The 115,343-nt window shown below is 53.6% G+C and carries 108 protein-coding genes, 1 tRNA gene and 1 pseudogene (2 of these 110 only partly in view); 76 read left to right on the forward strand and 34 right to left on the reverse strand.

What is annotated here, in order from left to right; genetic code table 11:
* Positions 1 to 820, reverse strand: partial view of a mechanosensitive ion channel family protein gene (locus OU789_RS04170; RefSeq protein WP_446719157.1) — the 5' portion only. 128 nt of this gene lie to the left of the window's left edge; the window shows 820 of its 948 coding nt (coding positions 1-820); it begins with the start codon at positions 818 to 820; its stop codon lies beyond the left edge, outside the window.
* A 167-nt stretch (positions 821 to 987) separates the two neighbouring features.
* Here OU789_RS04170 and OU789_RS04175 point away from each other — a divergent pair, with 167 nt between their 5' ends.
* The 3 genes from OU789_RS04175 to OU789_RS04185 all read left to right on the forward strand — a co-directional run bounded on the left by OU789_RS04175 (position 988) and on the right by OU789_RS04185 (position 3,441).
* A complete protein-coding gene (locus tag OU789_RS04175; RefSeq protein ID WP_274653579.1) occupies positions 988 to 2,388 on the forward strand; it encodes a mechanosensitive ion channel family protein in 1,401 nt (466 codons plus the stop codon).
* A gap of 4 nt (positions 2,389 to 2,392) precedes the next feature.
* On the forward strand, positions 2,393 to 3,196 hold the full coding sequence (locus OU789_RS04180) for a formate/nitrite transporter family protein (RefSeq protein ID WP_274653581.1): 804 nt from the start codon (positions 2,393 to 2,395) through the stop codon (positions 3,194 to 3,196).
* A 71-nt stretch (positions 3,197 to 3,267) separates the two neighbouring features.
* On the forward strand, positions 3,268 to 3,441 hold the full coding sequence (locus tag OU789_RS04185) for a PLDc N-terminal domain-containing protein (protein ID WP_446719163.1): 174 nt from the start codon (positions 3,268 to 3,270) through the stop codon (positions 3,439 to 3,441).
* A 72-nt stretch (positions 3,442 to 3,513) separates the two neighbouring features.
* Here OU789_RS04185 and OU789_RS04190 read toward each other — a convergent pair whose 3' ends face one another.
* Positions 3,514 to 4,296 carry a response regulator gene (locus OU789_RS04190; RefSeq protein WP_274653583.1) on the reverse strand — a complete coding sequence of 261 codons (783 nt, stop codon included), beginning with the start codon at positions 4,294 to 4,296 and terminating at the stop codon, positions 3,514 to 3,516.
* 129 nt (positions 4,297 to 4,425) lie between these two features.
* Between OU789_RS04190 and OU789_RS04195 the strand changes: the two genes are divergently transcribed.
* From OU789_RS04195 to OU789_RS04220, 6 genes are all read left to right on the forward strand, one after another.
* Positions 4,426 to 4,596 carry a NepR family anti-sigma factor gene (locus OU789_RS04195; RefSeq protein ID WP_274653585.1) on the forward strand — a complete coding sequence of 57 codons (171 nt, stop codon included), beginning with the start codon at positions 4,426 to 4,428 and terminating at the stop codon, positions 4,594 to 4,596.
* The gene (locus tag OU789_RS04200; protein ID WP_263953707.1) at positions 4,593 to 5,141 is read left to right on the forward strand and encodes an RNA polymerase sigma factor; all 549 of its coding nucleotides are present in this window, start codon (positions 4,593 to 4,595) and stop codon (positions 5,139 to 5,141) included. Before OU789_RS04195 ends, OU789_RS04200 begins: the two co-directional genes overlap by 4 nt.
* Positions 5,141 to 6,709 carry a histidine kinase dimerization/phosphoacceptor domain -containing protein gene (locus OU789_RS04205; RefSeq protein WP_274653588.1) on the forward strand — a complete coding sequence of 523 codons (1,569 nt, stop codon included), beginning with the start codon at positions 5,141 to 5,143 and terminating at the stop codon, positions 6,707 to 6,709. Before OU789_RS04200 ends, OU789_RS04205 begins: the two co-directional genes overlap by 1 nt.
* Before the next feature lie 96 nt (positions 6,710 to 6,805).
* Positions 6,806 to 7,000, forward strand: coding sequence for a CsbD family protein (locus OU789_RS04210; RefSeq protein ID WP_263953705.1), 195 nt, complete (start codon positions 6,806 to 6,808; stop codon positions 6,998 to 7,000).
* A 104-nt stretch (positions 7,001 to 7,104) separates the two neighbouring features.
* On the forward strand, positions 7,105 to 7,563 hold the full coding sequence (locus tag OU789_RS04215) for an MgtC/SapB family protein (protein WP_274653590.1): 459 nt from the start codon (positions 7,105 to 7,107) through the stop codon (positions 7,561 to 7,563).
* Positions 7,564 to 7,659: 96 nt separating this feature from the next.
* On the forward strand, positions 7,660 to 8,382 hold the full coding sequence (locus OU789_RS04220) for a hypothetical protein (RefSeq protein ID WP_274653592.1): 723 nt from the start codon (positions 7,660 to 7,662) through the stop codon (positions 8,380 to 8,382).
* Positions 8,383 to 8,427: 45 nt separating this feature from the next.
* Here OU789_RS04220 and OU789_RS04225 read toward each other — a convergent pair whose 3' ends face one another.
* The 6 genes from OU789_RS04225 to OU789_RS04250 all read right to left on the reverse strand — a co-directional run bounded on the left by OU789_RS04225 (position 8,428) and on the right by OU789_RS04250 (position 12,471).
* Entirely contained in the window at positions 8,428 to 9,516 is a 1,089-nt protein-coding gene (locus OU789_RS04225; RefSeq protein ID WP_274653594.1) for an AI-2E family transporter, read from the reverse strand.
* Positions 9,509 to 10,450, reverse strand: coding sequence for a YihY/virulence factor BrkB family protein (locus OU789_RS04230; protein WP_263953701.1), 942 nt, complete (start codon positions 10,448 to 10,450; stop codon positions 9,509 to 9,511). Before OU789_RS04230 ends, OU789_RS04225 begins: the two co-directional genes overlap by 8 nt.
* Before the next feature lie 36 nt (positions 10,451 to 10,486).
* Positions 10,487 to 11,323, reverse strand: a complete 837-nt coding sequence (locus OU789_RS04235) for a hypothetical protein (RefSeq protein WP_274653596.1) — start codon at positions 11,321 to 11,323, stop codon at positions 10,487 to 10,489.
* Positions 11,307 to 11,705 carry a phage holin family protein gene (locus OU789_RS04240; protein WP_263953699.1) on the reverse strand — a complete coding sequence of 133 codons (399 nt, stop codon included), beginning with the start codon at positions 11,703 to 11,705 and terminating at the stop codon, positions 11,307 to 11,309. The genes OU789_RS04235 and OU789_RS04240 overlap by 17 nt, the downstream gene beginning before the upstream one ends.
* Positions 11,695 to 12,159 (reverse strand): hypothetical protein, encoded by a 465-nt coding sequence (locus tag OU789_RS04245; protein WP_274653599.1) that lies wholly within the window; start codon positions 12,157 to 12,159, stop codon positions 11,695 to 11,697. Before OU789_RS04245 ends, OU789_RS04240 begins: the two co-directional genes overlap by 11 nt.
* 132 nt (positions 12,160 to 12,291) lie before the next feature.
* Entirely contained in the window at positions 12,292 to 12,471 is a 180-nt protein-coding gene (locus OU789_RS04250) for a PLDc N-terminal domain-containing protein (protein ID WP_263953697.1), read from the reverse strand.
* A 390-nt stretch (positions 12,472 to 12,861) separates the two neighbouring features.
* Here OU789_RS04250 and OU789_RS04255 point away from each other — a divergent pair, with 390 nt between their 5' ends.
* Both OU789_RS04255 and OU789_RS04260 read left to right on the forward strand, forming a co-directional pair.
* Positions 12,862 to 14,388 carry a phospholipase D-like domain-containing protein gene (locus OU789_RS04255; RefSeq protein ID WP_274653600.1) on the forward strand — a complete coding sequence of 509 codons (1,527 nt, stop codon included), beginning with the start codon at positions 12,862 to 12,864 and terminating at the stop codon, positions 14,386 to 14,388.
* Between the two features lie 405 nt (positions 14,389 to 14,793).
* Positions 14,794 to 15,531, forward strand: coding sequence for a hypothetical protein (locus tag OU789_RS04260; RefSeq protein ID WP_274653602.1), 738 nt, complete (start codon positions 14,794 to 14,796; stop codon positions 15,529 to 15,531).
* A gap of 38 nt (positions 15,532 to 15,569) precedes the next feature.
* On the opposite strand, the gene OU789_RS04265 is transcribed toward OU789_RS04260, so the two are convergent.
* Positions 15,570 to 16,094, reverse strand: a complete 525-nt coding sequence (locus tag OU789_RS04265; protein WP_274653604.1) for a CBS domain-containing protein — start codon at positions 16,092 to 16,094, stop codon at positions 15,570 to 15,572.
* 84 nt (positions 16,095 to 16,178) lie between these two features.
* Between OU789_RS04265 and OU789_RS04270 the strand changes: the two genes are divergently transcribed.
* Complete coding sequence (locus OU789_RS04270; RefSeq protein ID WP_274653606.1) at positions 16,179 to 16,367, forward strand: hypothetical protein; 189 nt, start codon at positions 16,179 to 16,181, stop codon at positions 16,365 to 16,367.
* Here the strand turns inward: OU789_RS04270 and nqrM are convergent.
* Positions 16,364 to 16,600, reverse strand: a complete 237-nt coding sequence (gene nqrM, locus OU789_RS04275; RefSeq protein ID WP_274653608.1) for a (Na+)-NQR maturation NqrM — start codon at positions 16,598 to 16,600, stop codon at positions 16,364 to 16,366. The genes OU789_RS04270 and nqrM overlap by 4 nt on opposite strands.
* A gap of 12 nt (positions 16,601 to 16,612) precedes the next feature.
* Positions 16,613 to 17,638, reverse strand: a complete 1,026-nt coding sequence (locus OU789_RS04280) for an FAD:protein FMN transferase (protein WP_274653610.1) — start codon at positions 17,636 to 17,638, stop codon at positions 16,613 to 16,615.
* A 168-nt stretch (positions 17,639 to 17,806) separates the two neighbouring features.
* Between OU789_RS04280 and OU789_RS04285 the strand changes: the two genes are divergently transcribed.
* Genes OU789_RS04285 through nqrF form a run of 6 tightly spaced genes read left to right on the forward strand, consistent with a single transcriptional unit; the run spans position 17,807 to position 23,651 of the window.
* Positions 17,807 to 19,150, forward strand: coding sequence for a Na(+)-translocating NADH-quinone reductase subunit A (locus OU789_RS04285; RefSeq protein WP_274654514.1), 1,344 nt, complete (start codon positions 17,807 to 17,809; stop codon positions 19,148 to 19,150).
* Positions 19,151 to 19,153: 3 nt separating this feature from the next.
* On the forward strand, positions 19,154 to 20,353 hold the full coding sequence (locus tag OU789_RS04290) for an NADH:ubiquinone reductase (Na(+)-transporting) subunit B (RefSeq protein WP_274653613.1): 1,200 nt from the start codon (positions 19,154 to 19,156) through the stop codon (positions 20,351 to 20,353).
* Positions 20,346 to 21,155, forward strand: a complete 810-nt coding sequence (locus tag OU789_RS04295; RefSeq protein WP_274653615.1) for a Na(+)-translocating NADH-quinone reductase subunit C — start codon at positions 20,346 to 20,348, stop codon at positions 21,153 to 21,155. Before OU789_RS04290 ends, OU789_RS04295 begins: the two co-directional genes overlap by 8 nt.
* Entirely contained in the window at positions 21,152 to 21,805 is a 654-nt protein-coding gene (locus tag OU789_RS04300; RefSeq protein ID WP_263953672.1) for an NADH:ubiquinone reductase (Na(+)-transporting) subunit D, read from the forward strand. Before OU789_RS04295 ends, OU789_RS04300 begins: the two co-directional genes overlap by 4 nt.
* Positions 21,805 to 22,413 (forward strand): NADH:ubiquinone reductase (Na(+)-transporting) subunit E, encoded by a 609-nt coding sequence (nqrE, locus tag OU789_RS04305; RefSeq protein ID WP_263953671.1) that lies wholly within the window; start codon positions 21,805 to 21,807, stop codon positions 22,411 to 22,413. The genes OU789_RS04300 and nqrE overlap by 1 nt, the downstream gene beginning before the upstream one ends.
* A 14-nt stretch (positions 22,414 to 22,427) precedes the next feature.
* Positions 22,428 to 23,651 (forward strand): NADH:ubiquinone reductase (Na(+)-transporting) subunit F, encoded by a 1,224-nt coding sequence (nqrF, locus tag OU789_RS04310; protein ID WP_263953670.1) that lies wholly within the window; start codon positions 22,428 to 22,430, stop codon positions 23,649 to 23,651.
* 448 nt (positions 23,652 to 24,099) lie between these two features.
* On the opposite strand, the gene OU789_RS04315 is transcribed toward nqrF, so the two are convergent.
* On the reverse strand, positions 24,100 to 24,846 hold the full coding sequence (locus OU789_RS04315; protein WP_274653618.1) for a heparan-alpha-glucosaminide N-acetyltransferase: 747 nt from the start codon (positions 24,844 to 24,846) through the stop codon (positions 24,100 to 24,102).
* 377 nt (positions 24,847 to 25,223) lie between these two features.
* Between OU789_RS04315 and OU789_RS04320 the strand changes: the two genes are divergently transcribed.
* The 21 genes from OU789_RS04320 (at position 25,224) to OU789_RS04420 (ending at position 44,538) form a co-directional block, all read left to right on the forward strand.
* A complete protein-coding gene (locus tag OU789_RS04320) occupies positions 25,224 to 25,940 on the forward strand; it encodes a FadR/GntR family transcriptional regulator (RefSeq protein ID WP_263953668.1) in 717 nt (238 codons plus the stop codon).
* Positions 25,941 to 25,954: 14 nt separating this feature from the next.
* The gene (locus OU789_RS04325) at positions 25,955 to 27,157 is read left to right on the forward strand and encodes a mandelate racemase/muconate lactonizing enzyme family protein (protein WP_274653621.1); all 1,203 of its coding nucleotides are present in this window, start codon (positions 25,955 to 25,957) and stop codon (positions 27,155 to 27,157) included.
* Between the two features lie 33 nt (positions 27,158 to 27,190).
* On the forward strand, positions 27,191 to 28,162 hold the full coding sequence (locus OU789_RS04330) for a sugar ABC transporter substrate-binding protein (RefSeq protein ID WP_274653623.1): 972 nt from the start codon (positions 27,191 to 27,193) through the stop codon (positions 28,160 to 28,162).
* Positions 28,163 to 28,228: 66 nt separating this feature from the next.
* A complete protein-coding gene (locus OU789_RS04335) occupies positions 28,229 to 29,215 on the forward strand; it encodes an ABC transporter permease (protein WP_263953665.1) in 987 nt (328 codons plus the stop codon).
* On the forward strand, positions 29,212 to 29,943 hold the full coding sequence (locus OU789_RS04340; RefSeq protein WP_263953664.1) for an ATP-binding cassette domain-containing protein: 732 nt from the start codon (positions 29,212 to 29,214) through the stop codon (positions 29,941 to 29,943). Before OU789_RS04335 ends, OU789_RS04340 begins: the two co-directional genes overlap by 4 nt.
* An 11-nt stretch (positions 29,944 to 29,954) precedes the next feature.
* Positions 29,955 to 30,698 (forward strand): SDR family oxidoreductase, encoded by a 744-nt coding sequence (locus OU789_RS04345; RefSeq protein WP_274653625.1) that lies wholly within the window; start codon positions 29,955 to 29,957, stop codon positions 30,696 to 30,698.
* Between the two features lie 3 nt (positions 30,699 to 30,701).
* Complete coding sequence (locus OU789_RS04350) at positions 30,702 to 31,616, forward strand: aldose 1-epimerase (protein WP_274653627.1); 915 nt, start codon at positions 30,702 to 30,704, stop codon at positions 31,614 to 31,616.
* Between the two features lie 213 nt (positions 31,617 to 31,829).
* Complete coding sequence (locus tag OU789_RS04355) at positions 31,830 to 32,837, forward strand: Bug family tripartite tricarboxylate transporter substrate binding protein (protein ID WP_263953661.1); 1,008 nt, start codon at positions 31,830 to 31,832, stop codon at positions 32,835 to 32,837.
* 75 nt (positions 32,838 to 32,912) lie between these two features.
* On the forward strand, positions 32,913 to 33,392 hold the full coding sequence (locus OU789_RS04360) for a tripartite tricarboxylate transporter TctB family protein (RefSeq protein ID WP_274653629.1): 480 nt from the start codon (positions 32,913 to 32,915) through the stop codon (positions 33,390 to 33,392).
* Positions 33,389 to 34,912 carry a tripartite tricarboxylate transporter permease gene (locus tag OU789_RS04365; protein WP_274653631.1) on the forward strand — a complete coding sequence of 508 codons (1,524 nt, stop codon included), beginning with the start codon at positions 33,389 to 33,391 and terminating at the stop codon, positions 34,910 to 34,912. Before OU789_RS04360 ends, OU789_RS04365 begins: the two co-directional genes overlap by 4 nt.
* On the forward strand, positions 34,902 to 35,555 hold the full coding sequence (locus OU789_RS04370; protein ID WP_274653633.1) for a TetR/AcrR family transcriptional regulator: 654 nt from the start codon (positions 34,902 to 34,904) through the stop codon (positions 35,553 to 35,555). The genes OU789_RS04365 and OU789_RS04370 overlap by 11 nt, the downstream gene beginning before the upstream one ends.
* A gap of 9 nt (positions 35,556 to 35,564) precedes the next feature.
* Positions 35,565 to 36,407, forward strand: a complete 843-nt coding sequence (locus OU789_RS04375) for a sugar phosphate isomerase/epimerase family protein (RefSeq protein WP_274653635.1) — start codon at positions 35,565 to 35,567, stop codon at positions 36,405 to 36,407.
* 165 nt (positions 36,408 to 36,572) lie between these two features.
* A complete protein-coding gene (locus OU789_RS04380) occupies positions 36,573 to 37,718 on the forward strand; it encodes a Gfo/Idh/MocA family protein (RefSeq protein WP_274653637.1) in 1,146 nt (381 codons plus the stop codon).
* 14 nt (positions 37,719 to 37,732) lie between these two features.
* Complete coding sequence (locus OU789_RS04385; RefSeq protein ID WP_274653639.1) at positions 37,733 to 38,899, forward strand: dihydrodipicolinate synthase family protein; 1,167 nt, start codon at positions 37,733 to 37,735, stop codon at positions 38,897 to 38,899.
* Positions 38,896 to 39,723, forward strand: coding sequence for a sugar phosphate isomerase/epimerase family protein (locus tag OU789_RS04390; RefSeq protein ID WP_274653641.1), 828 nt, complete (start codon positions 38,896 to 38,898; stop codon positions 39,721 to 39,723). The genes OU789_RS04385 and OU789_RS04390 overlap by 4 nt, the downstream gene beginning before the upstream one ends.
* Before the next feature lie 203 nt (positions 39,724 to 39,926).
* A complete protein-coding gene (napE, locus tag OU789_RS04395; protein ID WP_263953653.1) occupies positions 39,927 to 40,103 on the forward strand; it encodes a periplasmic nitrate reductase, NapE protein in 177 nt (58 codons plus the stop codon).
* 4 nt (positions 40,104 to 40,107) lie between these two features.
* Complete coding sequence (locus OU789_RS04400; protein ID WP_274653643.1) at positions 40,108 to 40,614, forward strand: ferredoxin-type protein NapF; 507 nt, start codon at positions 40,108 to 40,110, stop codon at positions 40,612 to 40,614.
* Positions 40,607 to 40,846, forward strand: a complete 240-nt coding sequence (locus OU789_RS04405) for a chaperone NapD (RefSeq protein ID WP_263953651.1) — start codon at positions 40,607 to 40,609, stop codon at positions 40,844 to 40,846. Before OU789_RS04400 ends, OU789_RS04405 begins: the two co-directional genes overlap by 8 nt.
* Positions 40,847 to 40,910: 64 nt before the next feature.
* Positions 40,911 to 43,412 (forward strand): nitrate reductase catalytic subunit NapA, encoded by a 2,502-nt coding sequence (napA, locus tag OU789_RS04410; protein ID WP_274653646.1) that lies wholly within the window; start codon positions 40,911 to 40,913, stop codon positions 43,410 to 43,412.
* A 2-nt stretch (positions 43,413 to 43,414) separates the two neighbouring features.
* On the forward strand, positions 43,415 to 43,891 hold the full coding sequence (locus tag OU789_RS04415; RefSeq protein ID WP_274653648.1) for a nitrate reductase cytochrome c-type subunit: 477 nt from the start codon (positions 43,415 to 43,417) through the stop codon (positions 43,889 to 43,891).
* The gene (locus OU789_RS04420) at positions 43,891 to 44,538 is read left to right on the forward strand and encodes a cytochrome c3 family protein (RefSeq protein WP_274653650.1); all 648 of its coding nucleotides are present in this window, start codon (positions 43,891 to 43,893) and stop codon (positions 44,536 to 44,538) included. The genes OU789_RS04415 and OU789_RS04420 overlap by 1 nt, the downstream gene beginning before the upstream one ends.
* Before the next feature lie 66 nt (positions 44,539 to 44,604).
* Here OU789_RS04420 and OU789_RS04425 read toward each other — a convergent pair whose 3' ends face one another.
* Together OU789_RS04425 and OU789_RS04430 are read right to left on the reverse strand one after the other, a co-directional pair.
* Positions 44,605 to 46,401, reverse strand: a complete 1,797-nt coding sequence (locus OU789_RS04425; protein ID WP_274653652.1) for a beta-N-acetylhexosaminidase — start codon at positions 46,399 to 46,401, stop codon at positions 44,605 to 44,607.
* Positions 46,402 to 47,157 (reverse strand): GntR family transcriptional regulator, encoded by a 756-nt coding sequence (locus OU789_RS04430; RefSeq protein ID WP_274653654.1) that lies wholly within the window; start codon positions 47,155 to 47,157, stop codon positions 46,402 to 46,404.
* Positions 47,158 to 47,366: 209 nt separating this feature from the next.
* On the opposite strand from OU789_RS04430, the gene OU789_RS04435 reads away from it, so the two are divergent.
* The 10 genes from OU789_RS04435 to OU789_RS04480 all read left to right on the forward strand — a co-directional run bounded on the left by OU789_RS04435 (position 47,367) and on the right by OU789_RS04480 (position 57,608).
* Positions 47,367 to 48,305 (forward strand): carbohydrate ABC transporter permease, encoded by a 939-nt coding sequence (locus OU789_RS04435; protein ID WP_274653656.1) that lies wholly within the window; start codon positions 47,367 to 47,369, stop codon positions 48,303 to 48,305.
* A gap of 1 nt (position 48,306) precedes the next feature.
* A complete protein-coding gene (locus OU789_RS04440; RefSeq protein WP_274653658.1) occupies positions 48,307 to 49,149 on the forward strand; it encodes a carbohydrate ABC transporter permease in 843 nt (280 codons plus the stop codon).
* 22 nt (positions 49,150 to 49,171) lie between these two features.
* Positions 49,172 to 50,377 carry an ABC transporter substrate-binding protein gene (locus OU789_RS04445; protein ID WP_274653660.1) on the forward strand — a complete coding sequence of 402 codons (1,206 nt, stop codon included), beginning with the start codon at positions 49,172 to 49,174 and terminating at the stop codon, positions 50,375 to 50,377.
* Positions 50,378 to 50,453: 76 nt separating this feature from the next.
* Positions 50,454 to 51,551 carry an ABC transporter ATP-binding protein gene (locus tag OU789_RS04450; RefSeq protein WP_274653662.1) on the forward strand — a complete coding sequence of 366 codons (1,098 nt, stop codon included), beginning with the start codon at positions 50,454 to 50,456 and terminating at the stop codon, positions 51,549 to 51,551.
* Positions 51,548 to 52,684, forward strand: coding sequence for a Gfo/Idh/MocA family protein (locus tag OU789_RS04455; RefSeq protein WP_274653664.1), 1,137 nt, complete (start codon positions 51,548 to 51,550; stop codon positions 52,682 to 52,684). The genes OU789_RS04450 and OU789_RS04455 overlap by 4 nt, the downstream gene beginning before the upstream one ends.
* Positions 52,681 to 53,685 (forward strand): SIS domain-containing protein, encoded by a 1,005-nt coding sequence (locus OU789_RS04460; RefSeq protein ID WP_274653666.1) that lies wholly within the window; start codon positions 52,681 to 52,683, stop codon positions 53,683 to 53,685. Before OU789_RS04455 ends, OU789_RS04460 begins: the two co-directional genes overlap by 4 nt.
* Complete coding sequence (locus tag OU789_RS04465) at positions 53,682 to 54,764, forward strand: SIS domain-containing protein (protein WP_274653668.1); 1,083 nt, start codon at positions 53,682 to 53,684, stop codon at positions 54,762 to 54,764. The genes OU789_RS04460 and OU789_RS04465 overlap by 4 nt, the downstream gene beginning before the upstream one ends.
* The gene (locus OU789_RS04470) at positions 54,761 to 55,672 is read left to right on the forward strand and encodes an ROK family protein (protein WP_274653670.1); all 912 of its coding nucleotides are present in this window, start codon (positions 54,761 to 54,763) and stop codon (positions 55,670 to 55,672) included. Before OU789_RS04465 ends, OU789_RS04470 begins: the two co-directional genes overlap by 4 nt.
* 54 nt (positions 55,673 to 55,726) lie before the next feature.
* Positions 55,727 to 56,872, forward strand: a complete 1,146-nt coding sequence (nagA, locus tag OU789_RS04475; protein ID WP_274653672.1) for an N-acetylglucosamine-6-phosphate deacetylase — start codon at positions 55,727 to 55,729, stop codon at positions 56,870 to 56,872.
* Positions 56,832 to 57,608, forward strand: coding sequence for a copper homeostasis protein CutC (locus OU789_RS04480; RefSeq protein WP_274653675.1), 777 nt, complete (start codon positions 56,832 to 56,834; stop codon positions 57,606 to 57,608). The genes nagA and OU789_RS04480 overlap by 41 nt, the downstream gene beginning before the upstream one ends.
* A gap of 12 nt (positions 57,609 to 57,620) precedes the next feature.
* Here OU789_RS04480 and OU789_RS04485 read toward each other — a convergent pair whose 3' ends face one another.
* The 9 genes from OU789_RS04485 to OU789_RS04525 all read right to left on the reverse strand — a co-directional run bounded on the left by OU789_RS04485 (position 57,621) and on the right by OU789_RS04525 (position 68,591).
* Entirely contained in the window at positions 57,621 to 58,892 is a 1,272-nt protein-coding gene (locus tag OU789_RS04485; RefSeq protein ID WP_274653677.1) for a class II D-tagatose-bisphosphate aldolase, non-catalytic subunit, read from the reverse strand.
* A gap of 26 nt (positions 58,893 to 58,918) precedes the next feature.
* Complete coding sequence (locus OU789_RS04490; protein WP_274653679.1) at positions 58,919 to 59,695, reverse strand: DeoR/GlpR family DNA-binding transcription regulator; 777 nt, start codon at positions 59,693 to 59,695, stop codon at positions 58,919 to 58,921.
* Positions 59,696 to 59,838: 143 nt separating this feature from the next.
* Positions 59,839 to 61,755: a tetratricopeptide repeat-containing sulfotransferase family protein gene (locus OU789_RS04495; protein WP_274653681.1), complete on the reverse strand. Its 1,917-nt coding sequence runs from the start codon at positions 61,753 to 61,755 to the stop codon at positions 59,839 to 59,841.
* A 221-nt stretch (positions 61,756 to 61,976) separates the two neighbouring features.
* Entirely contained in the window at positions 61,977 to 62,624 is a 648-nt protein-coding gene (locus OU789_RS04500; protein ID WP_274653683.1) for a ThuA domain-containing protein, read from the reverse strand.
* Between the two features lie 9 nt (positions 62,625 to 62,633).
* On the reverse strand, positions 62,634 to 63,734 hold the full coding sequence (locus OU789_RS04505; protein WP_274653685.1) for a Gfo/Idh/MocA family protein: 1,101 nt from the start codon (positions 63,732 to 63,734) through the stop codon (positions 62,634 to 62,636).
* Positions 63,735 to 63,959: 225 nt separating this feature from the next.
* A complete protein-coding gene (locus OU789_RS04510) occupies positions 63,960 to 64,709 on the reverse strand; it encodes a class I SAM-dependent methyltransferase (RefSeq protein ID WP_274653687.1) in 750 nt (249 codons plus the stop codon).
* A gap of 12 nt (positions 64,710 to 64,721) precedes the next feature.
* Entirely contained in the window at positions 64,722 to 65,579 is an 858-nt protein-coding gene (locus OU789_RS04515) for a hypothetical protein (RefSeq protein ID WP_274653689.1), read from the reverse strand.
* A gap of 116 nt (positions 65,580 to 65,695) precedes the next feature.
* Positions 65,696 to 66,634 (reverse strand): hypothetical protein, encoded by a 939-nt coding sequence (locus OU789_RS04520; protein WP_274653691.1) that lies wholly within the window; start codon positions 66,632 to 66,634, stop codon positions 65,696 to 65,698.
* A complete protein-coding gene (locus OU789_RS04525) occupies positions 66,627 to 68,591 on the reverse strand; it encodes a glycosyltransferase family 2 protein (RefSeq protein ID WP_274653693.1) in 1,965 nt (654 codons plus the stop codon). The genes OU789_RS04520 and OU789_RS04525 overlap by 8 nt, the downstream gene beginning before the upstream one ends.
* 250 nt (positions 68,592 to 68,841) lie before the next feature.
* Between OU789_RS04525 and OU789_RS04530 the strand changes: the two genes are divergently transcribed.
* From OU789_RS04530 to OU789_RS04540, 3 genes are all read left to right on the forward strand, one after another.
* Positions 68,842 to 70,764 carry a multiheme c-type cytochrome gene (locus OU789_RS04530; protein WP_274653695.1) on the forward strand — a complete coding sequence of 641 codons (1,923 nt, stop codon included), beginning with the start codon at positions 68,842 to 68,844 and terminating at the stop codon, positions 70,762 to 70,764.
* A 225-nt stretch (positions 70,765 to 70,989) separates the two neighbouring features.
* Positions 70,990 to 71,304 carry a hypothetical protein gene (locus OU789_RS04535; RefSeq protein WP_263953626.1) on the forward strand — a complete coding sequence of 105 codons (315 nt, stop codon included), beginning with the start codon at positions 70,990 to 70,992 and terminating at the stop codon, positions 71,302 to 71,304.
* 129 nt (positions 71,305 to 71,433) lie between these two features.
* Positions 71,434 to 72,042 (forward strand): hypothetical protein, encoded by a 609-nt coding sequence (locus tag OU789_RS04540; protein WP_274653697.1) that lies wholly within the window; start codon positions 71,434 to 71,436, stop codon positions 72,040 to 72,042.
* Here the strand turns inward: OU789_RS04540 and OU789_RS04545 are convergent.
* The 4 genes from OU789_RS04545 to OU789_RS04560 all read right to left on the reverse strand — a co-directional run bounded on the left by OU789_RS04545 (position 72,028) and on the right by OU789_RS04560 (position 75,527).
* Positions 72,028 to 72,720 (reverse strand): rhomboid family intramembrane serine protease, encoded by a 693-nt coding sequence (locus OU789_RS04545; RefSeq protein WP_263953624.1) that lies wholly within the window; start codon positions 72,718 to 72,720, stop codon positions 72,028 to 72,030. The two genes, OU789_RS04540 and OU789_RS04545, sit on opposite strands and share 15 nt — an antisense overlap.
* A gap of 145 nt (positions 72,721 to 72,865) precedes the next feature.
* Complete coding sequence (locus tag OU789_RS04550; RefSeq protein ID WP_274653699.1) at positions 72,866 to 74,371, reverse strand: aldehyde dehydrogenase (NADP(+)); 1,506 nt, start codon at positions 74,369 to 74,371, stop codon at positions 72,866 to 72,868.
* 105 nt (positions 74,372 to 74,476) lie between these two features.
* Positions 74,477 to 75,226, reverse strand: coding sequence for a FadR/GntR family transcriptional regulator (locus OU789_RS04555; RefSeq protein ID WP_274653701.1), 750 nt, complete (start codon positions 75,224 to 75,226; stop codon positions 74,477 to 74,479).
* A gap of 226 nt (positions 75,227 to 75,452) precedes the next feature.
* Positions 75,453 to 75,527: transfer RNA gene (locus OU789_RS04560), tRNA-Gly, on the reverse strand.
* Positions 75,528 to 75,658: 131 nt separating this feature from the next.
* Here OU789_RS04560 and OU789_RS04565 point away from each other — a divergent pair.
* A complete protein-coding gene (locus OU789_RS04565; RefSeq protein WP_274653702.1) occupies positions 75,659 to 75,814 on the forward strand; it encodes a hypothetical protein in 156 nt (51 codons plus the stop codon).
* Positions 75,815 to 75,907: 93 nt separating this feature from the next.
* On the opposite strand, the gene pyc is transcribed toward OU789_RS04565, so the two are convergent.
* Complete coding sequence (pyc, locus tag OU789_RS04570) at positions 75,908 to 79,348, reverse strand: pyruvate carboxylase (protein ID WP_274653704.1); 3,441 nt, start codon at positions 79,346 to 79,348, stop codon at positions 75,908 to 75,910.
* A gap of 285 nt (positions 79,349 to 79,633) precedes the next feature.
* Between pyc and OU789_RS04575 the strand changes: the two genes are divergently transcribed.
* Positions 79,634 to 82,072: an ATP-dependent helicase gene (locus tag OU789_RS04575; RefSeq protein ID WP_274653706.1), complete on the forward strand. Its 2,439-nt coding sequence runs from the start codon at positions 79,634 to 79,636 to the stop codon at positions 82,070 to 82,072.
* 356 nt (positions 82,073 to 82,428) lie between these two features.
* On the opposite strand, the gene OU789_RS04580 is transcribed toward OU789_RS04575, so the two are convergent.
* The gene (locus OU789_RS04580; protein WP_263953618.1) at positions 82,429 to 82,644 is read right to left on the reverse strand and encodes a DUF1127 domain-containing protein; all 216 of its coding nucleotides are present in this window, start codon (positions 82,642 to 82,644) and stop codon (positions 82,429 to 82,431) included.
* Between the two features lie 253 nt (positions 82,645 to 82,897).
* On the opposite strand from OU789_RS04580, the gene OU789_RS04585 reads away from it, so the two are divergent.
* The 21 genes from OU789_RS04585 to recN all read left to right on the forward strand — a co-directional run bounded on the left by OU789_RS04585 (position 82,898) and on the right by recN (position 107,837).
* The gene (locus tag OU789_RS04585; RefSeq protein ID WP_263953617.1) at positions 82,898 to 83,992 is read left to right on the forward strand and encodes an Mrp/NBP35 family ATP-binding protein; all 1,095 of its coding nucleotides are present in this window, start codon (positions 82,898 to 82,900) and stop codon (positions 83,990 to 83,992) included.
* A 626-nt stretch (positions 83,993 to 84,618) separates the two neighbouring features.
* Positions 84,619 to 85,119, forward strand: coding sequence for a division/cell wall cluster transcriptional repressor MraZ (gene mraZ, locus OU789_RS04590; protein WP_263953616.1), 501 nt, complete (start codon positions 84,619 to 84,621; stop codon positions 85,117 to 85,119).
* Positions 85,120 to 85,123: 4 nt separating this feature from the next.
* Complete coding sequence (rsmH, locus tag OU789_RS04595) at positions 85,124 to 86,116, forward strand: 16S rRNA (cytosine(1402)-N(4))-methyltransferase RsmH (RefSeq protein ID WP_274653710.1); 993 nt, start codon at positions 85,124 to 85,126, stop codon at positions 86,114 to 86,116.
* On the forward strand, positions 86,116 to 86,478 hold the full coding sequence (gene ftsL / locus OU789_RS04600; protein WP_263953614.1) for a cell division protein FtsL: 363 nt from the start codon (positions 86,116 to 86,118) through the stop codon (positions 86,476 to 86,478). The genes rsmH and ftsL overlap by 1 nt, the downstream gene beginning before the upstream one ends.
* The gene (locus OU789_RS04605) at positions 86,475 to 88,259 is read left to right on the forward strand and encodes a peptidoglycan D,D-transpeptidase FtsI family protein (protein ID WP_263953613.1); all 1,785 of its coding nucleotides are present in this window, start codon (positions 86,475 to 86,477) and stop codon (positions 88,257 to 88,259) included. The genes ftsL and OU789_RS04605 overlap by 4 nt, the downstream gene beginning before the upstream one ends.
* 20 nt (positions 88,260 to 88,279) lie before the next feature.
* A complete protein-coding gene (locus OU789_RS04610) occupies positions 88,280 to 89,770 on the forward strand; it encodes a UDP-N-acetylmuramoyl-L-alanyl-D-glutamate--2,6-diaminopimelate ligase (protein WP_274653712.1) in 1,491 nt (496 codons plus the stop codon).
* The gene (locus OU789_RS04615; RefSeq protein WP_274653714.1) at positions 89,767 to 91,194 is read left to right on the forward strand and encodes a UDP-N-acetylmuramoyl-tripeptide--D-alanyl-D-alanine ligase; all 1,428 of its coding nucleotides are present in this window, start codon (positions 89,767 to 89,769) and stop codon (positions 91,192 to 91,194) included. Before OU789_RS04610 ends, OU789_RS04615 begins: the two co-directional genes overlap by 4 nt.
* Before the next feature lie 12 nt (positions 91,195 to 91,206).
* Positions 91,207 to 92,289, forward strand: a complete 1,083-nt coding sequence (mraY, locus tag OU789_RS04620; protein WP_274653716.1) for a phospho-N-acetylmuramoyl-pentapeptide-transferase — start codon at positions 91,207 to 91,209, stop codon at positions 92,287 to 92,289.
* A 27-nt stretch (positions 92,290 to 92,316) separates the two neighbouring features.
* Positions 92,317 to 93,711, forward strand: coding sequence for a UDP-N-acetylmuramoyl-L-alanine--D-glutamate ligase (gene murD, locus OU789_RS04625; RefSeq protein ID WP_274653718.1), 1,395 nt, complete (start codon positions 92,317 to 92,319; stop codon positions 93,709 to 93,711).
* Positions 93,712 to 93,839: 128 nt separating this feature from the next.
* Positions 93,840 to 95,027: a putative lipid II flippase FtsW gene (ftsW, locus tag OU789_RS04630; RefSeq protein ID WP_274653720.1), complete on the forward strand. Its 1,188-nt coding sequence runs from the start codon at positions 93,840 to 93,842 to the stop codon at positions 95,025 to 95,027.
* Entirely contained in the window at positions 95,024 to 96,145 is a 1,122-nt protein-coding gene (locus tag OU789_RS04635) for a UDP-N-acetylglucosamine--N-acetylmuramyl-(pentapeptide) pyrophosphoryl-undecaprenol N-acetylglucosamine transferase (RefSeq protein ID WP_274653722.1), read from the forward strand. Before ftsW ends, OU789_RS04635 begins: the two co-directional genes overlap by 4 nt.
* Entirely contained in the window at positions 96,142 to 97,554 is a 1,413-nt protein-coding gene (gene murC / locus OU789_RS04640; protein WP_274653724.1) for a UDP-N-acetylmuramate--L-alanine ligase, read from the forward strand. The genes OU789_RS04635 and murC overlap by 4 nt, the downstream gene beginning before the upstream one ends.
* Before the next feature lie 22 nt (positions 97,555 to 97,576).
* Positions 97,577 to 97,837, forward strand: a complete 261-nt coding sequence (locus tag OU789_RS04645; RefSeq protein ID WP_342453570.1) for a DUF2484 family protein — start codon at positions 97,577 to 97,579, stop codon at positions 97,835 to 97,837.
* 89 nt (positions 97,838 to 97,926) lie between these two features.
* Complete coding sequence (gene murB, locus OU789_RS04650) at positions 97,927 to 98,877, forward strand: UDP-N-acetylmuramate dehydrogenase (protein ID WP_274653726.1); 951 nt, start codon at positions 97,927 to 97,929, stop codon at positions 98,875 to 98,877.
* Between the two features lie 252 nt (positions 98,878 to 99,129).
* On the forward strand, positions 99,130 to 100,041 hold the full coding sequence (locus OU789_RS04655) for a D-alanine--D-alanine ligase (protein WP_274653728.1): 912 nt from the start codon (positions 99,130 to 99,132) through the stop codon (positions 100,039 to 100,041).
* The gene (locus OU789_RS04660) at positions 100,029 to 100,979 is read left to right on the forward strand and encodes a cell division protein FtsQ/DivIB (RefSeq protein ID WP_274653730.1); all 951 of its coding nucleotides are present in this window, start codon (positions 100,029 to 100,031) and stop codon (positions 100,977 to 100,979) included. The genes OU789_RS04655 and OU789_RS04660 overlap by 13 nt, the downstream gene beginning before the upstream one ends.
* Positions 100,976 to 102,310, forward strand: a complete 1,335-nt coding sequence (ftsA, locus tag OU789_RS04665; protein WP_274653732.1) for a cell division protein FtsA — start codon at positions 100,976 to 100,978, stop codon at positions 102,308 to 102,310. Before OU789_RS04660 ends, ftsA begins: the two co-directional genes overlap by 4 nt.
* 178 nt (positions 102,311 to 102,488) lie before the next feature.
* Entirely contained in the window at positions 102,489 to 104,078 is a 1,590-nt protein-coding gene (gene ftsZ, locus OU789_RS04670; RefSeq protein WP_274653734.1) for a cell division protein FtsZ, read from the forward strand.
* Between the two features lie 210 nt (positions 104,079 to 104,288).
* Entirely contained in the window at positions 104,289 to 105,209 is a 921-nt protein-coding gene (gene lpxC / locus OU789_RS04675; RefSeq protein ID WP_274653736.1) for a UDP-3-O-acyl-N-acetylglucosamine deacetylase, read from the forward strand.
* Positions 105,210 to 105,326: 117 nt separating this feature from the next.
* Complete coding sequence (locus tag OU789_RS04680; protein WP_263953599.1) at positions 105,327 to 106,166, forward strand: outer membrane protein assembly factor BamD; 840 nt, start codon at positions 105,327 to 105,329, stop codon at positions 106,164 to 106,166.
* Between the two features lie 18 nt (positions 106,167 to 106,184).
* Positions 106,185 to 107,837: a DNA repair protein RecN gene (gene recN / locus OU789_RS04685; RefSeq protein ID WP_274653738.1), complete on the forward strand. Its 1,653-nt coding sequence runs from the start codon at positions 106,185 to 106,187 to the stop codon at positions 107,835 to 107,837.
* 60 nt (positions 107,838 to 107,897) lie between these two features.
* Here recN and OU789_RS04690 read toward each other — a convergent pair whose 3' ends face one another.
* Positions 107,898 to 109,274, reverse strand: coding sequence for an FAD-binding oxidoreductase (locus tag OU789_RS04690; RefSeq protein ID WP_274653740.1), 1,377 nt, complete (start codon positions 109,272 to 109,274; stop codon positions 107,898 to 107,900).
* Between the two features lie 98 nt (positions 109,275 to 109,372).
* On the opposite strand from OU789_RS04690, the gene OU789_RS04695 reads away from it, so the two are divergent.
* The gene (locus OU789_RS04695; RefSeq protein ID WP_274654518.1) at positions 109,373 to 111,034 is read left to right on the forward strand and encodes a chloride channel protein; all 1,662 of its coding nucleotides are present in this window, start codon (positions 109,373 to 109,375) and stop codon (positions 111,032 to 111,034) included.
* A 5-nt stretch (positions 111,035 to 111,039) separates the two neighbouring features.
* Here OU789_RS04695 and OU789_RS16965 read toward each other — a convergent pair whose 3' ends face one another.
* The 4 genes and pseudogenes from OU789_RS16965 to cobS form a co-directional block, all read right to left on the reverse strand.
* The gene (locus OU789_RS16965) at positions 111,040 to 111,378 is read right to left on the reverse strand and encodes a DUF427 domain-containing protein (protein ID WP_446719164.1); all 339 of its coding nucleotides are present in this window, start codon (positions 111,376 to 111,378) and stop codon (positions 111,040 to 111,042) included.
* A gap of 15 nt (positions 111,379 to 111,393) precedes the next feature.
* Positions 111,394 to 113,187: pseudogene (locus OU789_RS04700) on the reverse strand (aminopeptidase P family protein); the annotation flags it as partial.
* A gap of 96 nt (positions 113,188 to 113,283) precedes the next feature.
* Positions 113,284 to 115,161 (reverse strand): cobaltochelatase subunit CobT, encoded by a 1,878-nt coding sequence (cobT, locus tag OU789_RS04705; RefSeq protein WP_263953595.1) that lies wholly within the window; start codon positions 115,159 to 115,161, stop codon positions 113,284 to 113,286.
* A 45-nt stretch (positions 115,162 to 115,206) separates the two neighbouring features.
* Positions 115,207 to 115,343, reverse strand: the 3' end of a protein-coding gene (cobS, locus tag OU789_RS04710; protein WP_274653745.1) for a cobaltochelatase subunit CobS. 850 nt of this gene lie beyond the right edge of the window; 137 of the gene's 987 nt are visible here — the last part of the coding sequence; its start codon lies off the right edge, out of view; its stop codon occupies positions 115,207 to 115,209.

Here is a 115,343-nt window from a genome sequence, read left to right on the forward strand (position 1 = left end):
GGCGCACGTCCAGCGGCTTGGAGCCTGTCCACCATGTCACTTCGAAATCAATTGAAGAGGCACCAAAGGCTTTCGCAAAAATCTCGACCTCGCGCACGTCATTCCGCACCGTGTCGACCTTTCGCACCGCTTCTTTGATCACGTCGCGGGCTGCATCAACATCTTCGCCATATGCCACGCCACAGGCAATTGTTATCCGTCGTAAATCGCGGCTGGTTCTGACGGTAACTGGATTCTGAAACAAAAGGTGGTTTGGAACCACAACGAGCTGGCCGTCAGTTTGGCGAATACGAGTGTCACGTATTGTGATCTCTTCGACTTGGCCTTCGATGCTTTCGCATTCCACGAAATCACCAAGCTCAAATGGTTCGCGAACAAGAATGAGGATCCCTGCGAGGAAGTTTTCAAAAGTGTCTTTGAATGCAAAGCCGATTGCCACAGAACCAAGTCCCAATGTCGTAAGGGCATTTGCTGGCGTGATCGAAGGAAACAAGATCGTTACGGCCATGAGGGTACCAGAAAGCCATATGCCAACAGATGACAGCATCGAGAGCACTTCAATCAAATTAGACCTGAGATGCAGCTTCCTGCCGACACGGGATATTATGGACTTTGCCAGAAATGCGACCCCCCAGGTCACGACAATCACCACCAGCGTAGCAAGTAATTGCGGAAGCATTGCTCGGAGGCTTTCAACCCAACCCATCAACCGTTCGTCAAACTGTGCGGTAACTCCGTCCATGGCATCCCTTCTTACTGGCGGATCGTGGCGCGCATCGATGTTAATGATCGCTTCCTGCGCCAGGTTTGGTTTCATCATCAACGCTTTGCTTGCTGAATGGTTCCCAGAGGTGGTGAATTTCTTGCGATTTTGTCTAAATACGACCCCGCAAGAAGTAGAACGTGATTGCTCATCAGGAAAGTTCCTAACGAAGCCGGGAACCAAATGCTGTATTGCTGAGTTAGTACTCTAAGGAGAAGCTCGGGATGTTGATGAAACTTCGGTTGATGATGGTTTTGGGGATGTGCGCGGCCCTGATGTTTGGCGCTGCGCCAACCGCATTCGCGCAGAGTACAGAAAGTGCGCGCGCGGCTTCTGCAGATGTTGAAGAGGGTGAAGTCGTTGATGCGGAGCGATCGGTCTCTGTTACCGGTGGTGTTCGCGACGACCAGATAAGCAATAGGTTGGCGGGAATATTGGATGCGACTGGCTGGTACAGTGGTGTTCAAATCGATGTCGAAGATGGCATCGTATTCATGGACGGACTTGCGGTTTCTTCGGAACGGCAAAAATGGGCGGGTGAACTCGCGGCGAAAACCGATGGAGTTGTCGCGGTCGTTAATCGCTTAAAAGTAGCGGGGGCAGACGAATTTTCGGTGGACCCTGCGTTGCAGGAGCTTTCAAGTCTTTACAAAAAAGCCATCGCGGCAATCCCTTTGGTCTTACTCGCGCTGCTCATTCTACCATTGGGTTTCTTTCTGTCTGTAATGGTGGCGCGATTGTCTCGCTGGGCATTGCAGGATCGTCTGAGCTCGCCCTTTCTTGTTGATATCGTCGCGCGGTGCATTGCCCTTCCAGTGTTTTTGGTTGGGCTATACATCGTTTTGCAAATCGCGGGGCTGACGCAACTGGCGATTTCCGTGCTTGGGGGCGCTGGTGTGTTGGGGATCGTGATCGGTTTTGCCTTTCGGGACATCGCCGAGAATTTTCTTGCCAGCTTGTTATTGAGTTTAAGACAGCCCTTCCGTCGCGGAGATCTCGTGAATGTGGACGGCCGCCAAGGTGTGATCCACAGTATGAACACCCGTAGCACCGTGCTTGTCTCTCCTGAGGGCAACCACATTCAAATTCCTAATGCGACGGTCTTCAAATCAACGATCGAAAATTTCTCTGCGAGCCCACACCGGCGTGGCGAATTTGATGTCGGAATTGGTTACGACGCGGCGATCAGTGAGGCGCAAGAGATTGTTTTGAAAGAGCTTCTGGCGCATGAGGCAATCTCAACCGATCCTGAACCAATGGTGCTGGCCGAGGCGTTGGGCGCATCGACGGTCTCGCTTCGGGTGTACTACTGGTTTGACGGCGCCAACGTCTCTGCGCTTAAAATCAAGTCTGTTCTCATGCGGCGCGTGAAGAAAGCACTGCTTGATGCGGGGATCAGCATGCCGGACGAGGCACGTGAGATCATTTTCCCCGAAGGTGTTCCGTTTACGCCGGCAGCGGCTGTGCAAGATGCCACTGTTTCTGCGCCGTCACACGTAAATGAAAGCGAAGAGCCGGACCGCTCAATCGTTGATGAGGATTTGAGGAATGAGACCCAAGACCTCGACGAGCAGATGCAGGTGAGTATCGAAGGCGACGATGATGGCGATTTGTTGAGAGGGTAATCCAGTGAACAAAGATAACAACGAACAGGCCATTGAAGAGGCCAGCAAGCTTGATGCAAAAACGGTTTACGAGGTCATTTGCCGCGACGGCGAAGAGGAGCTTGAACGGCCGGTTGGGTCTCTATTCTGGTCTGGTGTCTCTGCGGGTATCGTTATTAGCTTTTCTGTACTTGGCGAGGCAATCCTCCGCAGCTTCCTTCCGGATGAGCCGTACAGCTATTTGATCGAGAACCTCGGCTATTCTCTTGGGTTTGTTGTGGTGATCATCGGGCGAATGCAGCTTTTTACAGAGAATACGATCACAACCGTTCTACCGTTCTTGCAGCAACCAAGTTGGTTTATTCTGAGACGGATTGGCGTGTTGTGGGGAGTTGTATTATTTGCAAATGTCGTTGGGGCATTTGTGATTGCGGCGTTCTATGCCCATAGCGGTGCCGTTAGCGGCGAAATCCTAAATTCAATTGAAGAATTGTCTCATCACGCAACTGGTATGCCTGCGGCCGAAAGCTTTGTCAGAGGGATACCAGCGGGTATTCTTGTTGCTTCAATCGTCTGGATGCTTCCGGAAGCAAAGTCGTCTTCTCTGTCGATTGTCGTCTTGTTTACATGGTTGATCGCGGCCGGAGACTTCACGCATATCGTGGCGGGTTCGGTTGAAATGGCATTCTTGATGGTAACTGGCGATTTGGAAGTGGGGCGCGCTATTTTCGGGTTCTTTCTCCCAGTACTTGCCGGAAACGTAATTGGAGGCACAGCAATCTTCGCGTTCTTGGCATGGGGTCAAGTGCGTCGGGAAATGAGCCATTAATCTGCAGACGCACGTAACGCGGCTGGAACTAAGATGAAATTTCGAAAGGGAAGAACATGAACACAATGCAGATGACACTCGGCGGCGCCTTGGTTTTGGCGTTGGACATTTACGCTTTGTATAACGTCATGTCGTCGGATGCCTCAGCTGTCGGGAAGGTTTTGTGGGTGATCCTTATCCTGCTGTTGCCAATTTTCGGTTTTATTCTTTGGCTCTTACTCGGTCCGCGGACAAAGGCTAGTTAATCTCGCGGTCGCGCTAGCATATAGGCAGCATAGGGGCGGTGAGTAGCGCCCCTTTACGCGCAACTACTGGTTTTAGGACTTGAGCGTTTGTGTCGAAGAAAAGAACAATGCCTGTGAGATTGCCGAGAGTACCTGTTCCGGGCGGAAAGGCTTGGTGATCAAGAACGCTGGTTCCGGCTTTTCACCCGTCAATAGACGTTCTGGGAATGCAGTGATGAAAATCACGGGCACATCCCCATGAGCCTTTAGCAAATCATTTACAGCATCAATTCCGGAGCTGTCATCGGCAAGTTGGATGTCGGCTAGTACAAGGTCTGGTTTTCCGTCCGTACCAATATCAACTGCCTCTGCTCTTGTTTGGGCCACACCGAATACGCGATGCCCTGCATCCGAGACGATGCCTTCAAGGTCCATCGCGATGATTGGTTCGTCCTCGATAATAAGCACCGAACCACGGGCCGCAGCGGCGAGTTCGTTTTGGCCAATGCGGATCAACTCTTCCGCTTCGGATTGGCTGACACCAATGATCTCGGCCACTTCTTCGGTTGTGAATTCTTCGAGTGCATGGAGCAGCAGCGCTTCCCGGGAATTTAGAGCGAGTTTCGAAAGATGCTTTTGGGCCCGCACTGCGATGCCCTTTTCCTCTTCGTCTACCGGCGCACCGGAACTGTGCCAGATTGTGTGGAACATGCGATATAAGGCGACTTTGGCTGCGCCTGCTTCGGGGATCGATTCCGGGTCGGCGATCATCGCCTCAAGAACCGCCGCTGCGTATGCATCTCCGGCAGATTGGTTGCCTGCGAGGGCACGGCCATAGCGGCGCAAATAAGGAATGTGAGTCGCAATATGATCCATTTTGATGGTCCTGCTAAAGGCTAGTTAAAATTAATTTCACATTAATTGGGTTCTGTTGGGAACCAAGTTCTACTCTGTACGTTGTCTTTATGATATCGCGGTTGGAGTGCGGATAATAGAGTGAAATCAATGCCCGAAGAGCCCAAACCATCAAATCAATCAACCGATTTGATTGATGACAATCTTAAAAAGGCGTTCCGTGAAACGCTAGATGAGGGCGTGCCGGATCGCTTCAAAGACTTATTGGATCAATTGAAAAAATCTAAGTCCGACAGCCGCTCGGAGGAGTCATCTAAATGAGCGACTCTGATCCTCGCGACGCGGTGTTGGAGCATATTCCTTCGCTGCGCGCCTTCGCACGTAGCCTTACCAAGGATCCAACACGTGCTGACGATCTTGTTCAAGAATGCTTGGTCAAAGCCATCGGAAACTTCGATAAGTTCCGTGAAGGTACAAATTTGCGTGCGTGGCTTTTTACGATTCTGCGCAACGCATTTTATTCTGAGCGCCGAAAGGCCGTGCGCGAAACCGACGATCCAGAGGGCGAATTGGTTGCCAGCCTGTCGGTTAAGCCCGACCATGACGGACGGCTTCAGCTCACTGAATTTCAAGCAGCATTCCAGCAATTGAAAGCCGAACATCGCGAAGCTCTAACCTTGGTTGGCGCCTTGGGGATGTCATACGAAGAAGCCGCAGAGGCGTGCGAAGTTGCATTAGGAACAATGAAGTCCCGTACAAACAGGGCCCGTAAAGAGTTGGCTCATCTCATGCAGCTTGATGAAGGTGCCGCGACCGAAATAACGGACAGCCAAACCATGTCTGTTGTTAACCAATCAGGCGCATAGTGGCGCCGCGTACGCGCTATATCATGGGATCCCTGCAAAGCAGGTTTCAGGCGATTTACCTGATCGTTATGGCGCCCATCGCAATTCTGGCGAGCTATTATCAATATAACTTGGCAGAAACACGCTACAGTTCCCGCGAGCAATCAACATTGGACAGCGTGGAGCGGTCCTTCGTTGACGTAACTTCCGCATTCGAGCAATCCAAGTTGTTGATGAATCTGATGTCCTCCGCTGCAAGCGAGGATTTGCCGCTGCCGGACCGGTGCCGCCTCCTGAACCAAGCGGTTGACGACGCTTCTTTCACCGTATTGGCCGCTGGAATAGCATCGGTCAGCCCTTCAGAGAGCTGTCTTTGGGGGGGCAATGTAGAAGGGCTCGCGGATGTCGATTTGTTATCTGGAAACCGCGAAGACATCGTAACAGTGGAGAATAATCATCACCTGACGGTCCGGCGCTCCGTTGGAGATGAAGTTGCTTCTCTGGCATTTGATCCCGGTGAAGTGGACCTCCCAGAATGGGTGACGTCATATGGCTTTCTCATGACGAGTGATCCGAATGCGGATGAGGCTTACCAAGGGCTTCTCGCAAATGCGCCTTGGTTGATGGATATAGATGCGCGCGGCATCGTAAAGAACAGCATTGACGAGAGCATCGTTCTTTTGCCGCAAACAACGCTTGGTGTGCGTACGTTTGCGAGCCTTTCTCCAGAAATCTTGCGGCCTGCCACATACCTGATTGTTCTTAGAGCAAGCTTTGGACCGTTTCTTTTGCTGGCGATTGCTTTGCTGATCGCCGATTTGTTGGTGCGCCGCTTGGTGTTGCGTGACATCAATTTGTTGTCGGATGAGATGCATGGCTTCATGAATAGTCGCACCTTGCCGCAAACAGAGAAAACCCCCTCCGTAACAAACGAAACAGCACAAATGCGCAAGGAGTTCTCCCGCCTTGCACGTCAATTGCTATGGGAAGAGGCCGAAGCCGAGAACCGGATTCGCAATGCGAATGCGTTGCAGAGAGAGATTTTCCACCGTGTTGGCAATAACTTACAGGTGGTGCAATCTATCATGCGTTTGCATTCCAGTAATGCCAAAACGCCAGAAGAGGTCGCGCTGATCAAACGCGTGTCTGTGCGCTTGCGAATTATCAGCATGGTTCATGAAGTTCTACATCGAACAGTTGATGCGCCTGTTTTGCCTGTTGGCCCGGGCATTGGGCACATGATTCAGAAATTGCGCCGAGAAGAGATAATCTCTGAAAAACTTCATATCGCCGAAGCGTATGATGACGTGTCGGTCGGCGTAAATCGGGCCTACACCCTTTGCTACCTTATCGCTGAGACACTTGTGCATTTTTCGAACGCCGGCGCGACTGCGCTCAACGTCCAAGTCAAAGACGCGGGTGAAAAGCTGTGCTTGAGTATTTCTGCGCAAGAAGCAGACGATATGATCACGGATCCGGTCGGTGCACGTCTTTGCGAAGTATATGCGCGTGGGCTCAAAGCCAAAACGAACCTTGCCTCAACCGGAACCGAAACTTCGTTTGAGGCGGTTTTCCCCAAGGACATTTAGCCCCTCACTTTTGCGCAAAATTATTTTTCATTTTCTTGGAACCAATTTGCCCAACTCACGTTGATCTCTTGAATGCAAAAACGAAAGGAGACCGTTATGAACTGGGACCAAATTGAAGGTAAATGGAAAGAACTCAAAGGCGATCTACAAGCGAAATGGGGCGAATTGACCGACGATGAAATCGACCAGATCGACGGTGATCGCGAACAGCTTGAAGGTAAGCTTCAGCAGAAGTACGGCAAGACCAAAGAAGAGGCTCGAGAAGCCGTAAATGAATGGCTGAATAGTTAAGAATAGCCGCAACGTGCTGTCGCATAGTTCAAATTGCCAACTTCGAAGGGCGCAGGTGACTGCGCCCTTTGTTATGTCCGGTCATCTTTTCTTAGGTTGTGTTTATGCTTGATTTGGAAACGTTTCTCTTTCGATGTTGTGTTGCCCTCGGGTTGGGATTGCTCGTGGGGCTTGACCGAGAGTTCAAGCACAAGCCTTTGGGCTTGCGATCTTATCTGCTGGTCAGTTTAGGGTCTGCTGCCTTATGTATGATCTCGCTCAACATTGCCGAGAATGCTGCAACCGACAACTATGCGTTTGATCTCTCGCGCGTCGTGGCGGGCGTTGTTGGCGGCATCGGGTTCTTGGGCGCCGGTGCGATTATGTCCAACCGAAGTGATGGAAAACTGCGCGGCGTTGGTAGTGGTTCGTTGATCTGGGTTGTTGGCATAATTGGCATAGCTGTTGGCTTCGGATACGTGAAAGAGGCCACGAGTGTGACGGTGCTGGCCTTTCTTGTTCTCACCATCGTTGGCTGGCTGCGAGACCGCTTTGAGCTTCAAAACACAGATGAGGAGAGTTGAGCATCTCTGATGCTTTGTCCTAACCTACTAAGATTTTTTGACCCGAGCACATCGTTTGGGGCCGCTTTAGATGCACTTAAAAGAAAGTGAAATCCAATGAAATACCACATTTCCGCGCTTTTGACTTTGGTTTTGGCAATTGCCTTTGCCATTGCACCGCTGCTGACGAGCCCGTTTTCCGGATTTGACTCTGAGCAGCTCCCGATCCCGCAAATTGATCCGCCGATACAACCAGCTGGCTATGCTTTTGCAATCTGGGGCCTTATTTACATATGGCTCATCGTGTCGGCTGCTTTCGGGTATCTTAAGCGACGGGAGGACCCGGAATGGCAACGCGCGCGCTTGCCCTTGAGTTTTAGCCTTGCCATCGGAGTGCCTTGGCTTGCGATTGCAAACACGAGTGCGATTTGGGCGACCATAACGATCTTTCTCATGGCGTTGGGGACCGTCGTAGCATTGCTCCATGCACCAAATCGAGATCGCTGGATGTTTCAAGCGCCTGTCGGAATTTATGCTGGCTGGCTTACAGCAGCGACATGCGTGTCGCTAGGAACAACCATGGCTGGGTATGGCGTGTTTCTAGGCGCTCTGGGCTGGACCTACTGTGGAATAAGTCTCGGCCTGATTGCATCTGTTGCTGTGTACAGGCAACGGCCAAATGCCCCAGAGTACCTGATTGCTGTGATCTGGGCGTTGGTCGGGATACTGGTTGCCAATATGCCTCAGGACGTGATGTTGAGTGGATTTGTTGTGCTCGGTATCTTGGTTTTGGGCGGGTTGGTATTGCGTGAGGAACTGTTCACCAAAGAGCATTCTTAAATAAACTTAGCCGCCGTCAAAAAGTAGATCGGTTTGGTCGCTGTATTAAGCGGCCCCACCGTCTTTCTTAAACTGTTCATTTGCTTCGCCAAGGAACAATGCGATCGGGCGGGTAGAAGGGCTCTGATCCAGTAGGACTTTTGCGGTGATCAACAGCGGTACAGCAATCACCATACCCACCACAGACCAAATCCATGCAAAGAATGCCACTGTAATAAACACAACAGCCGGATTCAGCTTTAGCCGGTTGGAGATGATGTAAGGCGTTACGAATTGCCCTTCGATTGAAGTCAGCGCCATGTAAGTTGCGAAAATCAAGATCGCCGACCAAGCAGTGTGAAATTCGTTAAAACCAACAATCGCTGCGAGGAGCGCACCAAAGATTGCGCCGATGTAGGGCACGAAGTTTAGCGTAAATGCGATTACTCCAAACATATACGGATTTGGTAAGCCCCATGCGGCCATTGCCAATCCGATGACAACGCCAAGTCCCAGATTTATTAAGGTTATTCCGCCGAGATATTGGCCAAGTTTCTGAGCAACCGTCTGAACAATTTGAACGGTTGCGCGCTTGTCCGCGAAGTTGGGCATGCATTCGACGAGCTTGCGTTCGAAGGTTGATCCAGATGAAACTAGGAAAAACAACAGGACAATCGTCAGGACAATCTGGCCAAGCAGCACCGGAGCAGAGGTTACAAGCGAACCGAGGAAGCTGGAGTTTTCGACAACTTTAACCTCCATCGCAGGCACATCTTCTTTGCCTGCCACGGCCTCTTGCGCGGCTTCGGCGGCGTCGCCAATTTTATCAAGCGTTTCGGCCGCAGCATTTGGTGTATTGCGCAGTTCGTTGATCATTGCAGGAAGGTCGTTCACCAATTGCGATATCGGATTACTGAACGTCCAAACAGCAATAACAATGGCCACACCCGCAGCGAGGCAAACCAAAAATGCCGTAATGCCGTTCGGAATCCCGACTGACATTGCCTTGCGTTGAACAGGACGCAAAATCAATGATCCAAGAAAGGCAGCTACAAGCGGGATTAGGAAATCACTGGCCCATTCCAGAAAGAAAACCGAAATACAGAGAAAAATGCCAATTTCGGCCCATTTGGGTTTGCGTGTTTGCTTAGGCATCACGTGCCGGCCCGAGTTCGTCAGCTACAACAGCGCCGCGTGATCCCATAGGTTTCTCTGGGCCTGTGGTCGTATCTTCGCGTGTTTGGTGTTCCATTTCCGCATTTACCTTGCCGCCGATTAGTATCGCCATTGCTGAGATCCAAAGCCACATCATGAGGACAATTACACCACCAATCGCACCGAAGCTTTCATTGTAGCTGGCGAAGTTCTGGACATAAATGGTGAACCCGATCGAGGCGATAAGCCAGAGAAGCCACGCCACAATCGCCCCAGGGGAAATCCAACTCCAGCGCGCGTTGCTCCGCGCAGGGCCAAGACGATAAATCAACGATATGCTCGCGATAATGAGAGCGGCCAAAAGCACCCAAGTCAGGAGTTGCGTCGCCACTTCTGCGATTGGTGTTAGTGCGGCAAAGGACAGCAAAACCGGCAAAGCAACAATCGCAAGGACAGCGGCCAGTACGCCAACCATAATTATCAACGTCAGCCCGACAGATACAGCACTCCGAAGGAAAAAACTCCGCTTCTCCTCTTCCTTGTAAACGACGTTCAATCCGTCGCAAAGCGTCGCTACTCCGCGGGACGCAGACCATATCGCAAGGAGAACGCTCAGGAGCAAAGTCAGCTCAAGCCCGCCAGCAAGAGTGACGGACTGAGCTTGATTGCGAAGGATCTCTACAACGTCTGGCGGGACCACGCCTTCTGATGCGTCGAGTTGCTCGACTATTACCGATGTATCTAACACAAGACCGCCAACCGCGAGAAGCGCTGTAAATGCAGGGAATAGCGCAAGCAATCCAAAGAACGCCACGCCAGCAGAAATCAGGCTGATACGATCAGAACCGAAGCTTTTGACAATCCGCGAGCCAATATCCATCCATCCCGCGCGCGGGAATTCGGTGGGGTTGGCTGCGTCGCGGCCTCGGGACATGTCGTCTTCTCCTGTGTTTCTGCTGTGGGTGTTCATCTAGCCGGCGTCGCCGGATGTCGCACCTTGGATGGCGGTGTTGCGCTCTAAGCGGGCGCGTTCGAGCTCTTCTTCAAAAATCCGATCGGCTTCTTCAAATACGTCGAATTCCAACTCTTCTTCCTCGTCCTGAGACTTGCGCATATAGAGCGCACCGGCGATGGCAGCACCAATTGCAAGGGCAACCCCTCCGACAATCATCGGATTTTCAGTTGCGAAATCTCGGCTTGCGCTGCCTGCGTCACGTAGCTTTCTTTGTCCGGTTTGGGCGGCGTTCAGTGCCTTTTCACGAGCCGCGATCACACGATCACGCGCTTCTTGAGACAACTCCTGCGTTCCTTCGCTCAAACGCTCTTTCAAACTCTCGGCTTGATCGCGTAACGCGCCGGCTTTGTCGGCAACGGTGTCCATCGCGTCGGCGGCTCTGTCTTGCGCGCGTTCAACAACATTTGGCGTGCGAGGCGAAGAATGGGCGGCAACCATCGCAGGTGTGTCGAGGTTTGGGTCGCCCTCGGCCACTTTCGGCCCGTTATATGCACCCATCGAGCGGCGAGTTGGCGAAGGTGGTTCCGTTTTCTTTGACCGATCAGGCTCGGACAACAACCAACTCAGACCAGCGCCGATAGCTGCCGTTGCTAGCGGGTGAGCTTCCGCGTTGCGACCAAAGCGCGCCAAAACCTTGTTAATTGCGTCTCCAGTCACCGCATTAAGATGATGGCCAGCTTCAGCTTTAAGGCCATCAACTGACATTCGGTCATTCAATGCGCTTAGCGAATGTTCAAGTTGGCGGCGCTCGCGTTCTACATCGGATTTAAGGGTTTCAAGATCTTGTGTCATTCGCGGCCTCCTTTAAAACGGCGGTGTCTCTGCGGATGCGTTCTGCGGTGCGGGCAGGTGTGTTCGCGGCATATTTCAGGTCGCGCTTTGCCTTCATGATCAAAATTAGACAAAAGACACCGAAAAGAGCGGCTACCAGAAGCGTAGCCCAAACAGTGCTTAGCCCGTTCACAACCAATGCTGTCACGAGGGTTCCGGCCAACAGATTCAAGGCGATGATGCCCATCACAGCGGCGGCGACGAGGAGCCCAATCGCTACAGCGGCACGGTTTATACTGTCGCTGATCTCGGCCTTGGTTAGACGCAGCTCTTTTTGAATGAGTTCATACCCTCGGCGAAGAACATCGGCGATTATGGCAAATGTGGAAGTCTCAGGAGTCATGATTTTTACCCGATTTTGTCATGAGGCGCGCAGCGGCAAATCCAAGCAATGCGGCCCCGCCTGCAAACAATAATGGATTGCGGCGCGCGAGGTTTGAGACATCGCGAGAGATTTGTCCCAAGTCTTTGTCTCGAATTGCATCTGAGGCGTCCGCGAGGCTTGCGGCAAGCTGTCCGAAAGTTCGCTCTTGAAACGAACCGTCACGTAGAGACTCCGCAGCGTCCCTTAATGTGCTTGAAGCGCGCGAAGTTGTATCTGAAATTGCATCAGCCGTGGCTTCGGCGGTATTCTTTGCGGAATCCGTGATTTCAGCGGCGCCTTCTTTCAGACTCTCAACAGACTCCTTTAACGCCGCGCCTGTGTCTTCGACCGCTTGGTCAATCTTATCTGCTTTCGCCTTTTTTGGCGGCGCTTTTTTAGTCTTTGCAGCAGTCTTTTTTGGAGACTTGGTCATCTTCTACTCCTGAAAATTGGCATCGGTTAATGTGCTTGGAATAGTCGCGCAGCATTCGCTGCGCGACTATCGGGGGCTTGAATGGGACCCATTCTAAAGATTGGGGAGATTAGGTCCGGATTGGGGATATATTCAAGCGCCCTTGGGGCCAGCGAGGAACCAGATAATGAAACCAATAATCGGCAGCACTAAGATCAATAGAATCCACAAAACCTTGTTAAGGCCAGGCGCTCCGGATTGAAGCACCTTCACAATTGCCCAGATATTCAAGATCAGGACGATTAAGCCACCTAAACCCGTAAAAATATCCATTTTCTGTTCCTCTCTCTTTTCTTTTTTGCTGTTCGTTAACGGGTAATTAACGCGAGAGAAGTGCATTGGTTCCCAAGTTAGTGCGTTTTTCGGGGTCTTGGGCGTCAAGGGCGCTGAATGAATGGGCGTAGATTGATGTTAATTGGGGCATATTCTCGGCCATTCGCGCAACGCACAGCGTTGGATCGCTCCCCGTTCAGGAACGCTTAATTCGCGGAGTTTACGCCAGTTGAAACGGTGGGGCCTCGAAGGGAACCGCGTTTCCGCCAATTCTTAGGGTTACAAAGTGATTGTGAATTCTGGAACAAACCGGCTCGGCCAGCGTTGAGTTAGCGAACAATATAGTTAAGGGTAGATATTCTGCCCTCAATTGGAGGACATCTCGCCGCCATGAACGCCACCGCCGATTTAGAGCAGAACAACTCATTGTTTGAGGAGGGGCGCAACTGCTGGCGCGTCGAAACCGCGAATAACTACGACATGGTCGTTGATGGGGCGGCGTACTTCAAGGCACTTAGAGAGGCCCTGACCAAAGCTCAACATCAGGTCATGTTGATCGGATGGGACTTTGATCTAGAGATAGAAATGCTTCCGGGCGAAAGTGACGATAGCGGTATCGCGCCCGACGGTTATCCCAACAAGGTTAGGGGGTTTCTGGAAGCTCTGGTAGAAGAGCGGCCCGAGTTGGACATGTATATTCTTCGCTGGAGCGGATCGACAATTGTCGCCCCCGGGCGGCTCGTACCTGCAATGCGGTTGCGTTTGAATGGTCCAAAAGACATACGGATAGCGTTGGATGGCCGCCATCCTGTCAGCGCGTGTCATCACCAAAAAATTGTCGTGATTGATGATGCTGTGGCGTTCTGCGGCGGAATTGACGTTACGGATGCCCGATGGGATACGCCTGATCATGCCCCAAAAGATCCGCGACGTGTTTTACGGAACGGTGAAAACGCAGAACCTTGGCACGATTTAACCAATGCGGTGACTGGCCCCGCTGCGCAAGCTCTCGGAGATCTTGCACGTGCGCGGTGGACCCGTTCCACGGGCGAAAAACTGGCTGCTCCGAACCCTGCAGATGATGATTATTGGCCTGCATCACTTCCTGTTGCTTGTCGGAATGTGCGTATCGCGATCTCGCGAACCGAGCCACCGGAAGATGATCAGGCACTAATAAACGAGATCGAAGAGATGGTACTCGATCAAATCGCATCTGCAAATTCTGTGATCTATTTGGAAAGCCAGTATTTTGCGTCTGATGAGATTGCAACAGCCTTGTCACGGCGCTTATCCGAGGATGATGGGCCGGACATTATCATAATCAATCCAAATGAAGCACAAAAAGAAGTTGAAGATAAAGCGATGCACGTCACGCGGACGCGGCTTATTCAGCAACTACGCAAAGTGGATCACGAGAACCGATTGCGTATTGCTTCTCCGGTTAATGCCGCGGAGGAGGCAATATATGTGCATGCTAAGGTCTGTATCGTGGATGATAAATCGATTCGGATCGGATCGAGCAACATCAATCGTCGATCGCTTGGGTTCGATACAGAATGTGATCTGACGGTAGAGGCTCAGTCTTCTGAAGTCGGGGAGGCAATTGAGTGTTTCCGCAATCGTTTGCTGGCTGAGCATTTGGGCTGTGAAGTTTCTGTACTAAAGCAAAAAATTGCTGACGACGGGCGCGTGGCGAAAGTATTTGATGCGCTCAACAAGGAAAAGGGGCGCGGATTAAGAGATATCAAACACAAAGAAGACACTGGTTTTGGTAGCTTCCTCGCGAACACCAGAATGCTCGATCCAAGATATGAGCGCGGCACAGAAAGCCGAACCCGCTTCAGCGGACGGCACATCGGATTTGGTATTGCCGTTCTTTGCGTGCTGGCATTCCTTTTTCATATTCTAACAAGTTGATGGGAAAGCATTGTGCATCTTAGTACTAGCAAGCTTTTTCAATGGATTACCGACAAAAATACGCGGTTCTTGTTCGTCAATAACTCTGTTCCCAGTAGTTCTGAATTCGATGCTTATGAGATTGCAATAGTTGGAAAGCAAAACCAAACGGAATGCTCTGTCCGATTAAGTATTCGCGAACATTGTTGCTTCCAGTAACGCAAATAATCAAGGAATGAGGCCATACCTTTCCAATCCATAACTACGACACAGTCGGAAACAGCAATCTAACTTGCAATTCATCAACTCCTCAGTTGCTCTTAACCGGTCGCTCCTTGCTCGGATCGAGACAACCTCGTTTTCTGCTGGAAAATCTTCGCGAACCTGCGATGTTCAACGAAGATTAGAATGACAGGAATAAAGCTAATGACGGAAGCGGGTCAAATTGATGAAGCAATGCCAATTGCGGCGTCTGAGCGTTATGGCCGTGGGCAGATCAATCTAACTGATTTAGCTGATCGCTTCGGTTCTGACAAAGGCTCTAAAAAGCATCGTTACTCCGAGCTTTACCAGATGTTGTTCCTACCGTACCGCGAGCGAGAATTGACGTTCCTTGAAATGGGCCTACAGATCGGAGGCCCGGAGCACGGAAAGCACGCGGATAGACCAACAACAGATGCGCCTTCCATTCGGATGTGGCTCGAGTTTTTTCCCGATGCGCATATTCACGGGCTCGACGTGTCGGATTTCAGTTGGTTTTCCGATTCTCGTTTTACGTTCCACCGATGTGACATGGATACGCGTGAAAATATTCGCGAAGCAATGCATGACGTAAGCGAATTTGATATTGTCATCGATGATGCGAGCCATGCTTCACACCACCAACAAAACGCGTTTCTTGAGCTGTTTCAGAAAGTTAAATCTGGCGGTCTCTACATCATCGAAGACCTACGTTGGCAGCCACCAGAAATGGAGCGACCTGATTACCCGAAAACGTCAGCGCTCTTTCAAGAATACATTAAGACAGGTGTGTTTGCTCATAACGATCCACATGTCGCAAAAGAACTTAACGCAGCGCGGATCGATATCTCCGGATGCTTCGTATTTCAGGCTAAATTCGACAAAAAACGCCGTGATCAGGTTTTGGTTGTTCACAAGCGCTAAGTGCGCGTTCGATTGCGAACCTCTGGCCCGATTTCAACTTATCCCACAATCATTTGCTTAAGCTGCAGCGCTTCGTGTTCAAGCTCCGTCAAGCGGTAGTTAACGACATCGCCAATCGTGATCATGCCGCAAAGCTTGCCGTCTTCCATGACTGGCATGTGTCTGAATGTACCTTTGGTCATGCGACGGGAAACCTCGATGAGGTTGTCGTCAGGGCCACAGGTTTCGACGTCGTGGGTCATGTTGTCTGAAACCTTCTGTGGAAGGGTCTGGCCGGGGGTTTCCGCAAGTTTCCTTACGATATCCCGCTCCGACAAAATTCCGACGAGCGCGCCGTCTTCTGTTGTGACAACAAGCGCACCAATCCTGCGATCTTTTAAAAGGGTCACCGCTGTCTTGATCGTATCATCTGGACCAATCGTGTAAACGCTGCCGCCCTTGGCCTCTAGCACCTTGGCCACCGTCGCAACCTCTTTTACCGTGTTGGTCTCTGTGGATTGGCTCGTGGTCTTAGCTTCGGATTTCTTGTCTCCGCGCATGGGCGATTGATAAGAAGTTGGCATGGCGTGGCACCTCCGTCCTTGATTGCAAGGGCTGCTATATACCTGTAATCGTAACCGGAAAATTACGAAGAAGGAAAGAGGGCCGTGCCAGAAACAACGATTTTCCTCAGCCCCGCTTTGGCGACGCTGCTCTTTATTATCGCTGTGATTGCGGGATACAGGTATCGAATGGTCTGGAAAACCGAAGGGCCGCGATGGCAGCTTTGGGTGTGGGGAATTCTGGCCGCAGGCTGTTTGCTTCTTGTCGGCTTCATTCCGCTCGACGGCGGTTAATCTGGGATTACCAAGCCTTTTGTATCTTTGGCATTGCTTGCACAAGAAAGACGATCGCGGAGCGGACTGTTCGGGTCGATTTCCTTGTTGCACACGACGCAGTGATCCGCGCCGCTGATGGCATTCAGGCCGCCGCAGCTACCTTTGATCCTCTTTCCCATGAAAATCACGCCAAGCGACATGCCCAGCATGATTGTCAAAAGTAATCCGAAAGCAAATACAAACGTAGCCATAGCGGAACCTCTCTAGGCGCTCATTGCCTCAAAGCGTGGGCTGGCGATTGGTATGAACCCGCTGCCGTCCTCAGAGCGATCAAGGAAATAAACAGCCAAATCAAACTCTTCTGCAACTTCGAGCCCACGCTCGCGGCCAAGTACCAGCATCGCGGTTGACCATGCATCGGCGAGCATTGCGTTCTCCGCGAATACGGTTGCAGAGGCGGTTGCGTGGGTGACGGGCATACCTGTTTGGGCGTCAAGAATATGCGAGTAACGCACACCGTCGCGCTCAAAATAGTTTCGGTAATCACCAGATGTGGCCACGCCATAGTTAGACGCACCAATAACTTTTTGAGCCGCGCGCTCAATCAGCGTCGGTTTCTCAATGCCGATCTGCCACGGCTTACTTTCCGCATTCAGGCCGGAAGTCACGAGATCGCCGCCGATTTCCACCATGAAATCATTGAGACCAAGTTTGCGCAGTGAAGCGGCAACGCGGTCTACACCGTGACCCTTGCCCAGAGCAGACACATAGATTTCTGTTTCAGCAGCGGATTTGGAAAGCGCGTTGCCATTCACAAGCAAGTCGCCGCCAACGCCATTTGTTGTCATTGCGTCCGCAATTGCGCGCTCGGTTGGCATATTCGCGGACGGTCCATTTGCACCAAATCCCCAAAGATCGATCAATGGGCCAACGGTGAGGTCAAATTTACCGCCTGTTGCGGCTTTGATGTCCTGCGCGGTTGTCACGACCTCTGCGAGGGCAGGGGACACAGCAAAAGAACCTGTGGAACGCGCGGTGTTAAAGTTGCTGATTTCGGAGGAAGCGTCCCAGTTGGACATCTCCGCGTTGACTTGCGCCAGCGAATTCCGAATCGCTGAGAGCACATCGCCCTCGCTCAACGCGCGGTCGCGATCCACGGCAACGACTGTATATGTCGTGCCCATTGTGTGGCCTGTAAGCTCAAAAACTCTTGCTGCGTATTTACATGCGGCAAGTGCAAGAGGAGCCAGGAACACGGCGCGTCGGGTTATGGTGAAACTGTTTGTCACGGCATTCGTCTTTCTTCTGGCGGATGTATTACACAGATTTTCGCCCATGAATTGCGACAAAGTAGCCTAAAATGCAATACAAGACTACAAACTATGTATTTTGGGGGTAGCGGTTGCTCGTTCAGGAATGTTATTGGCATCCCAGTTTTAATATGGATACCTGAAAAGATCGTGGAATTCACGCTGAAAAAGGGACTCGACCTTCCAGTCGAGGGAGCACCGGCCAAGGGAATTACCCAAGGCCCAAAGGTGACGACGGTTGCTGTTCTTGGGGCCGATTATATCGGGCTGAAACCAAGACTCGCAGTCGAAGAGGGGGACGTGGTGGCCTGTGGCGCGCCTATTTTCGCCCATAAAGATACACCTGATGTCAAAGTAACCTCGCCTGTTTCGGGCCGTGTGCGTGCTGTCAATCGCGGCGCGCGTCGCATGCTCATCAGCGTTGAGGTCGAAGTTGACGAAACCGCTGCAGAGGCAGTTGATTTCAGTTCTGTTGGCAATGAAACGACAGCAGACGGAATCGCGGAACGCCTTGCGCTTTCGGGGCTTTGGACATCGTTCCGAACGCGCCCCTATTCCAAGGTTCCAGACGTAAGCGAGCGCCCTGCAGCGATTTATGTCACTGCGATGGATACAGAGCCGCTTTCTGCGGATGCTGCCGAGATTATTGCCGACTCGCCCGAAGCCTTTACAAAAGGTCTCGCGGCAGTTGCTCAGTTGTCAGAGGGGCAAACTTATCTGTGCCACGAAAAAGGTGCGGATGTTCCCGGTGCAGATGTTCCAAATGTGACGGCAGCAGCCTTTGCCGGAGTGCACCCAGCGGGCCTCGCCGGAACCCACATGCATTTTCTTGAGCCACCAACCGCGACAAAGACAGTTTGGACTATTGGCTATCAAGACGTGATTGCGATTGGCCGTTTGATGGAGACCGGAAAACTCGACTCCGCGCGTGTCATCTCGCTTTGCGGACCGTTGGTTTCGGAGCCGCGTATTGTTCGTACGGTTGCAGGCGCATCTATGGTCGAACTTACGCAAGGCGGACTGGAGAGCAATGTTCCAACTCGCCTGATTTCTGGTTCTATTCTTAGCGGACGTGCGGGCAGCGGACCGGATGCATATCTTGGGCGATACGCGCGACAGCTTACAGTGATCGAAGAGGACCGAAAGCAAATCCCAATGGGATGGATTCGGCCAATGTCGAGCAAATACGCGTTTCAGCCTGTTTTGGGATCAGCCTTTTCCAAGAAACTCTATGCGCTGACATCAAATCTGAATGGTGGCCGTCGTGCGATGGTGCCGCTTGGAACCTTTGAAGAGCTGATGCCGCAAGATTACCTTCCGACACAATTGCTTCGAGCAATGTTGGTTATGGATACCGACACCGCTCAAGCATTGGGTGCGTTGGAGCTTGACGAAGAAGACCTTGGTCTTGTCGGGTTTGCTTGTCCTGCGAAATATGAATATGGCATGGCGCTGCGCGACTGCCTCACGAAAATCGAGAAAGAGGGCTGACACATGGGATTGCGCAGCTTTTTTGACCGGATCGAACCACAGTTCCTCAAGGGCGGACGGTTCGAGAAGTATTTTCCTGTCTATGAGATGGTCGAGAGCTTTCTCTACACGCCAAAAACCGTAACGACAGCCGCACCGCACGCGCGCTCCTATGTCGATATGAAGCGGATCATGACCTATGTTGTGATCGCAACGATCCCCTGTATCCTCGTGGGGCTTTGGAATATTGGCTATCAGGTCAACACTGCATTCGAGACACTCGGTCCATCCGGTTGGCGCGCTCTTGTGCTCGATACATTCGGAATCGGCTTTAACGCGTCCAACCCATTTGCAAACTTCTTGCATGGGGCGCTGTATTTTCTCCCAATCTATATAACAACGCTTGTTGTTGGCGGGATTTGGGAAGTTCTGTTTGCAACCATCCGCCGCCATGAAGTGAATGAGGGTTTCCTTGTTACATCAATGCTTTACGCTTTGATCATGCCGCCGGATGCTCCGCTGTGGCAGGTTGCGCTCGGTATTTCGTTTGGCGTTGTGATCGGTAAGGAAGTCTTTGGCGGAACTGGCAAAAACTTCCTCAACCCAGCACTCACTGGCCGTGCTTTCCTGTATTTCGCATATCCTGCAAATATGTCGGGTGATACGATCTGGACACCGGTTGACGGCTTTTCCGGCGCGACAAGTCTCGCGATTGCAGCGGCAGACGGATATCAGGAAATCATCGCACGCGGCACAACTTGGATGGATAGTTTCATCGGGGTAGTGCAGGGCAGCATTGGCGAGACGTCCGCGCTCGCTTGCTTTATCGGCCTTATTTTCCTTCTCATTACCAAGATCGCCAACTGGCGTCTTGTCGTCGGGTGTCTTGCGGGCATGATCGGGTTTTCAACACTGTTGAACGTGATCGGCTCTGATACAAACCCGATGTTTGCAATGCCGTGGTACTGGCATCTTGTTGTCGGCGGTTATGCATTTGGTCTTGTGTTTATGGTCACGGAGCCGGTCTCGGCCTCCCATACAAACCTTGGCCGCTATATTTATGGGGCGTTGATCGGCTTCATGGTGGTGATGATCCGTGTGGTTAACCCAGCCTTCCCCGAAGGTATGATGCTTGCGATCCTATTCGGTAACGTATTTGCGCCGCTCATCGACTACTTCGTCGTTCAGGCGAATATCCGCAGGAGGGCGCGTCGCGATGCCTGACGAAAACCAAAACAAAGGCCCTCTGCGCCGTTTTCTAGACCTACCAACGGACTCTGTACCCAAGACGATATTCGTTGCGGTTGCCCTTTGCCTTGTTGCGTCTATGGTCGTGTCGGCTGCGGCTGTTGCCTTGCGCCCGCTTCAAGAGGTCAACAAACTTGTTGATAAGCAGATTAACATTCTCGAAGTTGCCGGCCTCTACGAGGAAGGCACCGATGTTGTCGAAGCCTTTAGCGTATTTGAGCCGCATATCGTGGAACTTGCCACTGGTGAGTTTACCGACGAGTTTGACGTAGAGACTTTTGACGGCCTTGCTGCGGCGAGCGATCCAGAACTATCGATTGAGCTGGACGATGACCCTGCATCCATCGGCCGTCAGTCGAAGTATAAGACGATTTACATCCTTCGGGATGATGCGGGTGAAATCGACAAGGTGGTATTGCCAATCCACGGCTATGGGCTTTGGTCCACGCTTTACGGGTTTATTGCGCTCGAAGAGAACGGCAACGATATTTTCGGCCTGCAGTTCTATGAGCATGGAGAGACACCTGGTCTTGGCGCCGAAATTGACAACCCGCGCTGGAAAGCGCTTTGGCCAGGCAAAAAGCTGACTGACGAAGACGGCTCATTGCAAATCACTGTCGCCAAAACGGCACCTCCTGCCGGAGACGAGCACCACATTGATGCGCTCGCGGGGGCAACCCTCACGTCGGTGGGTGTGAACAACCTTGTGCGCTTCTGGATGGGTGAGGCCGGATTTGCGCCATTCCTTGAGAAGCTGCAATCGGGAGAAATCTCATGAGTCAGACACGGAAACAAATGCTGACCGACCCGTTGGTCGACAACAACCCGATCACGCTTCAGGTTCTTGGGATTTGTTCCGCGCTCGCGGTGACGTCCTCGCTGCAGGTTGCTTTTGTTATGTCGCTGGCTGTGACATTTGTAACGGCCTTCTCGTCGATGTTCATTTCGATCCTGCGCAACCAAATTCCCGGCTCCATCCGGATTATCGTTCAGATGGTTATCATTGCCTCACTGGTGATTGTGGTGGATCAGGTACTCAAGGCATATGCCTTTGAAATTTCAAAGACGCTTTCGGTTTTTGTTGGGCTGATCATCACCAACTGTATTGTGATGGGACGTGCAGAAGCGTTTGCGATGAAGAACCCGCCGATCGCTTCGTTTATTGATGGCGTTGGCAACGGTCTTGGCTATGGCCTGATCCTGATGCTTGTCGGTTTCTTCCGCGAGCTGTTTGGCTCCGGCAGCCTGTTTGGCATCACGATTTTCCAGACTGTGAACAACGGCGGCTGGTATGTGCCGAACGGAATGCTTCTGTTGCCACCATCGGCGTTCTTCTTGATTGGCTTGATCATCTGGGCGTTCCGCTCCTGGAAGCCAGAGCAAGTCGAAGAGCGTGAATTCAAAATCCAGACGGTTGAGGAACACTGATGGAAGGTCTCATTTCTCTTGCCGTAAAGGCCATTTTCGTTGAGAACCTCGCGCTGTCGTTCTTTCTCGGCATGTGTACGTTCATTGCCGTATCCAAAAAGATCTCGACCGCAATCGGGCTTGGTATTTCGGTGATGATTGTGCAGGCGATTACTGTTCCTGCTAACAATTTGATCCTGAACTATCTGCTCGCGCCGGGTGCGCTGGCTTGGGCTGGTTTCCCTGATGTTGATCTTACCTTCCTCGGGCTGATCTCCTATATCGGTGTGATCGCTGCTCTGGTTCAGATCCTTGAAATGGTTCTCGATAAGTACTTCCCGCCGCTCTACAACGCGCTCGGTGTTTTCCTGCCGTTGATTACTGTGAACTGTGCAATCCTCGGTGGTTCGCTCTTTATGGTGCAGCGCGATTACAACTTCGCGGAGTCGCTAACTTATGGCGTTTCATCAGGCTTTGGCTGGGCGCTTGCGATCACCGCGATGGCCGGTGTGCGCGAGAAGCTGAAGTATTCGGATATTCCTGCTGGCCTTCAGGGGCTGGGCATCACCTTTATCACCGCTGGATTGATGGCGATGGCCTTCATGTCGTTCAGCGGCGTTAAACTGTAAAGGAGAGAGGACACATGCAAACGTTCACGCTTGGCGTCATTCTCTTTACTCTGATCGTTCTGGCGCTTGTCACGATCATTATTCTGGCACGGTCGCGACTGGTTTCGACGGGTAACGTCGACATTACCATTAACGGTGAAAAAACGATCTCTGTTCCGGCAGGGGGTAAACTTCTGCAAACACTAGCAGAGCAGAAGCTCTTTGTGCCGTCGGCTTGCGGTGGCGGTGGAACTTGTGCGCAATGTCGCGTGCGAGTGCATTCGGGTGGGGGCTCAATCCTGCCTACCGAAGAAAGCCACATCACCAAGCGTGAGGCCGCCTGTGGTGATCGGTTGTCCTGTCAGGTCGCGGTCAAACAAGATATGGATATCGAAGTTCCTGAAGAGGTCTTCGGCGTAAAGAAATGGGAATGTACCGTCCGCTCCAACGAGAACGTGGCGACCTTTATTAAGGCGCTGGTTCTTGAACTGCCCGAAGGCGAAGATGTGAACTTCCGCGCTGGTGGCTATATCCAGATCGAAGCTCCGGCACATAAGCTCAAGTACACTGACTTCGACGTCGAAGAGGAATACCGCGAGGACTGGGACAAGTTCAATCTCTGGCGCTATGAATCCACCGTCACAGAGCCAGTTGAGCGCGCGTATTCGATGGCGAACTATCCGGATGAAAAGGGCATCATCATGCTCAACGTCCGTGTGGCAACGCCGCCGCCAGGAAGCGAGGGTATCCCGCCCGGCCTGATGTCGTCTTATATCTTTAACCTCAAGCCTGGTGACAAGGTTACGATCTCTGGTCCGTTCGGCGAGTTCTTCGCACGTGACACCCAAAAAGAGATGGTCTTTATCGGTGGTGGCGCTGGTATGGCGCCAATGCGGAGCCACATTTTCGACCAGCTCAAGCGCCTCAAAAATCGCGATCGCAAGATCAGTTTCTGGTACGGTGCGCGCTCCAAACGCGAGATGTTCTTTGTTGAAGATTTCGATCAACTTGCCGAGGAGTTCGATAACTTCGAATGGCACGTTGCGCTTTCCGATGCGCTACCAGAAGACGATTGGACCGGCTACACTGGCTTCATCCACAACGTTCTTTACGAAGAATACCTAAAGAACCATCCGGCGCCCGAAGATTGTGAATACTACATGTGTGGTCCGCCCATCATGAACCAGTCCGTGATCAACATGCTGCTGGAACTCGGCGTTGATCGCGAAGACATCATGCTTGATGACTTCGGCGGATAACGCCTTAACAACGGAAAATATGCGCTTTTGAAGCGTTGCAGAACTGAAAAGTCACCCTAGGAAACTGGGGCGATTTTTCGTTTGTCAAAAGCTGTACCGAACGTTTGTTGATGCGGAAATTCTCGTTGAGAGTGTGGCGCATTCGCTTCGCTGTAGCTGTTGAAAAGGCGCTGCTAGGGGCTTTTTCAGGCTCGGCGATATTCCGGCGAATATGGGGCTTTGGGGGCAGCTTCGTTCGTCCGTTATCTGAGAGCATATTATGCCTTTTGCGCGCGGGCTTATCGAGAATGTGATGCTCGTTGAAAGCGCAATTTGCGGCCTATCTGTTAAACGAAGGATTTAGCATTGCGCGTGCGGGTTTGACGTCAGAAACTTGCCGAGAGGACGTGGCGTCGCGTTTCAATCCCTCAAGTCGGCGCTCAATTAAGCAGTCAATCTCTGCCGCATATCAGGCAGATAGATTTTTCACGGCCATAAGCGTGCCGTAGAGAATAGGTTGATGAAGCAGGTAGATCACCAAGCTGTGCCTTCCGGGCCAGAGAAGGAGGGCTGGCGGCTTATTCGCGCTGTCTTGAAGTGGCAGGCGGGGGGCAATTAGCTTGGCAGTCAGTAATCCAGCGAGAAGTGCGGCGAGCCATGGGATGAGCGGCTCATAGTCGAGCATATATGGAATTTGGGTTCCAAGGCCCGTCCAGATAAGCAGGGGAGCGTTGAACGCGACAAGCTCGACATTGTTTAGAGCATAGATCAAAACAATTAGTCCTAACAGGACAAGACTTGGAGATCGCAAGAGCAGCATTCCTATCAAAGATGAGGCGGCGATTGAGTGAAGGATGCCGAAACGGATCCATCCGTTTGGAAATGTGAAATAAGTGACAACGGATATCAAAACAGCGGCGAGGGTAAGAACTCCCAGACGTCGCCAGAATGGCCGCCAGCGTGTTTTCTCGCCATGTGCGAGCCAAAGACTGAAGCCGGCGAGGAAAAGGAAGCTCGCGGCGATGCACTTCGCAAACCACACCCAACCGCTGGCGTACATTGTGTCTGGGGCAATAAATCCAAGCGCGGAAAGGTCCCAGAAAAAATGATAGATGATCATCGCAAGAAGTGCTGCGGTTCTTGCGATATCAATCGCGGGTATACGCGCATTATGTGGGTTATGGGCCTCTGCGACTAAATCTGCTTGGTTGCTCATCCCGAGAGGTGTCCCGCTTCTCTTCTATTACTGCCCAATGAACAAACTCACGCGCATTGGCTTCGCACGTGCTTTCCAAACACTAGTAAAATTCATGCTCGCGGTCACGCCAGAAAAGGGGGGGGGATGCAGTTCATATACTTCAGTTCAGGCAGCAAACTGGCGGCCACGTGACTAGCAGGGTTATTCACATGCAATGCTCTTCGGTTCAATGAATGATGTCTGAAAATAATTTAAAAACAAAGTGTTATTGGTGGTCCGTGAGCAACATGCTGCGGCGATTTCATTCGTTGACAGAATCTAAACGCGATTCTATATACAGTTTATCCCTAACCTGTCGTACAGGTTTGCAATGAACTGTAAAATAGGAATGCGTTGTGAGCACACTTCAATCCAAGGAAAAGGCAAGTGCCGGTCGTGTCTCGGAAACGGTGAGCGCCATCACGGCGCATATCCGCAATGAAGAGCTGGGGCCGGGGGATAAGCTTCCATCCGAGGCACTGTTTTCCAAGGAATTGAATGTGTCGCGCACTGTTGTTCGCGAAGCGTACCGCTCCCTCGCGGCGCTCCATTTGATTGAGCTGAATACGGGCAAACGCGCGACGGTGGCGCAGCTTGATTACGCCTCTATGTCACCGCTGATCGAGCATGGCGTTCATACCGAGCAAATCTCTATTCAGCAGGTTTACGATGTGCGCCGGACGATTGAGGTGCGGACCGCAGCTCTCGCTTCGCTTCGCCGCACAGATGAACAAGCTCGTGTCATTCTTGAGCATGCAGTGGCGATGGAAGATTGCTTCGATACTCCAGAGCAAATGATGGAGCACGATATCGCTTTTCATCTGGAAATCGCTAAAGCGGCAAAGAACCCGATCTATGCGCTGATTGTTGGAGCGTTTGAAGGCGTTACCCGCCAGACATGGCCAACTGGTTGGCGGAGCCGCACAGATATCAACGAACAGAAGAAAATGCTGCAAATCCATAGAGATCTTGCCAACGCAATTGCGGCTGGCGACCCGACCAAAGCCAGCGACCTTATGGCGCTTCATTTTGACGAGAGTGTGCGCGCATTGATCGCTGCTGGCATTTCCTAAAAGAGCAAAAAGCAATGAAAATCACTAAAATTGAAACGATCCGTATCGAAGAACGCCCCAACTTGTTGTGGGTGCAGGTTCATACCGACGAGGGGCTTGTGGGCCTCGGTGAAACGTTTTTCGTGGCGGAGACGGTTGAAACCTATCTGCATGAATATGTCGCGCCACGCGTGATCGGGCGTGATCCGCTTCAAATCGACCTCTTGGCCAATGAGCTTAATGGGTACCTCGGCTTCCGATCTTCGGGTGCAGAGGTGCGCGGAAATTCGGCATTTGACATTGCTCTATGGGATTTGTTCGGCAAGGCCGTCAACCAACCAATTGCGCAGCTTCTTGGTGGCTTTAGCCGGAGCGAGATTCGGACTTACAACACGTGCGCCGGAACAGAATATATTAAGAAAGCTACAGGTCAGCAGTCCGAGAACTACGGAATTGGTGCGAATGCACAGTACGATGATCTGAATGGGTTCCTCAACAACGCCGATGAGCTTGCGCTGTCCCTCTATGAAGAGGGTATAACGGCGATGAAGATTTGGCCGTTTGATATGGCCGCAGAGAAGAGCCGCGGCCAGTATATCTCTGGGCCGGATATGGATAAGGCTTTGTTGCCGTTCCAAAAAATCCGCGATGTTCTAGGCAATAAGATGGACATCATGGTTGAGTTCCATTCCATGTGGCAGCTCCTGCCCGCGATGGAAATTGCTCGTGAGCTCGCCGAATACAAGACGTTTTGGCACGAAGACCCGATCAAAATGGACAGCCTATCGAGCCTCACACGCTATGCGCAGGTGAGCCGTGCGCCGATCTCGGCGTCGGAAACTCTGGGGACGCGTTGGGCATTCCGAGATCTATTGGAAACCGGTGCGGCGGGCGTAGTGATGCTCGACATCAGCTGGTGCGGTGGCCTTTCCGAAGCGCGCAAAATTGCGTCAATGGCCGAGACATGGCATCTGCCGATTGCGCCACACGATTGCACTGGGCCAGTGGTTCTCGGGGCGTCGACGCATCTTTCACTCAATGCGCCAAATGCAATTGTTCAAGAGAGCGTGCGCGCTTTCTACAAGACTTGGTACCGCGATCTCGTGACAGCGCTGCCAGAAGTTTCAAACGGCATGATTACCGTTCCACCAGGGCCTGGCCTTGGAATGGAGCTCCACCCCGATCTCGACAAGGCATTTACCGTGCTGCGCCGGACATCGGATCAATCGGATATTTGACATCTGAACAAAACTTAAAGGGAGGAATAAACAATGAAAAAACTACTTAAGGCGACGGCATTGGCGACAGCATTGCTTGGAGGAGCAGCTGTGGCGGAGCCAATGAACATCGTGTTCACGCATCATTCTTCGGCGTCCAACCCGTTCTGGCAGGCCGTGAAAAAGGGCTTTGATGACGCGTGCGAGAAGATCGAAGCAAACTGTCAGATGATCTTTACCCAGACCGAAGGCGCGATTGACCAGCAGGCCGCAAATATGATGGCTGCGCTGGCGCGTAATCCAGATGCGCTTTTGACATCGATCGTTGATAACAACGCCTTTGATGAAATCCTACAGGGCGCAGTTGATAACGGCGTTATCACGATGGCCGTTAACGTAGACGATACTGAAGGCGCGGCGGGCAACGCGCGTCAGGCCTTCATTGGACAAGGTTTTGTTCCAGCGGGGTATTCGCTCGGTAAAGCGATGTCGGAGTTCTTCCCTGCTGAAGGCCCGATCAAGGCTGTAGTCGGCATTTCTGCGCCGGGTCAGAACTGGTCTGAACAGCGTGGCGCGGGTGTCATGCAATTCCTTGAGGAGTTCAAAGAAGCGAACCCTGATCGCGAAGTTGAGATTGTACGCCTTGATACGGGTACGGACGGAGCGGTTGTTGCAGAACGTGTTGGTGCATACATCAACGCCAATCCTGATACGACGGCATATTTCGACACAGGCTTGTGGCACGCCTATGTTGCTCAAGTGCTTGCAGATCGCGGTATCGAACCGGGCAAGGTCTTGATGGGTGGTTTTGATATCGTCGCTGAGGTGCTTCAGCAGATGGAAGCCGGATACATTCAGGTTCAGGTTGACCAGCAGCCATATATGCAAGGCTTTATTCCTGTGATGCAGGCCTATCTTGCACATACGGTCAAGCTGTCTCCATCTGATGTAGACACAGGCCAAGGCATCGTGCGCGCCGAAGACGTGCCAGCGCTTTGGGATCTGGCCAAGCAAGGCCTTCGCTAAGACATAAGCGGGCCGGTGCCGCATGTGGCGCCGGCCATTTCTTTACCCGATTAGAGACAGGCAAGAATGAAACGACTACTCAAAATCTATATGGAAAAACCCGAACTTGCGGGCATTGCCTTTCTGGTTTTGCTCGCAATCGTGTTTCAGGTGCGCTCCGGTGGGGTTTTTCTGAATTTACAAAACCTTCAAGGCATTCTTGGCCTTTTGCCGGAAATGGCCCTTGTTGCGATTGGCGTTACGCTGCTGATGATATGCGGCGAGTTTGACCTTTCTGTTGGCTCTGTGTTCGCGTTAACGCCTATGACGATGGCGGTTCTTCTCGAAGGAGGAATGCCATTCATTTTTGCCTTTTCTATTGGGCTTTGTGTCGCGCTTCTGATTGGTTTTGTGAATGGATACCTCACGATCCAATTCAACATACCGAGTTTTATCACAACACTTGGTATGCTTTTCGTTGCGCGCTCAATCACGGTTGTGATTTCTGGTGGGTTCCCGCCTCTTTTGCCAAATGGCGCGATCCCGAAGTGGTTATTCACAAGCTATGTCGGGCCGGGTGATCTGATCCGTATGTCGTTTGTGTGGTTTCTTGCTTTTGCAATACTGATTGCGCTCCTGTTGTCGCGCACGAATTTCGGTAACTGGGTGCGCGCGACTGGAGGTTTCCTGCCTGCTGCGCAGTCGATGGGTATTCCAACCAAACGCGTAAAAATCGCGACCTTTATGATCTGCTCATTCCTTGCTGGGTTTGCAGGTTCCATTCAGGTCATGCGCCTTGGTGCGCCGCTTCCGTCAATTGGCGAGGGCATGGAACTTCAGGCAGTTGCCGCAGCGGTTATCGGCGGAACGGCCCTAACGGGCGGTATCGGAACAATACTTGGCGGGATTATTGGCGCGACACTGATCCGCGTGATCGATAATGGCCTTGTCTTGTCTCAAGTCGACGCGAACTGGTTCAAAATGGCACTGGGCGCACTGACCGTATTCGCTGTGATTTTGAATGCGTGGCTCCGGAAGAAAGCAAAATCTATTAAAGTGGAGACAGGTAAATGACGGCGCCCATCATTCAGGTCAAAAATCTCCACAAATGGTACTCCGGCGTGCATGCCCTCAAAGGAGCCACTCTGGATTTTCGACCAAACGAAACTGTCGGCCTTGTCGGAGACAACGGCGCGGGAAAGTCGACACTGATCAATATCCTCTCGGGAACACAGGCACCTTCGGAAGGTGAAATCTACTTTGAAGGGCGCAAGGTCTCCTTCAAGGGGCCTCGGGATGCGATGGATGAGGGGATCGAGACGATCTACCAATACAACTCCATGGTCCCGACCATGTCGATTGCTCGTAATATGTTCATCGGTCGGGAGCCGATCAAATACGGGATTGGTGGCATTGGTATTCTGGATACGAAGCGTATGGCAGAGGAAAGTGTTCAGGCAATTGCCGATGTCGATCTGCACCTGCGTTCGCCGGACGCGCTTGTGGGAGAGCTTTCAGGCGGTCAGCGTCAGGGTGTTGCGATTGCGCGAGCGATGCATTTCAAATCAAAGGTTATGATCCTCGACGAGCCCACGAACCACCTTGCTGTTAAGGAAACTCGCAAGGTCATCGGTTTTGTACAATCGCTGAAATCGCTTGGCATTACGGGTATATTCATCAGCCACAACATCCACCATGTGTTTGAATGCTGTGATCGTATTGTTGCGATGGCCCGTGGTGAGATCGTGTTGGATAAGCCCGTTGGCGAAACCAATATGGATGAAATTCTGGACGTTCTTTAGGGGAGGCGAATATGGGACAGCTAGATGGTAAACGCGTACTTCTAACCGGCGGGCTAGGCACGCTCGGGCAGGCGCAGGCGAGAAAGTTAGCAGGTGAGGGGGCTGAGATTGTAATTCTTGACCGCCCAGACAGCGAGAACGCAGCGGCGCGTTGTGCAGAACTTGGTGCGAATGTCTCGTTTCTTGGCTGTGACCTCAACGATCTTGAGGCGGCAAAAGCAACGGTACAGGCCGAGGTGGAGAAAAGCGGTGGTTTTGATGTCTTGATCAACAACGCAGCTCTTATCATTAATCGCCCCTTCGAAGAGTTTTCGCTTGAGGAATACGAGGACCAGATACGCGTGAACTCGAGTGCGGCGTTTGCACTTGTTGGCGTCTGCGCGCCCGCAATGAAGGAAAAAGGGTGGGGTAAGATCATCAACTTTACTTCGGTGACGCTGAAGGGGATTTTGGATGGTTATGTGCCGTATGTCGCCTCCAAGGGCGCGATGCTTGGCCTGACCAAGTCACTTGCGCGCGAACTCGGGCCATTTGGCATCTGTGTGAACGCTGTTGCACCTGGCGCAATTGTTTCGGATGCCGAAGCGCGTGTTTTTGGCCACAAAGCCGAGGAATACAGCCAATGGGTTCTGGACCAGCAGTGCCTGAAAACTCGGATAGAAGCGCCTGCTGTTGCGAACCTCGTAGCATTCCTTGCTTCGCCACAGTCAGACGCGATTACTGGCCAGAATATTGGCATTGATGGCGGGTGGTAAGTCTTGGAGTTCGTCACGTTAGAAAACAAAACCACCAAGCTGGTTGTCGCACCTGAACTTGGGGGCGGCATCGCCTCGTTCGATGCGAAGACAGGCGCGGGCGCAATGCCCGTGCTGAGGCCCTTGGCGGATGGTGCAACGGAGCCTTTCGACCTCGCGTCAAACATTCTTGTGCCGTTTTCGAACCGAATATCAAACGGCGGATTTGATTTTGATGGTAGATTTTGGGAGCTAGAACCGAACCTTAAAGGGCAGACCTTTCCAATTCACGGCGATGGCTTTCAGAAGCCATGGGGTGTTCAGTCAACGAGTGATCTAAGTGCGGAGCTAAGGCTCCAGAACGGAGAAATCGGGCCATTCCGCTATAGCGCGAGAGCGGGATTTGAACTTGAAGACCGAATGCTAACCCATTGGATTGAGGTCACGAATAACGGCCCGAGATTGCCGTTTGGCGGTGGTTTCCATCCATGGTTTCCGCGACGAGCAGATACAACGCTTCAGTTCAATGCCGAAACCGTTTGGCTTGAGGATGAGCAACACTTGCCAGTTGAAGAAGTCCCTCTCTCTCAGGCAAAGGATTTCGACTATGCGGCTTCACGTGCATTGCCCAAGGGGTTGATTAATGCAGCGTTTACAGGCTGGCAAAGAGTTGCACAAATCTGTCAGCCGTCGCTTGGGCTTGATATCTGGGTGACGGCAAATTCGTCGCTGGATACGGCGCTCGTATTCTCGCCGAATGATCAATCAGACTTCTTCTGTTTCGAGCCTGTAAGTCATGCGGTTGACGCTCATAATCAGCGAGGGAAACCCGGTTTGGCGGTTTTAGAAACGGGTGAAACCAAGCGACTTGCGATGAAAATTGCATGGGTTGAACATGGGCGATTGCCAGACTTCACGCAGTTGATGAGCGACTTTTAGAGTTGTTTGAATACGCCCGAAGCTCGCGAGCTTCGGGCGTAAATATTTGAAATAAAGCAATTTTAACTTTCATCCCAAGGGGGGCGTGTCACGCCTCTGCTTTGTTTTGTCTTAGTCACAACTTAGCGAAACGGCTTTTTTGCAGTTTTTGTTGACTCTTTTCCAATTTGCAATACTAGTTACCTACTAGTTGGTAATATATGGGAGGAAGACATGCTTAATAAGATTCTGAAAGCAACGATATCTGCCACGATTATGGCAGCCGCTGTTCCATCATTCGCAGACACATGGAAACCAGATCGTCCGATTAACATCATTGTGCCGTGGTCGGCTGGAGGATCGACTGATCAGGTTACACGTGTTGTTGCGCCAATCCTTTCGGAGGAGCTAGGAGTGGCCGTTGTTGTTGTGAACCAGCCGGGAGCATCTGGTTCTGTTGGCACAAAGACAGCGCTTGAAGCGCCGCGTGATGGCTACACTTGGACTGCTAACGCCATCGCGAACAATGCGACATATGCGGTTACTGGTTTGCTTGAGGATACGTCGATCGAAGACTACGCCGTATATCTTCACGTTGCGAACGCACCACTTGTGAGTGTTAACCCGTCGTCACCATATGAGGACTTCGGCCAATTGCTTGAAGCTATGCGTGGTGAGGATGTGACTGTGGGTACTGCGGGCGTGAACTCGTCGGGTGGTATGGCGCTTGCAGCGATCAAAGAAGCCGCTGGCGGCGAATTTGGTGCACGTATGGTGACATATGACGGCGGCAACCCAGCGGTGATTGCTGCGGTATCTGGCGAAGTTGTTGCAACAACGCAGTTGGCCGTTGAGCAAACTGAGATGGCCAAAGCTGGTCAGTTGCGTCCGCTTGCCGTTTTGTCTGATAGCGAATTGGTTGTCGAAGGCCTTGATCCTGTGCCGCCGATTACGAAGTGGCTTCCAGAAATGGATATCGCTCCGGATTACTTCGGTGTGTTCATTCCAGTTGGCGCGCCAGACGAGGTTTATGAAACAGTTTCCGAAATCTGGGAGCGTCGGATCATGAATTCGCCCGAGCTTCAGGAATATGCTTCTAGCCGTGGTGCCGTGTTTGCTCCAAGCCATGGTCAGGAAGCGATTGACCGTTCCATGCCCGTTGTCATCGCAGAGGCTTGTGCCCGTGTGGATCGTGGCGAAGCCGTTGTCGATCCTTCCGAATTTGGCATCAGCTGCGAATAATTCGGCTATACTCTGAACAATGGTGGCGGCGCGCAAATTGCGCCGCCACTCCACAAAACAGGGGAACGCTTCCAAATGCTACGCATGAAGACCGCAGATGTGGTTACCGGCCTTGTACTTTGCATACTCGGCATAGCGATGGTGATCGGCGGATACACGATGGACAGGCTCGAAATAAGGAGCATTCATCCGGCCAGTATTCCAGGCTTGGTACCAATGATACTTGGCGTTCTGTTGGCAATTTGCGGGGCGTTGTTGACGTTCACGAGCCTCAACAAGAGCTACAAATTCGACATTGATGTTGATGACCCCAAAATGCTGTTCACGGCGCTTGGGCTTTGTCTCGGTTTTGCGTTGGTGTTGCTCGGGTGGATTCCATTTGCAATTGCGACGTTCATTTTCATCACACTTGCGTCTTATTTCTTTAGAGAAAGCCGCGGCGAGACCACGAAAGATAAAGCGCTCACCTTTGTGAAGTCTATTGCGTTCGCCGCGATTATGTCTGCGGCAATTTCTGCTTTGTTCCGCTACGCGTTTCTGGTGCGGCTGCCATGATGACTGTTTTGGATAGCTTGGCTCAGGCCTTTGCGAACATCACACAGCCGATGATGCTGTTTCATGTGGTTTGGGCCACGTTGCTTGGGATTTTCGTTGGAAGCTTGCCCGGCCTTACGGCGACAATGGGCGTAGCACTTCTGACCACGCTGACGTACGGCATGGGGCGGGATCCAGCGATCTTGGTTCTGATCTGTATGTATGTAGGCGCGATTTACGGCGGCTCTCGCAGTGCAATTCTGTTGAATATTCCCGGCACCCCCGCAAGTGCGGCGACCTCGCTTGATGGCTACCCGTTGGCAAAAGCGGGGAAGGCCGCAAAGGCCATGGCGCTTGCAACGACGGGCTCCGCGCTCGGCACCTTTGTTGGTATTGTGATGCTTATGCTGATTGCGCCGCCTCTGGCGTCCATTGCGCTCAAGTTTGGCTCTTACGAGTTTTTCTGGCTTGCTGTGTTTGGCATCATGATTTCCGGACAGCTGACTGCGGACGGAAATGTACTGAAGGGTTACATCGCTGGCCTTCTGGGGCTTTCTATTGCGATGATCGGGTCGGAAGGCATCCACGCCTATGTACGGTTTGATTTCGGCATTCGCGAAATGTCTGGTGGAATTGGCCTTATTCCTGTGATGGTTGGCGTATTCGGGTTTGCCGAAGTCCTTACAGCGATATCATCGCGTCGCGGTGTTGTTGAGCGCTCGCCCGAAAAGTCAGGCCGAAGCATGCCCAAGCTGGCAGAAGTCGTGAAGCACCGTGTTACTATTATTCGCTCGGGTATTATCGGAACATTTATCGGCATCATTCCCGGTGTGGGCGAAGATATCGGTGCTTGGGCGTCTTATGCAGCTGCACGTTCACGGAGCAAGGAGCGTGATAAATACGGCAAAGGGTCTCAGGAGGGCCTGATTGCTGCGGAAACCGGCAATAGCGCCGTTGTTCCGGGTTCGCTCATTCCTGCAATTACATTGGCTGTTCCGGGGTCTGCGGCATCCGCTGTTCTGATTGCGGCTCTGTTCATTCACGGTATCCGACCGGGCCCCATGATTATGATCGAGCAGCCCGATTTCATCTATTCAATTGCCGTGATGCTATTGTTTGCGACCTTTGCGATCTTTGTATTCGGCGTAACGCTGACACCGCTTTTCGTAGCAGTTCTCAAGATCCCGTATTCCTACTTGATGCCCGTAGTTTTCACGCTCTGTGTGATAGGGCCATACGCCATCAGCCAAAGACTCTTTGATGTCTGGGTTATGGCGGTGTTTGGTGTTATTGGATTTATCTTGAGAAAGATGAATTATCCGATGCCGCCACTGGTGTTGGGAATAATCCTTGGGGCCTTGTTGGACAAAAGCCTGCGCCGCGGACTGATCTTGAGCGATGGTGATCTTACGCCGTTCTTTACCCGTCCGATATCGGCGATATTTGTGGCGATTATCCTCTTTGGGGTTCTGAGCGGAATTCCGTCAATGCGAAGATTGGTGACGGGCAAAAATAAGGGGACCGCCACGCGTGAGCAGTAAACCGGCAAACGAAACCGTTCAGAAACGCAAACCACGCGATGCAGCGGGGTCGAAGAAGTCGATCCTAACAGCAGCTTTACGCGAGTTTTCCGAAGAGGGGTTTTCGGGTGCCCGTGTTGACCGGATTGCCAAGCGAGCCGGTGTGAGCAAGCCGCTCATCTATGAATACTTCGGCGATAAGAACGCGGTCTATGCAGCCGCCTTGCGTGAAGCCTACATTCGTATTCGTCAGGGCGAAAACACGCTTGATATGGATGCGATGGAGCCAGAGGCCGCAGTTGATGCCCTCGTTAGATTCACGGTTCGCCACTATCGCGAGAATCCGTGGTTTATTTCCATGCTGAATACAGAAAACCTGCACGGCGGGAGCACGATCAAACAGATTGATGGTCTTTCCGAGATCCAGTCTGGCCTGATCAGTAAGCTCGGCGATGTGCTCGCGCGTGGTGAAAAGGCGGGGTTGTTCCGGACTGGTGTTGTTCCGGCGGACTTTTATATCACGATTGCCTCGCTGTGCTATTTTCCGATTTCCAACAAACACACGTTGGAAAAGGTCTTTGAGCTGACAATCGATGAGGAGTGGCTCACCCGACATACCGATGAAATATCTCGAATGGTTTTGGCGTATTTGGCCAAGCGCTAGGAGCAATTTGTGCGACTGTCCTATTGCAATGAAACACTCGCTCAAGAGGGCATGTCGTTTCCAGAGCAATGCGCGACACTCGCAAGCCTTGGCTATACAGGTATCGAAATCGCGCCAGGGTCGCTCGCCGAAAATCCACTGGAAGTGACTGTTCAAGATGCTGAAGTTTTGCGGGAACAAGCAAGTGCCGCGGGCTTGGAAATAATAGGATTTCACTGGCTTTTGTCTGCGCTTGGACATCTTTCGATCACAGACGCGAGCAAGCAATCAGAGACAGTCGCCGCGATCACTCATCTAATTGATCTCAACGCCGCCTGTGGTGGGGATGTGCTGATACACGGCTCGCCAAAACAACGTGAAATTGGAGTGGTAGGTGCCACGAAAGCGCGCAGAAATGCGGTTGAAATATTCAAACGTGTTGCGGAGCACGCAGGTGCAAAAGGCGCAACATACTGCGTAGAGCCGCTGGACCCCTCGCAAACAGTCTTCATCAACACTGTCGAGGAAGCGGTTGAGATCGTTGACGAAGTCGGCCACCCGAATTTCCGCGCGATGATTGATACGAGTTCGTCGGGTGTAGCAGAGAGTGTATCTGTTGCGGAGCTCATTAAACTTTGGGCAGGAACAGGTTACATCGGGCATATCCATCTGAATGATACTAATAGGGGCGTTCCAGGAGCAGGCAGTGATCCGTTCGATGAAATTCTGGCGGCCATACAAACAAGTGAGTGGAGAGGGCATCTTTCCGTAGAGCCCTTCGTGCTTTCGGGAACCGCAACAGAAACTGCGCGCCTCGCAATAAAAACACTCCGCGAGATAATGGAGCCGAGCGGCGGCCAATGTGCCCCCTGATTTCAGTAGGTGATTCCCAACTTTGCCCGAGAATTTCGAAGTTGGGAGCGTTGGAAGCGTTTATTAAGTGACTGAAGTTAAGGGGAAATGGGTCGTTTTAGAATTGTCTTGTCAATTATATTACTGACTAGTAGGTAAGTATAGAGTTTGCAGAAGGGAAGCATCATGAAAAAAGTCGGGATCATCATGCACGGCGTCACCGGTCGAATGGGGATGAACCAACATCTTATTCGCTCGGTTTTGGCAATTAGGGCGCAGGGTGGATTGGCGCTATCGGACGGAACGGTATTGATGCCCGATCCAATTATTGTCGGACGGAACGAAGCCAAAATCGCGGCACTTGCCGCCAAGCACGATGTGGAGCGATATACCACTGATCTGGATGCCGCTCTTGCCGACCCATACAACGAGATTTTCTTTGATGCGGCCTCGACGCAACTTCGCCCGGGTTTGCTGCGCAAAGCAATTGATGCGGGCAAGCACGTCTATTGTGAGAAGCCAGTTTCAGAAGGGCTGGAGGAAGCCGTTGAGATCGCGCGCTACGCTAAAGAGAAGGGCGTCAAGAACGGTATCGTTCACGACAAGCTTGACCTCCCTGGGTTGGTGAAGCTCAAGCGTCTAAGAGATAGCGGGTTCTTTGGTGAAATCCTGTCTGTGAAGGGGGAGTTTGGCTATTGGGTGTTTGAGGGCGACTGGATGCCAGCGCAACGCCCAAGCTGGAACTACCGTGTCGAAGATGGCGGCGGCATGGTGTCTGACATGCTATGTCATTGGCGCTATGTGCTGGACAATGTGATCGCACCAGTAAAATCCGTGAGCTGTACAACGGCGACCCATATTCCTGAGCGCGTTGACGAAAACGGCAAGACCTACAAATGCACCGCTGATGATGCTGCCTATGCGACCTTCATGCTCGAGGGCGACATTGTCGCGCATATCAACTCTAGCTGGTGTACCCGCGTGCGCCGCGATGATTTGGTGACTTTTCAGGTTGATGGAACTTTGGGGTCTGCGGTTGCAGGGCTGCATTCCTGTTATAGCCAGCATCGCGTGAATACACCGAAGCCGGTCTGGAATCCCGATGAGCCGAATACGCTCGACTTTTATGAAAACTGGGAAGAGGTGCCTGACAACGCGGTTCTGGATAATGGCTTCAAGGTTCAGTGGGAGCAATTCCTGCGCCATGTCTTTGATGGCGGCGAATGGAGTTATGATCTGGCCGAAGGTGCTAAAGGCGTGCAGCTCGCCGAAGCTGGCTATCAGAGCGCCAAAGAGCGCCGCTGGATTGACCTGCCGGCGTTGGACATCTGAGGGAGGAGTCTGGCATGACAATCGTTAACCTACCTACGGAAAACCGCACGATTGAGCCATTCAAGATCGATGTTGGCGTTGATCCTAAATCGGTTGCTCCGATTACGGGCGGAAGCCGTGTTGCTTTTGCTGCGGCGCATGTAGTTGTTGATCCGTTCGCTGATGTATCGCCAATGATCGAAGGCGCTGTTGACTGGGACAAAACACTCGCCTTTCGTGAGCATGTCTGGAGTCTTGGTTTTGGTGTTGCCGAGGCTATGGATACGGCGCAACGCGGTATGGGAATGGACTGGCCGACGTCTCTGGAGCTTATCCAGCGGAGCGTGAAGCTCGCGAAATCCGGCGGTCATCTGATTGCGTGCGGGGCAGGTACAGATCATCTGGAGCCGTCAGACGCCATTACGATTGATGACGTGATTGCTGCCTATGAAATGCAATGCGAAGCAGTCGAGGCTGCTGGCGGACAAGTGATATTGATGGCGTCACGAGCATTGGCCAAGGCCGCGCGCTCACCTGATGATTACAAGCGGGTTTACACGCGTATTCTATCCGGTCTTCAACAGCCCGCAATCCTTCATTGGTTGGGAGATATGTTTGATCCGGCGCTTGCGGGATATTGGGGCTCTGACGATCTAATGGCCGCAATGGAAACATGCCTTGAGGTGATCGAAACGAATGCAGCGAAGGTTGACGGAATAAAGGTTTCGCTTTTGTCAGCGGAGAAAGAGATCGTGATGCGCCGCCGCCTTCCTGAAAGGGTGCGGATGTATACGGGCGATGATTTCAACTATCCGGACCTCATTGCAGGCGATGAACAGGGGTATAGCCACGCACTCCTCGGAATTTTTGACCCGATCGCCGCGGTTGCGGCAAAGGCGCTGAACGCGTTGGAAGCAGGGAATACAGACGATTATAACGCAATTTTCGCGCCAACCGTTCCGCTCTCGCGCCATATCTTCAAGGCGCCGACGCGGTTCTACAAAACTGGAGTGGTTTTCCTTGCCTATTTGAATGGGCATCAGGATCACTTTACGATGCTCGGTGGTCAGCAGGCGGGGCGTTCTGCTCTGCATTTCGCGGATATTATCCGATTGGGGAATGCCGCAGGTATGTTCCCAGATCCGGAGATGTCTGCCACGCGAGCAGCGCGCGTTTTCGCAACGATGGGTGTTGAGCCATGAGACGTGTTACGCCTGATCTTATGTCGCTCAACACGGCGACGGTTAAGCAGCAGTGGAACCTTGAGCAGTGCATCGAGGGGTGCGCACGCCACGGAGTTGGGGGGATTGCGCCTTGGCGGGATGTCCTTCACGAGATGGGCGTCAGCAAGGCGGCAAAGCACATTCGCGATGCGGATTTGCAGGTATCCGGCCTTTGCCGCGGAGGGTGGTTTACAGCTGAAGGCGCACTTACCCCAGCAGTGATCGACGATAACAAGCGTGCCGTTGATGAAGCTGTTGAGCTCGGATCAGCGTGCCTTGTGATGGTTGTTGGCGGGCTCGCGGACGGATCCAAAGATATTGATGGTGCGCGCGCGATCGTTGAGGAAGGGCTTGCCAAAACTTTGGACTATGCGCGCTCTGTGAACATGCCGATCGCGATTGAGCCGCTCCATCCAATGTATGCAGCCGACCGTGCTTGCGTGAACACGCTTCGCCAAACACTTGATATTTGCGATAAACTTGGCGAGGGCATTGGCGCGGCGGTTGATGTCTACCATGTCTGGTGGGACCCAGAGATTCAGGAGCAAATCAAACGCGCCGGCAAGGAGCGCCTCTATGCTTTCCACGTTTGTGATTGGCTGCTTGAAACCAAAGATATGCTTACGGATCGTGGCATGATGGGCGATGGTGTAATTGACATTCCAGCTTTGCGTAAAGGTGTTGAGACGCAGGGCTTTGACGGTCTGGTTGAGGTCGAAATTTTCTCAGCAACCAACTGGTGGAAACGCGATCCTGACGAGGTCATGCAGGTGTTGATCGAGCGCGGCGCAACGGCTTGTTGAAGGTTTTCATTGGTTCTGAACTCGTGCGTTCCCTATCCGTGAAATCGGCGAATTAACCCAACGATTTTACTAATAAAGCTTTGTTTCGAAACGTTTTTTCTGGCTGCCCTCAGTCAACTGTAAAACGTGAACAACCGCGCGTTGATTTTTAAACAGAACGGATGCTAAGGTCGGGTATAGATTTTAGACTGGGGGCTATACCTATGTCAGATGTTGACACGAAAAGTGATTCAAGCGCCGCCGTATCCAAAAAAGACGAGCGCACTGCATTTATTTTTCTTGCTGTGTTTCTAGCGCCTATTTTGGCCGTCGCGATTGTTGGTGGATACGGGTTTATGATCTGGATGAGCCAGATTATCAGCGGCCCTCCAACCGGTTAATGCAATGAGCCTGTCGCGAACAGAAACCGTCGGACGGCGGGGCTTTCTGACCGGACGGGGCGAAGCGCAGCTTCGGCCACCATGGGCAACCGAAGAAAGTATCCGCGAGAGTTGCACAAGTTGTGGGGCTTGTATTTCTGCGTGCCCCGAAGCGATCCTTATTGAGGGGCCAGCAAAGACGCCAACCGTCGATTTCTCGGAGAATGCCTGTACGTTTTGCAGGAAATGCGCGGATGCTTGTGAGGAGGGCGTGTTTGGCGATACCTCTGAAGCGCCTTGGAACCTCATCGCAACGATCCAGAATTCCTGCATGCTCAATATAGGGGTGAGCTGTCAAATTTGCTCTGATGCTTGCATGGATGATGCGTTGCGTTTCTCCTATCTTCCGCAACCTAGCGGGAAAATTGAAATTAACACAGAGGCCTGTACAGGATGCGGCGCCTGTATTTCCGTATGCCCCAATGGGGCCATCGAGTTGCGCAAAGCGCCGCAAGGAGAAAGTGATGCCTGACGTTGTACATATCTCGAGCCTGCTGCTGCGGGCTGATCCGGCCAAACTTCCGAGCGTGCTCGAGGATGTGGCAGGTGTGCCGAACGCAGAGGTGCCCATGTCGGATGAAAACGGCAAAATCATCGTCACACTCGAGACCGACTCTGAATCAGAGATCGTTGAATCCCTAACCAAATTACAACTCATCGATGGCGTATACAGCGCGTCATTGGTGTATCACCAAATGGATTAACCCAAAAAAATTCTTCGCAATTAGCGAGCCACGAACGCATAGCGAGCGACAAAGGAGAACGAACATGACCGGAATGACGAGGCGAGATGTTATCAAAGCTCAAGCGGTAGCGGCTGCTGCTGCGGCGGCGGGTATGCCCCTTTCGGCAACGGCGCAAAATCTGGTAACGGATGCTGATCTGACTCAGCTGAAGTGGTCAAAGGCGGCGTGTCGTTTCTGCGGAACCGGCTGTTCGATCATGGTTGCAACCAAAGCAGGGCGCGTTGTGGCAACACACGGCGATGCCGAAGCTGAGGTAAACCGAGGCTTGAACTGTGTGAAAGGGTATTTCCTTTCCAAGATCATGTACGGCCAAGACCGTTTGACCACTCCTCTCCTTCGCAAGAGCAACGGCGTTTATGATAAGAACGGTGATTTCGAGCCAGTGTCTTGGGACGAAGCCTTCGATATTATGGCCGAGAAATGGAAAAAGACGCTCGCCGAAAAAGGCCCGAAAGGGATCGGAATGTTTGGCTCTGGCCAGTGGACTGTCTGGGAAGGATATGCCGCTGCTAAGTTGATGAAAGCTGGCTTCCTTTCGAACAACATCGATCCAAACGCGCGCCACTGTATGGCCAGCGCGGTTGTAGGTTTTATGCGGACCTTCGGGATTGACGAGCCGATGGGCTGCTACGACGATTTCGAGAATGCCGATGCCTTCGTGCTTTGGGGGTCAAACATGGCCGAGATGCACCCGATCCTCTGGACTCGCATCGCAGATCGCCGCTTTAGCCATCCAGGCACCGAAGTTGCCGTGCTTTCCACATTCAAGCACCGCAGCTTTGATCTTGCCGATATTCCGGCAATCTTCACGCCGCAAACTGATCTGGTGATCCTGAACTATATCGCCAACTACATCATTCAGAACGACGCGGTGAACAAAGAGTTCGTCGAGAAGCACGTGAACTTTAAGAAAGGTGCTCAAGACATCGGTTATGGCCTTCGGGACGATAACCCGCTTCAAATGGAAGCGGAAAACCCGAACTCGGGCGCTGCCGATCCGATTTCCTTCGAGGAATTCGCCGAGTTTGTTGCTCCATATACGCTTGAGATGGCGGCTGAAATGTCTGGGGTCTCTGAGGAAACGCTTGAGAGGCTGGCGAAAATCTATGCCGATCCCGATCGCAAAGTCATGTCACTCTGGACAATGGGCGTAAACCAACACACCCGCGGTGTTTGGGTCAACAACATGATCTATAACCTGCACCTGCTTACCGGTAAAATCTCCACCCCGGGCAACTCGCCGTTCTCGCTGACGGGCCAGCCTTCTGCGTGTGGAACGGCGCGCGAAGTCGGTACATTCTCACACCGCTTGCCAGCAGACATGGTCGTGGCGAATCCGGAGCACCGCGCCAAGGCGGAGAAAATCTGGAAGCTGCCCGAAGGTACAATTCCTGATTGGAATGGTGCGCATGCGGTTCAGCAAAACCGACAGCTCAAAGACGGCGCGATCAATTGTTATTGGGTTCAGGTGAACAACAATATGCAGGCTGCACCGAATATGATGCAAGAAGGCCTGCCCGGATATCGCAACCCTGACAACTTCATTGTTGTTTCGGACGCTTACCCGACCGTGACTGCAGAAGCTGCCGACTTGATCCTGCCTGCCGCGATGTGGGTCGAGAAAGAAGGCGCATACGGCAACGCCGAGCGGCGTACCCAGTTCTGGCACCAGCTTGTGGATGCGCCAGGTGACTCTCGCTCCGACCTCTGGCAACTCGCAGAATTCTCCAAGCGGTTCACAACCGACGAAGTCTGGCCAGCCGAGCTTCTTGAAGCAAATCCTGATTACAAGGGTAAAACGCTTTATGAGGTTCTCTTCACTAATGGTCAGGTCGATGCATTCCCGCTCGAAGAGACGTCTGAAGAATACGCGAACCAAGAAGCCAATGATTTTGGCTATTACATCCAAAAAGGCCTGTTCGAGGAATATGCCCAGTTTGGTCGTGGCAAGGCCCATGATCTGGCTGACTTTGATACCTACCACGAGGTGCGCGGCCTAAGATGGCCAGTTGTTGATGGTAAGGAAACCAAGTGGCGCTTCAAAGAGGGCTCCGACCCTTATGCCAAAGAGGGCAGTGGCTGGGATTTCTACGGCCATAAAGACGGCAAAGCTGTTGTCTTCGCGCTCCCGTATGAAGCTCCGCCGGAAATGCCGGACGAGAGTTTCCCATTCTGGCTCTGCACCGGCCGTGTTCTGGAACATTGGCATTCAGGCTCTATGACACAGCGGGTTGAAGAGCTTCACAAAGCAATTCCCGATGCGCTTTGTTATATGCATCCGGATGACGCCGCTGAATTGAACGTTCGGCGTGGATCAGCGGTTAAGGTGTCATCACGGCGGGGTGAGATTGCACTGCGTGTTGAAACACGTGGCCGCAACCAGCCTCCGCGCGGATTGATTTTTGTGCCGTGGTTTGATGCATCCAAGCTCATCAACAAAGTGACGCTTGATGCGACAGACCCACTCTCGAAACAGACTGACTTTAAGAAATGTGCGGTCAAAATCGAAGCATTGAAGGCGTAATCATGAAACTTTTGTCAAAAACGATTGTTGCCTCTGCTCTGGTCGTCGCCATGATCGGCGGCGCGGTGGCGCAGGAATCCGTTGCAACGCTACGGAGCGGTGTCGCATTGGATGAGAACGCCAAGCCGCCGCAAATCCCCGCGATGACCAACAATGATTTGCGTCAGGTTCGGAACTATCCCGAACAGCCGCCGCTCATTCCGCATAAGATCGAAGGCTACCAAATCGACAGCAAAGCGAACAAATGTCTTCAGTGTCATAGCCGCTCGGCAATCGGTGAGAGTCAGGCGCCAATGATTTCAATCACGCACTTCATGAACCGTGACAACCAGTTCCTCGCCTCGGTCACACCGCGCCGTTACTTCTGTACACAATGCCACGTGCCGCAGCTTGAAACTGATCCACTGGTCGAGAACACATTTGTCGATGTGGATCAGGTTCTTGAATACGTCGCTGGTCAGCAGAAGGAAGAGAAGTGATGCTTTCTTTCATTAAGCGAGTCTGGGCGACCATTCGCCGACCGAGCGTCCACTATAGCCTTGGCTTTCTGACGATTGGCGGCTTCGTAATGGGCGTTATCTTCTGGGGTGGTTTCAACACTGCCTTGGAAGTGACCAACACCGAAAAGTTCTGTGTGAGCTGCCACGAGATGCGCGATAACGTCTTTCAGGAACTAAAGCCCACAATCCACTACACCAACCGTTCCGGAGTTCGTGCGACGTGCCCGGATTGTCACGTGCCGCATGATTGGACCAATAAGATCGCTCGAAAAATGCAGGCCTCGAAAGAAGTCTGGGGCAAGATTTTCGGGACAATCAACACACGCGAAAAGTTTCTGGAGCATAGGCTAAAGTTGGCGCAAAACGAATGGGCGCGACTTGAGGCGAACAACTCCCTTGAGTGCCGAAATTGTCATTCCCCAGACTCTATGGACATCACGCGGCAAAGTAAGCGCGCAGCCGAAGCCCATGAGCGCTTTCTGTTTACCGGAGAGAAGACGTGCATCAACTGTCACAAGGGGATCGCACACGAGCTTCCTGATATGGGGCAGGCGGGGCTTACGCTCCCGCACTCCAAGCCTTCCGGCGAGATCGAGAGCTATCTAAAGACCGCTCAGAAGAACTAGAGCAGGTTGAGTTTAGAAAGTTGAGGGCAGGCCGTGAGCCTGCCCTTTTATATTTTGGGCCGTCGATCAATCGGTGTCGCCCAATCCCAACGGAAGATCACGGTAATGCCCCGCGATTTGGCGAAGGTCTTTGGCGTTGATATCCTGCTCCTGCCACGCCTTTGAAGCAACGCCGAGAATGCGCGGCATGAGCATCGGCCAGAGTTGGCTGTCCTCTGTCGTGAATTCGGACCAGAACTCACCCTGAACACCAATAATGCGATCCTTAAGGTCGTCTTCTGGTACGGGTTCCCAGTTGATGGTGTCGTCGAGGGAGACATATGCCGCCCAGTTCGCGCCCCAATCGTCTGCGCTTTTGGACCATGCCATATCAAGATAGACGTGCTGCGCTGGCGCCATGACAACGTCATATCCTGCGCGCGCAGCTTCGAGCCCTGGGCCTTGACCAGTCCATGTAAACAGGATGGCGTTGTTTCCAATCCCGCCGTTCTTACCCTGCGCGGCTTCTTCCCAAGCTGCTGGGCGCTGACCGTTTCGAACAACGACCTGCGCGAGTTTTTCCATCATCCAGCCTTGCAGGTCCTGCGTGGTTTCAAGCCCGTGCTCCGCCATCAGCGCGCGTGCCTTTGGCGAGCCCATCCACGTGTCTTTCGGAAGCTCATCACAGCCCAGATGCAAATGGCCGAATGGAAACAGTTCTCCCACTTCCTTTGCAATCGCCTCAACGATCTCCCACGTCTTTGGCATTGCTGGGTTAAGCACATTGCCTTTGTATCCCTGTACGCTTGTTTCCGCGCCATTGTCGGTGGGGTCACGCACTTCTGGATAAACATGGGCAATCGCCAAGGCATGCGCGGGGCACTCGATTTCGGGCATGACCTCAATGTTGAGCGCCGCTGCATGCGCTATGATTTTCTGCGCGTTGGGTTTTGAGTAACTGCCGCCGCTTTCTGGGCCTCCCGCGAACAGCGCGGGCATCAAATGTCCTTCTCCACGCGTTTCGGTCTGCTGCCAAAGCTCGGGCAGACAGTCGATCTGAAGCCGGAATGCTTCGTCATCGGCGAAATGCCAGTGGAAACGGTTCATTTTCAGCAATGCCATCAGGTCGAGCAAATCGAGGATGGTTTGCGGCTCGTAAAAGTGGCGCGCGGTATCAAGATGCTGCCCGCGCCATGTAAACCGCGGAGTGTCTGTTACTGTGCCGCACGGTAGGGTGCCATTATGCATATTTACCAACGTCAGCAACGTTATGCCCGCATAGAAGCGCCCGCCGTAAGAGGAACTGAATACAGTTATTCTGTCCGCAGATATTTCGAGGCGATAGGCGTCCGTCGCCATGTTTTCCTCGACAAACTCTACTTGGTGGCCCGCCTTATCAACGAACCCGCCAAAACCTCGTCGGACCGCGAGATCGTGAACCGCAGCAAACGCGGGATCGTTTGACGCAAATCTTGTGACGCTGATTGTGTCGTTCGCAAGCTCATAAGAAGTTGGTTGTGGGACGATACGCAAGCCGTCGAACGGCTCTGTCTTGCCTAGGTGATCCGTGTTGACGCCTGCTTCAGTCGGTGGAAGCTCTAGAATCTCGCCTTCTACCCGCAAATAGGGGCCAAGCGGCATCCATGCGCGGTTTGCTGGAATAAACCCGCCGTCATATTTGATTGTGACGTTATGCGGCTCGTCCGCGCGCAGGTTCGGTAGGGCAACTTCAGTATAGCTTCCAACTGTTCTGAGGGTCATCCCTCCATCAACAGCAAGCATGGGGCCCATACCAGAGAAGCAGAAAGTTGGGGTGTTGAGGTCGCGATCGGCTGTGATGACGCAGCGCATCACCTCACCGTCGATACGGCAGCTATAGTTCATTTAGTCGGCTCCGAGTTCGGAAATAAAGTCGTAGATGTCAGAGCGGTAAAGTCCGCTGGTGAATTCAATGGGACGACGCGAGGCGAGGTATCCTGTGCGCTCGATCCTCAAAACCGCCGAACCCTCAGGCAGGCGGAGCAGTTCGGCATCTTCGCCGCTAACATTTACCGCCGTAACCCGCTGGATCGCACGCACCGGTGCCTGACCACGTTCGCGCAGCACCTTATAGAGAGAGACCTTTACGCGTTCGGGAAACGGTAGAATATCTTGTGGCAGGGACGAGCTTTCAAGCGCCATTGGAGTCTCGCCTGCAGAACGTAGTCGGCGAACCCGCGCGACCTTGTCCGTTCCGGAAAGGCCAAGTGTAACCATTTCATCTGGATTCGGCGTAAACAAACCTGCGGCAAGGATTTCGCTGCTCGACGTCTTTCCGCGCGCCGACATATTCTCTGTAAAAGAGATCAGCGTTGAGAGCGACTGTTTCAGCTTTTTCGATTCCTTGCGCACATAAGAGCCCGCTCCCTGGCGCTGCTCAACCAGCCCATCGGCGACAAGTTGAGCAACGGCCTTCCTTATAGTGACCCGACTCACGCAAGCGATTTCCGCCATTTCCCGCTCGGGAGGGAGCCGCTCATCAGCACTGATTTTGCCGGATTGGATCAACTCGCTGATGTGGCGCTGAAGCTGTTGATATCTTGGTCCGCCGCCCTGTTTAAACCAAGCGTCGGGCGCGTATATTTTAGAAAGCTCAGACATGGCGGCTCGCCTTATTGGTATTGTTTTTGACATACCAATTTGCATTTATTTTGCAATTGGAATTAACTCATTCTATCAAAATTCCCCTTAAAAACAAGAGTTTTGTGACCATTTTTGAATTTGGTATTATTTTGTAGGCAAGTGGCTTTTCTTTGGTATCATTATTCAACACCTCTGATTCGTCGGAGGGCTGCACCAAGGAGGGGAACTTGTCAGACGTAACGCAAAGCATCGAAGGCGGAGTGAAGCACGGAACTGCTCGTAGGAACATTCTTCCGGAGGGCGTGTTTGCCTGGATGCTGGTTGGCCCTGCGATGCTCTTTATCGGAGTCATTGTGGCGTGGCCACTGGCCGAAACGATCCGACTGTCCTTCATGGAGGCGGGCCTCGGTGGTGAAAAATATGTGGGCCTCGCGAACTACGAAGATTTGGTGAGCAGCCGCAAATTTCACCAGACCATCGTGCGCACATTCTATTGGATGTTCCTGTCGGTCGCGCTCAAACTTATTCTCGGACTTATTGGCGCAACGCTTCTTAACGCAGCCATTCCGGGGCGGGCTCTGTTCCGCGTTTTGATTATGCCGCCTTGGGTTATTCCGATTGCGATTGGCTGTATCGGTTGGCTGTGGCTCTATAACGGGTACTTCGGCATCCTTTCGGGTGTGGCGCAGAAACTTGGCATCGTTGATGGACCGTTTGAGTTCCTCGCCTACAAAACATCCGCTTTCTATTCCGCGATTGTAACCGACGTTTGGGTCGGGGTGCCGATGGTGACGCTTTTCTTCCTCGCTGCGATGCAGGGCGTGAGCCGAGATCTGTACGAGGCCGCATGGGTTGACGGGGCAGGGCGCTGGTATCGCTTCCGTCGCATCACAATCCCGCAAATCATGCCGGTGATTGTGTCCATGTCGCTCCTTTCTGCGATCTTTACCTTCAACAGCTTCGAGATCATCTGGATCTTGACCGAAGGTGGCCCGCGCGGCGCGACAACAACACTGATCGTTGACACATACAAAACAGCAATCGGCAACTACAAATTCGGCGAAGGCTCTGCACGTGCGGTCATTATCGTGATCCTGCTGGGACTGTTCTCGCTCGCCTACCTGTTCTTCCTGAACAAAGTGAACAAAAAATACGGAGCGAAATAAGATGATGGACCGTTACACAAAACTGCAAATGGCCGGCATCTACTTCTGCGTGGCAATCTTCTTGATTTTCATGCTGCTGCCGTTCTTTGAAATGTTCATGGCGTCGCTGCGTCCGCTGGAGCACCTTTTCCGCAGCCCTTATCAATTCTGGTCAACAGACTTCAGCTTTGAAGCCTATTCCAAAATGTGGGAAACGGTTCCGCTTCTCGGGCGGTACATCTTCAACTCGATCTTCATCGCTTTCTCGGTGACGGCCATTACGATGGTGTTTGTAGTGCCAGCGGCCTATGCCTATGCGCGACTGAAGTTCCCCTTCAAGAACGCCTCTCTCGCGATCTTTCTGGGCGTGAACATGTTCACAGGCGCCGTTCTTCTGATCCCGCTCTATCGTGTTCTGCGCAGCATGGGTCTGCTCAACACATATTGGGCGATGATTGTTCCTGGCGTTGCTTTCCTGATCCCGACAGGCATCTGGTTGCTGCGCTCCTATCTTGAGAAAATTCCACTTGAGCTTGAAGAGGCCGCTTTTGTGGATGGCGCATCGCGGATGTATACGCTGCGCCGGGTTGTGCTGCCGCTTGCGGTGCCGGGCCTGATCGTTGTTGGCGTGGCCGTGTTCATCGGTGCCTATGCCCAGCAATTCCTCTTCGCAATCACATTCAACCAGACGCGCGAACTGCAACCGCTGCCTGCGGGTCTGTATGAATTCATCGGCTATCAGTCGGTGACCTGGAACGAGATGATGGCTGCGGCCTTGGTAGGTGTCCTGCCGGTCATGGTGATCTTCCTGTTCCTTCAAAAATACCTCGTGGCCGGTCTGACGGCTGGTGCGGTCAAAGAATAATTCAACCAAGGGAGAAAATGGTATGAAACCTATGAAAATAACGCTCGGAGCGCTGCTGCTGTCCGGTACAGCGATGTCGGCGATGGCCGATGACACAGAGCTGCACTTCATCATGTGCGGCGGCGAAGTTCGCGAAGCGGACCAAGCTGTTGTGGACCAGTTCATCGCCGATCATGATGGCGTTACTGTAAACCTCGAAGCTGTGCCATGGGGCACATGCCAAGACAAATCGCTCACACTTGCTGCTGCGGGTGATCCCCCCTCGATTGCTTACATGGGTTCGCGCACCTTGCGCCAGCTTGCCAACAACGATCTGATCGTTCCGGCAAACATCGACCCAGAAACACCATATCAGCCTGGCGTTCTGAACACCGTAACAATCGAAGGCACAGCATGGGGCTACCCACACGCGTTTTCGACAAAAGGTTTGTATCTGAACTGTGATCTGATCGAAGCTTCTGGTCAGGCATGTGAAGCACCAGCAACATGGGACGACATGTATGCACTGGCCAAAGGCGTTGTTGACAACACTGACGCTGCGGGCGTTGGCCTTGCCGGTAAAGACTTTGACAACACAATGCACCAGTTCCTCAACTATCTCTACTCCAACGGTGGTGTAGTTGTTGATGCGGCAACAGGTGAAAACAAGCTCGACAGCAAAGAGACACGTGAAACGCTCGAGTTCTACGGCAAGCTTGTTGAGGTTGCTCAAGACGGCCCAACCGCTTGGGAACGCGACCAGCTTCGCGACCTCTTCAACGATGGCAAAATCGCCATGTACGTCAGTGGCCCTTGGGGCTATGGCCAGCACAAAGAAGAGATCAACCAGAAGGTTGTTCCTGTTCCTGCGGGTCCATCCGGCGAGAGCGGCTCTATCTTGATCACAGACTCGATTGTTGTGTTCAAAGGGTCCGGCCACGAAGATCTGGCACATGAGCTTGCTCAGCGCATCACATCGGGTGACAGCCAGTATGACCTCGACAGCTCTTGGGGCCTTACACCGATCCTCGACTATGCTGCACTCGGCAAAACAGATCTCTACTACGAAGATGGTATCTGGCCTGTGTTCACAAGTTCGATTTCCACAGGTGGCCCAGAGCCACTCGTAGAAGACTTCAAATCGCTTCAGTCCGTGTTCACAAACATGGTTCAGGGCATCATCCTTCAGGATGACAGCGTTGATAACCTTGTGACCATCGCTGGCGAAGAGCTCGACGAAGCTCTCTAAAGCTCCCTCTCGGGTGGGCGGCTTCGGTTGCCCACCCAACCTTAAATTCCCTCTCTTATCAAAGGATGCCCGTACCATGGCGACGCTTGATCTGAACTCAATCAGTAAATCTTTTGGAACGGCCAAGGTTCTGCACGATATCAGCCTCGCAATCGAGGATAAGGAATTCGTCGTGTTCGTCGGACCGTCCGGTTGTGGTAAATCAACGTTGCTGCGCATTATTGCGGGTCTCGAAGAGGCGACAGAGGGCAAAATCCTTATTGGCGGCAATGACGTTAGCGACGCACATCCAGTGGATCGTGGTATCTCCATGGTGTTCCAGTCCTACGCGCTCTATCCGCATCTTTCCGTTTACGAAAACATCGCCTTTCCACTTCGGGTTCAGAAGATGGAAAAAGGCGAGCTTGACCAGCGTGTGAAACGCGCGGCCGAAATTCTCCAGCTTACTGACAAGCTTGATCTGAAGCCCGGCCAGCTTTCCGGCGGTCAGCGCCAACGTGTGGCCATTGGCCGTTCGATTGTGCGCAATCCCAAGGTTTTCCTGTTCGACGAACCGCTTTCCAACCTTGATGCAGCTCTGCGTGGCGATATGCGCGTCGAGTTGAGCCAGCTACATCGCGACCTTGACGCAACTATGGTTTACGTGACCCACGATCAGGTCGAGGCGATGACCATGGCCGACCGTATTGTTGTTCTCAATGGTGGGCGCGTCGAGCAATTCGGCACACCGATGGAGCTCTATCACCATCCGGCGACCAAATTCGTGGCGGGCTTTATCGGTCAGCCGAACATGAACTTTATCCCATCCACCGTCATCGACACCGCCAACGGGCTGAGCGTGGAACTCAAGGGCGGACACAAAATGGTGCTGCCAGTTGATACAACCACAGTAAGCAAAGGCGATATCGTTGAAGTTGGTGTGCGTCCTGAGGATGTAACCATCGGCACGACTGGCGTTGAAGTTGAGGTGCGTGTACTTGAGCGCCTCGGTGGCGCGTCGATTTCATATGGCTCGATTGGCGGTGATACACGTTTCTGTGCCTCTTTGCCGGGCGATGTTCGCGTAAAAGAAGGCGGCTCCGTAACGCTCGAGATCAAGCCTGAAGATTGCCACGTATTTGACGCCAACGGCGACGTATTGCGCCGTCAGGCCGCTCCGGAGTTGGTTGCATGAGAGTCGTAACAGCAGGTATTGGCCTTCGGGCTGGGCATGTGTTGTCGATCCTCAAGGAAACCATGCCAGAGGTGGAGTTCGTCGGGTTCTACGACCCACAGCCTACATATCTTTCAATGATCGGCGAGGAAACTCCGCGCTTTGACGATGTGGCCAATATGCTGGCCGAAACCAAGCCGGATCTGTTCTTTGTCGGCTCGCCAAACAGCTTCCACCTTGAGCATATCAAGCTTGGTCTTGATGCTGGCGTTCGGATTTTTACCGAGAAGCCTGTTGTCACAACACGTGAAGAAACCATGGAGCTGGCCCAGCTTCTGTCCGAACATGGCACCGATCAGGTAATGGTTGGGCTAGTGCTCCGCTATTCGCAGCACATGGTCGATCTGCGCGCTGTTCTTGATGAGCTCGGCCCAATCACATCGCTTGAAGCCAACGAGCATATTGCTCCGTACCATGGCGCCTTTTTCATGCGTGACTGGCGGCGGATGATCGCGTGGTCGGGTGGGTTCATGCTGGAGAAATGCTGCCACGATCTTGATATCTACAACATGGTGACGCGCTCTCGCCCCAACCGTGTTGCAAGCTTCGGCGGCAAGAAATCTTTCGTGCCGGAGTTTGCTCCGACATCGAACACCGAAAACGAGATCATGCACCGCAAGAAATCTGTCTGGCAGAGCATTGACGACCCATTCCATTCCGATGGCGATATCATCGATTATCAAACCGCCATACTACACTATGAAACCGGTGCAAGCCTTGCCTTCCACACCAACCTCAATGTGCCTGACGAGCATCGCCGCTTCTGTGTGATGGGTGCGCTGGGCATGGCTGAGGGCGATTTTGTACGCGGGTATCTCAAGGCAACGGCGCGTGATGGAAGCATCATTTCCGAGCATGACTATACAAAGGGCGACCCCGCCAAAATGTCCGCGCATTACGGCGCAGACCACATGATGGTCTCCGACATTGCCGACTTCCTGCGCGGCGATAGCGAAACCTTACCGGTTGGCGTGGTGGATGCGCTTGAAGCCGGACTCGCTGCCATGGCACTGGACGAGTCGCGGATCACCGGAAAAATGGTCGACCTCACAGAGACGTGGGCCGAATTCGACAGTTGGGGACTAAGAAAATGACAACCGAAACTCTCGCCGCGGGCGCGCATATGGCCAAGGAAACCGCCGAGGCCCGTGATGTGTTTTGCAAGACGGCGCTTCAGTCCGCAGAAGTCTCAGCACTCAAAGGTGCAAAGGCGATCTATACAATTGCGCGCGGTTCTTCTGATGCGGCGGCCAATATCCTGAGTTATGAATTTATGCGCGAGTTGCGTATCCCCATGACCTCGCTTCCACCGTCGGTGTTCTCGCTTGGTGCGGGTGTTGGTATGGACGGCAACGCAGTTATGGTGATCTCGCAGTCTGGCGCGAGCGATGACCTTGTGTTGTCGACCAAAGGCGCGATTGCCAGTGGTGCTTCGGTTGTTGCGCTAACGAACCAACCGAACTCTGCTGTCGAAGCAGCTTCTGATGTGACCGTTCCAATTGGAGCAGGGGAAGAGCTTGCCGTTCCTGCAACGAAAACCGTGATTGGCTCGGTCGCGGCGGGAATGTCGATCCTTTCTGCACTTTTGCCGGACTACGCCGCGCGTACCAAAGCTTCAGTCGAGGCGTTGCAATCGGCTCAAACAACCCATCCGCGCAATTCTGATCTGCGTGCTGCGCTACTTCGGGCACAGAGCGTTTACGTGATTGGGCGAGATACGGGATTTGGCGCTGCTGTTGAGGTTGCGCTCAAACTCAAGGAATGCTGCGCGCTTCACGCGGAAGCCTATTCTTCTTCAGAGGTATTACACGGCCCGCTTCAGCTTGCGACCAACCCGCTAATGGTTCTCCTCCTTGATACAGGCCTTGAGACCACTCAAGAGAGCCTCGATCAAGCCGAAGAACGCTTCAAGGCGGTGGGATGCGACGTTCATCGCATTCGCCCAAGTGACGTTGGAGTTTCCGGCGTCACGCCTGCCGCCGCCGCTGCTCTACTGTTGAATTTTATGTATACCGCAATTCACGAAACCGCACTTGCATTGGGTCTCAATCCTGATACCCCCTCCACATTGAAAAAAGTGACACAAACCAAATGACTTCTCCGACCAAATCCCTCGAAAAATGGGCGACATGGCAGGAAATTCACCGCCAGCCCGAAATCTGGAAAAGCTGGGGCCAAACGCTCGATGTCGCGGGGCTGCGCGAATGGATCGCGGGCCTTGGAATAGAGGAGGTCTGGTTTTGCGGCGCGGGAACAAGTGCCTATATCGGTGATATTGTTGTTGCGGGGCTTGAAGGGAAAGACCTTGGTTTGCGGTTCCGCTCGGTGCCGACAACCGACCTTGTCAGTCGCCCACAAGCCTATCTGAATGGGGCCAACCCGCTCGTGGTGAGCTTTGGCCGTTCCGGAAATAGTGCGGAAACCATTGGTACACTTGATGCCCTCGACGGGCTCGCACCAGAGGCACCACGGCTTCACATCACGTGCAACAAAAAGAGCGCCCTTGCCACGCGAGACAGCAAAGGACCGCTCAAGGTTATCGTTCTTCCCGATGAAACCCATGACGCCGGTTTTGCCATGACGAGCAGCTTTTCAACCATGCTGTTCACATCACTCGCGCTCTTTGATGCACCAGCGGATGTTTCCGCTCGGCTCAACGATCTTGGTGACCAGTTGGCGGAATTGCTGCCTGCATTTGCCAAAGTTCCGCCGCGCCCAGAGCGCGTTGTTTATGTGGGCTCTGGCTCTCTTGCCTTTGCTGCGCGTGAGGCTGCGCTCAAGGTTATGGAACTCTCCGCCGGAGACATCCCCGCTCTCTGGGACAGCAGCCTCGGGTTCCGCCACGGGCCGAAGAGCTTTGTAACCGACGGTACGCTTATTAACGTTTTTGTTAGCCCCGAAGAGCCAGCTCGGTCTTATGATCTTGATCTTGTTTCAGAGTTGCGGGTCCAGTTCCCCAACGCGACAGTTCAGGCTATCGGTGCAGGTGCAGAATGCGATATCAAAATGCCATACGGTGCCGTATGGTCGGCGTCGATTTGCGTTGCATCCTCGCAGATTGCGGGTGTTCTCTGGGCTGAAGAACTTGGTCTAAACGTTGATGACCCATTCACAGGTCGCGGCACACTTAGCCGCGTTGTTGAGGGCGTTAAACTCTATCCGGTGGCATCATGATCGCAGCAGGTATCGACCTTGGCGGCACAAAGATTGAGCTGCAACTGTTTGATAACGAATGGCAACTTGCCAGTCGCAAGCGGGTTGATACCCCACAGGATTACGATGCGCTTGTTGGCGCACTAGCGGATATCGTTCGCTGGGCTGACTCCGAAGCAGGAACCAGTATTCCGGTCGGCATTGGCGCCGCCGGATTGTTGAATCCCACGACAGAGCTCGCGCTTACCGCAAATCTTTGCGCAACGGGCAAACCGCTTAAGTTGGATGTTGAAAAGGCGGTTGGCCGCGCAATTACCTATGTAAATGACTGCCGCGCCCTTGCTCTTTCGGAGGCTGTGTTCGGTGTCGGCAAAGATGCCGAAACTGTACTTGCCTTGATCCTTGGTACAGGTGTCGGTGGAGGCGTTTCCGTCAATGGCAGCATTCTGTCCGGCCCAACGCGAACAGGTGGCGAATTTGGCCATATGGCGTCACCGGCGCATTTGCTTCAAAAATACAACTTGCCTGCTGTTCAATGTGGCTGCGGGCGCGTCGGCTGTGTTGAAACCTATATTTCCGGTCGGGGCATGACACGCTTGGCCAAGGCGATCATGGGCGAAGACCTAAAGCCACCCCAGATCGTAGAGCGCAAAGAGACAGACGCCAAAGCGATGCAAGTCTGGGAAGTCTGGAGTGCGCTGACTGCAGAGCTTCTGTGCAATCTGACGCTCGCGATTGATCCCGATGTCATCATCCTTGGTGGTGGCCTCTCCAAGATCGAGGGGCTGACCGACATCCTGCAAAGCCAGGCGCAAAAGGCGCAGCTCGGTGATTTTGGCATACCGCCGATCCGACTTGCTCAAGGTGGCGATGCAAGCGGTGCACGAGGCGCGGCCTATGCAGCCTATCAGGAGCAGAGCAATGGGTAGTCGGCGATCTTGCCGAAGGGCAATCAGTACATTTCTTGGTTCGGAGGGACAGTGATGGAGCGGTGGATTACACCAGATCGGCTGTTTGACGGACAGAAGGTATCGAGCGGCGCGAGCCTTCGCGTCATGGACGGACGCATCGCGGAAGTCCGCGAGGAAGGTGCGCCCGATACCGCTTCTGAAACCAAGGTCAACGGCACAGTAACACCCGGCTTCATCGATCTTCAGGTCAATGGTGGCGGGGATGTTATGCTCAACGCCGATCCAAGCCGTGCGGGCATGCAAACAATTGCAGCCGCTCACCGCAAATTTGGAACGGTCGGTATTTTGCCGACTGTTATCACAGACCGCGCAGAGGTCGTTGATCATGCTGTCGATGCCGCGATCGAGGCCAAGGGCGATCAAGGAATTTTAGGGCTTCACATCGAAGGTCCACATATCGCACCTGTCCGCAGAGGCACTCACTTGGAGCGTTTTGTGCGCCCTATGGATGAGCGGACAATGAAGGCGGTGGCGAAGTTGCGTCACGCTGATATCGCCGTGATGATTACGCTCGCGCCTGATGCTGTGTCATGTGAGGATATCGCGACACTGTCGGATATGGGGGTCGTGGTTTCCATCGGGCATACGGATGCAACCGCAGACCAAATTGAGGCCGCGATCAAGGCCGGAGCGCGTTGTGCGACGCATCTGTTTAACGCCATGTCTCCGATGGTCGGGCGCGCTCCTGGCGCGGTTGGCGGTGTCATCAATTCAGACCTTTACTCCGGCATTATTTGCGATGGCTACCACGTGGCTGATGCTATGGTTGGGCTCGCCATTCGTGCGCGGCCAACGAGCGGGCGCATGTTCCTTGTATCAGATGCCATGGCGACAGTCGGAGGGAGCGATCACTTTAGTCTTTATGGGGACACGATATATCTCAAAGACGGCAGGCTCGTGAACGCCGAGGGCAGCCTTGCAGGCGCGCATGTTACTCAAGCAGAGGGCGTTAAGCGACTGGTTGAGAAGGTGAAAATCCCGTTGGATCAAGCATTGCAGATGGCCACATCCGTGCCGGCCGCTTGTATGGGGCTGTCGGACGTTGGACAGCTACAAGGTCGGAATATTGAGGACGTAATTCTTTTGAGTGAGCAGCTCGAGTATGTCGGCGCGCTCGATGCGCAGATCGCTGTTCAAGCTTCAAAGCATGATGCCTAAGTCAGAAACCGTTGCGCAACACCTGAAGCTTGAGGTCTGTGTTGATACGGCTTCAGGGCTGGATGCTGCCCAAACAGGAACCGACACGATTGAGCTATGCAGCGCGCTTGAAATCGGTGGGCTTACGCCTTCTGCGGGGTTGATCGAACGCGCACGCAGCAGCCGCGTAGATGTACATGCAATGATCCGCGCTCGCGCTGGTGATTTCACATATAACGATGCCGAGATGGAGCAGATGCTTCATGATATTGCGTGCGTTCGCCGTGCGGGGCTAAGCGGGATCGTCATCGGCGCAATCAAGAACGGAGCGCTCGACCTACCAGTCCTTCACCGCATGGTTGAAGCTGCCAAAGATCTGAGCCTGACTCTTCATCGAGCTATAGATTGTCTTGATGATCCGTTTGAAGCTTTGGATCAGGTTGTTGATCTCGGGTTTAAGAGAATACTGACCTCTGGTGGGGCACCGCGTGCAGTTGACGGAGCCGAGCGTCTGCGGCGGCTTGTTGCGCACGCCGGAGAACGGATTGAGATTGTCGTTGGGAGCGGCGTGAGTGCGGGGAATGTCAGTCAACTGGCCCGAGAGACTGGCGCAACGTCCTTTCACGCATCCTGCAGCACGCCGGTGGTTTCTGACGTTTTGAGCACAAAATTCGGCTTCGCAACCCCTGGTTTACGCGAGACTGACGCAGCTAAGATTTCCGAAATGCGCGCCACTTTGGACGCGCTGGTTTCTTAATATTGTGCTGTCTCAGCCTTGTTTACAGGCCGATGTATAGCCAGATAGCGCTTGGCGTACGGCTTGAATGATAACATCGCGCGCCGTCATTGGAGCCGTCACTTTCAGGTCTGGATAGTGCTTTCCAAGCTGCTCGACAGATATCGTCTTATCCGCAAACTGCATCATCAGCCGATCTATCGCAGCAACGGCCGCTGCATCCGGCCACAAATAGCGGATACGATCAGACAGGCCTTCGTGCCGCTGGCGATATTGCTCATCGGCGTCGCCTTCAACATAGGGCTGCCAGTACTTTGGGTTGCGCTGCATAACGTCTTCCATAACTCCAGCAAGCGTTCCTGCCTCGTATTCTGCGGAAATGTCGCCAGCGATCTGGTCAAGAGCGTAGTATGCCTCTCGCAATGCGAAGGTCAGTCCTGGGCCGACTTTGAGAATAGCAAAACCGTCAACAACCAGTTCGGTGAGCGCCTGTGCTGTTTGGTAATCGGTCGAGTGCGCCTCAAAAACCAGCTTTCCCGCTGCATCCCGCCAAGCAATCAAATCGCGCGCCTCAATACGGTTGTAGCGGTGGATGTCTGTTTGCCCAAATTCCACGCCAGGCTGCACCACAAGCGCAACGACGCGATCAAGTGCTGCATCTAACTTGTTTGATTTAAAGGACTCTTGATGAAGGCTGATGGTTTCCTCGGCGTCTTGCGGGTTGGAAACAACCACATGATCCAGCGCCTCTGCTGCACCTCCGGGTACCGGTACTTCGGTGCCGATGATATACCCCGGTAACGGGTGCCCTGCAGATGCGGCGCCTTCTTCGGCGGCTTGTGCCAAGAGCGCAGCGCGTTCCGCAACGGTTTTGGCAGGCAAGGGGGTGGGGTCATCAGCACAAGACATTGAGGCATCAAGATGGATCTTGCCAAACCCTGCTGCTGCATAGGCGTGTGTCATCGTCAGAGCTTTCGCCATTGCTTCTTTTGCTGGAAGGTCGCGCCAAGGATTCGGGCCAAGATGATCTCCACCGAGAAGAATTCCGTCAGGGTCAATCTCAAGTTTTCGCGCTATGGAAAACACAAGATCGCGAAAGTCCTGCGGCGTCATTCCCGTGTATCCGCCATCTTGATTGACCTGATTACAGGTCGCTTCGATACAAGGCGTTTCTTCGGCTTCGGAGGCCTCCAGAAGAGCCGCTTCGATAACCAACGGGTGCGCGGAACAGACGCTTGTCAGCCCGCGTTTGTGACCTTCGTTAAAAGATGTCGGCAGGGCGAGAAAACGGTCAAGGGGAGTCATGTGGCACCTCTGAGTTGGGTGGTAAATTAAGTATCAGCCGAATTGGCGATCGTGAGTGAAATCTCAGCGCGTTTTGCGTGTGCGGCAAAGGCGGGTGGGGGAGGCAGGTCAGTAATCAGCCTGTGACCTTCGCGTAGTGTGGTGACGGCGTGCGTGGCGCGCTTCTCGAATTTGGAACTGTCCGCGAGAATGAATGTTTCCGCCGCGCGCGCCATCATCGTCGCATTCACGGCAGGTTCATCCGCATCAACGCTTGAGAGGGTTCCTTCGTTATCAATCGCCGTAGCGCCGAGGAAGAGCTGATCAATCCACAAATTGTTCAAAGCCGCGCAGGCCAGCGGCCCAACCATCGAAAGGTTCTCTTCTCGAACGCGCCCGCCGATCAACGATAGATCAACGTGCGAGACTAGCGCTAGCTCCTGGGCAACGCGAAGACTGTTGGTGAACACCTTGATTGGTTGGTCCATTGCAATGATATGGCGCACGAGTTGCAACACTGTTGTGCTCGCGTCGAGAAAAACAGTCGCACCCGGTTTGACAGCACCGAATGCGGTCGCGGCGATGGTTCGTTTTGCGCGGGCATTCACACTCTCGCGTGCCGCGAATGCGACTTCTTCTCGTGCAGCTGAGGCAATTTGCGCCGCACCATGCAGCCGTTCCACACGCCCTTGTGCTTCCAAACCCGTGAGATCCCTGCGGACTGTCGCAAGCGACGCGCCGAGTTCTTGCGCGATATCCTGTACCTGAGTTTGGCCGCGTTTTAGCAGCAAAGCCAGAAGTTGGTTTTGTCGTGGCGTTGTCATGCGCGCTCCTCTTTCAACTGGGGTGTAGCAGCAAGATCGATCTTTATCAATCAGAATTTTGATCGTTTGAGATTGAATGGGTCGCGCATGAAAAAGGGCGCCTGAAACAAGGCGCCCCGAAATGTTGTTCCTATACCGACAGGTTAATTCTTAGCGGGAAGCCTATCAAAGGCACCGTCAAGGTAGGGGGCGAACTTCTCCCAAGCTTTAGAACTGCCCGAGTAAACAGCTTGCCGCGCCTGACGAAGCGACGCCGTTTTGATGCTTCGGGTGTTCTTTTGTGGTGAAAGACAGGCGTCGTCCCATTCAACACCGACATATTCGATGAGCTTACGGGTCTCTTCTTCCTGATTTCGGGTAAGTTCCTCGTAATCGAGACGGTACATCCGGTCAGGATAGCGTTCCCACCAGAAATTCATCAGGTCTTCGAACAAGAAGTAGTAATCAACGACATCCGATAAATCGTGGCAATAAGCCAGACCAACCGCAGGGAAGAACGTTTTGTAGTTCGACCAACAAATCGCGGCAGCTTCACGATCAATATGGATGATCTTCGCTTCGGGGAAGGCCGCGCATATCAGGCCAATAGAGTTGAAGTTGTGCGGCATCTTATCGGTGACATAGGGTTTTCCGTCAGCGTGCTTGATGAGCAAGTCCATGTATTTCTTGCGAAACTCCCGAATAGTTTCGGCATTCGCGGGTTTGTCGCCTACTTTTATGTCGCCACCAAAAGCGCCAACATAGGGGAGTTCATCCGCACCGGCAATTTCAGGGTGGGCAGAGAGAATTTGCTCTGTAAGCGTGGTTCCAGAACGGGGCATGCCCAGAATGAAAATTGGAACAGGCGTATCGCCTTCTTCTGCTGGCTTGGCCTTGAGGGAGGCACGTTGAACCTTGTCTGCGGTGTTTTTGATTTTGTCGAAAAGATCGATGTCTTTCTGGATATCGTAGTCCAGAATCTTTTTGTGCAATGCGTTGGATTCCTTGAGGAACTCAAATGACTCCTTGGTCTTTCCGATATCACCCATAGCTTTGGATAGACCCGAACAGATATGCATACGCATTTCGTCTTCTAACTCTGGATCGTTATACATCGAAAGCATAGTGGCAAGGTGCGGGTCGTCTTCCGTGTATTTGTTTTGCATCGCGAGTAATCGATGCGCCTCGGCGAAGTCCGGCTTGATTTCAAGCGCACGTTTGAGCCATTTCTCAGCCTCTTCGAATTGGCCCATGTTGTTATATATTGATGAAAGGTCCTTCATGAGGCCGTGGTTATCTGGGTCGAGTTCAAGCGTCCTCAGATAATTCGCGGCAGCTTCCTCATTGTAACCGCGCTTGCGGTAGTTGTTTGCAAGGAACCTCTGTGCATCTACGAATGTGGGCTTAAGGCGCACACATTCCTTGTATGTTTCGATGGCGTCATCGTGTTGGTGCATCGCAAAGTACAATTCACCAAGATTGAAGTAAGCATCGAAATAATCTTTATCGAGTTCGATAACGCGCTTGTAGGCTTCGATTGCTTCGTCGTGCTTGCCTTGTGACTTCAGCGTCACCGCCAAGTTATAGCTGGCATCGAGATGGTTCGGAACAATCTTGAGTGCGCGTTTGTAGCTTTGAATCGCTTCGTCGTATTTCTCTTGTGACTTTAGCGCATTGGCGAGGTTGATATGTCCGTCAGGCACTTTGGGTTCAAGCTGCGATGCCTTTTTGAACGCAGTTGCGCCGTTTTCAGGATCGCCGGATTGCGTGTAGCAAATCCCCAGAAAATTCCACAGATCAGCGGCCTTTGGGTAGGCTGCCAAGAGTTTCTTCAGCGGCGGAATTGCTTGCTTGAAACGACCTTGGTTTAGGAGGTTGGTAAGGGTGCGAACGGCATCCTGTGGCGGTAGGCCGTCTTTGGTTTTTTGTACGCCGAGTGACGCGAGGGCTGCTTTTGCGCGCTTGTTGTTCGGGAAGGCCTGAACCACGGCTTCTAACTGTTGGCGAGCCTCTTCGTGTTCGCCTTTGCGCACGTGAGATTTGGCGAGGAGTAGCGCCTTATCGACCGAAATTTTTCCCATACCGTCTGTCCTGTATTGTCCTGCGCGAAACATAGCACGGCAATTTTGGATATGCACCAGTGCCGCAATGGAATGTCCAACTGTTATTGGACTATTGCGCAACGAAGGGAAAGGGGGCAGGGGCGACCGATGCGCCGTTTTGTCTGGAGTGTGTTTGGTGGGTTTGTTTGAGTAAGGCCAGCGCGGAATACCCGCGCTAGCCTTTGGTGTTTAAACTGGTCTTAGCGTGCGGCCCAGAGCGCGCCGCGTTCCATCATGGTTTTCATTTCCGGAACTTTGAATTCATCAGCGATGTGACCAAGCGCGCTATAGAAAACACGTCCTTTACCGAACTTGCGTTTCCAGACAACAGGCATCACGACGCCATCGATTTCTTCAAAGCGGCTACCGTCGAATGTTGTCGTTGCGAGGACTTCGATAGAAGGATCTACATGCATGTAGTATTGCTCAGAGTGGTAGTCAAAATCAGAGAGCCCCTCGGTAATTGGATCGCCGGTTGGTGATATCTGAATTGAATAATCGATGATGTCGCCCGGATGCGCGACCCACTGCCCACCAGTCATGAATTGGTAATCGGGTTCATTCCGGAAACTGTCGCACATTGTTCCATGGAAGCCAGCAAGACCGGAGCCTGCGCGTACAGCCTTGATCAGGTTCTCAAGCTCTTCCTTCTCTATCGTCGACATGGTGATGACCGGCATAATGAGGTCAAAGCGGCCAAGATCAGGATCGGCGAAGGCTTTGGTTGACGCTTCAAGAGTTACCTCAAACCCGTTGCTTTCGAGAGTTTCTTTCATAACCTCGGCGCTTTGTTCGGGCGTGTGGCCTTCCCATCCGCCCCAAACGATGAGTGCTTTTTTCTGTGTCATTTTGTGTTCCTATCCGAGTTGGCCAAACGGCAAGCTGTCCGGTAGGGCTTCCGGCCGTTCACATAGATGTTTCATTTCAACGATCGCCTTTCTGTCTGCGGCGGTCAGGATGCCTTCCATCACCTCAAGGACATGAAGTGACAGTTCAAGGCTGGCGCGATGGGGGCGGTCATCCACAATGGCTTGCGCCATATCCGCAAGGCCGAGAATGCGATAGTTGCCGTCCCCGTATTTATGAGTTTGTTCAGCAGTGACCCAATCGCCGCTGCCTTCCGAAATCTTGACATCTCCGTCAAAACAGTTTGGATCAGGGACAACCATTGATCCCTTAGTCCCGTAGAGCTCGATATGGTTGTGTTCGTGCTTGTGAACATCGAAACTTGTCGTGATCGTAACCTGCGCGCCGTTGGCAAAGTTCATGATGCCGGAGATATGTGTGTCGATTTCAACGTCGAAACTCTCGCCCTCACGCGCACCTGAACCGATTTCGCGCGTTTCATAGGAACGTGTTGCCGCTCCGAGAACAGAGGACACGGGTCCGATCATGTTGATCAGGGCGGTGATATAGTAAGGGCCCATATCCAGTAGTGGGCCGCCGCCAGCTTTGTAATAAAAATCTGGGTTCGGGTGCCAGCTTTCGTGCCCTGGTACCATCATGTAAGCACTGCCGGCATTAATCGCGCCGATCTCGCCCGCATCCAGAAGTTTACGCGCGGTTTGGTGTGAGCCACCAAAAAACGTGTCTGGTGCGCAGCCAACACGAAGGCCGGTTTCCCGCGCTAGATCAACAAGCTCCATTGCCTCCTTCATCGTCACCGCGAGCGGCTTCTCGGAATATACATGTTTGCCCGCGTTCAGAGCTTTTTTGCCCACCTCAACATGAAATTGAGGCGTTGTCAGATTTAGAACAATGTCAATGCGATCGTCCGCGAGTAAAGCCTCAACGCTCAAAGCCTCGATGCCATAAGTTGCGGCTTTTTCTTCGGCTACAGAAAGATTGATGTCGGCGCAGGCCACCATGTTCAAGACACCAAACTGCGGCGCGGCCTTGAGATAGGCGTCGGAAATGTTGCCACATCCTATGACGCCAATGCCTATTTTCTTCGTCACGTTTTCCCTCCCGCGCCAGCTAAGGCGCCCTATGTGTGTGAAGACTGCAATGTATGTGTGTGCGATGAGGCGGATGCGCTTAAATTCGGCGCATGCCAAACCGCGGTCGCCGCGTCTCTACGGCTGGATTCCTCGCTTTTACTGAGTTTCGGTGTATTTAAGTTAGTATGTAAAATAAATAGCGCAGGAGCAGGCGTCAATCGCCAAATCGGCTCGACTACATTGTTATGCGCCGTCTTCGTCGGAACCGGCTTCTGACCATCGGTGAGTGTAATCGCCCTGCAGTGGTGTTTCGCTCACATCTGATGCTTCCAGTGGTTTCCGAACCACGTAGAACAAATAGCATCTTTGCGGTACAAGCTTCTTCGCCATTCGAAGCCGACGCTTTGTTTCGTAAGGGTCTTCTATTTCAAATGGCGCATCCCGGGGGAATTCGGGAAGGAAAGTGCATTGCAAAACGTCGCACCCTTTTGTCCGCTTCCAGAAGGAGAATACCAACTCTGGTCCGAACTGGTAGAAACCGTGTGCAAACCAGTTATTCCCTGGTGAGGCCGCAATAAAGGTGCCGCCCGGCGCGAGGAGGTCGAACGCATTTGTCATGGCCGTTTTCACGTCAAACACGTGCTCGAGCGTTCCGCCGTCGAGCACAATATCAAACTTTCCCACCAGTTCAGAAGGGATGGGTGTGTTTAGATCATGTGCAAAACTTGCGCCCTCAAACTGGGAGTAATCCAAGCTCTGGACGTGCTGAACTCCGAGAGCTTCGAATAGTGGCTCGGCAAAACCATTTTCCCGTTCAAGCTCTTCTATTGTCAGCCCAGGCTGGAACTCATCAAGCAATCGGTTTGCCGCGCGTTTTAGGCGAGGGCGGTTGAGTTGCAAAGATTGCCGACCAAGCATCAGCATCCGCTCTTTCTTTCGGATCGGCGGGATGATCTTCAACAATTGGGTTAGAGAAGCATAGTCGACACCCATATTAGTCTCCGGCTACTTTGATTGTTCAGCGGTTTTGATGCGAGCTTTTACGGGCGCTTTTGTTGGATCAATCCCATGCTTTTCCAGAAGGCTGTGGAACAGGCCGCCTGCTTCCGGCAGTCCGTTATTACGTTTCGCGAGCAAGTCGCGCATTCTGCGACCATAGAGGTGTATCGATGTGGTGTTGTTTGTGATGTAGCTTTCTGCATCTTCACGATGTCTCGGTTTTACGATTTTCCGACGTTCTTCGAACGGCACGGGATAGAGCACATCACGCGGAAAGGCGAATTTGGCTTCGCCGGTTTTCTGAAGATAGTATGTCACAGCGTGAGGCCCCCAAACACCCCACGGAAGCTCGCCAACATGGGTTGGATTTCCTGCATCGGCCCGCGCTTTAAGATTGGCTTTGACTTTGTCACTATACCATTCTGGCGTTCCAAACTCGTCTTTTGTCATCTCTAGTAAGCCGCTCAAAGCAGGACTGTTCGGTGGCAAGCCGAGCACACCTCCATTGATGTGGTGCGCGGATTCCCAGCCGAAATAATGGCCGGTTTCAGTTTCAAACGGTTTGACACAATAGGCATCTGTATCTGCCCAGATGGTGTTTTCTGATTTGGTCAGTAGGTGATAGCGGAATACATCCGAAAAAAGCGCGAGACTGTTTGTGCGGCCGTGCTTGATAAAGTTGTCGCGGTTAAGAATTTCATTGCCATGAGCCAATGTCACGCCCGCCGGAACGTTCTGAACTTCACCGTAGTGATATAAAACCACGTCATGGCCGACATCTAGAAACGATTGAATGCAGAGCTGTTCGAGGTAACTCAGCGGTCCCTCGACCCAGAGCATAGCTATGATCGGTTTGCTACTCATGATTTCCTTTTCCAATGAGGCATATTGGGTTGTCTGGTTCTGTCGTCTCAAATTGTTATTTCAAGTAGTGTTCAACCAAAACGCATGCAATTTGCTTGCTGTTTTGTGTTTCTATCTCAGGGCCTCAGTAGCTCTATGCGCGGAAGCATCGTTAGCTTTTGCACGTCACTTTCGTAAAGGTGCGTCAGATGGCGGCGCTCGTCTTGGGTCCATGGGTCATAGGCCTCAAGTTCATCGCTTCGTGGATATTTTTCTTGAATTTCGGCCCATTTCTCTATCGCGATTTCTGCTCCGAAACGCTCTATTTCATTGAACAATATCTCGACTGCCTTTTGAGAAGCCGAAGGGCGAATTCGTTTGCGTTGCGGGGTGGCGAAGTTGCTTGTGTCTGCGCCTTCGCCGACGAGGTTTTGAATGATCTGATCCGAAAGTTGATGCATATCTTCGTGGCGCCAAGCAATAATTTTGGCATCAGGAAATGATTTGGCAATCACCTGTATCAGAGCGGACCAGCTTTCGATGTTGGACAAAACTTTTCGCTTCATTGCGTTTTCGTCGATCACAAAACGGGCGCTGGCAGAGCGCAAAAACTCGATATAGGTGGAGGCGAAAAAATCCGCATAATTGCGGACTGCGAGATGAACTTCTCGAACTTCAAAGGGTATGTTGTTCGCGAAAACTCTTGTAAAAACCTTCCGGTTTGCAAAGAGCATTCCGCCACGAGCACATTGACCGCTATGGCCGGAAAGGTTCTCGTCTGACAGGATTATCCTTTCGCCGGATTTTGCGCCGACATCGTCAAAAAAGCCTTTGGCTATTTTGGCGAGTTCTTTGTCAGAGATTTTTGTTTTTCTGTCGATCCCGAGTTTTTCATAGCCGTTTAGCTGGCAAGGAACGGTGAATTCTTTACGGGTTGTTCTGTGGTGAACATAATGCACACCTTGCTTTCGAAGTCGGCCCGCATTTCGTTGCAGTATGGCCTGAAGATAGCTAGAGGCAGTTTTGACCACCCCTCCGTGAACAATAACGTAAGGATCGTTTGCAGCGCTACCCATCTGCAGCCTCTACCAACGGCGCTGCGTTGATCTTGCTGATTGAGTTGCGGAAATCTTCCCAGCCATCGCGTTTCTTGAGGTCATCGATTTTTCCGCGATGCCAGTCACATGCTTTTTGATGTAAATCAGCGAGCACTGGATCTTCCATTAGTTTAGATAGTTCACGGTCAAGCGCTGGAAGTGCCGCCAAAATAGAGGTGTCTCGGGCCTCGTTCTGGTTCATATCCGTCCAGTAGCTGATGCCTTGATCGTCTCCGACGTGATTTGTACGGCCACGGTCCCGTTTAACAAGGAAGCTATCAACTGAGCGCACGGCGTAGTGGTGCAACCTGACAAAATCGTGGGAGAATTTCGTGTGTGCGCGCCACCCTTGCTCAAGATAGGTGTCAGGCATCGGGTTTCCTCCGCCATCAACCCAGGCGATATCGCCTTTGTCGGTATTAAAGACTGGCCTGTGAACCTTTAAACGCCTGAAACGGTCGGACTTGCGGACTAACGTTTTGATGCCGCCGGTTCTATAATTCGGGAAGGAGTTCTCGCCGCAGGCCCAATCAAACTGTGCCGTCACAAGTTCGTCGTGATAGTCAAGCCGCCCACTATTGCCAAAGAGTTTCCAGCATGCCGAGATTGCGTCCGCATCACCAACCGCAGAGAACAAATCATCGAGATGGCCGCTTCCAACGCGAATATTCAAGAATTCATCGCAGTCAGCGCAAAGCAACCATTCGGCATCTTGCGTTATGCTCTGTTTTGCCGAGTCAAATAACGCTGATGCTTGGTAGTTCTTTCCGTGTTTCGCCGGATTAGGCAGGTGCTTTGCGATACCAAGTTCTTCAAGCCGCATTGCGATCTTGTCGGTGCCGTCAACGCAATCGTTTGTGTAAATCAGGAAATCGGTGAACCCGATACTACGATTGTAGGCAATCCATTCGAGCATGAATGGACCTTCGTTTTTCATCGTTGTTACAATAACGCGTTTGCTCAACGAAAAATGGGCCGGTGAGACATTGAGTGGTTTTGGCTTCACGATGCGCGCACGACTTTCATCTGCGTCAGGGGCCATTTCCTCCGCCAATTTATTGCGGGTTGCTCTTTCACGGAGTCGCTCGCGGAACACCATGTCAAACCGATCAGCAATTTTCTCGCGCCCGCTGTTTCGGAAATAGTTCGATACCGAACCGCGATACCAAGGCAGGTTTCGACGGTTTCGGTAGAGGCGGTAGAACTCCTTTTCCGTTAGCTCGTCGAAGATTGCGTGTTGAATAACAGGTTTAAGCGCATCAATCTTACGTAGGAAAACCGCCGTTTTGTGGCGTGAGAACCAGCATTTGAACTTGTGGATATTTGGGCCCTCGAACCTCTCGATGTGTCGCGTGTCAAGTTCGTGATACGGATCCCAGAAAAGATTCACGCGGCCCATATTTTTTGTGAGCTCTGCTGCGTCATTCAAAGGGAGTGTCCAGTCTTGCCGCTGGCCGACGACATAACGTGTTTCCCAAGGCACGATGCTTGGGTCGAGAGTGCTTTGCGGGTTGATCGCGACGACATGAGCGCCCGGAACAAGCGAGGCGAACTTGAGAGCTGCAAAGCCCCCCATAGAAACACCCGCAAATACAACGCGTTCGTAGTTGTCAAAGAAGCCGTCGCTTGCAAGGGCCTCAAAACGCCGGATTAATTTGGCGTCGCGATACCAGCCTTTGATATGCGCAAATACTCCGAGATGGGAAACTCCTACGTCGCGAGCAAATTTGTAGCCCCACGGGGAGCGGTCAATGGCCTCGTCAAACACGTTCGATAGGTTGTCAAAACTCACATACAGATGGCTCTTCGATCTCTTGACAAAGAGCAGACTATGTTTGTTGCCCTTTTCAAAAAAACCTTCACGATCGGAGCCGGGGCGCAGGTCTTCAAGCCAGAGCGGGGCGCCTTGAGGGATGCTTGGTGTTTGCTCTGCCATGTAGGTGTCTGTCCTGAATGCTCGTTTGCTTTGGCCAAGTTGTGCAAAGCCGCTTACCCTTGTTTCGCGCATCTTGCCCGCACCGTATCAGGCCCGCAACTCATTTTGACAGTAATTTGAAGAACTGTACCTTTCAAACTGCGAAGGGGGGCTTGACCTGCACTCAATCACTGCCACTGTGGGAGCAGATTGATTTGATTGTATTCTTTATGGGAGCGACACCTTGATACTTCGCCAAGTTTTAACGGCAATGACTTTTCTTGCCGCCGGCACGGCCACCATGGCGCAGAGCCAAACTCAGAACTTGGACGAAATTGCAAAAGGATACGTCGGCACAGAAACTTGCGCGACCTGTCATGAAGATGAAAGCCTTGTATGGGAAGAGTCGCACCATGCGTTGGCTTGGACAGAGGCAACAGAAGAGAACGTTCTTGGCAATTTTGATGGCGCAGAATTTGTGCATGAAGGTGTCGCGACGCGATTTGACCGTGAAGGGCAGGCGTTTGTAATTCATGTCACAGAAGAGGACGGAAGCAAAAAACGGTTTGAAGTCCATTCCGTAGCGGGAATTGCGCCGTTGCAGCAGTATCTCATCGAGACAGAGCCCGGAAAGCTCCAAAGTTTTGACGTGGTTTGGGATGTGGAGCGTGAGGAATGGTATCACCTTTATCCGGATCAACATCTTCCGCCCGATGACGGTTTGCATTGGACCGGTCCATATAAGAATTGGAACGCGAGATGTGCGGAATGTCATGCCACAGGCTTTCGCAAAAACTACGATAGCGTATCGCAAAGCTACGCTTCAGATCAGGTCGAGATCGGCGTTGGCTGCGAAGCATGTCATGGGCCGGGGCGCGATCATGTGGAGTGGGCAGAAAACGGAGCAAAGGAAGATGGGCAGGGGTCTTATTTTTCGATGAACTTCGCCGAGGCCGGTGCGGAGGGTGAGATACAGCAATGTGCAGGGTGCCACTCGCGTCGCGAGGCGCAGCTTGACGGAAACCCTTTGCCAGGCACGCCATATCACGACGCATATGCGCTCTCATTGTTGCGGCCCGGTATGTACCATCCAGACGGACAAATTCGCGATGAGGTCTATGTTTACGGCTCATTCCTACAGTCGAAAATGTACGAAAAAGGTGTGCAATGCAGCAATTGCCATGATCCGCACTCTGTCCAATTGAAAGCCGAAGGCAATGCAGTTTGTACGCAATGTCACTCGCCCGCGGGTAATCCGGAATTTACGAGCCTGACTCAGAAAGACTACGATACAGCGGATCACCATTTCCATCCCGAAGGGAGCGAAGGGGCGCAGTGTAAATCCTGTCACATGATTGAGCGGGACTACATGGGGATCGACGGGCGTCGGGATCATAGTTTCAGAATTCCACGTCCTGATCTTGCAGCCGCGTCGGGATCGCCTGATGCATGTACTGATTGTCATGATGACCGCTCTCCGGAATGGGCTGCCGAAGAGATCGCTGCATGGTACCCCGACAGCGTTCACCGTGGGTCGCATTACGGGACTGTTTTCGCCAAAGGTTTTGCAGACCCCGTGAGCGCGCGTTCTGAGCTTGTGTCTCTTGCAACATCTGAAGGCGAGGCAAGCATCGTCCGAGCCACGGCGCTTTGGTTACTTGAGGCCGCGGCCGACGAAGATCTAGCGGAAACGCTAGCGCCTTTGTTATCGCATCCTGATCCGCTGATCCGCTCTGCCGCGATCCGTCCGCAGTCTGGCGCGAACCCGCAAGAGAGTGTCCTGCGTTTGGTCGAATTGTTGGGCGATCCTGTCCGGCTTGTACGCACAGAGACGGTAAAATCTCTATTGAGCGCACCTGTTGCGCGTTTCCCAGAGGCCATCGCTTCGAATTTCCAACGGGCAATGGGAGAATGGCGAGAAAGTTTGAGCAATCGGACTGATTTTCCTGAAACGCATCTTGTGCTCGGTGGCGCTGCGCTTGGTATGCGAAATTTGCCTGCAGCCACGGAGGCATTCAGAACAGTGGTGCAACTCGACCCGCAGCGTGAAGATGCATGGAGCATGCTTGTGCGGATCAAAGCGGCTGAAGGCGATATGGCCGGCGCACTTTCTGTTGTGACGGAGGCGCGTAGCAAACTACCCGAAAGCGAATTCCTGCTTCAGATGGAACAGGAGTTGAAGGAACTGCAGTAATCTTCGGCCTCTACTTATGTATCGTCCGAATGTAAAAAGCTCCGATGCTTAATGCATCAGAGCTTTCAACTACGCTGCAATTCCCACTCACGGAAAATTAGCTTGGAAGGGTAGTGGAACGACTATGCGTGTTCACAAAAAATTGTCAACACGAGAAAGTTGCCAAAGTTGCTAAGCAGAAAATTTGAGTGTAATCTTATTTTTAAGCAAGTACAGGAGCGAGCGATGGATCAGTTTAGAGCATTTTTTCAGTTGCGAAGCATTCTGTTGGAGATGGAGCAGGATCTCGGTCTCGACAAGCTTGCCCAATCAGAAATTGATATTTTTCTAGCCGCACGAAGCTTGACGGAAAATGAAGGTGATGTTGTCGCATCCGATCAAATCCGCAATCACAGCCTTACGAAATCTATCGCCCAAGCAACCTATCATCGTTCTTTGCGGTCACTCCTTGAGAAGGGAATGATTAAAAAAGCAGCAGGTTCAAAGTCGAAATCCTACGTCGTGAATATGAATCCAGAGATTGTTCTGAAAAACGCGTAAAATCACGGATACTTTACTTTATCCATTGATCGGAAATTATCCTTCGTTCAAGCTTCGTTAGACGATCAAGCGTTCGTAGGCGTGACTACCGCCAGCTGCTTGTTCGTGCACATGGGACGGAGCATTGGAATGGGTGACCTAAGCAGAGCGGTATATAAATCTTCCGCTCCATTTCTGTTAATAATCATTCTGTATATTTTTGCGCATGGAATTGTTGCGCTCGTTATCGCGCCGATTCAGGCGATCTATTTCCCTGAAATCACCGTCTTTGCATGTTTTCTGTACTTGCCTCACGGTATTCGTGTCTTGGCCGCGTTGTTCTACGGGTGGCCGTCTGTCATTGCCTTGTTTGCTGGAAATATCATCGCGGCCTATGTTTTCTCGACTGACCCGCAAAATCTCTTGTTGGACGGGCTCGTTTTCGCAACTGCGTTCGCCGCATCGCTCACGGGCGTTCTTGCGTTCGAGTTTATGCGGCTCTTTGGTATGAACCTATATGCAGGGCGTGGAACGCCGATCAATTGGAAATTGATTCTTGTTGTTGGTGCCATCTCGTCGGTTATCAACTCGGTGTTCCAAAGCCTTCTGTTGTCCGGCGTAATCATTCCGGGAGATGGGCTTTTGGTGTTCTTTGCAGTATTTATTGGCGATATTCTTGGCGTCGCGGTTCTAATGTTTGTATTGATGCTGGGGTTCCGCTGGTATCGGATGCGAGAGGAAGCATCAAAACTTTCGTGAGGCTTCAAAGCGGCGGCGCGCTCTGTTTTGCGCTAGGCGCAGAAGAACTGGGCCCATAAGAATTCCTGCGATGAAGCCACCCAAATGCGCTTCCCATGCTAAAGCCCCCTGAAGCACCAAGGCGATTAAAATATTCGCAACCACCAAGCCGACGCAGGTTGAAAATACAGGCTTTAGCGACTGGCCTGTGCGACGAAGCTTTGCAGCTTCGAAGAATTGCCACGCACCAAGGAAACCGAAAACTGCACCAGAAGCGCCAAGCATCGGTGCGTTCGATGAGTTGATCAGGCCAAACACAATACCGCCCCCAATCGCAGAAACGGCAAATAATCCGATAACTGGCCACGGTCCCGAAAGCGAGGAGAGGAACTTGCCAAGCGAGAGCAGCACAACTGTGTTCATCAACAAATGAAACATCCCGCCGTGCAAAAACGCGTGACTGAGAAACATCGTCACAGGCTGTGCGTCAAAAGCGGGAAGCAATTCACCTGACAAAAGAGGCGACCAAAATGCACCATAGATAACCATCGTCGCGCGCCAGTCAGGACTTCCGATGATTCCGCGATCAGCAAGTGAAAGTACCACCTCTATCGCCGCCATAATCCCGACCAACGCCCAAATTTGGAAAGGAACGTCACTTACGCGTTGATTTGTCGGGGGCTGGTTTGATGCGGACATAATTTTCTCGGTCTATGGAGGTCTTATTGCAACTTAGTACCTAATTGCGAAAAGAGAACCGCTTTACGAGAAAGTAAGAGAAATTAAACCCAATACAAAAAAGGGCCCCGAAGATCGGAGCCCTTTGTATGAGATTTCGCTGGCTTTAGACCAAATCGTCGGGAAGCACCGAAGTCGGGATCGCCTGATAGCAAACAGGGCGCAGGAAACGGCGAATGGAGAGTGTTCCCACCGAAGTTGCACCGAAGTTTGTGGATGCAGGGTAGGGGCCGCCGTGAACCATCGTGTCGCTGACCTCAACACCTGTTGGGAAGCCATTGGCCAGAAGCCGTCCGGCTTTGCGCTCGATGATAGGCATAAGAGCGCGGGCATCGTCTGCATCTGCGTCATCCATGTGGATGGTGCAGGTTAGCTGGCCTTGGAGGGAGCGGGCAATTTCCCGAGCTTGCTCCTGATCTTTAACCGTAACAACCATGCCAAGCGGTCCGAACACTTCCTCGCCGAGTTCTTCGTTCTTTAGCCATTCTTCGGCAGTCGTTGCGAAAAGGTAAGGTGTCGCGCTGCGTAGATCGCATGTAGACGTCAGGACTTCCTGAACACCGGCGGTGCCTTGGATCCGGTCGCGGCCGGAGTAATAGGCGGAGGCAATACCTTCGGTGAGCATTGTCTGTGCAGGAACTTCGCCGAGCGCTTCGGTTGCAGCAGCAACGAAGGCTTCTGCTTCCTTGCCTTCTTTAACGATTGCAATGCCAGGGTTTGTACAGAACTGACCAGCGCCCATTGTGAGCGACGCGGCCCAGCCCTTGCCGATGTCTGCGCCGCGAGAGGCGAGAGCACCATCAAGGATGAACATTGGATTAACCGAACCCAGTTCGCCAAAGAATGGGATTGGGTTTGGACGTGCGGCGCAAAGATCAAAGAGCGCACGACCACCGCCAAGCGAGCCAGTAAAGCCAACAGCGTTGATAAGTGGGTGCTGCACTACGGCTTGACCAACTGCACGGTTACCGCCTTGGATTTGCGAGAATACACCTGGGTGAATGCCGCAGGTTTTGATGGCTTTATCAATTGCCTGTGCAACAAGATCCGACACGCCAGGATGCGCAGAGTGACCTTTGACGACCACAGGGCAGCCCGCAGCCAGAGCCGCAGCAGTATCACCGCCAGCTGTTGAGAAAGCGAGTGGGAAGTTGGAAGCGCCAAATACAGCTACAGGGCCGATTGGGCGCTGCATCATCCGCAAGTCAGGGCGGGGCAGAGGCGCGCGATCAGGAAGGGCTTCATCAAAGCGGCGATCAAGGTAGTCACCTTTTTCGATGTGATCTGCGAAGAGGTTCAACTGGCCTGTTGTTCGGCCGCGTTCCCCAACGAGGCGGGCCTCTGGAAGACCTGTTTCCTTAGTGCCCATCGCTGTGATCTCGTCGCCAAGGGCGTCGATTTCCTTGGCGATTTCACGAAGAAAAGCAGCACGCTCGGCGCGTGTGGAGTAACCATAGCTCCAGAAAGCTTCTTCGGCGGCAATACAGGCTTGATCGACAAGTTCGACTGTTCCTACCGCAAATTCGTCGGCTTCGCCGCTTGCGGGTTCGTTCGTAAAGGTGTTTGGGCCGCCGATCCATTCACCGGCGATCAGATGGGTTCCTTTGAGCATTTTGGTATCCTTACAGGGCCTAGTTGGATTGTTGGACAAACACTAGGTCAGCGCGTGGTGAGTGTCTAGCGCCTATTGGCGATTCCGGCGGATTCTTGCAATGAATTAAGCGACGCCAGCGGTTTCGGGGTTGGTTAGGCCAAGACGACCAGCGGCGGCCTTTACGTGTCTGGCCATTGCCTCGCGAGCCGCTGTTGGGTTTTGTGCCCTGACAGCTTCAAGAACAGCGAGATGTTCAGATACGGAAATCTCAAGCAGGTCGTCTTTGCCATAGACGCGTTCTGTCTTGCGTGTTGTGTCGGCGAGGCGTCCGGAAATGTAGTCGACAAAGCCAGCGAGATAACTGTTTCCTGTTGCTTGCCCGAGGAGGCGATGAAAGCGAGCGTCTGACTGTAGGCGCAGCTCATCGAACACTTTGCTTTCGGCCATAACGTTCATTGTCTCATCGAGTTGGGCAAGATCACCATCGCTTCGGCGAAGTGCAGCAATTCCGGCAACGTCTATTTCAAGGATGGCCCTTAGCTCAAACAATTGCGCAAGAGCGTTTTCCTCGGGCATGTTTTGTGTGTCCACCCGAAAGGTCGCGCGCTCGGAAATCGGTTTGATCACCGCACCGCGGCCTTGCTTTGTCGCAATAACCCCATCCGAGCGAAGGCGTGCAATCGCCTCACGAACGACATTCCGACTCACGCCGAATCTTTGCGCCAACATTATTTCGGTTGGGAGACAATCTCCTGGTTTGAGTATGCCAGACTGGACCTTTGCCAAGATATCAGAAGCAATAATGTCGGGCAGATAGCCTTTGCGCTCGATCTGTCCGAAATGAGCTTCGATTTTTGACTGGTCTAGTTTCATGCGCCCGACTCCTTTTCCCGCCTGATTGAGGCGCGTATGCGGCTTTAGGCGGGGAGGTGATGTCCTACAATCTGACAATAAAGAGCCAGAAAGCGAATGCAACGGTAAAGAAAAGGGAGTTTTGCTTGGAAAACGCGATCACAAGCCCGTGAATCACAAGAGCCGCCATCACATATGTGAGAGCGGCTCTTCCGTGATATCCGTGGGTGGCGGATAATTAACCAATTGGAGCGGGCGAGGCGATTCGAACGCCCGACCCTAACCTTGGCAAGGTTATGCTCTACCCCTGAGCTACGCCCGCGCCGTTTGGTGAGGCCTGATTTATAGCGAACATCTGGGGGCTGCAAGAGGGAAATCGCATAAAAAGAAATTTTTTTGTGACGGATTTCTGAAGTCGGTTCGTATTAGATTCAGGAACACAGGAGAGGACAGATGAAACACCTTGAACAGACCCACAGAGAAACTGGTTTGGCCCGCGCTATTTGTCACGCGCGCGTTCAATGGCCACGCGGAACTTCGACCTTTCGGATCATGAGCCTGACGGTGATGATCGTCGCGGCGATGTGTTTGAGTCAGGTTAACGTGTAACGAGAGTCTCAATGAAAAACCCGCCACAGTTGCCTGCGGCGGGCATTGTAGAGTTTGGCCTCATCTAACAAGGGGCCGCATTTTCAGATCAGCTTATTCCAGCTCGACAAGCAAATCCTTGGCATCGATTTGGCCGCCTGGTGCTACATGCACGGCTTTCACAACCGCATCACGCTCGGCATGAATGCCGGTCTCCATTTTCATCGCTTCGATCGTGAGAAGGAGATCGCCTTCGTGAACTTTTTGTCCAACGGTTGCCGCCAGTGAGGCCACAACACCTGGCATTGGTGCGCCGATGTGGTTTGCGTTGCCATCTTCGGCTTTCGGCCGTGCAGCAGTTTGCGACTTCACAAGGCGGTTTGGAACGCGGATCACACGTGGCTGGCCGTTAAGCTCAAAGAAAACCTTAACGTCGCCGTCCTCACCTGTTTCACCTACGGCTTGCAAACGAATCTCGAGCGTTTTGCCTGGATCGATTTCAGCAGTGATCTCTTCGCCCGGCTCCATGCCATAGAAGAATGTACGTGTCGGAAGCGCGCGGACCGGACCATAGGTACGGTGGCGGCCCATGTAATCGAGGAACACCTTGGGATACATAAGGTAACCGTTCAGGTCTTCGTCATCGACGACAAATCCATCAAGCTCTTCTGAAACTTTTGCACGCACGGCCTCAAGGTCGATCGGTTCCATCGAGGCGCCAGGGCGCTCAACGCTTGGCTTTTCGCCTTTGAGGATTTTGGCTTGAATTGCTTCTGGGAAACCACCTGGAGGTTGGCCGAGGTTCCCGCGCATCATGTCCACCACACTATCAGGGAAGGAGAGATCAACTTCCGGATCTTCCACCTCATCGCGTGTTAGCCCTTGGCTCACCATCATAAGTGCCATGTCGCCAACAACTTTGGAGCTTGGTGTCACTTTGACGATATCGCCGAACATCTGGTTCACGTCGGAATATGTCTGGGCGACCTCGTGCCAGCGCTCTTCAAGGCCTAGGCTGCGCGCCTGCGCCTTGAGGTTGGTAAACTGACCGCCTGGCATTTCGTGAAGGTAAACTTCGGATGCCGGAGCGGCGAGGCCACTTTCAAAAGCAGCGTATTGCGCGCGTACACCTTCCCAGTAATTGGAAACCTCGCGGATTGCGCCGATATCAAGGCCGGTGTCGCGCTCTGTGTGGCGCAGGGCTTCGACAACGGAACCGAGACATGGCTGGCTTGTGCCGCCAGAGAAGGCATCCATCGCCGCATCAACTGCATCAACGCCAGCTTCTGCCGCCGCAAGAATAGTTGCGCCCGCGATGCCGGACGTGTCGTGTGTATGGAAATGGATCGGAAGGCCCACTTCTTCTTTAAGCGACTTGATGAGAAGCCCCGCCGCGGATGGCTTGAGCAGACCGGACATATCCTTGAGGCCAAGCACATGCGCGCCTGCGGCCTTCAGGTCTTTACCCATTTCAACGTAATACTTGAGGTCGTATTTCGCTCGGTTCGGGTCAAGGATGTCGCCCGTGTAGCAAATCGTGCCTTCACAGACCTTATTGGCCTCGATGACCGCATCCATGGCAACGCGCATGTTTTCAACCCAGTTAAGGCTGTCAAAAACGCGGAACACGTCAACACCGGTGATCGCCGCTTGTTTGACGAACGATTGCACGACGTTGTCAGGATAGTTTGTATAGCCAACGCCGTTGCTGGCGCGCAGGAGCATTTGGGTCATCACATTCGGCATGGCCGCGCGCAGATCGCGGAGGCGCTGCCATGGGCATTCCTGCAAGAAGCGATAGGCGACATCAAAGGTCGCGCCGCCCCAGCATTCAACCGAGAACAGATCGCCAAGGTTCGACGCATAGCTTGGCGCAACCTTGATCATGTCAATCGAACGCATACGCGTAGCAAGAAGGCTCTGGTGCCCGTCGCGCATGGTTGTATCGGTCAGCAGAAGCTTTTTCTGGGCTGCCATCCAATCCGCAACGGCCTGTGGTCCCTCGGCTTCAAGCAGATTGCGCGTGCCGTTCTTTGGCGCACCGATTGGGGCTGGAGGAACGGGTGCGTGGAGATCATCCGCAGGAGCCGGACGGTCCGCCGTTTCAGGGTGCCCGTTAACCGTAATATCCGCAACATAAGTGAGGATTTTGGTCGCACGGTCGCGGCGCTTTTTGAAGTCAAAGAGGTCCGGCGTCTCGTCGATGAACTTGGTTGTATACGTGTTGTCGAGGAATGTTGGATGCTTCAGTAGGTTCTCGACAAAAGCGATGTTGGTGCTGACGCCACGAATACGGAACTCTCGCAACGCGCGGTCCATACGTGCGATCGCGGCTTCAGGAGTTGGGCCTTTCGCCGTAACCTTCACGAGGAGGGAGTCATAATAGCGTGTAATCACCCCGCCCGAATAAGCTGTACCACCGTCAAGACGAATGCCCATGCCTGTGGCCGAACGATAGGCTGTAATGCGGCCGTAGTCGGGGATGAAGTTGTTTTGCGGGTCTTCGGTTGTCACGCGGCACTGTAGCGCGTGGCCGGTGAGGTGAATGTCGTCTTGACTGGCTTTACCGGTGGCTTCCTGAATGGATTTGCCTTCGGAGATCAGGATTTGAGCCTGAACGATATCAATGCCGGTGACTTCTTCGGTAACAGTGTGTTCAACCTGTACGCGCGGGTTCACCTCGATGAAATAAAACTGCCCGTCGTCCATATCCATTAGGAATTCGACGGTACCTGCGCATTGATAGTTCACATGGGCGCAAATCTTGCGGCCCAATTCACAGACCTCTGCGCGCTGTTCCTCAGAGAGATAAGGGGCAGGGGCGCGCTCAACGACCTTCTGGTTGCGGCGCTGAACCGAGCAATCACGCTCATATAGGTGATACATGCCACCGTTCTGGTCTCCCAGAATCTGCACTTCAACGTGACGGGCGCGTTGGATCATCTTCTCCAGATAGCCTTCGCCATTCCCAAATGCGGCTTCGGCCTCACGACGCCCCTCAAGAACCTTTTCCTCAACCTCGTCGTCGCCGAAAATCGGGCGCATACCACGGCCACCGCCGCCCCAGCTCGCTTTGAGCATGAGCGGGTAGCCGATTTCTGCGGCTTCTTTGCGGATCGAGTCCATGTCGTCGCCCAAAACCTCGGTGGCGGGAATAACAGGAACGCCGGCCTCGATCGCCACGCGGCGCGCACTGGCTTTGTCGCCAAGGGCACGCATTGTTTCGGCCTTGGGGCCAATAAACGTAATGCCCGCAGCTTCGCAGGCGTCTACGAAATCGGGGTTTTCAGAGAGGAGGCCATATCCCGGGTGGATCGCGTCTGCGCCGGACATCTTGGCGACGCGGATGATCTCTTCGATGCTCAAGTAGGCGGCAACTGGCCCCATACCTTCGCCAATACGATAGGCTTCGTCCGCTTTGAAGCGATGCAAGCCGAGCTTGTCTTCTTCGGCATAGACCGCGACCGTTTTCTTTCCCATTTCGTTTGCGGCACGCATGATACGAATGGCAATCTCACCGCGGTTGGCGATAAGAATCTTTTTGAAATCTGACATATGGTTTCCCCGATAGCTCTGGGGCATCTTTTATGAGGAAATCTTGCATTCGTAAAGGTTTCTTCGCAATTGCAGCAAGAATTTAGGTCAGCAAAACTGTCCATTTATTGCTGCAGCGGTCAATTTTTGTTCGCTGGATTGAGGTGAGCATCCGGCTTTGGTGGGCGGAATTGGCAAATTGGGTCACAATGAATGACCTAATTACTCCGAAGTTTTGCGTGATTGTTGCAGAACATTTTATGAACACCTCTTTCCCTCTGATAAGGAGTTGGGTAGATTGCCGGTATGAGCACATTTGACGATAACGAGCCTCTAGACGCCCCGTCGCGCGTCCCCCTTTCGCAGCGCGCTATGCCAAAGCCACAGGTGGCTTATCTTGATGGTTTGAACCCTGCGCAGCGGCAAGCAGTCGAGCATTTAGACGGTCCGGTCCTTATGCTTGCAGGGGCCGGAACAGGTAAAACCAAGGCGCTAACCAGCCGCGTCGTGCATCTCGTAAATACGGGTCGCGCCGCGCCGCGCGATATTCTTGCAGTGACTTTTACTAATAAGGCCGCGCGAGAAATGAAGAACCGGATCGAGGTGATGCTGGATGGTCGTGGCGTTGGGATGCAGTGGCTCGGAACATTTCATGCGATTTGCGTAAAGCTCCTTCGCCGTCACGCGGAACTGGTTGGCCTCAAAAGCAACTTTACGATTTTAGATACGGACGACCAAATCCGCCTTCTTAAACAGTTGCTTTCGGCGGCGAATATCGATGAAAAACGCTGGCCCGCGCGACAGCTTGCTCACATCATAGACAGCTGGAAGAACCGTGCGTGGCTTCCGGAAACTGTGCCCTCGGCAGAAACCGGTGCTTTTGATCACAAGGGCATCGAGCTTTATGCCCAGTATCAAGAGCGCTTGAAAACGTTAAACGCTTGTGATTTTGGCGATTTGCTTTTGCATATGGTCACGATTTATCAGAAACACCCTGATGTTTTGGAGCTATATCAACAGTCGTTTAAATATATCCTTGTGGACGAGTATCAGGACACGAACGTCGCGCAATATCTCTGGCTGCGTTTGCTCGCGGGCGGGCATAAAAACATCTGTTGCGTGGGTGATGACGATCAGTCGATCTATGGCTGGCGCGGCGCCGAGGTCGGAAATATTCTGCGGTTCGAAAAGGACTTTCCCGGAGCATTTGTTGTTCGTCTCGAGCAAAACTATCGCTCCACGCCGCATATCCTTGCTGCCGCATCGGGCGTGATATCGGGCAATAAGGGCCGATTGGGCAAAGAGCTTTGGACAGAACGAACTGACGGCGAGAAGGTTCGTCTCATCGGTCATTGGGATGGCGAAGCGGAAGCGCGCTGGATCAGCGAAGAGATTGAAAGCCTTCAGCGCGGACGGCATGGAGAGCTGGGTGAAAGCCTAGAGGATATTGCGATTCTCGTGCGTGCAAGCCACCAAATGCGGGCATTTGAAGAACGATTTCTTACCATTGGTTTGCCGTATCGTGTGATTGGCGGGCCTCGGTTCTATGAGCGCCTCGAGATTCGGGATGCAATGGCCTATTTCCGCATTGTTGTGAGTCCGGATGATGATTTGGCGTTCGAGCGTATCGTAAACACGCCTAAACGGGGTCTTGGAAAGGTTGCAATACAGAAGATGCACGCTGCGGGGCGTGATCACGGCGTCTCAATGCTCGAAGGCGCACGCATATTGATCGAGACGAAAGGTATTGGTGGCAAGGGCGGCAAGGAACTTGCGCAGCTGATTGAGAATATCGACAGGTGGTCCGAGCTTGCGAGCGGACGCCGCCGAGTGGTTGACCTGTTTGAAGTCAGTGACGATGTGATTGAGGAAGAGGTAGTTCAAGAAATCCCTGAATCCTCACGGACTTCTCACATTGAACTTGCCGAGATGATTTTGGATGAAAGCGGCTATACCGGTTTCTGGAAGAATGAAAAAACGCCCGAAGCGCCGGGGCGGCTTGAGAACCTCAAAGAATTGGTTAAGGCCCTAAATGATTTCGAGAATTTGCAAGGGTTCCTCGAACACGTCGCGCTTATTATGGATAATGAGAGCGAAGAAGCTGAGGAGAAGGTCACGATCATGACCCTCCATGCAGCAAAGGGTTTGGAGTTCCCGAATGTGTTTCTTCCTGGGTGGGAGGACGGGCTTTTCCCGAGCCAGCGTTCAATGGATGAAAGTGGCTTGAAAGGTTTGGAAGAGGAACGCCGCCTTGCCTATGTGGGGATCACGCGGGCGGAGCGCCTTTGTACGATAACCTTTGCAGCCAATCGCTTTGTGTTCGGCCAATGGCAAACGTCTTTGCCAAGTAGGTTTATTGACGAATTGCCTGAAGATCATGTGGATGTACTAACGCCGCCAGGGCTATACGGCGGTGGTTTCGGTGCCGCAGCAACACCAGCGGCGATGGAGCAACGCGCGACCAAAGCAGATGTTTACAACTCCCCCGGCTGGAGGCGCATGCAGCAACGCGCGAACGAGCGTCCCATTAGCCAGCCGCGCGAAAGCCGCAACATCACAATCGACGCAACTGCGGTGAGTTCCTTTACGATTGAGGACCGGATATTTCATCAGAAGTTCGGCTATGGAACAGTTGTAGAGATCGAAGGCGATAAGCTTGGTATCTCATTCGACAAAGCCGGAGACAAAAAAGTTGTGGCAAAGTTTGTCGTTCCTGCTGACAAGGCGGATGATGTGCCGTTTTAGGCGGCCAAGTCTTGCGAGAGAAATCCAACCCCTGAAAAAGAAAAAACGGTGATGCCCGGGAGGAGGTGGGCATCACCGTCCTTTTGTTGCGTCCAGCCTCAGGGAGGAGGAGAGAGGCTTTTCGCGTTCGCCGGATCTCAGGGAGGAGGAGAGAGATCCTTCGAATATGTTGGAGCTAGGCTCCGGTATTACGACCGTAAACACAGGGAGGAGGAGAGTGTTTTCCGGTCTTGAGCGTCCGGCCTAGGGAGGAGGAGAAGGCCTTTCGCTATATGTGCGGTGACCTCTGGGAGGAGGTAGAAATCACCGCTCTTTCGTCAGACCCAGGGAGGAGGAGAGGGTCCGAGTAAGAATTCTTAGGCGCCGTATGCCGCTTCGAGGGCAACGCGTTTGATCATCGAACGGTTCAGGCCGAGGTCTGCCAGTTCACGGGCAGAAAGAGCCTCGAGCTCATTCAATGTGTTGCGGTACGTTTTGTACTGCGCGAATTTCTCAACCAGCGCTTTGTAAGCTGCTGTGATGCGAACTTGGATGCCAGCTTCTGCGGCGCGGATGTCTGTTGCAAATGCCATTGGCTTGCTCCATTTGAAGTTTTGTCTGCGCCGGATTGCGCTAACAACGATCAAAATAAGGGTTTGCTGCGAATGCACAATCCCGCTCATCGTCAATGCCGCTATGCAGAAAATGCATAAGTAAGGCTGACCTAAGGTAATTTTGCCGTGACTCGAAAATCTTTATTTTAAAGGGCGAATTAACGCACCCCCTTGTGTCTGGCGCGCAAGAGGAGGATTTAGAGAAGCGGAATTTAACAAAAGGACATGTTACATGGCTGTTACAAAAGAGGCTGTCCAAGAGGTTTTGGCGGGAATCACTACGCCGGACGGAAGCACATTGGGCGCGCGCGATTTGGTTCGCGCGATCATGGTGAAGGATGGGGCGGTCCAGTTTGTCATCGAAACCACGTCCGCTGATGAGGCGCGAATGCTGGCTGGCGTCCGTGATGCAGCCGAGGTCGCCGTAAAGTCATTGCCGGGTGTGACCTCTGTCTCTGCGGTTCTGACCGCACATGGCCCAAAGGCGCCGCAGAAGCCTGCTGCACCTTCAGATGGCCCTGCGCCTAGTCTTAAGATTGGCGGCCATCCAAAGCCGCAAGCAGCGCCGATGAAGCCATCGGGTGTCGCGCGGATTATTGCGATCGGCTCGGGTAAGGGTGGCGTTGGGAAGTCTACTGTCTCAAGTAACCTCGCCGTTGCGCTCGCCAAGCAGGGGCGAAAAGTTGGCCTACTTGATGCAGATATATATGGACCGAGCCAGCCGCGAATGATGGGCGTTTCCAAGCGTCCGTCGTCGCCGGATGGCAAAACGATCATTCCGCTTCAAGCGCACGGTGTCACTATGATGTCGATTGGCTTGATGGTTGACCCAGATAAAGCGGTGGTTTGGCGCGGCCCGATGCTTATGGGTGCGTTGCAGCAGATGTTGGGGCAGGTGCAGTGGGGCGAGCTTGATATTCTTCTTGTCGACCTTCCGCCCGGAACTGGGGATGTGCAACTTACACTCTGCCAGAAATCAGAGCTGACCGGCGCGATTGTTGTGTCCACACCTCAGGATGTAGCGATGCTGGATGCCAAGAAAGCGCTCAATATGTTCTCGCAACTCAAAACGCCTGTTCTCGGGCTGATCGAGAACATGAGCACATATCATTGCCCCAACTGCGGGCATGAGGCGCATTTGTTCGGTCATGGCGGTGTCGCTGAAGAGGCGAAGAAGCTTGATGTGCCATTCCTTGGTGCGCTTCCTCTGGAACTTGATGTTCGCGTGGCCGGTGATAGCGGTACACCGATCGCCGCAGGTAATAGTCCTGCTGCAGAAGCCTACGCAGTTCTTGCTAAGCGATTGGTGGATGGCGGAATGGCCTAAACACGGGCGCTACTATCGACTACGGGAAATCGTGGGAATATCTCGGGCCTTGCCGTTTGGCGAGGCCTTTTCTATTCCGAATCACTCACCAAATTTGCGCGTATTTTGCCAACACATGAGCAGAAACTGGTGATTATCAGTGCGTTTTTACCTTAGGTATTGGTAATTATGGGAAATTGTGGGAAAAAATTTCCAGTAATTCGAGGGCACAATATTTAGTGTCTATTTGGGGCTCCTGTACTACTTGAGCCGTCTTTCAGTGAGGTGCTGGATATTTGATCTTGTTTTGTTCACGGTTCTGTTGTTGCGGGTTTAATGATTTCCCATAAAAAACACTTGATTGCCCATGCATTCCCATGCCATCCCTAATGCATAAGATGAGTACGGGATCAGGAGCAGATTAAGAACTCCGAATAAAACCCAAAAGTCAGGTTCATACAGGCACCCGTAATTCGTCAAATTTGAGATCCGGCGCGCGAGCGAGCAGACATCCCCCCAGGTGGCGCGTGCAGCTGGACTTTCCCGGAAACGGGACGAGGGCGGCGGATCGAGTAGTGGCAGCTAGCTCGATCCGCCGTTTCCATTTCGGGCCAATCAGCCCGCAGGTTAGAGGAGCTACGGCGACAGTGGCTAGAACGTTCCGAGGCGAAAGCGTCCACAAGGTGGATGCCAAGGGCAGGGTCTCTATCCCCGCTCTGTTTCGCCGTGTTCTAGAAGCTGGTGATCCGGATTGGCAGGCAGGTCAGGCGCCACGCGTTGTGATTGTCTATGGTGATTACCGCCGCCAGCAGCTCGAATGTTTTACTCAAGAAGCCATCGAAGAAGTTGACGCGCAAATCGCGAAACTTCCACGTGGCTCCAAGCGGCGCCAAGCGCTGCAGCGTCTTTATAGTGCGCAGGCCTTCCCGACTTCGGTTGATGAAACTGGCCGCCTCGTATTGCCCGCTAAACTTCGTAAAAAGATCGGGCTTCAGGGTGAAGCGTATTTCGTCGGTAACGGCGACACATTTGAAATCTGGTCTCCTGAAACCTATGAAATCATGGTGGATGAAGGCCTTGAGGGAGACGAGGACTTCGACCCTGATGCTGATCCAAGCATCTACCTCGACGGCATAGGCGAGGACTAAGCTTATGTCCGCTGCCACGGCCCCCAAGAAACCACACATTCCTGTTCTTCTGCGTCCCTTGCTGAAGGCTGTTGCGCCGATTTCTGGTGCATGGCTCGACGGGACATTTGGTGCGGGCGGCTATACGCGCGCTCTTTTGGATGCCGGAGCCGAGGTCGTGTATGGGGTTGATCGTGATCCAGCGGTCTTTGATATGGCGGCTGTCTGGGCGGATGACTACGGCGCGCGGCTAAAGCTGGTTCAGAACACGTTTTCCAATCTAGATGAGGTCGCAACGGAGCTTGATGGGGTCGTGCTCGACCTTGGTGTGAGTTCTATGCAGCTTGACCAGCCGGATCGCGGCTTTTCGTTTATGAAGGACGGACCGCTTGATATGCGGATGAGTCAGGCCGGCCCTTCTGCAGCGGATCTGGTGAACAGTGCCTCCGAAGCCGAACTTGCCGATATTTTGTTTCAGTATGGAGAGGAGCGCGCAAGCCGTCGCATTGCTAAAGCCATTGTTGCTGCGCGCACTACAGAGCCATTCACAACCACGCTCGCGCTTGCCGATCTAATCGAAAAGACGCTGGGCAAAGGAAAACCGGGCCAGAGCCACCCCGCGACACGCAGCTTTCAAGCGCTTCGGATTGCGGTGAATGACGAATTTGGCCAATTGATCGAAGGGCTTGAAGCCGCAGAGCGCGCCTTGAAGCCCGGCGGCAAGCTTGCCGTGGTGAGCTTCCATTCGCTTGAAGATCGTATCGTCAAGAAATTCCTTCAAGCGAGATCAAGCACCGGCGGGCAGGGCAACCGTTACGCGCCGACCACAGAGATTATCGAGCCGGCCTTCAAGCTCACGCCGCGCAAGGGCATTGGCCCAGACATCGAAGAACTGGCTGAAAACCCACGATCCAGAAGCGCTATTTTGCGCGTCGCAACCCGAACCGAGGCTCCCGCGAGTGGTGCGGGCCGGAGCGGGCTGGGATTACCAAAACTTGTAACCGGAGTACGGAAGTAATGCGTACTTTTTTGTATATTTCATCAATGTTTCTTGTCCTGACGGTCGCATTCTGGGCCTACAACGAGAATTACAAAACGCAGGATGTGTTGAAAGAGATCGCGCACCTTCAATCCGAGATTGGCGTAAAGCGCGAGCGTCTTGGCATGCTTGAAGCGGAATGGGCCTATTTGAACCGCCCAGAGCGCCTTCGTGAATTGGCCGAGATCAACTTTGATAGCCTCGGTCTGCTTCCGTTTCTGCCAACGCAGTTTGGCAAGATCGATCAGGTTGCTTTTCCCGCAGCGGACCTTGAGGACGAGTTGGGCCCGATTACCTCTTCAATCGAGGTAATTGGAAGCTTGGAAGGAGAGGGCCAATGATGCGCACGCCTCTTCGTCCACTCGCCCGCATTCTCGCTGCGCGTGAAAAAGGCGAGAACCCAGACCATATCGAGCGTGAAAACATTCGCCTTCGCCACGAAGAACTGCGCGATAAAGCGCGCCGTGGTTCCGAGGGTCGGTTGCTTTTGCTTGGTGGCTTTTTTGTCATTGCATTCGCGACTGTTGGCCTGCGAATGGGGCATCTAAGTGCGACGGAGCCGAGCGAGCCGAAGTCCATGACAATCGGTGCGGGCATCACTGCGCAGCGCGCGAATATCGTGGATCGTAAGGGCCGGATACTGGCGACGAACCTCTCGACCTATTCGCTCTATGCCAACCCGCAGAACATGATCGATAAGCATCGGGCAGCCAAAGAACTTGCGGCGATTTTTCCCGAGCTCAAGGAAGAACGGCTGATCAAGGATTTCACGGGTTCACGGAAATTCCTCTGGATTCGCAAGAAGTTATCGCCAGAGCAGATGCAAGCGGTTCATGAAATTGGCGATCCCGGGCTGGTATTCGGGCCGCGCGAAATGCGGCTTTATCCCAACGGGCGTTTGGCGGCGCATGTGTTGGGTGGTGCGAGTTTCGGTCGCGAGGGCGTGCATTCTGCCGAGGTGATCGGAACCGCAGGCGTTGAGAAATATTTTGACGAGTTTTTGCGTGACCCTGCAAATGGCGGTCAGCCACTAGAGCTTTCACTGGACCTCACAGTTCAAGCCGCGACCCGCGAGGTGCTTTACGGCGGCATGAAGCTGATGCAGGCCAAAGGTGCGACTGCGGTTTTGATGGACGCTTATTCCGGCGAGGTCGTCTCGATGGTGTCTTTGCCGGATTTCGATCCGAACAAACGCCCACGTGTTCTGACATCCGGCGATGCTTCCGATAGCCCGCTCTTTAACCGCGCGGTGCAGGGCGTTTATGAGCTTGGCTCAACATTCAAAATTTTTGCGACAGCACAGTCGCTTGATCTGGGCCTCGTCAATCCTGCGACGCTGATCAATACGCAGGGGCCATTGCGCTGGGGCAAGTTCAAGATTCGCGACTTCCACAATTACGGGCCGACGCTGTCTGTAACGGATATTATCGTTGAGTCCTCCAATATCGGTACTGCGCGTCTTGCAATGCAGATTGGCAGCGAGCGGCAGCGTGCGTTCCTCGATAAGCTTGGTTTTCTTGACGCCACGCCGGTTGAGCTAACCGAAGCGTCGGGCGCCAAACCGCTCTTGCCCAAGAACTGGAGCGAGCTGTCGGCAATGACAATTTCCTACGGCCACGGCCTTTCTGCGAGCCCACTTCACCTTGCAACGGCCTATGCGTCGCTTCTCAATGGCGGGCAAAAAGTTAAACCAACGTTGCTGAAACAAAAGGTAACGCCGCCGCTTGGTGAGCGTGTTGTGAGCTATGAGACATCCGTCGCATCGCGCGACATGTTGCGTCAGGTTGTTAAGCGCGGAACCGCCAGTTTCGGCGAAGTAGAAGGCTATGCCGTTGGCGGAAAAACCGGTTCTGCGGATAAACCAAAGCCGCGTGGCGGGTACTATGACGACAAGGTCATTGCCACCTTTGCCAGTGTTTTTCCGGCCCATAAACCAAAGTATGTGCTGATTGTGACGCTGGACGAGCCCTCTATCCACTCGATGGGTGAAACGCGACGCACTGCGGGGTGGACAGCTGTTCCTGTAGCTGCCGAGATCATCACTCGGATCGCGCCGCTTTTGGGGCTGAGACCAGAGATTGAACCCGACGCCATAGATGAGATAACACTGACCAGCAATTGATCCGTGAGCAGGTGGGGCAAATGGCAGAAACACAGAAACCAAGGCGCCTTGCCGATTTGGGATTAACCGCACGTGGCGGTGCAGATGCGCGAATTACCGGCATCACAGTAGATAGCCGCGAGGTCGAAAAAGGGTATCTATTTGCGGCACTTCCGGGTGTGACGGTTCATGGTGCGGAGTTCATCCAATACGCTCTGCGCATGGAAGCGAGCGCGATCCTTACCGATGCCGAAGGGGCCGAGATCGCGGCCGAGTACCTAAAAGAATCAGATGTCGCTGTTGTGATCGCCGAAGACGCTCGAATGGCGCTGGCCTATGCTGCTGCGCTGTTCTATGCGGGACAACCCGCGCATATGGTCGCTGTTACGGGTACCAACGGCAAAACGTCCGTTGCGAACTTTACGCGCCAGATTTGGGCCGCGCTTGGTTTTAGTGCAGCGAACCTTGGCACGACCGGCGTTGAGGGCGCGTATCAGGCGCCGCTGTCGCATACTACGCCCGAGCCGATCACGCTTCACAAGCTGCTTTCGGATATGGCGCGTGCTGGTATCACACATGCTGCGATGGAGGCCTCAAGCCACGGTTTGGCACAATGTCGGCTTGATGGTGTGCATCTTATGGCTGCGGGATTTACCAATTTCACACAGGATCACCTCGATTATCACAAGGACTTCGAGGATTACTTCAACGCCAAAGCAGGGTTGTTTGCCCGCGTGCTTCAACCCGATGGCGCGGCTGTAATCAACACCGATGATCCGCGCGGGAAAGACATGGCGAAGATCGCAGAAGATCGCGGCCAAAAGCTACTGACAGTCGGAAGATCAGAAGATGCAAGCTTGCGTTTGATGGCGCAACGCTATGAAGCCGCGGGTCAGGAACTGCTGTTCTCCTACGAAGGCGCCAGCCGTAGCATAAGCCTGCCGCTCATCGGCGGGTTTCAAGCGGAAAATGTGCTGCTCGCTTCTGGCCTCGCGATTGCATGTGGCGCAGAGGCGCAGGCCGTGTTTGACACGCTGCACGAGCTGCAAACCGTTCCGGGCCGGATGCAGCTTGCCGCCACGCGTGAAAATGGCGCGACTGTATTCGTTGATTATGCCCACACGCCAGATGCCGTCGCCACCGCACTCAAGGCACTGCGCCCGCATGTTTTGGGGCGCATTGTTATCGTGCTTGGCGCGGGTGGAGATCGCGATACTGGCAAGCGCAAACTCATGGGCGAAGCCGCTGCACGTTATGCAGATGTGGTGTTTGTTACCGATGATAATCCCCGCAACGAAGAGCCCGCTGTGATCCGCAGTATGGTTATGGAGGGATGCCCAGAGGCCCATAATATAGGTGATCGTGCCGAAGCGATCTTGCGCGGCGTTGATGCGCTTGGGCCAGGAGATGCTCTGTTGATAGCAGGGAAAGGTCACGAGAAGGGCCAGACAATCGGCGACGTGGTTCTGCCCTTTGATGATGTTGAACAGGCCAGCGTTGCAGTGGCCGCACTTGAGGGACGGCTGGCATGACCACGCTTTGGACACAAGAAGAAGCCGTGGGCGCGACTGGCGGTGAAGCGCGGGGCGATTGGGCTGTTACCGGCGTTTCTATTGATACGCGCACCATCGCAGAAGGTGATTTGTTTGTGGCGCTTAAAGCAGCGCGCGACGGCCATGATTTCGTAGCGCAGGCGCTAGCGGCAGGCGCCGGTGCGGCGCTTGTTTCGCGTGTTCCAGATGGCATTTCGGCAGGCGCGCCCTTACTGATCGTGCCTGATGTTCTGACTGCGCTTGAAGATTTGGGGCGTGCGGCTCGTGCGCGAACCAAGGGTAAAGTCATCGCGGTGACTGGTTCTGTAGGTAAGACTTCGACCAAGGAAATGCTGCGCACGGTTTTGGCGCGACAAGGCAAGACCCACGCTGCCGAAGCCAGCTATAACAACCATTGGGGGGTGCCGCTGACACTGGCGCGAATGCATGCGGGCACAGATTTCGCTGTAATCGAGATCGGCATGAACCACCCCGGCGAAATCGCACCACTAACCGACATGGCACGCCCGCATGTGGCAATGGTCACAACAGTTGCTGCTGCTCATCTTGAAGCGTTCGAGAATATTCAAGGCATCGCGCGGGAAAAAGCAGCGATATTTGGCGGGCTTGTAGATGATGGAACTTCCGTCGTGAACGCTGATCTCGAGACTACGGATATCTTGCTAGAGGCCGCACGCGGCGAGATTGTACTTTTCGGTGCCTCCGAAAAGGCCAACTATCGTCTTTTGGACGTGCAGCTCGCCAATGACACGACGATCGTTTCTGCTGAGCTTGAGGGACAACCATGTTTGTTCAAGCTCTCCACAGCGGGGCGGCATTTTGCAACAAATGCCGTTGGTGTGCTGGCCTGTGTCGCCGCAGCTGGCGGCGATTTGGCGCTTGCGTCTGCTGATCTTGCCCATTGGGTGCCACCGTCGGGTCGTGGAACCCGAGAGACTGTGTTTCTAGACAGGGTAGAGCGGCAAATGACGCTCGAAATGATTGATGACGCCTTTAACGCCAACCCGACCTCGATGGAGGCCGCGCTCGAAGTGCTTGCTGCGTCAACACCACAAGAAAATATCGGCCAAAACCGCAAAGGTCGCCGCGTTGCATTTCTTGGCGACATGCTTGAGCTGGGAGAGAACGCAGCAGAGCAACACGCCGACTTGGCAAATCTTCCGATGATCGCAGAGGTCACAACCGTCCACTGCATTGGGCCGCTTATGCGTGGGCTTTATGATGCGCTCCCGTTGGAAATTCGTGGGAAATGGGCAGAAACCGCAGCGGAAATCGCGGCTGAAGCTCACGAATTGATCGACGCGGGGGATGTAGTGCTGGTAAAGGGATCAAAAGGCAGCAAAACCGCGCTTATCGTGGATGCCATCAGAAAACTGGGCCAAACGGCCCCAACACAAGAATAAGGGACACACCCGATGCTATTCTGGCTAACCGAACTCTCTGACGGCGGGGATGTGTTCAACCTCTTTCGCTATATTACCTTCCGTGCAGGCGGCGCGTTTTTCACCGCACTGATCTTTGGGTTTATCTTTGGACGACCGCTCATAAACCTGCTGCGCATAAAGCAAGGGCGTGGCCAGCCAATCCGCGACGACGGCCCCGAAGGCCATCTCGCCAAGGCCGGAACGCCAACAATGGGCGGGCTTCTGATCCTGTCAGCTCTGGTGGTTGCGACGCTGCTTTGGGCGCGGCTGGATAATCCCTATGTGATTATGGTGTTGTTTGTGACGCTCGGTTTCGGCGCGATTGGGTTTGCTGACGATTATGCAAAGGTTAGTAAACACAATACAGACGGCGTGTCGGGCAAAATCCGTTTCGGGCTTGGGCTTATCATTGCCGCGATCGCTGGCGTTTGGGCCGCGTGGTATCATCCTGATGCCCTAAGCAACCAACTCGCGATGCCGTTCTTCAAGAATACGTTGCTGAACCTCGGTATTTTCTTTGTCCCCTTCACTATGATTGTGATCGTCGGGTCGGCCAATGCGGTAAACCTGACAGATGGCCTTGACGGTCTGGCGATTATGCCTGTCATGATTGCCGCTGGTGCACTTGGTGTGATCGCTTATGCCGTTGGTCGCGTCGACTTTACTGAGTACCTCGATGTGCATTATGTGCCAGGCACGGGTGAAATATTCGTGTTTACCTCGGCGCTCATCGGTGGGGGGCTTGGGTTCCTCTGGTACAACGCACCGCCTGCGGCGGTCTTCATGGGCGATACGGGTTCGCTCGCGCTGGGCGGCGCCTTGGGTGCGATTGCGGTGGCGACAAAGCACGAGATCGTTCTTGCGATTGTCGGTGGCCTATTCGTTGTTGAAGCGCTCTCTGTGATTATTCAGGTGCTTTATTTCAAGCGCACAGGAAAGCGCGTGTTCCTGATGGCGCCAATCCACCACCATTATGAAAAGAAGGGCTGGGCGGAACCTCAGATCGTGATCCGCTTCTGGATTATTTCGCTGGTGTTGGCGCTGATCGGTTTGGCGACGCTGAAGGTTCGCTAAGACTGCGTCCAGATTTCGGAGACAGAAATGATTGATGTCAAAGGATATGAAGGCCAGCGCGTCGCGGTTCTTGGGCTTGGGCGGTCTGGGATGGCGACTGCGCACGCGCTGAGGGCAGGCGAGGCCGAGCCTTTGGTTTGGGATGACAGCGCAGAGGCTCGTGACAAAGCAGAGGCAGAAGGCTTTACACTTCATGACCTTGGCAAGCAGGGCGCATTTGACGATGTCGCCGCGCTTATCCTTTCGCCCGGTATCCCGCATCTATATCCTGAACCGAACAAATACGTGGCCCTTGCATGGCAGGCGGGCGTTCCGGTTGATAACGACATCAGCCTGTTTTTCCGAAGCTTTGCCGCGCAGGATTGGGATAATTTTGATACGATACCTCGTGTTGTCACCGTAACGGGGAGTAACGGAAAATCCACCACCAGCGCGCTTATTTACCACGTGTTGCAACATGTGAACCGCCCCACGCAGCTTGCCGGAAACATCGGCGTTGGCGTGCTTGATATTGACCCTGCGATTGACGGCGAGGTCGTGGTTCTTGAACTGTCGTCTTATCAGACAGACCTTGCGCGAAACCTTACGCCCGACATTGCGGTGCTGACCAATATGTCGCCCGATCATCTTGATCGCCACGGTGGATTTGGCGGCTATTTCGCAGCAAAACGTCGGTTGTTCGCCGAGGGCGGACCCGATCGCGCGATAGTCGGCATTGATGAGCCAGAGGGCGCATATCTGGCAAACCAATTGGCCACCTCCGCAACCGATGACCGCGTGATCCGCATTTCGACCAAGCAGAAGTTGGCGGGGAAAGGCTGGAACGTATTTGTCCGCAAAGGTTTCTTGTCGGAGTACCGAAAAGGGCGTCAGGCGGGCTCTATTGACCTGCGCGAAATCGAAGGGCTCCCCGGCGTTCACAACCATCAGAATGCCTGTGCCGCCTATGCCGTGTGCCGGTCGCTTGGATTGGCGCCGCGTGTCATCGAAGAGGCATTCAAAAGTTTTGCAGGCCTTCCACATCGAAGCCAAACCATAGCGAATATTAATGGCGTGCGCTTTGTAAACGATAGCAAAGCAACCAATGTCGAGAGCGCAGCCTGTGCGCTTGAGGCGTTCAAGAACATCCGTTGGATTTGTGGCGGTCTTGAGAAAGAAGGCGGGCTTGCGGGACTTGCGCCACATTTTGACAACGTCAAGAAAGCTTATGTGATCGGGCGCGACGCGCGCAAGTTCGCGCTTGGCTTAGAGGGTGTTGATCTTGAGATTTGCGAAACCATGGAAGCTGCCGTTTCCCAAGCCGCACGCGATGCAGAGAAGGGGGATACCGTTTTGCTTGCCCCTGCGGCCGCGAGTTTCGATCAATACGACAGCTTTGAAAAACGCGGTGAGGATTTCATTGCGCAAGTAAAAGCGCTGTAGGCCGCCGCCGCGCCGCACATCTTCGGCCTGTCTCTCGCGTTTTAAAGCTGGATTAAATTCGCTGTCCGCGTTAGGATTCCGCACAGACCCGGCAAACGGGCGTTTTGAGGCAGTAATAGGCGGTATCCATGACCGAGATGGTGTATGGCACACTCCCCCGACAGGGCGGAGAGCCGGTGCTCCCACGTTGGTGGCGCACGATTGATAAACTCACGTTGATTTTTATTCTCGTATTGTTCGGGATCGGGCTTCTGCTTGGCTTTGCTGCGTCGCCACCGCTCGCCGAGAAGAACGGGTTTGAGCCGTTTCACTACGTATTCCGCCAAGGTTTCTTTGGCTCGATCGCCCTTATCGTGATGGTGTCTGTTTCTGTAATGTCGCCTCTGATGGTGCGGCGGCTAGGCGTTCTGGGGTTTGTCGCGGCGTTCATTGCGCTGGCATTGTTGCCGGTTCTGGGAACCGATTTCGGCAAGGGCGCAACACGGTGGTACTCCCTCGGGTTTGCCTCGGTGCAGCCAAGCGAGTTCCTCAAGCCCGGCTTTGTGATTGTGACGGCTTGGCTTATGGCCGCCAGTCAGGAGATCAACGGACCACCAGGCAAGATCATGTCATTCGGCTTGGTTTTGACGATTGTACTTTTCCTCGCGATGCAGCCCGATTTCGGTCAGGCCGCGCTGATCCTCTTTGGATGGGGTGTGATGTATTTCGTGGCTGGGGCTCCGATTTTCTTGCTGATTGGTATTGCGGTTCTTGTCGTGCTCGGTGGGATGTTTGCCTATAATAACTCCGAACACTTCGCGCGCCGTATTGATGGCTTCTTGAACCCTGATATCGATCCCACAACCCAGATGGGATATGCCACAAACGCCATCCGCGAAGGGGGCTATTTCGGGGTTGGTGTTGGTGAAGGGCAGGTCAAATGGTCGCTTCCTGATGCGCATACCGATTTTATTATCGCCGTTGCCGCAGAGGAATACGGTTTGGTGCTTGTGCTCGCCATTATATTCCTGTTTCTCGTCATCACGGTGCGTTCGCTGTATCGTTTGATGCGGGAGCGCGATCCTTTTGCGCGGATAGCCGGAACGGGGCTGGCTTGTATGTTTGGCATTCAAGCTTTCATCAACATGGGTGTGGCTGTGCGTTTGCTGCCAGCTAAGGGGATGACACTTCCGTTTGTAAGCTATGGTGGCTCGTCGCTGGTTGCTGGTGGTATCGCTGTTGGGATGCTGCTCGCGCTGACACGAACACGTCCGCAAGGGGTCATCGGGGATCACTTTATTGGCCGTGGACGCGGCACACTAGGACAGAATAAATGACGCAGACACTCGTAATCGCAGCAGGCGGAACCGGCGGGCATATGTTCCCCGCACAGGCTCTTGCCGAGGCGATGCTGGCCAAAGGATGGGCCGTTAAGCTCTCAACTGATGCGCGCGGCGCGCGATATACTGGCGGCTTCCCGCCCGAGGTTGAGATCGAAGTGCTTTCAAGCGCCACCTTTGCGCGCGGTGGCTTGCTGGCAAAGCTTGCAGTGCCATTTCGCATAGTCGGCGGTATCATTTCTGCGGTCTGGAAGATGCAACGCACTAAGCCAAGTGTAGTCGTTGGTTTCGGTGGCTATCCGTCAATTCCCGCTGTTGCGGCAGCTTGGATTTTGCGCCGCCCGCGCGCGCTTCACGAGCAGAACGGTGTCTTGGGGCGCGTGAACCAGGTCTTTGCCAAGCGCGTAAACGCGGTGGCTTGCGGAACTTGGCCGACAGAGCTTCCAAAGGAAGTCGAAGGTATTGATACCGGGAACCCCGTGCGCAGCGCTGTCTTGGATCGCGCCGGTGCCGGATATATCGAGCCAGGGGATTACCCGATGTCGCTTTTGGTCATGGGCGGAAGCCAAGGCGCGCGCATTTTGTCCGATGTTGTACCGCCAGCGATCGCTGCGTTGCCGATGGAATTGCGCCGCAATATCCGCGTTGACCAGCAAGCACGCGAAGAAGATATTGAGCGTGTAACTGATTACTATGAATCCGAAGCGATAAAAGCTGACATCAAACCGTTTTTCAAAGATGTTCCCCGCCGTATGAGCGAATGCCAGCTTGTAATCGCCCGCAGTGGCGCAAGCACGGTTGCCGACATCAGCGTGATTGGGCGACCAGCGATTTTTGTGCCGCTCGCCGCCGCGATCCGCGACGAGCAAACTGCAAACGCCCGCTCTTTGGCCGAAGCCGGAGCCGCCGAGATCATGCAGGAATCCGAATTCACGCCGGAGAGCCTTTGCGCGAAAATCACCGAGATTCTGACAGACCCTGATCGCGCGAACAAAATGGCAAGTGCTGCGCTATCTTGTAGCAAGCCAGATGCAACAGAGCGGCTCGTCGATCTCGTTGAAACACTAAGCCAGACACCGACCCAAAACCACCGCCAGACAGAGGCCCTTACATGAACGCAAAAGCCACGAAACTTCCCAATGAAATGGGGCCAATCCACTTTGTCGGCATTGGCGGCATCGGGATGTCTGGCATTGCAGAAGTGCTTCTCAACCACGGTTATACCGTTCAAGGCAGTGACCTGAAGACAAGCAAGATCACTGACCGACTCGCTGAACTAGGCGCGACAATCTTTATCGGGCAAAAGCCCGAGAACCTTGAGAATGCCGAAGTTGTGGTGATTTCAAGCGCGATCAAACCGGGGAACCCAGAGCTCGACTCTGCGCGGCTTCGTGGCCTTCCCGTGGTGCGCCGTGCGGAGATGTTGGCCGAATTGATGCGCCTCAAGAGTAACATCGCGGTCGCAGGTACCCACGGCAAAACGACGACAACAACTATGGTGGCCACGCTTCTGGATGCGGGTGGGATCGACCCAACGGTTATCAACGGCGGGATCATCCACGCCTATGGTTCGAATGCCCGCATGGGGCAGGGCGAGTGGATGGTTGTTGAAGCTGACGAGAGCGACGGCACCTTTAACCGCCTTCCTGCGACGATCGCGATTGTGACCAATATAGACCCAGAGCATATGGAGCATTGGGGCGATTTCGACACTCTGCGCCAAGGGTTCCTCGAATTTGTAAGTAACATACCATTTTATGGCCTTGCGGTGTGCTGCACGGATCACCATGAAGTTCAATCGCTTGTGGGTAAGATCTCGGATCGGCGCGTTGTGACCTTTGGGTTTAACGCCCAAGCTGACGTACGGGCGGTGAACCTGACGTATAAGGCGGGCGTTGCTCATTTTGATATTGCCCTGCAGGCCGAAGGGATAGTGATTGAAGATTGTTCGCTGCCGATGCCTGGCGATCATAACGTGAGCAATGCGCTCGCTGCGGTCGCTGTGGCGCGGCACCTTGGTATGAAAACCGAAGAGATCCGTGATGCGTTGCGGAATTTCGGTGGCGTGAACCGTCGTTTCACCAAGGTCGGCGAAGTTGATGGCGTCACGATCATTGATGACTACGGCCACCACCCAGTTGAAATCGCCGCTGTTCTAAAGGCAGCGCGCCAAGCCACGAGCCACACCGAGGGCGCGCGCGTGATTGCTGTTCACCAGCCGCACCGCTACAGCCGCCTGCACTCACTGTTTGACGATTTCTGTGCGTGTTTCAATGATGCGGATGTTGTCGGGATTTCCGAAGTCTTTTCGGCAGGTGAGGATGTCATCGAGGGCGCAACGCGGGACGATCTCGTTGCTGGCCTCATTCGCCATGGCCACCGTCATGCGCGCGCCGTAACCAGCGAGGATGATCTTGTTCGTTTGGTTCGAGAACAGGCGCGTTCGGGCGATATCGTTGTGTGCCTCGGCGCAGGTACGATCTCGGCATGGGCCAACAACCTGCCGGAACTGCTAACTGAATAACGACGAGCGAGGCACGCTTGCAATGACGGAAATGCCTTTATCCCTTGTATTTGCCTTTCTATGGCTCGTGCTTGCCAATGTCATCGCGATGTTTCCAAGTAAGCACCATCACTGGCCCGCTGCCTATGCCCTGTTGGCGGTTGGGCTGCCACTGTTGGTATGGGTTTACATGGAGAACGGCCTGTTAATCGGCGCTATTATCACCGTTGCGGGGGCATCTATTTTGCGCTGGCCGGTGTATTACCTGCTGCGTTGGCTCAAAATAATGCGGCCAAAATCGTAACCGGTGCGCTTTGCCGTTTTGACCTGTGCCGATGTGGCTTATAGAGTGCCCCAAATCTCACTCACGCTTTAACAAAGGGCGCTTTAAACGTGTCAAACCCTGCCAGCATAATTTCACCTGAAACGCTCCCAAAACCCCGCGGAACGCTGACGTTTGACCGTTCTTTGGCAGAGTTGACGTGGCTGCGGGTCGGTGGTCCAGCAGATGTATTGTTCCAACCTCAGGACGTTGAGGACCTACAGGATTTTCTTCGCGATCTTCCGCCACAGATCGAAGTTTTCCCGATGGGTGTGGGGAGCAATCTGATTGTGCGCGATGGTGGCATACGTGCCGTGGTGATTAGGCTTGGGCGTGGTTTCAACGGGATCGAGATTGATGGCGATACTGTTACAGCTGGCGCGGCAGCATTAGACGCGCATGTGGCGCGGCGTGCGGCGGCGGCGGGCGTTGATCTGACCTTCCTGCGTACGATCCCGGGCGCGATTGGCGGGGCCGTCGCAATGAATGCGGGATGCTATGGCCGATATATGGCTGATGTCTTCCAGTCCGCGCGTTTCGTTACGCGAGAGGGAGCGTTGATAACACTTTCCTCAGAAGACTTGGCTTTTGAGTATCGCAATTCGGCCATGCCAGAAGGCGGTGTGTTGGTTGACGCCGTTCTGAAGGGACCAATGGGCGAGCCAGCAGAGCTTGAAGCGCGCATGGATGAACAACTCAAAAAGCGCGACGAAACCCAACCCACCAAGGATCGAACAGCCGGAAGCACCTTCCGAAACCCCGCCGGATTTAGCTCCACGGGGAAAGCTGATGATGTGCATGACCTCAAGGCGTGGAAGGTTATTGATGATGCCGGTATGCGCGGCGCGCGGCTTGGTGGAGCTGTGATGAACGAGATGCACAGCAACTTCTTGACCAACGCCGGAGGCGCAACTGCGGCCGATCTTGAGGGATTAGGTGAAGAAGTGCGAAAAAAGGTTTTCAAAAACAGTTCAATAGAGCTAGTATGGGAAATCAAACGCATCGGCGAACCTGCTTCCTGATTTGCCCGCATTAATTGCGGGAGCTAGGTAGCAATAATAAGCGCCTAGAGTGCGGATAAAATAGAACGTAGCAGAGTATTCAAAGACCCGAACAGGCAAAATAACGGTTTTTGGTGTTACATTTAAAATCAAAGGGTTAAGCGGCTTTGCGCCGCTTTGAGCGGCCCGATAATTGCGCAAAACGCGCGGTAAATGTGCCCGAATTTCGGGTGAACAAGAGCCCATAAACGGGCCAAAACAAAAGAGGCGGCGATGTCGAGCAGGGCATCCCAAAAAGTGGCAGTGTTGATGGGTGGCCCCTCCGCAGAGCGGGAAGTGTCGCTCTCCTCAGGGCGTGAATGCGCGGCTGCCCTTCGGGACGAAGGTTTTAACGTGGTTGAGGTGGATGCAGGTCCGGACCTCGCTACACGCTTGTCCGAAATCTCACCTGATGTTGTGTTCAACGCGTTGCATGGCCGTTGGGGCGAGGATGGGTGTGTTCAAGGGATGCTTGAATGGCTTCGTATCCCATATACACATTCCGGAGTTTTGGCCTCTGCGCTCGCGATGGACAAAGAGCGCAGCAAGGAAGCCTACCGCGCGGCTGGTCTTCCGGTATGCGAGAGCGGCTTGTTTACCAAAGCTGACGTTATGGCGGGCCATGTGATGCCTGTTCCCTATGTCGTGAAGCCGAACAACGAAGGATCCTCTGTTGGCGTATATCTTGTCGAAGAGGGTGCCGCGCCACCGGTCCTTTCTGACGATATGCCAGAGGTCGTGATGGTCGAAACATTTGCGCCGGGCCGCGAGCTTACGACAACGGTTGTGGGCGACAAGGCGCTTGGTGTGACCGATATCATCACTGACGGATGGTATGACTATGATGCCAAATATGTTCCTGGCGGCTCACGCCACGAGGTTCCGGCGAATATCCCGCAAGACATCACAGACGCCTGTTTCGATTACGCGTTGCGCGCGCACGAGGCATTGGGATGTCGCGGAATATCACGCACGGATTTCCGTTGGGACGAGAGCCGCGGCATTGACGGGTTGATCCTGCTTGAAACCAACACTCAGCCGGGAATGACGCCAACGTCGCTCACGCCAGAGCAGGCGCAAGTTTCGGGCATGGGATTTGGCAAGCTTTGTGCTTGGCTTGTGGAGGATGCGTCATGGCAGAGATAAGCTTCGGCAGCGATACATCTCCCCGCTTTCAAGTTGCGCCACTGGCGCCGCCGCGCAAGAACGGCCGCAAGGGAAAGCGAAAATATCGTCGTGACCCTGCGCCCAGTCGCATTGCCTACCGCATCCAACGCCTGTGGCTAACGCCGTTCGTACGGAAATTCGTAGCCCTTGGTGTTCCGGTGATTGTCGCTGGGCTTGCTGCTGGCTGGTTCCTAAGTTCTGCGGACAGACGCGAGGCAACCCTTCAGTGGATCACCGATGTGCGCGGCGATTTCGAGCAGCACCCGATGTTCATGGTTCACATGATGGCAATTGACGGTGTTTCAGAAGAATTGGCCGCCAAAATTCGAGAAACTGCCTCTGTAGATTTTCCGCAAAGCTCTTTTGATCTTGATCTGAATGCCATGCACCAGCGGATTGCCGAGATGGATGCTGTCAAAGATGTGACGATCCAAGTGCGCAAGGGCGGCGTTCTGCATGTTGGCGTGACAGAGCGCGTTCCCGCGATTGTGTGGCGCGGGCGAGGTGAGGTGACGCTGCTTGATGCTTCGGGTGTTCGAGTTAGCAAAGTTCCGGCGCGCGCTTCGCGGCCTGATCTGCCTCTCGTAGTCGGCGTTGGCGCAGATAAGGCAATCCCAGAAGCCGTTGAAATTTTCCAAGCCGCAGGACCGATCCTTGATCGCATGCGTGGGTTGGTGCGTATGGGCGAGCGCCGTTGGGATATCGTACTTGATCGCGATCAACGCATTCTGCTTCCAGAAAGTGATCCGATTGCGGCGCTTAATCGCGTCATCGCGCTTGATGGCCTTCAGGACATGCTCGAGCGCGACATTACGACTGTGGATATGAGACTGAGCCAGCGTCCGACGCTGAGAATGGCCCCGAAAGCGGGTCTGGTAACAGATGTAAAACTTGAAGATGGGGATGGCGGATCATGACGGATCTTTATCAAAGCCAGCGGGCAATGCGGAATATGCGTCAAGCGGCGATGCAGCGTGGCGTTGTGGCAATTCTGGATGTGGGGACATCAAAGATTGCCTGTCTTATCCTTCGATTTGATGGCCCCGAGAACTTCGGGAGCAACGATGGCGTTGGCTCGATGGCAGGGCAGAGCAGTTTCCGTGTCATTGGCGCGGCGACTACGCGGTCGCGCGGTGTACGCTTTGGCGAGATTGAAGCCATGCAGGAGACAGAGAGCGCCATTCGCACGGCTGTTCAATGTGCGCAAAAGATGGCCAAGACGCGCGTTGATCACGTTATTGTGTGTTTCTCTGGCGCGCGCCCTCGGTCTTATGGGCTTGATGGGCAGGTCGAGATTCAGGATCGGGTGACAACAGAACATGATGTTGCGCGCGTTTTAGCAGCGTGTGAGGTTCCGGATATCGGTACTGGTCGCGAAGTTCTCCATGCACAGCCGGTGAATTTCGCGCTGGATCATCGGTCTGGTCTTGCTGATCCGCGCGGGCAAATCGGCTCTGTTCTGACTGCAGATATGCACCTCCTGACGGTGGATGCGAGTGTGGTTCAAAACTTGATCTATTGCGTAAAGCGGTGTGATCTGGAGTTGGCTGGCCTTGCCTCTTCGGCTTATGTTTCCGGAATCTCGGCGATGGTTGAGGACGAGCAAGAACTCGGAGCGGCCTGTATTGATATGGGCGGCGGTTCCACCGGCATTTCGATCTTTATGAAGAAACACATGATCTATGCCGATACCGTTCGGATCGGTGGCGATCACATCACAAGCGACATTTCCAAAGGCTTTCAAATTCCAGAGGCCACGGCAGAACGCATCAAAACTCTGAACGGCGGCGTCGTCGCGACAGGCATGGATGACCGCGAACAGATCGACATTGGATGTGATAGTGGGGATTGGGAAAAGGATCGCCGTACGGTAAGCCGTGCGGAACTGATCGGGATTATGCGTCCGCGTGTTGAGGAAATTCTTGAGGAAACCCGCGCGTGCCTTGAGGCGGCGGGTTTTGAACACCTCCCAAGTCAACAGATTGTACTGACCGGTGGAGGAAGCCAGATTCCAGGGCTTGATGGCCTTGCGGCGCGTATCCTCGGACAGCGTGTTCGGATCGGTCGCCCGCTACGCGTTCAGGGTTTGCCACAGTCAGCAACCGGGGCTCCTTTTGCTTCGGCGGTCGGGCTTTGTTTGTTCGCTGCACACCCGCAGGATGAGTGGTGGGATTTCGATATTCCTGCTGAGCGATATCCCGTGCGGTCTGTTCGGCGCGCAGTGAAATGGTTTAAAGATAATTGGTAAACGCAAAATATAGGGGTTTCGGCAAGATACCGCCAAACTTTCCCTCCTGATGGGCCATATTTTGTGTCTTTGTGGCGTTTTTTTCGTGACGTTTTGTGAATGTCAGGCTAAAATCGCTTTTAATCAGGTATAATTTCCGCTCCGGGACGAGCGGCTAGGCATTACAGGCGGACCAGTCATGACATTAAATCTTAGCATGCACGAACAAAACGATCTGAAGCCACGCATTACCGTGTTTGGGGTAGGCGGAGCAGGCGGCAACGCGGTTAACAACATGATCGAAAAGGCGCTGGACGGCGTTGAATTCGTCGTTGCGAACACCGACGCACAGGCACTTCAGCAGAGCCGTGCGAACGACCGCATTCAGATGGGTGTTAAGGTTACCGAAGGTCTTGGCGCTGGTGCGCGTCCTTCGGTTGGCTCCGCAGCCGCCGAAGAAAGCATTGAGCAAATCGTAGATCACCTCGCCGGCGCGCACATGTGTTTCATCACCGCTGGTATGGGAGGCGGCACCGGAACCGGCGCGGCGCCAATCATTGCACAAGCCGCACGCGAGCTTGGTGTTCTGACGGTTGGCGTTGTGACGAAGCCGTTCCAGTTTGAAGGTGCCAAGCGCATGCGTCAGGCGGAAGAGGGCGTTGAAGCGCTCCAGAAGGTTGTTGATACGCTTATCATCATCCCGAACCAGAACCTGTTCCGCATGGCCACCGAGAAAACAACATTTACAGAGGCCTTTAGCCTCGCAGATGATGTTTTGTATCAAGGTGTTAAAGGCGTAACCGATCTGATGGTTCGTCCGGGCATCATCAACCTCGACTTTGCCGATGTGCGCTCCGTGATGGACGAAATGGGCAAGGCGATGATGGGTACCGGCGAGGCAACCGGCGAAGACCGCGCTGTTCAAGCCGCAGAAAAAGCAATTGCCAACCCGCTCCTCGACGAGATCAGTCTTCGTGGCGCACGTGGTGTTCTTATCAACATCACAGGCGGTTACGACCTTACATTGTTCGAATTGGACGAAGCGGCTAACCGCATCCGCGAAGAAGTGGATCAGGAAGCAAATATCATCGTTGGTTCCACGCTCGACACCGAAATGGAAGGCACAATGCGCGTTTCTGTTGTTGCAACAGGTATCGACACTGTTGAAGGCGAAGCTCAGAAGCCAGCGCCACGCCGTGGCCTCGCAAAGCCGCTTGAGCCAGGTGAAGCGCTACAGCAAGACGCTGATCAAGGTGGCGAAGAAGAGCCGAACCTGTTCAACAGCCCAGCAGAAGAAGCAGAGCCGGCGCCAGCCCCTAGTTTCTTTACACCACAAGAAGAAGTTGCTCAGGCACCAGAAACTGACGAACTACCGGCACCAGCTTACCAGCCGGAAGTTGCTCAACCTGCAGCTCCAGTAGAAGCCGAGCGTGAGACAGCAGAGTTTGTAGCGCCAAAGCCGCTTCCTGCTGGAACACCTTCACCAGAAGCAGTTGCCCGCCTACAAGCAGCGGTCGCCAAAGCGCCGTCCAGCGGCCTTGCCCGCCCCGCCGCTCAAGCGCCACAGCAGCCAGCTCAGGAGCAGGAAAAAGCACCGCGTTTCGGTATCAACTCGCTGATCAATCGCATGACTGGCCACTCACACGAAGAGGCCCCGCGAGCCGCAACTCCGGTACGTCAACAACCGCCAGTTCAGTCCCAAGAGGCTGCACCGGATTACGAATCCGAGGTTGATCCGGAGCAGGAACGCATCGACATTCCAGCGTTTCTACGCCGTCAGGCGAATTAATTTCGCACACAGATTATTTAGGAAGGCCGGGCAAACGCTCGGCCTTTTTCTTTTGTTAACAAATGGTTAAAATCTCAAAGGCGGTATTTCGCTTATGAGAAAACCCGATGTTTCAAACCGTTACAAAGATTGAATTGTCTATTCGGAGGGCAGGCAATACCTGTACTGTGCCGAAGCGGGACTGGCATCGGTGCAATTCTGGGGTAATACGTGCAGCGCACTTTGAAATCAGACATCGTCTTTGACGGCATCGGCCTTCACACGGGCAAACCTGTTCGTATGGTTGTTCGTCCGGCGCCTGCCAATGCTGGAATCACGTTTCGCCGCGTGGACCTAGAAGGCGATAATCGTATCCCTGCAAAGTTTGACGCAACAGTCAAAGCCACCCTCTGTACACGTATCGAAAACTCTGAAGGTGCTAGCGTTTCAACGATTGAGCATATCATGGCCGCTCTTGCGGGCTGTGGCGTTCACAACGCTCTGGTTGATATCGATGGCCCTGAAGTACCAGTTTTGGACGGCAGCTCTGCGCAGTTTGTTGCCGAGATACTGGATGCTGGATTCGCACGGCAGGATGCCCCTATCCGAGCGATTAAACTCCTGAAGCCTGTCGAAGTTCGTGAGGGCGCGGCAATTGCCCGCCTTGAGCCAGCGGAAACGCTCTTCATTGATTTTCATATCACCTTCGCTGACGAGGCGATTGGCCAACAAGACAAAACGCTGTCTATGGCCAATGGTTCATTCGTTCGTGAGCTTTGTGATAGCCGGACTTTCTGTCGTCAGGCGGATGTGGATTCGATGCGCGCAAACGGTCTTGCCCTTGGCGGCACAGTAGAAAACGCAGTTGTGATCGACGGAGATACTGTTCTTACGCCCGGTGGTCTGCGTCATACCGATGAAGCCGTACGTCACAAAATGCTTGATGCGCTTGGCGATCTTGCGCTTGCCGGTGCTCCGGTATTGGGGCGTTACACAGGTGTTCGGGCGGGTCACGCGCTGACAAACAAGCTGCTGCGCGCCGTTTTTGCGGATCCTTCCGCGTGGACCGAAGTTGAATGTGACACGCTGACAGCGGCGCGTTTGCCGGGAGCTGGGGTCGCTGCAACAGATGTTCCGGCAACAATCCAGTAAATATCACTTCCCTGTTTTTCCTTCGTTAAGGCGTTTTGCCTTGCAAAATTCTATGCTAGGAAAGCCGAGCAGCACTCGTATTTGTGGTGCGGAATCAACGGTTGAAGGTGGCGCTTAATGGCACGCGCAAGAGTTTGGTCAAAGCAATTTGCGTTGTTCGCGGGTTTGACGGTGCTTGTCGCATGCGCAGACAAGGGAACCGAAAACGTTAACCTTGAAGCGTATTCCGCTCAGGACATCTACAAACGTGCAGAATATGATCTTGCCCAAGGTGATGTTGCAGACGCCGCACGCCTGTTTGGCGAAGTTGAGCGCTTGTATCCTTATTCTGACTGGGCACGCCGCAGCTTGATTATGCAGGCGTTCTCCTACCATCAGGATCAGGACTACGAAAACAGCCGCATCGCCGCGCAACGATATATCGATTTCTATCCTGCCGAAGAAGATGCCGCTTATGCACAGTATCTTTTGGCGCTTTCCTACTACGATCAGATTGACGAAGTGGGCCGCGATCAAGGCCTTACCTTTCAGGCGCTACAAGCGCTTCGTGTTGTGATCGAGCGTTATCCAGATAGCGAATACGCACGGTCCGCAATTCTTCACTTCGACTTGGCGTTTGACCATTTGGCCGCCAAAGAAATGGAAATTGGCCGCTATTATCTCAAGCGCAAGCACTATGCGGCTGCGATTGCACGCTTCCGTGTTGTGGTTGAAGACTTCCAGACAACGAGCCACACGCCAGAAGCGTTGCACCGTCTGGTCGAATCCTATCTCTCTCTTGGCTTCCCGCGTCAGGCCCAGACGGCCGCCGCGATTCTCGGCCACAACTTCCGCTCTTCAAGTTGGTACGCAGACAGCTATGCCTTGCTGCGTGGTCAAGGGCTTGAGCCTGGTCTGTTCAAAGACAACTGGATGGGCGATTTCTATCGTCAGACAGTCAAAGGCGAATGGCTATAGGACCGGAAGGCGCAATCCATGCTGCGTAGTCTCGAGATCCGCGACATGCTTATCATTGATCACCTGAGCCTTGAGTTTCAGGCTGGTTTGAATGTTCTTACGGGCGAGACCGGCGCGGGGAAATCCATTCTGCTCGATTCTCTGGGGTTCGTGTTGGGGTGGCGCGGGCGCGCAGAGCTTGTACGTAGCGGAGCAAAGCAGGGTGAAGTTACGGCATGCTTTGAAATCCCATCTGGCCACAACGCTCAAAAGGTTCTTGATGAGGCCGGTATACCCTATTCTGACGAGGAGCTTATTTTGCGGCGGGTGAATTCCGCCGACGGACGAAAAACGGCGTGGATAAACGATCGCCGCGCCTCCGGGGAGGTGCTTCGCGCGCTTTCAGAAACGCTTGTTGAACTGCACGGGCAGCATGATGACCGCGGACTTCTAAATCCGCGCGGACATAGAAAAATGCTCGATGCATATGGTGGGCTTGAAAGCAGGGTCGCAAAAACTTCTGAAGCATGGAGAGCCCTCTCGGCGGCGCAAAAAACGCTTTTGGCCGAGGAAGCCCATCTTGCCGATCTGCGCGAGGAAGAGGATTTCCTGCGGCATTCAGTTGAGGAGCTTGATGCTCTTAGTCCTGTTGCTGGTGAAGAAGCGGAGCTAGACACACGCCGTCGCCAGCTTCAGGCCGCGACGCGCGTTGCCGATGACGTTACCAAAGCACGCGATGCGATTGGCGGGCAGGGCGCCGAGGCGTTGATCGTCAATGCGCTGCGCTGGTTAGAGGACTCCGCGACACAGCTTGATGGTACTTTTGATCGTGGGATTGAGGCGCTGACCCGTGCACTGAATGAATTGAGTGAGGGGCAATCCGAAATCGAGAGTGCGCTGGACGGATTGCGATTTAACCCAGGTGAACTTGAAGACTGCGAAGAGCGTTTGTTTGCGATCCGCGCTCTTGCGCGCAAGCATGGCGTATTGGCTGATGATCTTGCTGCCCACGCGGATGAACTACGCAAGCGTCTTGTGGCACTGGACCAAGGCGCAGGAAACATCGGCGCATTGAAGCGCGCGCTTGAAGAGGCACAGGCAGCCTATGAGGATGCCGCAAACGCCCTGAGCGCGGCGCGAAAAGCCGCAGCGAAAAAGCTTGATACGGCCATGGCCAAAGAGCTAGCTCCGCTCAAAATGGAGCGCGCCGTTTTTGAGACCCAGTTCAACGAAATCGACGGTGGTCCAGAGGGCTCTGATGATGTTGTGTTCACTGTTGCAACCAATCCTGGCGCCCCGTCTGGCGCTCTGAACAAGATTGCGTCTGGAGGCGAACTTTCGCGGTTTTTGTTGGCATTGAAGGTTTGCCTTACCTCGGGAACCAAAGGCATCACGATGATCTTTGACGAGATTGACCGTGGTGTCGGTGGGGCGACTGCTGATGCGGTTGGCCGCAGGTTGGCGGCCTTGGCCGCGGAGGGACAAGTACTCGTCGTAACCCATTCTCCTCAAGTTGCGGCGCTCGGCGGGCATCATTGGCGGGTCGAGAAGCGGATACAAGACGGCTCAACGCTATCGACAGTTGTGCCGCTCGCCGCGGAGGATCGTGTGGACGAGGTTGCGCGAATGCTCTCTGGGGATCGTATCACAAACGAAGCGCGAGCCGCTGCAAAAACGCTTCTTGCGGGCTAAGATCGATTTCGACGGCTATCTTTCATTCTGGTTGTATTTTGGGCTGGTATGGGAATGTCGTTAATTTTGACGCGTAAGCTTCCCTGGATTCATGATATTTGTGGGATCGAGTACCTTTTTGATGTCTCCCATAACATTCCACCCATCCGTGCCGTGTTCTAGTTCCATTAGGCCGAGTTTGCCCATCCCGACACCATGTTCCCCCGTGATCGTACCGCCAACCTCAACCGAGCGGCGAGACATTTCAGTGGCAAGGCGCTTTGCCTCGGCAACTTCGTTCGGGTCGTTCTTGTCGCAAAGCAGGATTGCGTGAAAGTTGCCGTCGCCAACATGCCCGAGGATTGGGCCAGTCAAGAAAGACGCCGCGATGTCTGCCTGTGCCGCTTTGATTGCATCAGCCAGCTTGGAGATCGGAACACAAACATCAGTTACGATCGCCGAAGCTCCTGGACGTAGGGCGAGGCTGGCGTAATAGGCGCTGTGGCGTATTTTCCAAAGCTCGGCGCGCTCTTCTGGTCGATTGCTCCACCGGAATGCCAGCGCGTTATTATCCCGCGCGATCTCTCCAAAGCTCTCTGCTTGTTCCGCAACGCCGCTCTCTGAGCCGTGGAACTCAATGAGCAGGTGTGGCTTTTCGGGGATGTCGGCCTTCGCGTAGATATTGAACCCGCGTGCCGTATCAGCATCTACGAGTTCAATCCGTGCCATGGGGATACCAGACTGCATGGTTTCGATGACCGTCGCAACGGCATCATCAACCGTTTCAAAGACGCACGCGGCCGCAGAAATCGCCTCTGGCTGCCCATGAAGGCGCAGGGTGAGTGACGTGATAATGCCGAGGGTCCCTTCGCTGCCAAGAAAGAGCGAGGTGAGGTCATAGCCTGCCGCGGACTTTCGAGCGAGGCCACCAGTTTTGATAATGCGGCCATCCGCCAGCACCACGGTAAGCCCCAGAACGTTATCACGCATGGAGCCATAACGAACCGTGGTTGTACCGCTTGCGCGTGTTGCCGCCATGCCGCCGATTGATGCATTTGCTCCGGGGTCTACCGGAAAGAATAGTCCTGTTGCGCGCAACTCCGTATTTAGCTCTTCTCTGGTAATCCCTGGTTCAACCGTTACCGCGAAGTCCTCTGGAGCCACCTCGACCACGCGGTTCATTTTCGTCATGTCCAAACAGATGCCGCCTTGTACCGCGAGGGCATGAGCCTCAAGAGAGGTTCCTGTACCCCACGCAACAACGGGGCATTCATGGGCATGGCAGATGCGCAGAATTGCTGACACGTCTTCGGTGCTTAGCGGATAGGCCACGGCATCTGGTGGCGTAAGTGGAAAATATGTCTCGCTTTTTCCGTGTGTTTCCAGATCAGACTTGGAACGCGACAAACGATCGCCTAACAAGGAGGAGAGTTCGGTCAATGCGGTTTCGATGGTCATATTGCCTCTGCCTTCATTCGGTCCGAGTGAAACCCTAGGTGAACCAATCCGCTTGGGAAAGTCCAAAGGCATTGACCCGCAATGAACAGCTGTTGCCAATGAAAGCCCAGATCAAAGACGGTTACCAGCGCGCCAATCTGGCGGTGAAGGACGCATTGCGCATCATTCGGCAAGAAGGGCCGAACGAGCTGCAGTTCTGGTTTATTGCGCTTCTGATCGGGATTGGAGCCGGATTTACAGCGCTGTATTTTCGCAAAGCCATCTTGGCGCTTCAGGGCTTTTTATATGATGCGGAGACGCGCACAGATATGCTTTCTGTTGCGGATCGGCTTCCGTGGTACTGGATCTTGCTCGTACCGATTGTGGGCGGGCTAATCGTTGGAATCTTGCTGAACAAATATACGCCCGACGGACGCGTTCGCTCTGTCGCCGATGTCATCGAGGGCGCAGCTCTGCATCATGGACGCGTGGAGCGCCGCGAGGGCTTGGCCAGCGGACTTGCATCATTGATTACGCTTTCGTCGGGCGGCTCAACTGGGCGTGAAGGCCCGGTCGTGCACCTGGCGGCGGTAATTTCGACATGGGTAAGCAATCGCATTCATGCCAGCGGCATTGATGCGCGGGATCTACTTGGGTGCGCCGTTGCAGCGGCTGTTTCGGCGAGTTTTAACGCACCAATTGCAGGAGCGTTGTTCGCGCTTGAGGTTATCCTTCGCCACTTTGCGGTGCACGCATTTGCGCCCATTGTTATTGCGTCGGTTGCGGGTACTGTCATCAGCCGCCTCGAATTCGGCAATGTGACCGAGTTTCAGCTCATGCGCGTTGGTGAATTGGCGTTCTACGTAGAGCTTCCCGCCTTTCTCCTACTTGGGATTATTTCGGGGCTTGTCGCGGTTGTCTTGATGAAGTCGATATTTTGGGCCGATAATTTCGGCAACGTCCTGCAAAAAACACTGCGAATCCCTGCAATTTTGCGCCCAGCCATAGCGGGCGGTTTGCTGGGCGGAATCGCCATTTTCTTCCCGCATATTATCGGTGTTGGCTACGGAACAACTTCGGCGGCTTTGTCAGGTGATTTGTTGTTCCGCGAGGCCGTTGTTTTTGCCGTTTTGAAGGCCATTGCCGTCGCGATCACGATGGCGGGGCGCATGGGGGGCGGGGTTTTTTCCCCCGCGATGATGCTAGGTGCTCTGACTGGGCTGGCGTTCGGCCTAATCGCGACACAGGCTTTTCCCAATGTCAGTGGCTCGCACACGATCTATGCGCTCGCAGGAATGGGGGCCGTGGCCGCAGCGGTATTGGGCGCGCCGATTTCAACAACGCTTATTGTGTTTGAATTGACGGGAGACTGGCAAACTGGGCTTGCCGTTATGGCGGCGGTGTCTGTTTCGACCGCAATTTCTTCGCGCATGGTCGACAAGAGTTTCTTCCTGACGCAGCTCGAACGCCGCGATGTTCATTTGGCGGCAGGGCCACAAGGGTATTTGCTGTCCACAATACGCGTTAAGACGGTCATGCGCCCCCTCGGAGAACAACGCTGCGCCGATGAGGCTGACTGCGATGCTCTCGTCAAAGAAGGGCGTCTGGTTGGGCCCGAAGCAACTCTGGAAGAGATCATGCCAGAGTTTGAAGCGCATGATCTGGATTTCATTCCGGTTGTCGCCGAGAGCGGCGCGCTATTGGGGGCAATCTATCATGTGGACGCGTTGCTAACCTTTAACCGCGCCCTATCAGAAACCGCCGCAGAAGAGCACTCGTAAGCCGATCAAAGCCCCTCAACGGCAACGTTCTCTCCTGCGAAGGCGAGGTAACCAGCGATTTCTTCGACGCTTTCCAATGGCTCTTCATAAGACCACACCGCGTTCTTGATAACGGTACTTTTGGTGTGGATTGAGAAGTAGGAGGCGTTGCCTTTCCATGGGCAGTGAGTGGTGTGATCGCTCGGTTCAAGCATCGCCATTGCCACGTCTTCGCGCGGGAAATAGGCCACAGGGGCGAGCGAACCTTCTTTGAGGATAAGTGCGTTTTGACTTTCCCCAATAACGGCGCCACCGGCGCGTACCACATAGGTTGTATCTGCTTTTGTGATCGTAATTTCCGGCACAGGTGCGTCTCCTTTTAATGGCGCGCAGGCCTCTTTGAGCCAGCTTCGAGTTGGCTTGCTAACATGATCACGCAAAAGCTTCCATGTGGCAAAATGATATTGGTTGATCCAGTCAATTTCCGCCTTGTTTAGAAGCGACGTCATGATCAGGCGTCGATCAATGGGTACAAAGGTCATTGTGCGAAACCGAAGGAAGTCGCGCTCGGGGTCTGCATCTGCATGGGCGGGGGCAGGTTCCACGGCAATGAGGTTTTCAATACGAATACCGAACGCCCCCTCGCGGTAATATCCGGGCTCGTTAGAGAGGATCATCCCTATTTCCAGCGCAATGGAACCGGTTTTGGCAAGGCGCTGCGGCCCTTCGTGGACGGAAAGATAACTGCCGACACCATGGCCGGTCCCGTGATTGAAATCTTGCCCTGCTTGCCAAAGCGCCATACGGGCAAATGGATCAAGGTCGCGACCTTTAGTGCCCTTCGGGAACTCTGCGCGGCTGATCGCGATCATCCCTTGAAGGACGCGCGTGAAACAGCGTTTTTCCGTTTCCCCGATCTCTCCGACAGCGATGGTGCGGGTGATGTCGGTTGTACCATCCTGATATTGGCCACCGCTATCGACCAACAAAAGCTCGCCCGATTTGACGGGGCGATTTGTGCCTTCGGACACGCGGTAATGCATGATTGCACCGTGCTCACCAGCGCCCGCAATTGTTTCGAAGCTAATTTCGCGCAGAGCGTTGCTTGCGCGGCGGAAGGCCTCGAGTTTCGTGACGACATCGATCTCGGTGAGTGTGCCGTTAGGCGCGTTTTCGTCAAGCCAGCACAGAAATTCTGCCATTGCCACCCCGTCTCGCAATTGGGCGGCATCGGCACCTGCAAGCTCGACTTCGTTCTTGCATGCCTTTGCAAGCGCACAGGGATCCGGCGCTTCGATAGTCTCGGCGCAGATTTCGGCTAGGGCGAGCGGCGTAGTCGCCGGATCAAGCAGAGTGGGGCCTTTGAGAGCGGCGACGAAGTCGGGCATCTCGCTTTCAGCATCCAGCGCAACCGAAGGGCCGAACTTCTCTGCAACCTCGTTAAATTTTGTGGGATCGGTGAAAAGGTCTACGTGTCCTGCGGCGTGTAAGACGGCCATCGCGTGAACAACGGGATTGCGCGGGATATCGGCGCCACGCACGTTCAAGAGCCAACAAATCGCATCTGGTTGGGTAATGATAGATTGTGACGCACCCGCATCCGCAATTGCTGTGGCCATGCGCTTGATCTTGCTTTCGTGGGGTTCACCGGCGAATTCAAGTGGCTGGTCAACGGCAGGAGCAGCGGGAGGGGCAGGGCGGTCGACCCAGATTGCATCAAGCGGATTTTCCTCAAGCACAACTATCTCAACACCGGTCCCTTTGAGGCCGCTTTCGAGCGCGCGTATGTCTTGAACAGTATGGAGCCATGGATCGATACCAAGCCGCAATGGCCCTTTTGATTGGCTTTTGATCCAGTCTGCTGCCGATTGCTCGGGCCATGGAACTGGCGTGAAATGAGCTAGATCAACCTGCGATTTCACCTGCGTTCTATATCGTCCGTCAATGAATACACCCGCGATCTCGGGGAGCACGACGCAGAATCCAGCAGAGCCCGTAAATCCGGTGAGCCAAGAGAGCCGTGCATCGCAATCTGCCACATATTCGCCCTGAAACCTGTCTGCACGTGGCACGATGAATCCATCGAGATTTCTTGCCTTAAGCGCGGCGCGAAGTTTTGCCAGCCGTTCCGGGCCGAACTCTGGGTGGGAAACGGTTCCAAAATCTTGAAACATGCACGACCTCCGATAAATGGCGCGCTTTAGATCTGCTCGCCAAGTTTTTGTTGTTATAGGTGGCGCGGTTATACGCACCTATTCCGCATCAGACGGTTAACCGGCCTGCCGGATACCAAGAAATTTGGCGCGCGCTCGCGGGTCATTGTCAAAGAGTGCTGCGAGTTGCTCAGTCATGGCGCCGGCGAGCTGTTCTACATCCGTGATCGTCACCGCGCGGTCATAATAGCGGGTCACGTCATGGCCGATACCAATAGCCAGCAACTCAACCAACTTCTTCTTCTCGACCATAGCGATCACATCGCGCAGGTGCTTCTCAAGGTAGTTCGGCGGATTGACCGATAGCGTGCTGTCATCCACCGGCGCACCGTCGCTGATGACCATCAGGATTTTGCGCGCTTCGGGGCGGTGAATGGTGCGTTTGTGCGCCCATTCCAGCGCTTCACCATCGATATTTTCCTTGAGCAAGCCTTCTTTCATCATCAGCCCAAGGTTCGGGCGAGTCCGCCGCCAAGGGGCATCTGCGGACTTATAGATGATGTGGCGCAGGTCGTTCAGGCGGCCCGGCTGCTGCGGGCGGCCTTGCTGCAGCCAAGTTTCACGGGCTTGTCCACCTTTCCAAGCGCGGGTGGTGAATCCGAGTATCTCGACCTTGACCTGACAACGTTCCAGCGTCCGCGCAAGAACATCCGCACAGATCGCCGCGATCGAAATCGGACGCCCCCGCATGGAGCCGGAGTTATCGATTAGAAGCGTTACGCAGGTATCACGGAACTCTGTGTCTTGTTCAACTTTGAACGAAAGCGGCGTTGTCGGATTGGCAATCACGCGTGCGAGGCGGCCAGCATCCAAAATGCCTTCTTCCTGATCGAAGTCCCAGCTCCGGTTTTGTTGGGCTTGCAGGCGGCGTTGCAGCTTGTTGGCAAGTCGCGAAACAGCGCCCTTCAGCGGCTCAAGCTGTTGGTCAAGATAGGCGCGGAGACGCTCAAGCTCGGCGGGTTCTGCCAATTCCTCGGCGAGAATTTCCTCGTCGCAATCTGTTGAAAAGACCTGATAATCCGGATCAGCCTCTGAATGTGCAGCAGGAGGAGGCGGGTCCATTGGGGCGTCGCCATCTGGCATATCTGCTTCGCTGCCGTCTTCCTGATCGGCGGCATCATCCATGGAAACCTGTGCTTGGCTTTGGTCCTGACTGTCGTCCTGACTTTGCTCGGGCGCGGCTTCAGCCTCTTCTTCTTCGTCGTCCTCACCGGTTGAATCGGGGTTCTCCGGCTCTTCTTCAGCTTCGGGCTGGGCTTCTTCGTCGCTGCTGTCGTCTTCGCCGTCCGGGTCTTCACCAAGCTGGTCGCCATAGCCAAGATCGTCGATAATCTGGCGGGCGAGCTTTGCAAAAGAGACCTGATCTGCGAGCATTTCTTCAAGCGATTCAAGCGTACCGCCGGCCTGATCCTCAATAAATGGGCGCCAAAGCTCCATGACATTCGCCGCACCCGCGGGAAGGTCGCGGCCTGTTGCAAGATGGCGGATCAAATACCCTGCTGCTTCGGCAAGCGGGGCTTCCGATTGCGCGCTGATATCGCCATAGCCCTTACGGAGCGCCTCGTTGCCGATTTTGGCGTCGATATTGCTCAAGGTGCCGGGCATGTCGCGGCCACCGACGGCCTCGCAACGGGCGTTCTCCATTGCTTCGTAGAGGTCCCGCGCCATTTGCCCTTGGGGGAGATAGCGGTTGTGGGTCGCGTCGTTGTGATACTTGTGACGAAGTGCAAGCGCATCGGCGTTGCCTCGCGCAAGCAGAACTTCCTCACGGCTCATCCGACGCGTTACCTGCGGCAAGCGTACCGAATCCGCCGTTTTTCCGGGAGGGTCAACGGTATAGGAGACCGAAAGCTCCGGATCATCCGCAAGAACACGGGTCGCATCAGCAAGCGCCTTTTTGAACGGATCGGCGGGGTTGTCAGACTTCTTCTGCATCCTATGCCTCCGCTGTTAGGGCGCGGCGATTATGCATGGGTGCGCTCATCCGAGGCTCATGCTTGCGGCGCTCTCTGGGAGTTCCTCGTCAAAACAACGCTGATAGAATTCAGCAACTGTCTGGCGCTCAAGCTCGTCGCATTTGTTGAGGAAGCTCAAGCGGAAGGCATATCCAACGCTGC

The sequence above is a fragment of the Halocynthiibacter sp. C4 genome, assembly GCF_028823805.1.
Taxonomy (GTDB): Bacteria; Pseudomonadota; Alphaproteobacteria; order Rhodobacterales; family Rhodobacteraceae; genus Falsihalocynthiibacter; species Falsihalocynthiibacter halioticoli.

Coding starts and splice junctions, on each gene's coding strand:
- mraY (WP_274653716.1), top strand. CDS start 91,207: ATGCTATTCTGGCTAACCGAACTCTCTGACGGCGGGGATGTGTTCAAC.
- OU789_RS04335 (WP_263953665.1), top strand. CDS start 28,229: ATGAAACGACTACTCAAAATCTATATGGAAAAACCCGAACTTGCGGGC.
- OU789_RS04510 (WP_274653687.1), bottom strand. CDS start 64,709: ATGGGTGTCGACTATGCTTCTCTAACCCAATTGTTGAAGATCATCCCG.
- murC (WP_274653724.1), top strand. CDS start 96,142: ATGAACGCAAAAGCCACGAAACTTCCCAATGAAATGGGGCCAATCCAC.
- OU789_RS04535 (WP_263953626.1), top strand. CDS start 70,990: ATGGATCAGTTTAGAGCATTTTTTCAGTTGCGAAGCATTCTGTTGGAG.
- nqrF (WP_263953670.1), top strand. CDS start 22,428: ATGCAAACGTTCACGCTTGGCGTCATTCTCTTTACTCTGATCGTTCTG.
- OU789_RS04260 (WP_274653602.1), top strand. CDS start 14,794: ATGACGGAAGCGGGTCAAATTGATGAAGCAATGCCAATTGCGGCGTCT.
- OU789_RS04290 (WP_274653613.1), top strand. CDS start 19,154: ATGGGATTGCGCAGCTTTTTTGACCGGATCGAACCACAGTTCCTCAAG.
- napE (WP_263953653.1), top strand. CDS start 39,927: ATGTCAGATGTTGACACGAAAAGTGATTCAAGCGCCGCCGTATCCAAA.
- OU789_RS04175 (WP_274653579.1), top strand. CDS start 988: ATGTTGATGAAACTTCGGTTGATGATGGTTTTGGGGATGTGCGCGGCC.
- OU789_RS04430 (WP_274653654.1), bottom strand. CDS start 47,157: ATGTCTGAGCTTTCTAAAATATACGCGCCCGACGCTTGGTTTAAACAG.
- OU789_RS04390 (WP_274653641.1), top strand. CDS start 38,896: ATGAGACGTGTTACGCCTGATCTTATGTCGCTCAACACGGCGACGGTT.
- OU789_RS04190 (WP_274653583.1), bottom strand. CDS start 4,296: ATGGATCATATTGCGACTCACATTCCTTATTTGCGCCGCTATGGCCGT.
- OU789_RS04655 (WP_274653728.1), top strand. CDS start 99,130: ATGTCGAGCAGGGCATCCCAAAAAGTGGCAGTGTTGATGGGTGGCCCC.
- OU789_RS04690 (WP_274653740.1), bottom strand. CDS start 109,274: ATGACCATCGAAACCGCATTGACCGAACTCTCCTCCTTGTTAGGCGAT.
- OU789_RS04225 (WP_274653594.1), bottom strand. CDS start 9,516: ATGCCTAAGCAAACACGCAAACCCAAATGGGCCGAAATTGGCATTTTT.
- OU789_RS04610 (WP_274653712.1), top strand. CDS start 88,280: ATGGCAGAAACACAGAAACCAAGGCGCCTTGCCGATTTGGGATTAACC.
- OU789_RS04420 (WP_274653650.1), top strand. CDS start 43,891: ATGCTTTCTTTCATTAAGCGAGTCTGGGCGACCATTCGCCGACCGAGC.
- OU789_RS04230 (WP_263953701.1), bottom strand. CDS start 10,450: ATGTCCCGAGGCCGCGACGCAGCCAACCCCACCGAATTCCCGCGCGCG.
- OU789_RS04695 (WP_274654518.1), top strand. CDS start 109,373: ATGAAAGCCCAGATCAAAGACGGTTACCAGCGCGCCAATCTGGCGGTG.
- OU789_RS04490 (WP_274653679.1), bottom strand. CDS start 59,695: ATGACAACGCCACGACAAAACCAACTTCTGGCTTTGCTGCTAAAACGC.
- OU789_RS04635 (WP_274653722.1), top strand. CDS start 95,024: ATGACGCAGACACTCGTAATCGCAGCAGGCGGAACCGGCGGGCATATG.
- OU789_RS04295 (WP_274653615.1), top strand. CDS start 20,346: ATGCCTGACGAAAACCAAAACAAAGGCCCTCTGCGCCGTTTTCTAGAC.
- ftsW (WP_274653720.1), top strand. CDS start 93,840: ATGACCGAGATGGTGTATGGCACACTCCCCCGACAGGGCGGAGAGCCG.
- OU789_RS04615 (WP_274653714.1), top strand. CDS start 89,767: ATGACCACGCTTTGGACACAAGAAGAAGCCGTGGGCGCGACTGGCGGT.
- OU789_RS04575 (WP_274653706.1), top strand. CDS start 79,634: ATGAGCACATTTGACGATAACGAGCCTCTAGACGCCCCGTCGCGCGTC.
- OU789_RS04460 (WP_274653666.1), top strand. CDS start 52,681: ATGACAACCGAAACTCTCGCCGCGGGCGCGCATATGGCCAAGGAAACC.
- OU789_RS04360 (WP_274653629.1), top strand. CDS start 32,913: ATGCTACGCATGAAGACCGCAGATGTGGTTACCGGCCTTGTACTTTGC.
- rsmH (WP_274653710.1), top strand. CDS start 85,124: ATGTCCGCTGCCACGGCCCCCAAGAAACCACACATTCCTGTTCTTCTG.
- OU789_RS04680 (WP_263953599.1), top strand. CDS start 105,327: ATGGCACGCGCAAGAGTTTGGTCAAAGCAATTTGCGTTGTTCGCGGGT.
- nqrM (WP_274653608.1), bottom strand. CDS start 16,600: ATGGCTACGTTTGTATTTGCTTTCGGATTACTTTTGACAATCATGCTG.
- OU789_RS04540 (WP_274653697.1), top strand. CDS start 71,434: ATGGGTGACCTAAGCAGAGCGGTATATAAATCTTCCGCTCCATTTCTG.
- ftsZ (WP_274653734.1), top strand. CDS start 102,489: ATGACATTAAATCTTAGCATGCACGAACAAAACGATCTGAAGCCACGC.
- napA (WP_274653646.1), top strand. CDS start 40,911: ATGACCGGAATGACGAGGCGAGATGTTATCAAAGCTCAAGCGGTAGCG.
- OU789_RS04445 (WP_274653660.1), top strand. CDS start 49,172: ATGAAACCTATGAAAATAACGCTCGGAGCGCTGCTGCTGTCCGGTACA.
- OU789_RS04340 (WP_263953664.1), top strand. CDS start 29,212: ATGACGGCGCCCATCATTCAGGTCAAAAATCTCCACAAATGGTACTCC.
- OU789_RS04525 (WP_274653693.1), bottom strand. CDS start 68,591: ATGGCAGAGCAAACACCAAGCATCCCTCAAGGCGCCCCGCTCTGGCTT.
- nagA (WP_274653672.1), top strand. CDS start 55,727: ATGGAGCGGTGGATTACACCAGATCGGCTGTTTGACGGACAGAAGGTA.
- OU789_RS04515 (WP_274653689.1), bottom strand. CDS start 65,579: ATGAGTAGCAAACCGATCATAGCTATGCTCTGGGTCGAGGGACCGCTG.
- OU789_RS04530 (WP_274653695.1), top strand. CDS start 68,842: ATGACTTTTCTTGCCGCCGGCACGGCCACCATGGCGCAGAGCCAAACT.
- OU789_RS04455 (WP_274653664.1), top strand. CDS start 51,548: ATGAGAGTCGTAACAGCAGGTATTGGCCTTCGGGCTGGGCATGTGTTG.
- OU789_RS04645 (WP_342453570.1), top strand. CDS start 97,577: ATGACGGAAATGCCTTTATCCCTTGTATTTGCCTTTCTATGGCTCGTG.
- OU789_RS04385 (WP_274653639.1), top strand. CDS start 37,733: ATGACAATCGTTAACCTACCTACGGAAAACCGCACGATTGAGCCATTC.
- OU789_RS04400 (WP_274653643.1), top strand. CDS start 40,108: ATGAGCCTGTCGCGAACAGAAACCGTCGGACGGCGGGGCTTTCTGACC.
- OU789_RS04450 (WP_274653662.1), top strand. CDS start 50,454: ATGGCGACGCTTGATCTGAACTCAATCAGTAAATCTTTTGGAACGGCC.
- OU789_RS04660 (WP_274653730.1), top strand. CDS start 100,029: ATGGCAGAGATAAGCTTCGGCAGCGATACATCTCCCCGCTTTCAAGTT.
- OU789_RS04365 (WP_274653631.1), top strand. CDS start 33,389: ATGATGACTGTTTTGGATAGCTTGGCTCAGGCCTTTGCGAACATCACA.
- OU789_RS04195 (WP_274653585.1), top strand. CDS start 4,426: ATGCCCGAAGAGCCCAAACCATCAAATCAATCAACCGATTTGATTGAT.
- OU789_RS04580 (WP_263953618.1), bottom strand. CDS start 82,644: ATGGCATTTGCAACAGACATCCGCGCCGCAGAAGCTGGCATCCAAGTT.
- murD (WP_274653718.1), top strand. CDS start 92,317: ATGATTGATGTCAAAGGATATGAAGGCCAGCGCGTCGCGGTTCTTGGG.
- cobT (WP_263953595.1), bottom strand. CDS start 115,161: ATGCAGAAGAAGTCTGACAACCCCGCCGATCCGTTCAAAAAGGCGCTT.
- OU789_RS04325 (WP_274653621.1), top strand. CDS start 25,955: ATGAAAATCACTAAAATTGAAACGATCCGTATCGAAGAACGCCCCAAC.
- OU789_RS04485 (WP_274653677.1), bottom strand. CDS start 58,892: ATGACTCCCCTTGACCGTTTTCTCGCCCTGCCGACATCTTTTAACGAA.
- OU789_RS04220 (WP_274653592.1), top strand. CDS start 7,660: ATGAAATACCACATTTCCGCGCTTTTGACTTTGGTTTTGGCAATTGCC.
- OU789_RS04210 (WP_263953705.1), top strand. CDS start 6,806: ATGAACTGGGACCAAATTGAAGGTAAATGGAAAGAACTCAAAGGCGAT.
- pyc (WP_274653704.1), bottom strand. CDS start 79,348: ATGTCAGATTTCAAAAAGATTCTTATCGCCAACCGCGGTGAGATTGCC.
- OU789_RS04300 (WP_263953672.1), top strand. CDS start 21,152: ATGAGTCAGACACGGAAACAAATGCTGACCGACCCGTTGGTCGACAAC.
- OU789_RS04415 (WP_274653648.1), top strand. CDS start 43,415: ATGAAACTTTTGTCAAAAACGATTGTTGCCTCTGCTCTGGTCGTCGCC.
- OU789_RS04545 (WP_263953624.1), bottom strand. CDS start 72,720: ATGTCCGCATCAAACCAGCCCCCGACAAATCAACGCGTAAGTGACGTT.
- recN (WP_274653738.1), top strand. CDS start 106,185: ATGCTGCGTAGTCTCGAGATCCGCGACATGCTTATCATTGATCACCTG.
- OU789_RS04470 (WP_274653670.1), top strand. CDS start 54,761: ATGATCGCAGCAGGTATCGACCTTGGCGGCACAAAGATTGAGCTGCAA.
- OU789_RS04380 (WP_274653637.1), top strand. CDS start 36,573: ATGAAAAAAGTCGGGATCATCATGCACGGCGTCACCGGTCGAATGGGG.
- OU789_RS04465 (WP_274653668.1), top strand. CDS start 53,682: ATGACTTCTCCGACCAAATCCCTCGAAAAATGGGCGACATGGCAGGAA.
- OU789_RS04240 (WP_263953699.1), bottom strand. CDS start 11,705: ATGACTCCTGAGACTTCCACATTTGCCATAATCGCCGATGTTCTTCGC.
- ftsL (WP_263953614.1), top strand. CDS start 86,116: ATGCGTACTTTTTTGTATATTTCATCAATGTTTCTTGTCCTGACGGTC.
- OU789_RS04440 (WP_274653658.1), top strand. CDS start 48,307: ATGATGGACCGTTACACAAAACTGCAAATGGCCGGCATCTACTTCTGC.
- OU789_RS04250 (WP_263953697.1), bottom strand. CDS start 12,471: ATGGATATTTTTACGGGTTTAGGTGGCTTAATCGTCCTGATCTTGAAT.
- OU789_RS04200 (WP_263953707.1), top strand. CDS start 4,593: ATGAGCGACTCTGATCCTCGCGACGCGGTGTTGGAGCATATTCCTTCG.
- OU789_RS04315 (WP_274653618.1), bottom strand. CDS start 24,846: ATGAGCAACCAAGCAGATTTAGTCGCAGAGGCCCATAACCCACATAAT.
- OU789_RS04480 (WP_274653675.1), top strand. CDS start 56,832: ATGCGCAGATCGCTGTTCAAGCTTCAAAGCATGATGCCTAAGTCAGAA.
- OU789_RS04245 (WP_274653599.1), bottom strand. CDS start 12,159: ATGACCAAGTCTCCAAAAAAGACTGCTGCAAAGACTAAAAAAGCGCCG.
- OU789_RS04235 (WP_274653596.1), bottom strand. CDS start 11,323: ATGACACAAGATCTTGAAACCCTTAAATCCGATGTAGAACGCGAGCGC.
- OU789_RS04500 (WP_274653683.1), bottom strand. CDS start 62,624: ATGACACAGAAAAAAGCACTCATCGTTTGGGGCGGATGGGAAGGCCAC.
- ftsA (WP_274653732.1), top strand. CDS start 100,976: ATGACGGATCTTTATCAAAGCCAGCGGGCAATGCGGAATATGCGTCAA.
- OU789_RS04550 (WP_274653699.1), bottom strand. CDS start 74,371: ATGCTCAAAGGAACCCATCTGATCGCCGGTGAATGGATCGGCGGCCCA.
- OU789_RS04265 (WP_274653604.1), bottom strand. CDS start 16,094: ATGCCAACTTCTTATCAATCGCCCATGCGCGGAGACAAGAAATCCGAA.
- OU789_RS04345 (WP_274653625.1), top strand. CDS start 29,955: ATGGGACAGCTAGATGGTAAACGCGTACTTCTAACCGGCGGGCTAGGC.
- OU789_RS04215 (WP_274653590.1), top strand. CDS start 7,105: ATGCTTGATTTGGAAACGTTTCTCTTTCGATGTTGTGTTGCCCTCGGG.
- OU789_RS04585 (WP_263953617.1), top strand. CDS start 82,898: ATGGCTGTTACAAAAGAGGCTGTCCAAGAGGTTTTGGCGGGAATCACT.
- OU789_RS04565 (WP_274653702.1), top strand. CDS start 75,659: ATGAAACACCTTGAACAGACCCACAGAGAAACTGGTTTGGCCCGCGCT.
- OU789_RS04605 (WP_263953613.1), top strand. CDS start 86,475: ATGATGCGCACGCCTCTTCGTCCACTCGCCCGCATTCTCGCTGCGCGT.
- OU789_RS04425 (WP_274653652.1), bottom strand. CDS start 46,401: ATGAACTATAGCTGCCGTATCGACGGTGAGGTGATGCGCTGCGTCATC.
- OU789_RS04355 (WP_263953661.1), top strand. CDS start 31,830: ATGCTTAATAAGATTCTGAAAGCAACGATATCTGCCACGATTATGGCA.
- OU789_RS04185 (WP_446719163.1), top strand. CDS start 3,268: ATGACACTCGGCGGCGCCTTGGTTTTGGCGTTGGACATTTACGCTTTG.
- OU789_RS04555 (WP_274653701.1), bottom strand. CDS start 75,226: ATGAAACTAGACCAGTCAAAAATCGAAGCTCATTTCGGACAGATCGAG.
- nqrE (WP_263953671.1), top strand. CDS start 21,805: ATGGAAGGTCTCATTTCTCTTGCCGTAAAGGCCATTTTCGTTGAGAAC.
- OU789_RS04330 (WP_274653623.1), top strand. CDS start 27,191: ATGAAAAAACTACTTAAGGCGACGGCATTGGCGACAGCATTGCTTGGA.
- OU789_RS04405 (WP_263953651.1), top strand. CDS start 40,607: ATGCCTGACGTTGTACATATCTCGAGCCTGCTGCTGCGGGCTGATCCG.
- OU789_RS04495 (WP_274653681.1), bottom strand. CDS start 61,755: ATGGGAAAAATTTCGGTCGATAAGGCGCTACTCCTCGCCAAATCTCAC.
- OU789_RS04255 (WP_274653600.1), top strand. CDS start 12,862: ATGAACGCCACCGCCGATTTAGAGCAGAACAACTCATTGTTTGAGGAG.
- OU789_RS04520 (WP_274653691.1), bottom strand. CDS start 66,634: ATGGGTAGCGCTGCAAACGATCCTTACGTTATTGTTCACGGAGGGGTG.